We start from the raw sequence: 115,343 nt of genomic DNA on the forward strand, positions 1-115,343 counted from the left end.
ATTTACCTTCCTCTCCCTCACTATCTGCATCTTGTGCTGAATAAAATCCACCTTCTTTATCTTGCATCTCTCTAATTACATAATCTATAGTTTTTATCGCGATTTCTTTATATAGCTCTTTCTTGATTATCTTGTATGCATCTAAATAAGCAACTGTAAGCATAGCATTGTCATATAGCATCTTTTCAAAATGAGGTGCTAACCATTTTTTATCAGTGGAATATCTTGAAAAACCAAATCCAATATGGTCAAATAGACCTCCTCTGTACATTCCATCTAAAGTTTTTTCTACCATTTTTAATACATCTTCATCTTTTTCTATACTATAGTATTTCATCAAAAACATAAGATTTTGAGGACTTGGAAATTTAGGTGCATTCCCAAAACCACCATATTTATCATCATAAATAGCTTTAAATATTCTAACTGATGAACTTAACATATCTTTTGATAAATCACCATCTGTATTTTTTACTCCAAAATCATCTTTAAGAGCCTCTACTATTTCATTTCCAGATTTTATAAGCATATCTTTATTTTTATTCCATTTTTCAGATACATTTTCCAATAAATCTATAACGCCTGGTCTATTATATCTTGAGTATTTTGGAAAATAAGTTCCTGCAAAAAAAGGTTTTTTATCAGGAGTCATTATTATGGTCATTGGCCATCCACCACTACCTGTCATTGCTTGACAAACTGTCATATATACACTATCTATATCTGGTCTTTCTTCCTTGTCTACTTTTATTGCTATAAAGTTTTTGTTCATTATTTCAGCAACTTCTTCATCTTCAAAAGATTCATTTTCCATAACATGGCACCAGTGGCAAGTTGAGTATCCAATACTTAAAAATATCGGTTTATCTTCTTCCTTTGCCTTTTTAAAAGTTTCTTCGTTCCAACTGTACCAATTTATTGGATTATATGCATGTTGTAAAAGATATGGAGATTTCTCATTTATTAAATTATTAGGTTTTTTATTAGTTGACATAATACCACCTCATTTATTATTTTGTTATATGTTTTGCAATAAAAAAATAGATATACACTTATAATAAGTGTATACCCACTTTTAACTGTATATATTTAAGTTTTTATCTACTTAATTCCTCTAGGCAAATAATTTTTTAAATACCTACCAAAACAAAACAATACAAGAAATATCAAGCTATTTCTTTAAGGGTTTTTCAAAAGAAGGAGGATTGATATCTATCTTAGTATCATGATTTGGTCCTGGAGTTGATAAATCGAAATATAGCTTAGAATCTTCTGTAACTCCAAAATCCTTGTTTGAACCTGTATCTTTAACCTTATTTAAAGCATCTCTAAATAAAGCATTATGCGCTTCTTCTCTATTAAGCAAAAAGTCAATTGTTTCTTTTACATATTTATCATCAATTTGTCTATATAGATACTCATAAACTACCTTTGCTCTTTGTTCAGAAGCTATATTTGAAAGTAAATCAGCTACTAAATCTCCTGTAACTGTAACATAATCAGCAGTCCATGGAGCTCCTGATGAATTTATTAATACTGGTGATAATCCAGTTAAGACATGCGTTTCTATTTCCCCTGTATCAACTGCTTTGTAATCAACATCATGCCCATTTAATAAATTTATAGTTTGACCTACCATTTCCATATGACTAAGTTCTTCTGCTGCTATATCAAGAAATAAATCTTTTATTTGGGGGTCTTTTATTCTAAAACTTTGAGCTAAATATTGCATTGCTGCTTTTAATTCTCCATTTCCACCACCTAACTGTTCTTGCATCAAAACAGCATATTGAGGGTTTGGTCTTTCTACTTTTACTTCTTTTAATAAAGCTTTATCATGCTTAAACATATGAATACCTCCGTAAATTATTATTCAAAATTATTATTTACTTAAATTACATTATTATTCTAAATTACATTATTAATATTTAATCAATACTTTATCATACATGCATTAAATTATTACAAAACTAAAAAATATTAATCTATACTTAAGATTATTGCAAAATAAAAAACTGAATACCAATAAAATTTTAATAAAAAACTTTATCAATATTCAGTATCAAATTTTAATTACATATCAAATTTTCTAATGCATCATTAGGAGCTACAATAGGATAAACATCATAGTCTTTATCTATATCACATTGTAAAAATACAGGTTTATTAAAATCTATTGCATCCAAAGCTCTTTCTAATCCTTCCATATCACATGCCTTATATCCATCTATATTATAAGCATTTACAAGCTTAACATAGTCTACATTTTCATTAATATCAGTTTGAGAGTATCTTTGATTAGAAAATAATTTCTGCCATTGTCTTACCATTCCTAGAGTTCTGTTATTAAGCAACAAAATAAGCATAGGCACATTATAATTTGCAACTGTAGCTAACTCATTACAGTTCATTCTAAAGCTTCCATCACCAGTGACTAAAACTACATTTTTATCTAAGTTACCAACTTTAGTTCCAATAGCAGCTCCTAAACCAAATCCCATCGTTCCTAGACCTGCTGATGTTATAAAACTTTTATTTCCTTTAAAGTCCCAATACTTAGCAGACCACATTTGATGCTGACCAACATCAGTAACAACTACAGTTGGATTTCCCAATTGTTCATATTTCTCGTTTATTTTTCTAAGTATATTTTGTGGATGGAACTCTTTTTCCTCTACACCCTCACCTTTTCTAAAGGTCTTTATTTCCTCTTTCCAATTGCTATTGTCCTTACTTTCAACCCTTTCTAGTAGTAAACTAAGAACCATCTTTACATCTCCAACTAAAGATACATTGGACTTTATATTTTTACTTATTTCAGATGGGTCTATATCTATGTGTATTATTTTTGCATTTTTAGCAAATTCAGAACTTTTACTTATTACTCTATCACTAAATCTTGCACCTATTGCTATCACTAAATCTGAATTAGAAAGTGCCAAATTACTTTCTCTACTTCCATGCATTCCAACCATACCAAGAGATAGTTCATTTTTTCTATCTATATTTCCAAGCCCCATAAGTGTATTTAATACAGGTGTATCTATCTTCGTTGCAAATTTTACAAGAACTTCTTCACTATCTGAAGATTTAACTCCCCCACCAGCATAGATTATAGGTTTTTTGGACTCTTTTATTATATCTACTGCATCTTTTAAAAGCTTAAGGTTGTTTTCATCATCTAAGTCAAAATCATCCTTATAATCCATATACTCATCTATTTGACATAAATCATAATCCTCATCATTAAAATCCATTTCTGCTAAAAATAAATCCTTTGGAACATCTACAAGTACAGGTCCTTTTCTTCCTGAGTTTGCAACTCTAAAAGCTTCTTTTATTGTAGGTACTAACTCTTTAGTATTTCTAACTAGATAATTGTGCTTTGTCATAGATAGGGTTGCTCCAGTTATATCAATTTCTTGAAAAGAATCTTTACCCAATAAACTAGTTGGAACTTGACCTGAAATTACAACCATAGGAGAGGAATCCATAAAAGCTGTTGCTATACCAGTTATAGCATTCGTTGCTCCTGGCCCAGATGTTGTAAAACAAACCCCCACTGTATTAGTACTTCTTGCATATCCATCTGCTGCATGAACCAAACCTTGTTCATGTGAAGTCCTTATATGTTTAAAATCATCTAGATAATCATATAGAGCATCATAAAGAGGTATTACTGCTCCACCAGGATATCCAAATATTGTGTCAACGCCCTCTTTCTTCAAACATTCTAAAATTACCTTTGCTCCATTAATACGCACTACTATGCACCACTCTTTCCCTCAAACTAATCCATTTAATATATTTATTTCAAGAATGACATCATACTTCTTAGATTTCTACCAACTTCAGCTATTTCTGTAGTATATTCTGTTTCTCTAGTTTTTAGGAAGTTCTCACGCCCTTCTTCATTTTCTTTAATCCATGCCTTAGCAAATTTTCCATTTTGTATATCTTCTAATACATCTTGCATACCTTGTTTTGCTGCATCAGTTATTACTCTTTTACCAGATACATAATCTCCATATTCTGCTGTATCACTTATACTGTATCTCATTCTTTCAAATCCACCTTCATATATAAGGTCAACTATTAGTTTCATTTCATGTAGACATTCAAAATATGCTACTTCTTTTTGATACCCCGCATCTACAAGTGTCTTATATCCTAACTTTATAAGTTCACTTATACCACCACAAAGTACTGATTGCTCTCCAAATAAGTCAGTTTCTGTTTCTTCTTTAAAAGTAGTTTCTAAAACTCCTGCTCTTGTAGCTCCTATTCCTTTTGCATATGCCAAAACTGTCTCTGTGGCTTTTTTAGTGTAATCTTGATATACTGCAAACAATGCTGGAACTCCACTTCCTTTAGTAAATACATTTCTAACTAGGTGCCCAGGTCCTTTAGGAGCTACCATTACAACATCAACAAATTCTGGTGGTTGTACTTGATTATAGTGTATATTGAATCCATGAGCAAATGCTAGTGTCTGACCTTCTTTTAAATTATCTCTAACACTTTCTTCATAAACTTTCTTTTGCTTTTCATCAGGCATTAACAACATTGTTAAATCGCTTTCTCTCGTAGCTTCTGCCACACTCTTTACTTCAAACCCATCTTCTTTTGCTTTTTGCGCTGACTTACTTCCATCATAAAGCCCTATCACTACATCCACACCATTATCTCTAAGGTTTTGTGCATGTGCATGACCTTGACTTCCATATCCTAAAACTGCAACCTTTTTATTTTTTAAAACCTCTAAATTTACATCATTTTCATAATACATCTTTGCCATCTTTATTTCCTCCCAATATTTTCTCTTAATTATTTTATGATATTTATTTTTATTAGAAATTTATACTCATTATCATTAGTTCTATATTACTTAACAAACTTTATTTTCTAATTTATAGAATTTTAATCTTTAGAATCTCAATACTTATAATTTTTAATAATCTTAATATTTATAATTTTCAGTTTTTAAAATTTGTAATTGCTTTATAATTTCAATGATAATCGTATTTTCAATCTAAGATTTTTCTCATTTAATATTTATCTTTAGTTTTTATTTAAACATTAGTTTCTTCATATTTGTTTTTAATTTTTATAAGTCATGTTTGATTAGTGTCTCACCTGTTCAACAGTTATTTCTCTTATATCATGTAGTTTCTTCATATGATTTAAGACACTATCTAGAGATGTCTTTTCTTCGTTTACTATCAATTTTATACCTGAATTATTCATATTATCTACAGTCATACTTATTGATTGTATATCAACTTCTCTTCTTCTCAGTGTCATTGCCACTCTTAAAAAAGAATCTATCCCTTGGTTTAATTTAGCATATACAGTATTTTCCATAAAAAACTCCTCCTTATTTTTTTATTATTATTTTATATGGATTAATCTTTTATATTGCTTAAATTAAAAAAACTTTCGTCTTTATAAGCAATATAAATATTACTTATAAGGACGAAAGTTAAATTCCGCGGTACCACCTTATTTGTAGATATAAAAAATACATCTACCTCTCTTTTTTCAGGTCGGGTAATTGATTACCTTAACCTTAGCCATATAACGTTGGCAGACGTTTGTACTTACTAAAATATATTCAGTACAAAAGCTCCAGAGTGATCATTATACTACTGTTAACACCAATTCTCAGCAACATTGGTTCTCTGTGGATAACTCCATTAGTATTGTTGTCTCTGTCATTGCTTTTATTTATTTTATTTTTTAACTTTGTTTTGCTGTTAATATAGATTATATTATCTATCTTTTATAATGTCAACGACTTTTTTAAAATTTTCAGATTATTTATTTTCTTCAAAATAATCATTTTTCTATATTTTAAATCCATATTTTGAAATAATCGTTTTCATATTGTTATCTTATACCCATTTTTTTTAAGCCAATTTTCTTTATCTTTATAATCTGGCATAATATTTTTTACCAAATCATAAAATTTTTTTGAGTGATTCATATGTAATAAATGACTAAATTCATGTATTATTATATAATCAATGACATCTAACCTCGCCATAGATATTTTTGAATTTATATAAATATTTTTTTGAGATGTACAACTCCCCCACCTACTTTTTTGTTCTTTTACTTTTACATTAACTGGTGTTAGTTGCTTCATTATATCACAATTCGATTTAAGATAATCTATTCTTTCTGAGACGATTCTTTGACTTTCTTTTTTGTACCAGTACTTCAAAGATTTTTTAATAAAGTCTTTACTTGTATCATTGGTTTGAACAATTATTTTAGATTCATCAATATTTATTTTACAATTACTTTTTTTAACACAAGCCTCCAAAGTTTCATTTATAATTAAACAATACTCTTCACCAAGATAGAGAAATTTATCCCCTGTCATGAATGTTCTTTCTCTATATACTTCTTCTCTATCTTTATATTCAGAAGATTTTTTAAGTATCCAATCTCCTTTTTTAAGTATTATGTCTCTTATTGTTTTTTTAGAAACTTTAGGAGGACTTATTACAATTACTTTACCAAATGAGTCTATTTTTACACAAATATTTTTTCTGTTCTTATAAAATAAAGCTGCTTCTATTTCTTTATTTTTAAAACTAACATTTAGAATCTCATAATCTTTACTTATCATGTTCATTAATTTCTTTTTTCCTTATTTGCCCTGCAATTTATAAGTTCAGCTGCTATACATACAGCTATTTCTGCTGGTGTCTGAGCATCTAATTTTATTCCTATTGGCGCATGTACTTTATTTAGTTCTTCCTTACTGAACCCATTTTTCATAAGTTTTTCATACGTCAATCCAATTTTTGTTCTACTTCCAATCATACCTATATAACAAGGATTCGTTTTAAGAGCCCATTCCAGTGAACTTGAATCATACAAGTGACCTCTTGTTAAAATAATTATATAGCTATTTTCATCAATTGGAAAATCTGGTATATTTTCAAAAGAATCTAAAACTACTACCTCTGAATCTGGAAATCTTTCAGAATTAGCAAATTCCTCTCTATCGTCTATTACTACTGTCCTAAATTCTAAAAGTGATAATATTACTGCTACATCTTTTGAAATATGACCTGCCCCAAATATATATGCTTTACTTATATTTTCTTTTAAGTTTTTATTAAATCTTTCTAAATTACTCTTCAATTTACTATCAATAAAATCTATCTGTATTTCTCCAGTACCACCACATATCATTCCAAGCTTTGCTATATCAGTTTTATTTAGAGTAAATTTATACAACATTGACTCTCTATTTTTTATAACATTAATTGAATGTTTTATGCATGTTGCTTCTACACTTCCTCCACCTACAGAACCAAATATAGAACCATCACTTTTTACAATCATCATTGCTCCAGTTTCACGTGGTGTTGAACCTGAGTGAGAAGTTATTGTAGCAAATGCAAAGTCCTCGTTATTTTCTATTAACTTTATCGCTTGTTCATATATATTCATATATTTCTCCTTACCTGTCTATTTAAAAATCTTCTATATGTCTACTTTAAATTTTTTATTACTTTGTCTGGTATTACAAACTCAACTGGCCCCATATAACCAGGAGCCACTTCATATTCATCAAAACTAATTACAAGGTTTCCATCTTTATTAAAATAGAAATCTTGATACTTATTTATAGACTCAAAATTTTTTACTGGGGAATCTTTTTCTTGGTCTATAAAATATGATTTTGTATTGTCTTTCTTAATTTGATTTTTCATCTGTTCTTTTATATTATCACTTATAACATCTATATATCTACTATCTTTAAAAAATATTGGTAAATTTAATAGTATTTCTCTATTTTTATCAATAGTATAATGCGTTTTAGTTACATATGAAGAAGCTTCTATCTCTTCTTTTTTAACTTCTATAGATAAAAAATCCTTAGAATTATTTTTTACACTATAACTTACATTTAAGTATCTATGACCTTTATTATTTTATTTTTTCATTTTATTCTGAAATTCACTATAAAGCTTTTTCCCATTTTCCATAAATTCATTGTTTAATTTATTCTCTAAATCTTTATCTTTTAAACCTTCTATCTTAGGAACTCTAATATTAACTTCATAATTATCTTGTTTTAGACTATAATTTTTAGCATTTATTACTTTTATCTGATTCTTTTTTACAAGTTTATTAGAAGAACTTCCTGCAAATATAGGATGTACATTTACTAATGCTACAAGTAGGCACACTGAAATCACAGCAATTTTAAATATAGATTTTTTAAGTTTTTTATATGTATTCATATTAACCTCCTTAATATATTTATATATAAATTACTATTCTATTTACAAATCTTTTATTACTTTATATGGGATTACAAATTCTACTGAACCCATATAACCAGGTGCTACTTCAAACTGGTCAAAACAAATTACAAGGTCTTCATTCTTATTAAGATAGAAATCTTGATATTTATTTATTGTTTTAAAATCTTTAACAGGAGAATCTTTTCCTTGGTCTATAAAATATGATTTTGTACTGTCATTTTTCATTTGATTTCGCATTTGTTCTTTTATATTATCACTAATAACTTTTATATATTTATCATCCTTAAAAAGCATAGGTAAAGTTAAAACTATTTGTCTTTTTTTATCAACATTATAATGTATTTTACTCACATATGATGATGCTTCTATTTCATTTTTTGTCATTTCTATTGATAGAAAATCTTTAGAATTATTTTTAACACTGTAACTTAAACTTAAGTATTTATGCCCCTTATTTTTTGATAATTCTATTTTTTCCATTCTATTTTGAAATTCATCATAAAGCCTCTTTCCATCTTCCATAAAACTATTATTTAATCTCTTCTCTAAATTTTTATCTTTTAAACCTTGTATTTTAGGAATATCAATTTTAGCTTCATAGTTTTCGTTCTTTAAACTATAATTTTTTATAGTTACTACTTCTACTAATCCTCCGATTATAGGTAATTTAGAAAAGTTATCTGCAAATACAGGACTTATATTTACTAATACTATAAACATACAGGCTGAAGCCATAATAACTTTAAATCTCCATCTATTTATCTTTTTATTTTGTTCGCAATATATATCTTTTATTTTCTTATGATTTATTATAGTATCTAGTTTCTTTGGTATTGGAATTTTATGATACTCATCTCTTAACTTATCTAACCTTTCTTTGTTTGTCATTCTTTTTATCCCTACTCTTCAATTTTTAATTTTAATTTTTTTAAAGCAGTATATAACCTAGTTTTAACAGTATTCACATTTTCATCCAATATTATTGCTACTTCTTCAATCTTTAAATCTTCAAAAAATCTCAATATTATAATAGATTTATATTCAATAGGTAATTCTTCTAACGCTTTTTTTAGGTCTAAATCAGTATACTTGTCATATTCTCCTGTCTCATCTATAAGAGTGATATCTGTCATGTTGTTATATTTACGGTTTTTTCTAATAAAATCTATACTCGTTCTAACTAGAATTTTATAAAACCATGTTTTTATATAATTTACTTCTTTAAGGTTTTCTACTGAATATAAAGCCTTATACATGGCTTCTTGAACCACATCTAAGGCGTCTTCCTCATTTTTTGTATAACTATATGCAATTCTATAAAAAGAGTCTTTATTATCGATAATGTATCTCTCAACTTTCCTTCTCTTTAAACTCTTAAACATTCCTGTAAAATCTCCCTCCGGCTACAGGCTAGGATTGAGTTTTTATAGATTCTATCTCTCTACTTTTGCACTTTCGTTCAATTTTTTTATGTGCTCAATATATTTTTCGTTTAAAATAGATTCTCTTACTAAACTCTGACACTCATTAAGACTTTTTTGTCTTTCTCTTTTATCAGTAACTTTGACTATATGATATCCATAACTAGTTTCAAAAACACCTGAAACCTCATTTTTCTTTAATTTGAATACTTCTTTTGTAAATTCAGCATTTTTATCATTTTTTGAAAAATATCCTAGCTGACCTCCATTTTTTCCAGTCGCTTTGTCATCGGAATATTTTTTAGCTAATGCTTCAAAACTTTCTCCATTTTTGATTTTAGTCAATATACTCTCGGCCTCTTTTTTTAAAGCTTCTTTTTTATCCTTACTTACTTCTTTTTTATTTTTATCTAAAGTTGATATCAATATTTGAGAAGCACTTACTTCTTCTACATTAAAATCTTTTTTATGATTTACATAATAAGATTCCATCTCGGCATCACTTATATTTATTTTATTTTCAAAGGCTTTTTTACTTTTGTCTATGGCTAAATCTCTAGATATTATTTGTTTTAAATATTCCTTATCTACACCTGCTTTGTCCATTTTTTCTTTATAGCTTGTATTCAAATTAATTTCATTTTCTAGTTCTTGATATTTTGAGTCTATATCACTTTTACTTGGAGTTAATCCTTTATCCTTAGCCTCTTGATATAAAAGTTCATTATCCACCATAAACGATATTATAACATTTTCTAGTTTATTTCTACCTTTTTTATCCAAACTTTTTTCCATTTCATCCAAAGATTGACCATTTATATAACTATTAGTAGCAGATAAGACTGCCTTTGTTTTTTCATATTGCGCCTTCGTGATTTCTACATCATTCACTTTAGCTAAACTTTTATTACAACCAGCCATCATTAAAGATAGTATTCCAACCATTCCTATACAAAGTTTTTTATTCAAAACACTTACACCTCACTCATTTTTTATTTTCAATTTTTAAAACTCTTAATCAACATTTTTTTATTTTTACTATTCTAAATTGCGTAACCAATAATTTTTTGGTATTTGATTTTGCTCTACTGCTGCAAATTCATAGCCTTCATCTGATAAAAATTTTAAAATTGAATCTAAAGCTTCTGCACTTTGTTTTTTCTCATGCATTAAAACTACAAGTTGATCTTTATCTTCACCTTTTCTATTCTTAATATGAGTTTTTACATTTTGTACAATTTGTGCAGAATTAGATTTCCAGTCTTCAGTATCTAAATCCCAATCCCAAATTTTATACCCTGCATCAACTAAGGCTTGATATGAAGCTTGTGGAGTATATGGTTTACTTCCATAAGGAATTCTTATTACTTTTGAATGTTTACCAGTTATACTATAAAGAGTCTGATCATTCGTATCAAATTCATCTTTTGCTGATGTACTAGTAACATAAAGTTTATGAATATCATGAGATACACTATGAAAACCTGCTGTGTTCCCATTTTTAATTATATTTTTAACTTGCTGTGGATATTCCTTCATATTTCCATCTATCATAAAAAAAGTTGCTTTAACATTATACTTATTTAAAGTTTTTATCATTTGGTCAGTAAATTTAGATGGACCATCATCTATAGTTATGTATGCTACTTTTCCAGAACTTTTACTAGGCCCTTTACTAACTTCTGCTGATGTATTAGATATTATATCTGTAATAGTAGAACTTGATAGTTTAGCATTTCTACTAATTTCATCTTCTTTTATATTCATATAACTAACTCGTATACCAATTATTATAAATGCTAAACAAACTACTATGGCACTTAAAAGCAAATATAATTTCTTTCTATTTATTTTTTTCTTTTTATTTCTCATCGTTCGACCTCCAATATTACTATATTTTTACATTTATATTTTTGTAGTATTTTAGAATCATAATCTTCACTACATATATATAGACGTTGAACTTCGACAAAAAGTTTTACCTAATTTTTAAAATTTGTTATTTTGATGATTATTATGCTGTATAATTTCTGTATAATTGTATAGAATGTTGAAAATTGAGTATTATATAGTGTTTTTTACAATTAATACTAGTTAAAATGTCGTTTCTAATTTTTAAAATTTATAATTTTTTTTCTATAAAATAGAAATTTTAAATAAGAAATATATTACGAAAACACTATTGTTTCTTGTTTTGACTTCATATGTTATATATTCATATACAATTGTTTTTGTTATTAAATAAAAATTTATAAACTTGTCTACAAAGTGTTATACTTTATAGGCAAATTTTTACATTACAACATAATAATTTGTTACAATGTAAGTATTAGTTGTATAAAAATTCTAAAAATATTATTGGGAGGTATTGTTTATGAAGGTAATTTCTTTAATTGAAAATATTTCTGGCTCCAAAAACTTAAAATCTGAACATGGTTTATCTTTGTTCTTAGAAATTAATGATAAAAGATATATATTAGATACAGGAAAAAGTGGAGATTTTATAGAAAATGCTAAAAATTTAAATGTTGATTTATTAAATTTAGATGCACTTGTAATATCTCATAATCATTCAGACCATATTGGTGGTATAGATAAATTTTTTGAAATTAATAAAGATATTAATGTTTATATAAAATCGCAAGCTAAATTATATGAATATTTCTGCCATAACGAAAATCAGCAAGAAAACTACTATATAGGAAATAGAAAAGGCTTGTTTGAAGATTTTAATAAAAACTTCATTTGGATAGATGATTTTTACAAACTTAGTGAAAATCTTTATATCTGCTCTGATAAAAACAATAATAAAGATTTCTTTTGTAGAGACAAAAATCTGTTAAAATTTAAAGACAATATGTTCATTGAAGATGATTTTAAGCACGAATTATTCTTAATATATGTGGATGGAGACTATGTATCAATAATAAGTAGTTGTAGTCATAGTGGAATTGTAAATATCGCTCATACGGTTAAAAAATACTTTCCAGATAAATCAATTAAGTTTATTATTGGAGGATTTCATATGGATAATTTATCAAAACAGGGTGGACTTAACTGTTCTACAGAATACATAGATGATGTCATAAAGGAACTTAACACAATTGGTTTTCAGAAAATATATACATTCCATTGTACAGGACTAGTTGCATTTGATTACATGAAAGAATTACTTGGAGACAAAATAGAATATTTTAAGACAGGTGACTTTTTAGAAGTGTAATTTTATAAACTAAAAATAAAAAAATAAAATCATAAAGTATTTATAAACTAGTTAGACTCATTTTTTGTTCTCTTAGTCATATAAGCATACACTGGTAATCCTATAGCTGTTATTATAAGACCTCCAACAGATATCATAGTAGTTTTCATACCTGCGAAGCATAATTGATTAACTACGACAAATATACCACTCACTATAGCTATTATTGGAACAATTGGATATAGTGGTACTTTGTATTCTCTTGGTATATCTGGGTGAGTTTTTCTAAGCTTCATTACCCCTATAAATGTCAATACATAGAATATCCAAGTAGCAAATACTGCTAAATCAGTTAATAAATTAAATTGACCTGATAAAGCATAAATAGCTGCAAGAACAGATACTAATGCTATAGAATTTGCTGGAACTTGAGCAGAATTTAATTTAGAAAACACCTTATATTTAGGCAAAGTTTTATCTGTTGCCAAAGTATAGGCCACTCTTGAACCAGTTAATAAGAATCCATTTAATGCTCCAAATACTGAAATTAATATACCTACAGATATTATTTTTCCACCTATTGAACCAAATATAACCTCAGCAACTGCTGATGCTGGTGAAGCGTAAGTAGCTAGTTCACTAGCTGGTAATACCCAAAGATATGCCAAGTTTATTACAAAGTAAACAGCCATAACTACTGATAATCCACCTATTATAGCTTTTGGAAGGTCTTTTCCTGGATTTTTCATTTCTCCAGCCAAAGTACCAACATTCATCCATCCATCAAATGCAAATAATATAGCAATTAAAACTTGACCTATTACACTACCTAGACTTAGTCCTTCACCAACCATAGGACTAAGTATTGGATTATCTCCACCACCTTTAATAAATCCAACAATCATTATTAATATAAGTGGTATTAATTTACATATCGTAGAAATTGTTTGTATAGCTCCCCCAGTTTTTGAACCCAACATATTCAACCCTGCAACTATCACTATAATCCCAATTGCTATTGGAAGTAATAATGATGAATTACCAATTAAAGCTGATGCTTGCTCTCCAAATATGACACCTAATGCTGCCATCATCCCAGGATAAAATAATACAATTTGCATCCATCCAGTTAAAAATCCTAATTTATCTCCATAAATCTCTTTTATATATACCATCATTCCACCAGTTTTTGGTATTGCAACTGATACCTCTGCAGCTGTAAGCCCAGCTGTTATAGTTATGATTCCTGCTATTAACCATGCCAATATACCAAGTCCTGGAGCTCCTCCAGTTAATGTATAAACTGCTTGTGGTTTAAAAAATACACCTGCCCCTATTACTGAACCTACAACAGTTGATAATGCTGCAGATACACCAAGAGTCTTTTTTAGCTCACTATTTCCCATTTTTTTCCTCCTACTTCATCTTATTTAATTTTAATTTCATAGTTATATAAGCATCTACTATGCCAATATTATAGAAAAATAGTTTTTATTATTTATTAAAATAAAATAACATATGCTAAGCTTTTGTAAATTTTAATTTTAACTAAAATTAAAATTTTTTTAAAAAAATTATAAAAATTAAAAATCCAAATACGATGATACTTTCTTCATAACAGTTAAATTGTTTTACATTTAAATATCCATTTGCCTCTTAGAATAGCTTACATCCCTAAGTCAAAATTAATTTAAATCTTTTGCAATAAAATTTCACTGTTTTTCAAAACATTTTATTATATTCATATAATTTGTATTTTATTATTAATTTTTTTGACGGAATAATATCATTTTTATTTATTTTATAGCTTGTTTTATAGTAATAAATAATTTAACAATTTATTATAACCCAAATTAAACCATAAATCAAAATTAATATTTTATTTTTTAGTAAAAAATAAAATATTAATTTTGAAAACGTTTACTTTTTATTAAAATTTAGCCTATTCCATCTTAAAATATATCCTTTTTAAGCCCATATTATTCAATATGAAAATTAATTCAAAATCATTCTTCTTAAATATTAATTAGATAATGATGTTTTTTCTAAAACAAATAATGTATTATAATCGTTTTGTAGATAAATTGTATACATAATAAACTTAAGCAAGAAACCTTCGATTTTACTCTACAATATAAAAATAGAAAATAAGAAAGTATACCATTTTTTCTAAAAAACGGTATACTTTCTTATTTTCTATCAATCTATCTTTATTCTATTTTCTTCTTTTAATTAATTCTTTTTTTATTTCATCAATTTCAACATCTTTTTCTATCATTAAAACCAATGTATGATATACTAAATCACTAATTTCATAAATAAGTTCACTTTTATCTTCATTTTTTGAAGCTATAATTACTTCACTGCTTTCCTCTCCAACTTTTTTAAGAATTTTATCCAAACCTTTATCAAAAAGATAGTTAGTATAAGACCCCTCAATAGGATTATTTTTTCTTTCATTTATTAAATCATATAATTCTTTTAATGTATTTTTTTGTACTTCAAAATCAATTTTATCAGTATCATCAAATAAATCTCTATAGAAACAAGAATAATTACCTGTATGGCAAGCTACACCTGTTTGTTCAACTAAAAGTAATATTGTATCTACATCACAATCATAAGAAATTTTGACTACTTTTTGAATATTTCCAGATGTCTCACCTTTAATCCATAATTCTTGTCTACTTCTGCTAAAGTAACAAGCTATTTTTTCTCTTAAAGTTTTCTTTATAGACTCCTCATTCATATATGCTAACATCAATACATCTTTACTTATTACATCCTGAACAACAGCAGGAATTAATCCTTTATCATCAAATTTTACATTTTTTATAAATTCTTCAAATTCTTCACTGCACATATTATTACATTTATCATTCATTTTCCCATTCTCCTTATAGATATTTAATTTATAATCTTACTTCTACACCCATTTCTTTTAAATACTTCTTCAAATCCTTTATTTTTATCTCTCCAAAATGAAAAACAGATGCTGCTAAAATTCCATCTACATTAGATTCTTTGACTGCTTCATAGAAATCTTCCATTTTCCCAGCCCCTCCAGATGCTATAACAGGTACATTTACTAAAGATGTTATTTTTGAAAGTAACTCTATATCATATCCATTTTTCATTCCGTCTTCATCCATACTATTTACAACAATCTCTCCAGCTCCAAGTTCAACACCTTTAACTGCCCATTCAATTACATCTAAATCTGTTTTCTCTCTACCACCTTTTACATATACACTCCATGAACCTTCTTCATTTTTTTTTGCATCTATTGATAAAACTACACATTGTGCACCAAACTTTAATGAGGCTTCTCTTATTAATTCAGGATTTTTTACTGCTGATGAATTTATAGAAACTTTATCAGCACCTTTTCTTAAAATATTAGTAAAATCTTCTAATTTATTTACTCCTCCACCCACACAAAATGGGATATTTATATTTTCTGCAACTTTAGATACAAATTCTAAAGATGTCTTTCTGTCTTCATTTGATGCAGTTATATCATAAAATACAAGTTCATCTGCACCACAGTCACTATAAAATTTTCCAAGGACTTCTGGACTATCAACATCCACTATATCTGTAAATTTTTTCCCCTTTACAACTCTTCCATTTCGTACATCTAGGCATGGTATTATTCTTCTAGTAAGCATAGTTGTTGAGCCTCCTTAAAGTCTATCTTCTTATCATAAAGTGCTTTACCTATTATTGCTCCATATAAGTTCATATTTTTAAGTTTTTTGATGTCTTCAATAGAAGTCACTCCCCCAGAAGCAATAACATTTAAAGATGTCTCTTTTGATATTTTTTCATATATATCAAAGTTTGGACCTTGAAGCATACCATCTTTTGATATGTCTGTATAAACAATCGTCTTTACTCCTGTTTTTTCAAGTTGTTTACATAAAGTAAGAGAATCTACATTACTTACAACTTCCCAACCTCTAACCGCTACCTTTCCATCTTTAGCATCAATTGAAACAACAATTTTTTCTTGATATTCATTAACCAACTCTTCAACTAACTCCATATTTTCAATTGCTATACTCCCAAGTATCACTCTAGTAACACCTGCTTTTATTAAATTTTGAACTTTTTCCTTGTCTCTAACCCCTCCACCTACTTGAATAGGTATTTTTATATTGTCTGCTATATTTTCAATTGTTTTTGTATTTACACCAAATTCACTTCTAGCTCCATTTAAATCTACTATATGTATATATTCTGCACCTTCATTTTTCCATTTATATGCTACCTCTAATGGATTATCATAATATACATTTACTTTATCAAAATCACCTTGAGTTAATCGTACACATTTGTTATCCTTTATATCTATTGCTGGAAATATTATCATTTTATCATCTCCCCATATGCTTTTAATATGTTTAAACCTACTTCTCCACTTTTTTCCGGATGAAATTGTATACCATATACATTATCTTTTCTAACTATAGCTGGAATCTTCTTCTCATACTCTGAAAAAGCAACAAGTTCTTCATTTGATGAATTTGCATAATATGAATGAACAAAGTATACATAGTCATCTTCTTTAATATATTTAAGGATATCATCATTTTTCTTATTAAATTTTAGATTGTTCCATCCCATATGTGGAACTTTTAAACTTATATCCAGTTTATCAATGCTACCTTCTATAAGACCTAACCCTTCATATTCTCCATATTCATAGCTTTTTTCATAAAGTAATTGCATGCCCAGACATATGCCTATTAAAAACTTTCCCTTTGACACATGTTCTTTTATTATTGGTACCAAATCTAGTTTATTTAAGGCATTTATAGAATCTCTAAAAGCTCCAACACCTGGAAGTATTAGTGAATTTGCCTCCTTTATTTCATTTAAATTGTTAGAAATTTTAGTTTCTATTCCAGCCTTTTTAAAACCTCTGGACACAGAATCTATATTTCCTAGACCATAATCTACTATTATATTCATTTTATAAGACCCCCTTTGAAGATGCTATTTCATTGGAAATTACTTCACTACCTTCTTTCAACGCTCTTGCAAATGCTTTAAAAATACTTTCTATTTTGTGATGGTCATTTTCTCCATACAAAAGGTTAATATGTAAAGTTACTCTAGATTCGTTTACAAAAGCTCTAAAAAATTCTTTAAAACACTGTGTACTCATACTACCAATCATTTGAGTATCAAACTTTGCATTAAATACAAGATATGGTCTGTTGCTTATATCAATCGATACCATGGATAAAGATTCATCCATAGGTATGTAGATAGTAGAATATCTTCTTATTCCTTTTTTATCCCCTAAAGCATTTTTAAATGCCTCTCCTATAGCTATACCTATATCCTCAACACTATGATGGTCATCTACATATATATCTCCTTTACAAATAACCTTTAAATCAAACTTACCATGAAATGCCATTAAAGTAAGCATATGGTCTAAAAATCCAATTCCAGTATCTATCTCAACTTTTCCAGTACCATCAATGTTTAGTTCTACTAAAATCTGTGTTTCAAGTGTATTTCTTTCTATCTTCCAAATTCTCATACCTAATTCTCCTTTTGAAAAATATCTTTTATAGTATTTACAAACATAATATTTTCTTCTTTATCACCAATTGTAACTCTATAATAATTTTCTAGTTTTCCACTAAACTTTCTTATTAGTATTCCTCTATCAATCAGCTTTTGTGATAAATTTTCTATCTCAGAATAAAACAATATAAAATTTGCTTGTGATTCATACACTTTGAGACCTATATCAATCATTTCTTTATATAATTTTGCTCTTTCTTTTTTTACTTCCCTTATATAAGATTTCACTACTTCTTTATTTTGCAATGCTCTTGTAGCAATGAAATCTGATAATGAATTTAAGTTATATGGAGGTCTTACCTTCTCAACAGAGTTTATTAAACTACTATTAGATAACATATATCCAGTTCTTATGCCAGCTAATCCAAATGCCTTTGATAGCGTTCTAAGAACGATTAAGTTTTCATACTCAAAAACATTCTCTAACATGCTTTCTTCCCCAAAATCCATATATGCTTCATCTAAGACTACTAAGCTGTTAGTTGAGTTTAAAAGTTTTATTATGTCTTCTCTTTTAAGTATTGTCCCTGTTGGATTATTAGGATTACAAACAATTATTATCTTTGGATTATTTTCTTTTACTTTTTCAATTACATCATCTATATTTATAACTAAATTTTCATCACTCTCAACACCTATAAACTTTGAACCATTTATCTGACTGTATATAGAGTACATGCTAAAACTTGGAGAAAAACTTAATATTGTTTCATCTTTATCTACAAAAGTATGTATTATCAAATCAATTATTTCACTTGACCCATTTCCTACTAAAAGGTTTTTCTTACTTACTCCAGAAACATCTATGTAGTTTATTATAGACTCTTTTAAATCGCTATAAGAGTCTTCAGGATATAAATTTAAATCTATATCACTATCTCCAAGCTCTTTAACAAGATACTTAAACAACTTTTTATTTCCTTCATTTGCATCAAGCTTTACCTTACAATTTACACAATTTGGTTCGTATCCCTTTAGCTCTCTTATACTTTCTTTTTCTCTCAATTTAAACCTCTCCTTGTCAATTTTAATTATATTTTAGTTATCAATTTCCTTAAACAAACGAATTATATTTTGAATTTGTTCATACTTAAATCTATAACTAGCTCTATTTGATATAATCCTAGCACTTATATCGCATATATCTTCTAATATTTCAAGTCCATTTGCTTTAAGTGTATTACCCGTTTCAACTATATCAACAATTACATCTGATAAGCCTACTATTGGAGCTAGTTCAACAGAACCATTTAGTTTTATTATTTCAATTTTTTGACCTTTTTCTTTAAAGTATTTTTTTGCTATGTTTGGGTACTTTGTTGCCACTTTTAGATATTCATCTTTTCTATATATACTATCTCCCTTTAGTCCTGCTACTGCAAATTTACACTTTCCAAAACCTAAATCATATATTTCATATACATCTGTTTCATTTTCTAAAATAGTATCTTTACCTGCTATACCGAGGTCAGCAACTCCTTTTTCAACATACGTAACTACATCTGATGGTTTTACATGTATATATATGATTTTATTTTTTTCATCTTTAAAAATTAGCTTTCTTGTATCAGTATCTATACTATCCCCCAACCCCATTTTTTTAAATTTTTTAAATGATTCCCCTTCTATTCTTCCTTTTGCTAATGCTATAGTTAAATAATCCAAAATAATACCTCCTTTTCAATCTTACTTATATACATACTTCATTAATTCATCAACACTTAATGTAAATCCAATAGCTGGAATTTCTTTTCCATACTCTTTAGTTAGAGAATCATATCTTCCACCGCTTAGAATTTCTTTATATGAGTCTGGATAGTATCCTCTAAACATAACTCCTTCATAATAGTCAAGCATTGTAATCATTGATAAGTCAAATCTAGCTTTATCTAAAAAATTACATTCCTCAATTAAATCGTTTATTTGTTTTAACTCTTCAAGTGCTTGTTTCATCTTATCATTACAATAGAATTTTTGTGCCTTTTCAATAACATTATATAGATTACCTTGAAAACTTAAGATATTTGATAATAATTCTTTTACATCATTTTTAATTTTTAAATCTTCAATATATACTTTTAGTTCATGGTTATTTTTGGTATACAATAAGTTTTTAATTTGATTTTCACAATTCTTGTTCAATTTTAATTCCTCTAATAGTCCATTAATATATTTACTACTACCAACCTCCAAAATAAAATTATTGTTGTACTTTTCAAGTATCTTAAGAGCCAATTTTACCACTTCTCTATCTGCTTCTAAAGAAGATTCTCCTAAGTACTCACAACCTATCTGTCTTATCTCTTTTATTCCAACTGTATTCTTATTTTTATATATAGATGAATTATAAAAAAGTTTAAGTTTTAAACCATCTTCCCATCTTGGTATGAGACTTTTTATTATACTTGTAGTTATATCAGCTCTTAGGACCATTACTCTTCCATTTACAACCTTTACCATAGATTCTTTTGGAATTTTACTATTTATATTTGTAAATTCATCATATTCTTCAAATAATTGTGGTTCTATTTGAAAATATTCTTCATCTAAGAAAAGCCTGTCTATTTCTCTTTTTAATTTGTATCTTTTTTTAGAATAAATAACTTCATCTTCAATCCTTAAAAATTTCATACTCTCACCCTTTTCATTAAAATTACTCTTACATTTGCAAATTTAAAACAATAAAAAAGCCATATAGGCTTTATACCTATATGGCTATAATTTTCTTTTAAAATTACTTCCCATCATAGATACAAGACCAATTACACTAAAAACAGGGCTTGTGTCTATGAATCAATTTCATATTACAATCCCTTTAGTCTATGATGATGGTGATGATTTAATTTTATATTTAATTTTTCTACATTTAATCTCACCATGATAATTTCCTCCCAAATATTTTTTATTAATATTCTAAATTTACAGTTTTTTTATTACTATTAATGATAATATACTTTTCAAAAATTGGCAATAGTTATTTAGAAATTTAAATAAAATATTTTATATGATTTTTTATTTGTACAGTTAGATATTTAATCTTTACTTAATTTGGAAATTTTGTGTATAAAAAATGAAATTTCGGGAAAAATTGTAATAATTTAAAAAAACTTATTAAAATATAGTATAATAAGTATATCTTAATGTAAAGGGATGATTTTATGTATAAATATGATGACTATGTAAATTTAACAAATGATTTAGATTTGCCTGTGGAAATTAGAAATAAATGTGTTAGAATTGTTAGTGTGTCAGAGAATTTAGAGGATATAATTATAGTACATAAATTCAAACTATATGTCGTAAATGAGAAGTACATTAAAGGAATTATGGAATAGACATTTTGAATATGCTATTTTTATAAACAAGTTATTATAAATATAATTTGATATTTATAATAAGGAACTGTCTTATAATAGAAGATACATTCTATATAAGACAGTTCTTTTTATTTTCTTCATTGTAGAATTTTTAGTATCAATTAACTGGATTTTTAAACTATAAAACATACAATAAAACAGCCAAAAAGTGGAATAAAGAACCTAACATAATAAAAATATGAAATATCTCATGAAATCCAAATTCAGGACTTATATTTGGCTTCTTAATAATGTAAATAACTGCACCTATAGAGTAAGATACACCTTCTATTATTAATAAGTTAAGACAATCCTTAGGAATTGAATTAAATGCATTTATATCAAAGACAATTGCCCACCCCATAAGTAAATATAGACTTGTAGACAACCATCTAGGTGCATCCATCCAAAATATTTTTATTACTATACCAATAAATGCAACTATCCATATTGCTGTAGTAAATATTATTCCCTCTTCTTTTTGCATAAAATACAAGCATATTGGTGTATATGAACCAGCAATCAATACATAAATCATCGCATGGTCTACTTTTCTGAAAAATAATTCTTGTTCTGGTGTACCTTTTAAAAAATGATAATATGAGCTTGCACTATAAAGAGCAATTAAAGATAATCCAAAGACAGACACAGACACTATCATCAAAAAAGAAGTTTGTTGTAAAGATATAGATTGAAAAATTAAAATTATAGTAGCTATAAGAGATAAACAAGCCCCTATAAAATGAGTTAAACTACTTATTGGGTCTCTACCCTTTAAAAAAAATTGATACATTTCGTCCTCCTACAATTATGTATTTTAAAAATTATATTTTATATATAGTTTTTAATACTATATTATACATTTAATTATACCACTTTATATATCTTTTGCAACCATTAATATTGTTTTATTTTCTAAATTAGTGTATTATAGATATTATGGAGGTAACATATGATGAACAATGAATTAAATACCATAATACTAGAAATGCTAAATAATACAGATATAACTTCAAATGATATTCCATCTATTGACCTATATATGGATCAAATTATTTCTCTAATTGACAATAAACTTTCTGCCAATAAAAGATTTGACGATGAAAAAATTCTCACTAAAACAATGATAAATAATTATAGTAAAGAAGGATTAATCAAACCTATTAAGGGAAAAAAATATACCAAAGAACAAATCTTACAAATGATAATCATTTATTCTATGAAAAATACACTTACAATACAAGAGATTAAAAGAATCTTAAATGGTGTATACGAAAAAGAGGATTTCAGTGGAGAAGACTTAGTGGCATGTTATGAAAAGTTTATATCAATAAAAGAAAGGCAAAGAAATAATATGCCAAACTTTATAGAGTCTAATTTTGAAAATATCACTATTAATCCAGAAAATAAAGATGATTTATTGATAGCCTTACTAAGCTTAACTTCAATGGCTGACCAATTAAAAAGTATTTCGGAAAAAATAGTAGATACTTTTTTCAAAGATACTCCCAAAAAATAATTTTAATAAAGTAAGACTGAAAATAAATATTAAAATACAATGTAACTTAAATTAATCATTATTGTATACAATATAATTTTCAGTCTAAATATTAATACTTTCTATTTTTAACTCCTTCAAGAATCTCCATATCTAAAGTTTACAAATTTAATTTTATTCTGTTTAAGTTTTGACAATGTGAACAATTCAAATTAACTTGAATTTGTTTATACCCTATGAAAACGGCTTGTTTAAGTATACCAGTGCCATCATCTATCATCACTACATTGTCTTTTATCTCTACATGGAAATTATTTTCTTGATTACACCAATAACAATCATACTTCTCATTACTTTTTTCTTCTCGCATGATTTTCGCCTCCTTCAATATAAGTTTCTACATTAAGAGAGGTTTTTCCTTTATATTTTCAATAAAATAAAATATTATAACTAAAACTTCAAAGAATCAATTATACCTTCTATTTTTTCAGATGCTTTTTCTATTGCACTTTGTCTTTCTTCTTCACTAGTTCCAGTTCCATCTACTAATAATTCATCAAATTTTTTGATTCCTATAAATTTCATGATACTTTCCACATAATTTAATCCTTTATTCATAACTGGCTTTAGTACCCATGGTATATGTCCACCTGAAGATTGTATATATACCATACTTCTATCAATATCATTTAGTATTCCTTGTGGTTTATCATCACCTTCAAAAGATATAGTTTTTCCATCTTGAATTATACAATCTATATATTCTTTAAGTGGGGCTGGAAAAGATAAACTCCACATAGGAGCTGCTATTACATATACACTTGCACTCACAAATTGGTCACAAAGACTTCTAATTTTTGCAAGTTCTTTTCTATCCTTATCATCTAATTGCTTAGCAGCTTCTTCACTAACTATACTATTTCTCTTTTCAAAGTATTGATATTCCAATCTTGGTATATGCTCCTTATAAAGGTCTACTTCTTCAACTTCAAAATCCTTATTTTTTTCCATAAATTTATTGATAAACTTTCTTGCTACAGTTTTACTTGAAGATAAATCTTCTGGTTTTGAATTCACATTTATATATAATAATTTTTTTTTCATAAGCTCACTCCTAAGATTATTTTTATATTATTATTTCACAAAAATAACCATTCTATTCTGTAGTTAAATTATAAAGTTAATAGAAATATATTTCTTAAATAATCTTAAAAAGTAAATTTATAGAATACAAGAATAAAATATAATTAATTATACAATATAATTTTAAATATATTAAAATTCTAATCAAGCAATTACTTATAATATTTTAGATAAAATAAGTATTCTATGAAGTTATGTAAATTCCTCTTAGAATTTCTAACTTCAATAAAAAATGGTATAGTGCTTTGACACTATACCATTAAAATTATTAAAGTATTTTTTAATACTTCTTCTTCCATTTTGCGCTTCTTCCCCTTGCAACAACCTCTATCTTATCTTGTTTTCTTAGATTATTAAAAACTCTATTTATAGTAGGTTCTGGAATATCAGGACATAGGTCCTTTATATCTTCTTTTGTAAAATATCCAAGAGTAGAATTTATTATTTTTTCTATTCTGCTAGTTTTTGTCTGTCTTTTCTTATCAGATACATTTAAACTGTCATCTAACTTCTTATATGCAGTCAATATAGTTTCTAAAAAATATTCAATCCAAGCATTCATATCTGATTTTTCATTCCCTATAGAGGACTTCAAATAGTTTAAGTTACTATAGTACTCATATGAACTGTCATCAAATATTTTTCCTAAACTTATATATCTTCCAACTTCATATCCACTTTTATTTAACAGCAATAATATAAGTACTCTTGCCATTTTTATATTACCTTCTTTAAATGGATGTATCAATATGAAATCTAACACAAATGCAGAAATTAATATTAATATATCAATTTCATCCTCATCTATCAATGTATTATAAGCTTCACATATTTCTTCTACGGCTTTTTCAACCTTATTAACACTTGCGTCACCATTCATGAAGTCACTATTTTTTAAATTGTATTCAAAAAATCCACTCTCTGATTTATAGCTTCCCCCTCTAGTAGATGAAAATTTATATAAGTATCCATGAAGTTCAAGAATTGTTTGTGAGCTTATTGGGATACTCTCATAAGCACTATTAATAGTTTTTACTACATCTCTGTATTCAACAATACTTAACTCTTCTCTACTTTTAGGTGTGACTTCATTACTTATTAATTTTTCTAAATTAAAAGTATTACTTTCTTTTTGATTTCCAATATATGTAGATTCTGAACAATCTACTAAAGATTTTTTTTCTAGACTTTCTAAAATTTCTTTCGGTTGTTTTTTGTAAAGCAGTTGTCTACCCTTATACTCATTTATCTTAGACAACATTCTAGCTACATTCATGTTTACATACATATTTTTTAATTTGCTTTTTTTTGTAAATTCCATAAAATCACTCCATAATTAGAATTTCTCTTCTTTTTGACAGCGGTTTTATTTTATCATATAATTGTATTTTTTACAATTTTTTACTTATTTATCTGAAATTATACTTTTTATTCGGTCGTTATTTCGCTTAATCGTTCACTTTTAGGTGTATATCTTTTCAATTCTCTAAATACTACTACACCTGTAATTACTGTGGCTATAAAGTCAGATACTGGTTGAGCTGTCCATACACCCTTTAAACCTAAGAATGTAGGAAGAATTATTACTGCTGGTATCAATAAAATTACCTGTCTTAGAAGACTTAATAACATTGCCATTTTTGCTTTACCTATAGATTGTATAAAGTTTGTTCCTGTAATTGATAAACCTACTATTGGTAACATAAGTAGATATATTTTTAAACCATCTACAGATATACTCATAAGTTCAGCGTCTTTATTAAATATTCCTATAATTGCCTCTGGGAAAAGCATAATTACTACCATACCCATACATAAAATTATAGTAGCTACTACCAATGAACCTAAGTATGCTTTTTTAACTCTATCGTATTTTTCAGCCCCATAGTTAAAACCTATAATGGGTTGCGCTCCCTGATTTATTCCAAAGATAGGCATTAAAAATACCATTGCTATAGAAGAAATTGTAGCCATAGCTCCTATAGCTAAATCTCCACCATGAGTTTTAAGAGCAATATTTGATATTACTTGAACTAAGCTTGCTGCAAGTTGCATAGCAAATGGTGACATACCTATCGCAAAGACTGCTCTTACTAATCTTTTATCTAATTTTAAATGAGATTTACTGAATTTTAAATTTGATTTTCCACTTATATAGTAGCCTATAGTTAAAATAGCTGTAAGAGCTTGAGAAGTTACTGTAGCAATTGCAGCTCCTTGTATTCCCATATTGAATCCAAATATTAACATCCAATCTAAAACTATATTAGTTAGGCATCCTATTATCATTATTCCTGCTGAAATCTTAGGGCTACCGTCAGCTCTTATTGAGTGATTTAAAGAAAAGGATAGAAGATTTACTACTGTTCCTAATAAGATGATATTTATATATGTCTTTGCATATATTAGTGTATTTTCACTTGCTCCAAATAACGTAAGTATTTTATTTGCAAATAATATCCCAAGTACCATTATTATAATTCCTGTAACTACAGCTAATGTCATTGCATTTCCTATAAGTCTTCTTGCATCTTCTACTTTACCTTGCCCAAGTTTTATTGATATAGTCGTTGTTGTTCCTATTCCTATCAACATACCAAATGCAAGTATTATTGTCATTATTGGCATCGTAACACCAAGACCTGTTATTGCAAGTGGTCCAACCCCTGGTATGTTCCCAATAAAAATTCTGTCTACCACATTATATAGACTATTTACCAGCATACCTATTATTGCTGGTATAGAGTATTTCAGTAGTAATTTACTGATTCGTTCTGTTCCTAATAATTGTTGATTATCCATCAAGTCTCCTCCTTCTTCTAATATTTAATTTTCCACATATTACAAGGGAGGTGCATATGCCCTCCCTTAATATTAACTACTTTTTAAATATTAATTTTCTATAATATATATTATATACCACTTTAATCAAAAAACCAAACTTTTCTAATATAAAATTTCTTTAGCAAATGAAAATAAAGTGAATATATACCTGAGAGCACTAATAATATACCCACATTTTTTAAGTTAAAACTATTATTTAGTACACTATTTAAAAAGAGTAAAGAAAATATGTTATTTGCAATAGCTATAATAAAAGGTACAAAAAATAGTATGCCTATCTCTATACTAACAATCTTATTCATATTTTTAAAAGATAGACCTATTTTTGATAGATTGTGGTATTTAACCTTATCAAAAGGTTCATCTGTATATAGTCTAAAATACAAAAAACTAAGAACTGCCATAAACAGAATAACACCTATGAAAATACCCATAAAGTGAAGAATTTTACTTTGCTGTAACTCAACTAAATACATATCTGGTAAAGTTAAAAAATATGACTTTATATCATTTCTATCTAGGTTAAAATGTTTTTCTTTTAACGCTTCAGTTATATCAGCACTATTTTGCCAGTTTTCATAATCAAATCCATAAAAATTTATTTTTGAAAACTTACTTTGTATATTATTATATAAATTATCATGTATAACTATAATTTTACTAAACATACCTGTAGGAAAAATTATCCTATCTGTTGATTCTTTTATCTTTATGTTTATGTTTACATTTCTTATTTTATAAGATTTAATATCTTTTAAAGAATTTATGTGCTCTTTTGAATTATATCTAGGGACTATAATTCCCTCATTTTTCTTTAGATTAATTTTATCTAATCCCAATTGTTTTGATAATTTATTATAGTTACTTATACTTAATAATACTTCATTATTATATTCAAGCATAGGAAAACTTAATTCCTTATAATCATATTCTTTTATTGTATTTCTAATTTCTTTTAATTCTTCATATTCTTTGTTATTATTATCTTCTGAAAAATATGAGTAAACCATTGGAAAATTCTCTTTAGAGGATTTACCTTGTGAAGTTACAAGCGTTGAAGTTGTTGTAAATGCTACTAAGGTTCCAGATAAAAGTATTGTCATTAAAAACAACAATAGAGAATTATCTTTCATCTTATATACTAAATTACTTATAAGCAACATATTTGTTTTATTTTTATAAAACTTCTCTTTATTTTTCATATGCTTTAATATTAAAATGCTAAACTGAGAAAAAAATAAAAACGTTCCTAGCGTAATCAACAGTGCTATCGTGTACATACCTTCATTTATATTTAACTTATTACCAAATAGTATCATAGCATATCCTATCATAAGACATACTATGCCAAGTATCCCAAATAATCTTGAAGATTTTATATCTTTTTTAGGTTTTTTTGTACCTACTAAAAGTTCAAAAATATTGTTTTTGTTTAACAATTTTAAGCTAAGTGGTCCTGTTATCAAAAACAACAACATAAAAGATATAATTGTCATTAGTATCGCTTTTATTGGAAAGTAACTTTCTGTCAAGTTCATATAAAATATTTTACCTAAATACAATAAAAATAGATTAGAAATAGATAGCCCTAAAAGTATTCCTAATATTATTGCTAATAATCCTATTATTAAATTTTCAATCAATATCAATCTTTTCAGTTGTTTATTACTCATTCCAACTATCATCATAACTCCAAAATCCCTTAATCTAGATTTTAAGAAATTTCCTAAAGAATACAATATAAAAAGTAGACTAAATCCTAATATTATTAATTCTGAAGTCATAAGAGCCATAAATGCAGTAGAGCCACTTTGGATTCCAGAATCAGTTATAATTGGATGAAACATAGATACTGCAAATACAAAGAATATCATTATAGAAAAAATTGAACTTAAAAAATACGCTAAATATGCTCTAAAGTTTCTAATTATATTATTATAAGCAAATCTTCCAAAATTCACTACCTTACACCTCCTATTTGAGACAATACAGATAGTATTTTATTGTAAAAAGAACTATTTGTGCCTGATTTCTTTATCTCTGTATATATGCATCCGTCCTTTATAAAAACGACTCTATCTGAATGGCTTGCACTATATGCTTCATGAGTTACCATAAGTGTAGTTACATTTTGTTCTTTGTTTATCTTAGTAAATAACTCTAAAACATCATCAGTGGATTTCGAATCAAGATTCCCTGTTGGTTCATCTGCAAGAAGTAATGATGGCTTATTTATAATTGCTCTAGCAATTGCACATCTTTGAGCTTGTCCTCCTGAAATCTCATAAGTTCTTCTATCTAAAATTTTATCAATACCTAAAAATTCAGATATATTTTTAGTTTCCCTGTTCATTTTTTTTACATTTCTACCATCTAGTGTAAGTGGCAACATTATATTTTCACCAACTGTCAAAGTGTCAATCAAATTAAAATTCTGAAATACAAAACCAAGTTGTTTTCTTCTAAATTCAGCTAATTTTTCTCCTTCTAATCTACTTGTATCCTGTCCATTTAATATAACTTGACCTTCACTCTGCTTATCAATTGTAGATATTATATTTAAAAGAGTAGATTTCCCACTTCCAGATAGACCCATAACAGCTACAAATTCACCTTTTTCTATACTTAAATTAATACTATCTAATGCTTTATATGGAACTTTTCCATAATATGTTTTTGATATATTTTTAATACTTAATATGTTCATTTTATATTCTCCATTACTTTTTTATTTTTACTATATTAATATACTATCGTGAATATATCATTTTAACCATAAAAATACTCTAACAATTAACTTACATATTTGTAAGTTAATTGTTAGAGTACCAACAAACTAATTAGTATTAATAATTAATTCAACTAAAATTTTAAAAGCTTTTCAAATTCACTAAGTACCATTGGTTTAGCAAATAAATAACCTTGAGCCTTATCGCATCCTATTTCTTTTAAAAACTCTACTTGCTCATTGGTTTCTACACCTTCACATATAACTTTAATATTAATCGCTTTTGACATTTCTACTATCTTAGAGATAATAATTTTTCCACGTTTTGTATCTGTTGTCTCAATTAGAAAAACTCTATCTAATTTTAAAATATCAAAAGGAAGGTCCTTTAATAGATTCAAAGATGAATATCCTGAGCCAAAATCATCCATTGATATAAGAAATCCTATCTTTTTAAGCCTCTTAATTATATCAATCAATATATTTAAATTATCAAATACAACACTTTCTGTTAATTCAAGTTCTATAAACTTAGGTGATATATTATACTTATTTATCAATTCAGTAATATTTTCTATAAAATTATCTCTGTGTAAATGAACTCTAGATATATTCACAGAGATTGGCACAGGATTATAACCTTTGTTTAGCCACTTTCTCAAGGTCTTACATACTTCTTCAAATACAAACATATCAACATTTACAATGAAACCATTTCTTTCAAATAAAGGTACAAAATCTACAGGTGAAATAAATCCCATATCTGGATTATTCCATCTTATTAGAGCTTCTGCTCCTTCAATTTCATTTCCATCATTTAAACTATATTTTGGTTGATAATATACTACAAACTCTCCTTTTTCCAAAGCTTTATTCATATTATCTTCCAATTTCTTTTCTCTATATAATCGATTTCTTGTATCTTCATTAAAAAATGAATATGAATGCTCATACTTATCTTTTTTTGTTTTTGCAGCAATATTCGCTCTATCAATTAACAAGTCAATTTTTTGTATATCATCACTTTTATTTATCTTATATATACCACTTGACATAACAATTTTATATTTTGAGGAATTACTAGTACTTAAACTGCATATTTCATTATTTATTTTAGATAGTCTATTTAAAAGGTCAACATCAGTATTGCAGGAAATTAATAATATAAAGTGGTCATTATCCATTCTAGCACAAAGTTCATATTTGTTTGTATTGTGTTTTAACACATTTGCAATATGTACTAATATCTTATTTCCTTCAGCATAACCAAACATCTCATTTATGTATTTAAATTTATTAACATCTAATTGAACTAAGTAAAAATCATCTTTATAGTAATTATGTAAAATATATATAGAATCTTTTTTAAATTTTTCTTTGTTTTTTATTCCACTTAAGGAATCATAGTAAGCTAATTTTTTAAGTTGTTCTATTAGTGTAACATTACTTAATTTCCACAATATCAAAAATATTAATATATAGAAAAATAACTTGATTATAAAATCAATTATCAAGCTTTTAAAGTTCTTAAAAACATCACAACTTGAGATTAATGTCCAATCAGTTCCTTTGATACTCATATATCTTGCACTATATAACTTCCAATTATCCCATGATAAAAAACCACCTTGACGTTTCTCATCTATATTTTTTAAAATTTCGTTTTTACTGCTCCCTATAATATTTCCTTCTACACTAAACATATTTGTCTTATTATAGACATAATCTTTATTTTGATGAGAAATAATGGCATAGTTTTTATCTACCATTAAAAATTTAATAGAATCATCAGAATTAGTTCTACTTACTATCTTATTTACATCTTGAAAATAAAAGGAAGCAAAAATAGTTCCACTTACTTCATTATTTTTTATAATAGGTACACATATAATAAATACTTTATCCCCTGTAACCTTACTAACTGTAATATCGGAAATCACCATTTTTTTTGTTTCTAGTACCTTCTGAAAATGCGTTCGGTCTTTTATTGTCCCAACCCTTTCTCTATATGTACTTGAAGTATTTCCTTGTGCATCAGTTATTCCAAGCATAAAAAGATTATATTGTTTTTGATAAGGTCTTAATAACTTACCTTTTTCAATTAGAGAGATTCTGTCATCAGAAAATCTATCGTCTTGACTAAGAGCCTTTAATAAGGATGCATTGACGCTTAAATAATTTTCTAATTCTCTTTTTGAGGCTTCAATCATATTTTTAGAAGTAACCTCCATAGAATTACTTGCATATATAATTGTACTTGTAAAATCAATTAAAATTAATAACATCAATAAAATTAATATATACCTAAAAACTAATCCATCAAATATTTTTTCTCTTTTTCTCATATTTAAACACCATTAATTATACTATTGTAATACATACTCAATCGGCTCTTTAATAACTTGTGACATTACTCTATGTGAATAATCCAAAAGTATTCTTTCTTTAAATTTATATGAATCCCTTATACAAGATTCATAATTTAAAACTGGCACATTTGATTTTTCAATTTTATATAGGAATGGCCTATATTCTAATGATGGGATATTATTTTTTAAGTAATTTATACTTGCTTCATCTAAAATGCTTACATTTTCAATGTCTGTTGTACCAATATATGCAACAGTTATACCCAAAATATTCTTTTTAGATATAAGTTCTAATGTCAAGTTTGATAACTCTGATTCTGCCAACCACACATTATTCCCCCCTTATAAAATCTTTATTCGATATTATTTTACCATAATTAAACAAAATTATGTTGCTTAGTGGTAAATATTACAACAATAACTGTGACTTTATTATATAATTTTCAAAAAAAATATACCAAGCTAGAAATTATTCTAACTTGGTATATTTAATTTACAAATTAAGCATTAACTTTTGCTTTTAAATATTCGTCTATTGAAGCTGCTGCAGTTTTACCAGCACCCATTGCAGATATTACTGTTGCTGCTCCAGTAACAGCGTCTCCACCTGCAAACACACCTTCTTTAGAAGTTTGACCACTTTCATCTGTTATTAAGCATCTTCTCTTATTTATATCAAGACTCTTTGTGGTAGAAGATATTAATGGATTTGGACTTGTTCCAAGTGACATTATAACTGTATCTACATCAAGTACAAATTCAGAACCTTCTATTTCTATAGGTCTTCTTCTTCCAGAATCATCTGGTTCTCCTAATTCCATTCTTATACAAACCATACCTTTAACATATCCATTTTCATCTACTAAAATTTCTTTAGGATTTGTCAATGTATTAAATATAATTCCTTCTTCTTTTGCATGATGTACTTCTTCAGCTCTTGCTGGAAGCTCTTTTTCACTTCTTCTATAAACTATATATGATTCTGAACCTAATCTTAATGCAGTTCTAGCAGCATCCATAGCAACATTTCCACCACCAACTACAGCAACTTTTTTACCAGAACTAATAGGTGTATCATAATCATCTCTATAAGCTTTCATTAAGTTTACTCTAGTTAAAAACTCATTTGCAGAAAATACTCCATTTGCATTTTCTCCTGGTATATTCATAAACATAGGAAGACCAGCTCCTGAGCCTATGAATATAGCTTCAAATCCTTCATCTTCTATAAGTTCATCTACTGTAATTGTTTTACCAACAATTACATTAGTTTCTATTTTCACACCTAATTTTCTTATATTATCTATTTCAGGTTGAACAACAGCTTGTTTTGGAAGTCTAAATTCAGGTATTCCATAAGTTAAAACTCCACCTGGTTCATGCATTGCTTCAAATATCGTTACATCATATCCTTTTTTAGCTAAATCACCAGCACAAGCAAGGCCTGCTGGACCACTTCCTATTACAGCTACTTTTTGATTTTTCTTAGGTTCTGTATCAGATAAGTTTATATCATTTTCTTTTGACCAATCTGCTACAAATCTTTCTAATTTCCCTATTGATACTGCATCTGATTTTATTCCAAGTATACATACACCTTCACATTGACTTTCTTGTGGGCATACTCTACCACAAACAGCAGGTAGTGAACTACTCTTAGCTATTACTTTAGCAGCACCTTCTATATCATCTTCTTTAATTTTTGTTATAAATCCTGGGATATCAATTCCTACTGGACATCCACCTACACATTTTGGTTTTTTACATCCTAGACATCTATTAGCTTCTGCCATAGCTTCTTCTTTATTGTATCCTAAACATACTTCATCAAAATTTGTTGCTCTTACAGCAGGTTCTTGTTCTCTAACTGGTACTTTTACTTTTTTAGCATCCATTATTTGTTACCTCCACATCCACAATTACTATGATGATGACTGTCGCCTTCTTCAAGTTTTAGCATAGCTCTTCCTTCTTGAGTTTTGTACATAGATTGTCTTCTCATCGCTTGGTCAAAGTCAACTAAATGTCCATCAAATTCAGGTCCATCTACACATGCAAACTTAGTCTCATTTCCAACACTAACTCTACAACCGCCACACATACCTGTTCCATCAATCATTATTGTATTTAAACTTACTATAGTAGGTATGTTTAATTCTTTAGTCAATTGACACATAAATTTCATCATTATCATTGGTCCAATTACTATTGCTTGGTCATATTTTTTACCTTGATTATCAACTAAATCTTTTAATAAATCTGTAACTCTTCCATCAAATCCATATGTCCCATCATCTGTTGATATGTATACATTTTTAGCTACTTTTCTCATATCATCTTCTAATATGATTAATTCTTTAGTTCTTGCACCAATTATTACATCTACATCTAATCCATTATCTTTAAACCATTTAACTTGTGGATACACTGGAGCAGAACCTACTCCACCAGCTACAAATAGGATTTTTTTATTTTTTAATTCTTCTATATCTTCATGTATGAATTCACTTGCTTGTCCTAGTGGCCCTACAAAATCCATTACAAAATCGTTTTCTTCAAACATTGCTAATTTCTTAGTTGAAGCACCAACTGTTTGGAATACGATAGTCACTGTTCCTTTTTCTCTATCATAATCAGCTATTGTAAGAGGAATTCTTTCTCCCTTTTCGTCATTTTTAATTATTATAAATTGACCAGGCTGAGAAGATTTTGCAACTCTAGGAGCCTCTATTTCCATCAAATAAATACTATCTGTTAATTGTCTCTTACTAACTATTTTATTACTCATCTCGCTATTCTCCATTCTAACAAATATATTTTTCCCACTTTAAATTTAATTAAAACATAAACACACAAAACTATAACTCTAATTATAATACAATATTAGTTCTCGATTAAATGTTTTGTATTGGACATCCCCCCTGTAAAATAATTATAACTGCCCAAATTACAAATAGTTGATATTAACAAATTACTTTTAAATTGCAACAAATATTAAAACCTATATTATACATATAATTTGTTATAGATTTAACCTAATACACACTTAAAGTATACTATATTATGCTAAATTTGTAACAAAAATTTTATAAATACATAATAAATTTTTTTTATTCAATTATTTGTTTAATAAATTAACCTAGGTTTTCATAATAACTCAGATTTCTTTAAAAACTAAACGTGTATAAGGCTTTAATCTATTGCAATACAAGCTTTTATATAAACTAAAATATACTCTTAATTTATTATATATCTAAAATTTTTAATATTCATTAATTATTTGAATTTTTATATAAAATTTTTATATTTTCTAAAGATTTATTTACTTATGTAATAATTTATAATAATATTAATTTATAAAGTTAATAATTATTATGAATACACATAAAAATAATTAAAAATAGGAGGTTTGTTTTTTGAAAAATATTATTTCTGCAAAAGAACTTATATCTAAATTAGAACATAATGATAATCTAGTTGTTATAGATTGTAGATTTGACCTTATCAATAGAACTTATGGTATTGATTCTTATAAAAAAGGACATATAAAAGGTAGCTTTATCTTGGATATAGACAAGGATTTATCATCTCCTACAAAAGAACATGGTGGTAAAAATCCTTTACAAGACCCTTTTATATTAAAAGAAAAGTTAGAAAAAATGGGTGTTGATAATGACACTACAATTATAACTTATGATGATGGAGATTTAAATGGTGCTTGTAGACTATTCTTCCAATTAAAACACTTAGGTCTTGAAAATGTCTATGTATTAGATGGTGGAATAACAGCTTTTGTAAAAGAAGGCGGACAATTAGAAGAAAAAATAAATATTCCAAACTGTATAGGCAAAAAAATTAAGCCTAATGTAAATGACAATTTAGTTGTTCCAATGGAATACGTTAAATCTAAATTATATGATGAATATACTGTGATTATAGATTGTCGTGCTAATGAAAGATACCAAGGTTTAGTTGAACCTGCATATTCAAAAGCTGGCCATATACCTAGTGCAAAAAATTACTTTTGCAAGGATTTAATAAAAGGTGATTTTGAAAATGGCTCACTTAAAGATATAGAATTTTTAAAAGACTTCTTTAAGGATTTAAATAATTATGATGAAATAATTTTATCTTGTGGTTCAGGAATATCTGCTTGTGTTAACAGCCTTGCACTTAGAGAGCTTAATATGCCTCATAAGATTTATGTTGGTAGCTTTAGTGATTGGATTAGCTATGATGACAATGAAGTTAAAACTGGACAAGAATAAAGTCAATAATAAATAAAACTAGGATATAATATTTTAGTTTTTTATAAAGGCGTTAGTCATTATAGACTTTCGCCTTTTATTATTGTAATTTCATGTAGTTTTCTATTATTCATTTATTCATTAAACATACCTTTAGTTTATAATATTGATGAACTACAATATGATTAATAAACTGCAACATGACCATCACATCTTGATTCTGTTGCACAAACATAGCTTTCTTGCTCTGTTTTAAAGATTATTTGTCCCCTACCCATATCGACATTATCGTGAATTACTTTTATCTCATGGCCTTTTTCAATAAGGGCATCTACCACATGTCTTGACATCTCTGATTCAACTTCTATCTCTTTACCTTTTATCCACTGCCATCTTGGAGCATCTAATGCCTCTTGAGGGTTTAAACCAAAGTCTATCATACTTGTTAATACTTGAAGATGTCCCTGTGGTTGCATAAAAGCACCCATTACACCAAATGGACCTATTGCTTTATCATCTTTACCTAAAAAACCAGGTATTATTGTATGATAAGGTTTTTTAAATGGTTTTACTACATTATGGTGTTTAGGGTCTAAGTTAAAATTATTACCTCTACTATGTAACGCAATGCCAGTGTTTGGTATTACTATCCCAGAGCCAAAATTTATATAATTACTCTGTATATATGAAACCATATTACCATCTTTATCAGCGGTACAAAGATATACAGTTCCACCACAATATGGCTCTCCTTCTTTTGGATATAAAGCTTTTTTATTATCAATCAATAAACTTCTCTTTTTTGCATAATCTTGACTTAATAGTTCTTGAACCTTTACTTTCATATGTTCTATATCAGTTACATAAGTTTTAGAATCTGCAAAAGCCAGTTTTAAGCTTTCTATAATCTTATGTATATCATCTACATTTTCTATATCTCCTTTTATGTCCAATTCTTTTAATATATTTAATGCCATTAAGACTGTTATCCCATGTCCATTTGGTGGAATTTCAAATATTTTATATCCTTTATATTCTGTGCTTATAGGTTCTACCCAAGTTGGATAAAAACTCGCTAAATCACTTTTTCTTATAGCTCCATCAAACTTTCTAGAATACTCATCTATTTTATCTGCTAGTCTACCTCTATAAAAACTTTCAGCTTGTGTATTTGCTATCTCTTCTAATGTATTAGCATGCTCTTCACATACAAATATGTCACCAGCTTCTGGAGCTTTACCATCTTTAGAAAATGTCTCAAACCATGACTTAAATTCTTCTCCAACAAATTCTTTTTCATATAGTTCATAGGACTTTTTCCATACTTTTGATACATTAGGAGAAACAACATATCCTTCTCTTGCATATTCAATTGCTGGAGATAAACATTCTAGTAGACTAAGTTTTCCATACTTTTTATTTAATTCTGCCCAAGCTGCAGGTATCCCAGGTACAGTTACTGCTCCAAATCCATACTTTGGCATTTCTTTCATGTTCTTGTAATTTTTTAATTCCATTCTTTCTGGAGCAAAACCACTAGAATTTAGTCCATACAATCGTTTTTCTTCTTCTATCCAAACAAGAGCATATGCGTCTCCTCCAATTCCATTACTTGTAGGTTCAACTACCGATAATGTAGCAGCAGTTGCAACTGCTGCATCCACAGCATTTCCACCTTTTTTTAGTATTTCAAGCCCAGCTTGAGAAGCTAATGGTGTTGAAGTTGCAACTGCTCCATTTTTAGCATATATAACATTTCTTATTGATGGATATTTATGTTGATGAGCATCAAACCTCATAATTTTCAACTCCTTGTCATTTTTATTTTATATTTTCCTTAAATTTATTATATAACATTAAGTAATACAACTGATAGGAAATACAAACTTTTTCCAAAACTTAATTACATTATTATAATATTTTTTTGTTTTGATTAGATAAACTATCTTACTTTTAGTATCTATTTAATTCTTATTAAGTAAAAAATACTCTACAGCTTAATCTATTATCATATTTTGAGCGTATTTTAATGTTATAAAATAATATATAAAGTAACCTATATAATAAATGGCTAGTGTTATAATAATTGGTATAAACAAAGACCTAGTTATAAATTTTTGAGCAATTGACATAGCAAATAAATTATGAATTGTACCTATAATTAATGGCAATAAAAATACAACTTTTAATTGTTTTGATATTATTTTCTCAATATCTTGATTGTTTGCCCCAAGTTTTTTTAGCATAATATATCGTTCTTTATCATCATATATATTTGATAGTTGTTTAAATAAAATTATACTTCCTGTACACAAAAGAAATACTACAGATAGAAATATACCTATAAATAACATAAGACCACTTAGTCTAATTAAATTATTATAGTTTTCGATACTTGATGTAAAATTAAAGGGATAAGTTGATTTCATATTTTTATCAACAATATTTTTTAATCTTAAAGACATGTCAAACTCTTTTTTTTCATTTTTTATATCAATTAATCTTAATAATCTTGATTTTCCATCTGATTTTAATCTATTAAATACATTATCTTCTACCACAATTAAATCAAATGTTGATTGTGAATTTATTTCTGGTTCTAAGATATTTTTTTGAACTGTAAATAAACTCATATTCTCTTTTTCTTTAAGATATATATCTATTTTTTGAGTACCAGTATTTTTAAGAAACATTTTCTTATATGAATCTGAAACATAATATACATGCTCTTCTGAAGTTAATTCTTCATAATTACTGTTTTGATATTGTCTTAATTTCTTAAAATCACTTTCTTTAATAAAATCTACAAGCACTGTGTTTTCTCTATAAACTCCTCCTTTTTTATAATACAATTTAAAATTTACATCTCTGTTTATAAGCTCTATTGTCTTATCAAAAAATATCTTATCATCTTCTTTATATTTATATAACAACTTGTCAATTTCCTTATTTACAAGATAATTTTCTGCATTTATAGTATAACTATACTTGTAGTTTTCATTTATATTTCTATCTATATCGTAATAAAGGGATATTGTAAATCCTAACATAGTTACACTTGTAGCTATTAGTATCGCTATTATTGCCAATACTCTGCTATTATTCTTCAATTTGAATCCAAGTTCCGAAAATGCAATTAAATTTCTTCCCTTGTAATAAAAACTTTTTTTCTTCTTAGCAACATCTATAATTATCGACATTATTGATGAAAAAAATAAAAAAGTACCTGGTATTATTGTAATTAATATAAAAACTGAAAACATAATGTTTTCAATAATGAAATAACTGCTGGACATTAAATAAGAAAATACTATTAGTAAAATTCCAAGTATTCCCTTTAGCTTTATAAATCTTTTATTTGTATATTTTTCTGGTGACTTCTTAAATAACTCTACAATTTTTTTATTGCTAATGACTATAATATTTCTTATTCCAATTACTACAAATATTACTACAAATATTACTAATGTTTGAATTAAAGCCTTTATACTTAAAGTCATCTTTACTCCTATAATTTCTTTCATTAATTTTACAAGAATCATTGTCATAAGCTTTGAAAATAAAAAACCTAAAGATATCCCTATTAATATTGCAAATATTCCCATCAAAAAAGTTTCATATAAAAATATTCTTCCTATCTGATTTTTTCTCATTCCAATCAAGCTATAAGTACCTATCTCTTGCCTACGTCTATTAAAAAAAAATGAATTTGAATAATATATAAATAAAAAAACAAATACCACTATTACAATTGAACTTGTATTAATGCCTATTTTAGCCCTTCTACCAAGTAAACTTAAAGCTTCATTGTACTCTATTGATTTGAAACTAAAGAATATAAATACACTAAATACAATTGAAACAAAGTACATAAAATAGCTTAAAAAGTTCTTTTTTACATTTTTTATAGCAATTTTAAATAAACTCATTTTTATTAACTCCTCCAATTAAGGAAACTGTATTTAGTATTTTATTATAAAATTCTTTTGTGCTTTCTCCTTTTATAAGTTCTGTAAAAATTATTCCATCCTTTATAAAGAGTATTCTACTACAAAAACTTGCACTTATAGCATCATGCGTTACCATTAATATTGTTGAATCATTATCTCTATTTAATTTTAGTAGAGAATTTAATAAATCCCTTGCAGATTTAGAATCTAATGCTCCTGTAGGCTCGTCTGCAAGTATTAATGATGGTTTTGTTACTATTGCTCTACAAACAGCTCCTCTTTGTTTTTGACCACCTGAGACTTCATTAGGATATTTATCTAATATTGATTCTATATTTAGTGATTTTGAAACTTCTTTTATTCTACTTTCTATTACTGATACTTTTTCATTTTTTAAAGAAAGAGGTAGCATTATATTTTCTTTTATAGTTAATGTATCTAAAAGGTTAGAATCTTGAAATACAAATCCAAGATTATCACGTCTAAAGTCAGCTAATTTATTTTGTTTCATTTTAATAATATTCTTATCCTCTATATAAACATTTCCTGATGAAGGCAAATCTATTGTAGAAATAATGTTTAAAAGAGTTGATTTTCCAGCTCCAGATGAGCCCATAATACCTACAAATTCACCTTTAGAAACTTTAAAACTTATTCCCTTTAAAGCTTCATATTTTGAGCCTTTTCTACCATACTCTTTTTTTATATTTTCAACAATTAATATTTCTTCCATAATTACTTACCACTCCTCAACATAATTGCTCATTTTCCAATTCTTATAAATATATTATATATATTAAGGTAGTTTTTAACCATTTAATTACATTAATATAATGTTACATTTCTGTAAGTATTAACTATATTTCTTCATTTTTAATGAAATTATGTTTAAAATATAATTTGTCAAGCAAAATATAGTTATATTAATATAATTATTTTAAATTATAAGGTAGAAATGTTTGAACTTATCAAGTAAAATATAGTTATGTTAATATAACTATTCTGGATTAGGAGGTAAAAATGTTCAAAATAATGGTAATTGAAGATGATGTTTCATTAAAGCATCAAATAGCAGACTGTCTTTCTAAATGGGGACATATTGTCTATCAAATAGAAAATCTTGAAAACATAATAGAAGAATTTAAGCATTATAAACCACAATTGGTTTTATTAGATATAAATCTTCCATTTTATGATGGATTTCATTGGTGTAATGAGATAAGAAAAATTTCCAAAGTTCCAATAATCTTTATTTCTTCAAGAAACTCTAATATGGATGTAATAATGGGTGTAAATCTAGGTGCAGATGATTATATACAAAAACCATTTTCTATAGATGTTTTAATAGCTAAGGTAAATGCTCTTTTAAGAAGAACTTATAATTTTGCTGATAATAATTCAAATAAAATTGTCCATAATGAAGTTACTTTAGATTTATCAACTGCAACTATATGTTATAAAGATAATACTATTGAGCTAACAAAAAATGAAATTAAAATTCTTCATGAACTTATGAGGAATAAAAGTAAAATAGTTAGTAGAAATAAACTTATGAAAAAATTATGGGATAATGATTGGTTTGTAGATGATAATACTCTCACTGTTAATGTAAACAGAATACGTTCAAAACTAAGTGAAATTGGATTGGAAGACTTTATAGAAACTAAAAGAGGACTAGGTTATATAATCAGTTAAAATAGCTTTAAGTAGGTGAATTTATGAGTTTTAAAGATTTTCTCAAAGATAAACTCGAATTTTTAGTATACAACTTTGCTTTCTTACTTTTTACGATAGCAGTTATTATATTTTCTCCTATCGATACTCTCTTAGTAGACACTATTGTATACATATTAATTGTAAATATAGTATTTTCATTCATATATATACTTACTGGCTACATTAAGAAAAATAGATTTTTAGAGAAAATTAAAAATAATACATTCAAAGTTAGTACTAATGATATAGAATTAATTAAATGTACAAATGAAGAAAAAATATATTTGGATATAATTAAAGATTATCAAAGCCAATGTGATGATATAATAGATATCAATACTAAGAAATTTGAAGAAAATAAAGAAACTATGAGTATGTGGGTACATGATATAAAAATGCCTATAGCAATAATCAAACTAATCCTTGAGCAAAACGAAAATTTAATTGAAGAAAAAATTTCAGATGATATCGATAAAGAGATATTTAGAATTGAAAATTCTGTTGAAAGGATTTTATATTTATCTAGACTTGAAGATTTTCATAAAGATTTTTTGATTCAAGAAGTAAATATTGAAAAAATTATTAGAAATATTATTAGAAAATATTCGAAATATTTTATCTCAAAAAAAATAATTTTAAACTTAAATAATTTGAATTATACAGTTTTATCAGACGAAAAATGGCTTTACTTCATATTCGAGCAATTATTAAATAATTCCCTAAAATATGCCTCAATAGAAGATAATATATCTATCTATTGCAAAACCCACAAAAATTATTTACAATTAAGGGTGGAAGATACTGGCTGTGGTATAAAAAAGGAAGATTTAAATCGAATATTCAATAAGGGATTTACAGGTAATAATGGAAGAAATAACGCTAAATCTACAGGGCTTGGTCTTTATTTAGTAAAAGAACTTTGTGACAAACTTAGCCATAAAATTGATGTAGATTCAGAGTACAATCAATATACAAAAATTACTATTACATTCAAAGATTATCTATAGTATCTTATATATTGATAGTTTATTTTCATTTGACTTATATTCAACATGCTTCTTATAATGGTTCTATATGTACATCCCAGTATATAATAAGTAGTTTTTATACAAAGGAGGAAAACATGTCTTTTCTAAAAAAATTTAAAAATAAAAGATTTAGAAATAGTAGCTTTAAGAGTAATAGCTTTAAAAATACTAGCTTTGGAAGTAGTAATTTCAAAACTAAAAACAAAGGTTTTAAAAATAATCCTTTTAAAAACAAGAGATTTAAAATCTATGCAGGAATCGTGATAATCATACTTTTAATTTTAGGGGTACTTGCTTATGTCGATTCAAAAAACACTGAGTTACAAGCTAATGAAAACTTCATAGAAACATACACTATTCCAGAAAACGAAAAAATATTTATAAATGGTATGGTTGTACCTAAGCAAACTAAAGACTTTAATATTTCTGGAGATTATGAGTTAAGCGATGTAAATGTTACAAATGGGCAAAAGGTAAATCAGGGAGACCTTCTTTTTACTGCTAAAAATCCAACTATAATAGCAGAAATAGATAGTCTAAAAACACAACTTAGCCAATATAAAAAACAAAAGATATCACTTGCAAATATTGATGAAAATAGAGATGCTATAGCCTCTATAAACGCACAAATAACAACTTTAAACTCTCAGATAGCTTCTTTAGATAAAAAAGCATATGATAGAACTACTGCTCCTTTTGATGGTACTGTATACTTAAATGACCAAACTGGAAATCCAGACCAACCAGCTTCATTTATGACTATTCAAGGTCTAGAGTTTTATATGAAGGGACAAGCAAGTGAACAAGATTTACCTAAGATGAAAATTGACCAAATGGTTAATATATTAGTTTTCTCAACTGACCAAAATCTTACTGGTAGAATAAGTTTTATATCTGATAAGCCCTCTACTCCAAATAGTGAGATGGGAGCTCAACAAAGTACTTTATCTTATTATGATATAAACATAGCATTTGATAACCAAGAAGGGTTGACAAATGGATTCCATCTTCAAGCATCACTTGAAGTAGCTAACTCAAGCTTTAAAATACCAGCATCTTGTGTACTTAAGGATAAAAAACACTCATATGTATTTAAAGACTTAGATGGAATCTTGAAAAAACAAATTGTAGATGTTGCAAGTAAAAACAATGACTTTGCTGTAGTTAGAGGCGGTCTTGAACAAGGTGATATAGTAATAAAATACCCTACTAAAGAAATGAAAGAAGGAGACCCAGTTCAAGGTGATAGTGTAACTGCTGGCTCTAATAATAATGGAGATGCTACTCCAGACAAAAAATTAAAAGAAGTTAATATGGATGTGAATTAATTTACATATGTTAATTAAATTAGAAAATATTCAAAAATATTACAAAGTAGGGAAAGATGAATTACATGTTTTAAAATCCTTAAATTTAGAAATTGAATCTGGAGAATTTGTCATGATAATGGGTAAATCTGGTAGTGGTAAAACCACTTTACTTAATATCTTAGGTTTTCTTGATGTATTTGACGAAGGAAGATATATATTTGATGGCACAGATGTAACTAATCTCAGTGAAAATGAGCGTTCTGTTTTTAGAAATGTCAATATTGGTTTTGTTTTTCAGCAATTTAATTTAATAGAAACTTTAAATATATATCAAAATGTAGAGTTACCTCTAATTTACAATAAAATATTAAAAAAATCTGAAAGAGAAGAAATTGTTAAGAGCAAACTAAAATCTGTTGGGCTTTTAGATAAAATCAAACAAAAACCTCTTCAACTATCTGGTGGCCAGCAACAACGTGTAGCCATTGCACGTTGTTTGGCAAATGACCCTCAAATAATCTTTGCTGATGAACCAACTGGAGCATTAGATAGTGAAACTAGCAGGGAAATTATGGAGCTTTTGACAGAACTTAATGAACAAGGCAAGACTATAATAATGGTTACACATGATCAGGATTTGACTAAGTATGCAACTAAGGTCATACGACTTAAAGATGGTGTGTTTACTTCGGAGGTGTAATCATGGGCTTATTAAAAAATTCTTTGGCTAATTTAAAGGGGCACAAGCTTCGTGTCTTTGTAGCTTTACTTTGGATTATTATAGGAATAACTTCAGTAATACTTGTTAGTTCTATAGGTAATGGATTTCAAAAAGAAATCAAGAAATCTGTAAATAATGCTAATCCTAATAAAACTACTATTTCATTTGAATCAGCTGATAACACAGGTCTTACTGATGATATGAGTATATTTTTAAAGCCTTTCAATGCAAAAGATTTAGAAGAATTATCATTTGTTGAAGGAGTAGAAAGAATTGCTCCTGCAAGAGATGGATTTAATCTTGATTCAACTTATTCTTCTCAGGCATCTTTTGATAAAAAAACGACTTATGTGGAAGTTGGACCAGTAAAAAAAGATTCTAAAATAAATTTAATCTGTGGTAGAGATTTTTCTTTGGATGATGAAAAAAGAAAGGTAATTATACTTACACAGCAAAGTGCAAGTGAAGTTTTTGAAAATCCAGAAGATGCTTTAGGCCATGGTATTAATGTAAATGGAACTATATTTGAAATAATTGGAGTATTGGATGATTCTTCCAACCAACAACAAACTGGAGGATTTTTGGGAGGTTATCAAGATATGCAATTTGTAACTTCTCTTATACCTAAAAAAGCTTTTGATAGTCTAATGAGTCAAAATTCTTACTCCAATGAAATTTATCAGTTAGACTTAGTTTGTTCTAAAGGATATAACGTGAATGAAGTTGCAAACAATATTATAGCTAAACTGTATGAAATGCACCCTGGTATCAATGGTTCTTATACTACACCAGACCCAACTGAACAAACAGCTTATCTTGAAAGTATCAATTCTAATGTCAATAAATATGTATCTATAATAACTGTAGTTGCAATGTTTGTTGGTGGTATTGGTGTAATGAATATAATGTATGTATCAGTTATGGAAAGACAAAGAGAGATTGGTATAAGACGTGCTATCGGTGCAAAGCCTAGGTCTATATTATTTCAATTTTTAGTTGAAGCTGTTTTTATAACAGTATGTGGAGGAATTTTAGGAACTATAGTTGGATTTATTGCTACTAACTATGTCTCTAAATACATTGGATTTGAAGCAATTCCTAGCTTAAATAGCTTACTTTATGCTATTCTAGCTACTATATTAACTGGAGTTGTATTTGGTTTAATACCAGCCTTTAAAGCCTCTAAACTAGACCCTATAAAGGCAATTTATAAATAGTATTCCTATTAATAAGTTATGATTTTTAAATTGCTTTTCTAAAATATGCTTAAATATTTAATGCACTATTATATATGATAGATTAAGAATTTAATCTTTTTCAAATCAAATATAATAGTGCATTATTACTTTCAAAATTATTATTGTTACTTTTACAATTACTAATGAATTAGTTGCTTTAAATATTTTTAATATTAATATCTAATCTATTATGCCTCTTATGAAATCTGTTTTGTTATCACAATAAGAGTTAACATCATACCTATAAAGTTTTGCTAGCTTCTTTTTTAAGTCAGAATACTCTTTAACCTTATCTGGATTTAGTCTCAAATACTCCCGAAATTTAATATGTTCTAAATATCCTTTCCCATCTTTAGGACATACATATAAATTATGCTCCATGAAATTAGTTGTCTCATAAGAAAATGCTTCTCTTCCTTCTACTTCTAAATTACCTAGATGTTTATACCCTAATTTTTTTAGTTTACTGACAACATCATTTAAGTAGCTATAGTCTTCAATTATTATATCAACATCTAATCTAGGTTTTGCAGAAAGCCCTTCAACAGATGTGCTACCAACATGTTCTATTTTCAAAATCGAATTACCTAGAGTCTTTTCTAGTATAGATTTTAATTTTTCAAACTCGTACTTCCAATTTGGATTATAATCTACTATTTCAACAATTTTTGTAGTTAATCCTGTTACTTTTAATTGGTAGACATCATGTTTCATTGCTTGTCCTCTATAAATCTTATCATACTCAGATATTTTCTTCATACCTAGTCTTTTTGCCACATTTATAGATGCTATATTTTCAGGTCTGATATCTGCTACTAAAGTATCCACATTTAAGTTTCTAATAGCATAATCTATACATATAGTGGCACCTTCTGTAGCATAACCTTGATTCCAATATTCTTTTTTTACTATATAACCTATTCCCAACCCTATGTCCTGCTTTATAAGACCTATTTGTCCCACTACATCATCTATATACTTATCTATAACAATAAAATATCCATATCCATCATTATTATATCTCTGTATATTTTTATCAATCCATTCTGTAACTTCTTCATCAGAAAAAGTATGTTCCCATGCATACATTACTTCTGAATTTTGTAACATTTTACTTATTTCCTTAAAATCACTATGATTCATTTGTCTAATATATAATCTTTTGCTTTCAATCACTGTATTCACCACCCTTAAAACACAATCTTAAGCGTTGTATACAACTTCTCCATTGCATATAGTATAATTAACTTTACCATATAAAGATTTACCTTTAAATGGTGAATTGTCAGCTTTAGAAACAAAATCTTCAACTATCCATTCTTCTTCAGGATTAAATATAACAATATCTGCTACTGCTCCTTCTTCTATAAAACCAACATTTAAATTGTATAGCTTTGCAGGATTTGTAGACATTTTTTCTATTAACTGCATCATACTAAGATGATTTTTATATACTAAGTTTGTTATTCCAAGAGACAACGAAGTTTCAAGCCCTATAATACCACTTGGAGCTTTTATAAACTCTCTGTCTTTTTCTTCTTTACTATGAGGTGCATGGTCTGTTGCTATTATCTCAATAGTGCCATCATTTAATCCTTCTATAATCTTATCTCTATCCCACTTAGTTCTTAAAGGTGGATTCATTTTTGCATTTGTTCCAAACTCTAACACATCTTCCTCAGTCAGTGTAAAGTGATGTGGTGAAGCTTCTGCAACTACGTTTGCTCCAAGATATTTTGCAAATCTAACCATATCAACAGAAACACCAGAACTTATATGTTGTATATCAATCTTAGCACCAGTTTTTAGTGCTAACATACAATCTCTAGCAACCATTACATCTTCTGCTACATTTGATGCACCTTTTAGACCAAGCTCTGAAGCTATCTTTCCTGCATTTACGCCAGGATTTCCAACTAAAGAAGGGTCTTCTTCATGAAAGCTAAGTGGTACATCTAACTCCTTTGCCTTAATCATTGCTTCCATAATTAAACTGCTATCCATTAAAGGCAATCCGTCATCAGTAAATCCTGGAACTCCAGCCTTTTTAAGATTTTCCATATCCACTAACTCTTTACCTTCAAAACCTTTCGTTATGGCTGCTGCTTGTAAAACATTTATACATGCATTTTTTGCTTTTTCCTTTACATAGTTAAAAGTATCTTCATTATCTACAATTGGGTCAGTATTTGCCATACATATAACTGTTGTAAATCCCCCTCTAGCTGCAGATTTAGCTCCACTATCTATATCTTCTTTATATGTAAATCCTGGGTCTCTAAAATGTACATGTACATCTACTAATCCTGGTGCAACTATATTCCCACTAGCATCTATTATTTTTTCAAATTCATCATTTTCATCAAAATTACCTATTTTATAGATTTTATTTTCTTTTATAATTAAATCTATTTTCTCATCTCTTTGACTTTTAGGGTCTATCACTCTACCATTTTTAATTAAAATCATACTATTTCTCCTTTATAATTTACATTTATATAGACTCATATAATATTATACATTATTTTACATACTTAAATACAAAATTACGTTTGACATCAATAGCCTTTTTAGGACAAAGTTCATGACAACAGTAACATCTTATACATTTATTTAAATCTATAAGAGCACCTTTATTCCCCATCTCTATGGTATTTGCAGGACAAGCTTCCTTGCACTTTCCACATTTTATGCAGTCTTTAAATCTAACCACTGGCTTTGGTGTTATAAGTTTTGAAATAGGTTCATTTAAAAATTTTGGCAATTTTACAGAAAATAGCCTTAAATCTTTACTTACATTTGGTACCTTATAATCTTTTATAATTAAATCCTTTATATCTTCTCCTACAATCTCAATATCTGAAAAGTCTTCTTTTATATACTCTCTTTTAATAGCTCCTCTAATTGTAGCAACTTTGTTTGGAAGCAAACCTATAATCTTACATGCAACAACATCTATAGCATATGGATTTTGTGATGCTAATAAAACACCTATTTCTTTAGGATTTCCTGCTGAAGGTCCATCCCCTTCCATCCCTACGATTCCATCCATAATTGTCAGTGTTGGATTTACATAATCACAAATATCTAAAAGTACATTTTCGCAAAATAATTCCTCTGTAGGAAATCTATAATGTATTTCTGCTTTTTTTAATCCAGCTATACATCCATATAAGTTTTTTGTGCCACCAGTAAAAGTTGCCATTACATGTGTTTTTAATTTACAAAGATTTATTACATAATCAGCATCTATTACTGGTTTGATAATGTCCATATATTTAAGAGCATGTGCTTTTTCACTGTGTATCTTAACATCTGAAACATCATAATTCAATTTGATACCTAAATCATTTGCTACCTCTTCAATTCCAGATGTCTTATATATACCTTTAAGAGAACCTTGATTATATGGTCCACCAGGACTATCTGCTATTACTATGTCACAATTTAATTCTAAAAGCTTTTCACATACAACCCTTACTACCATAGGATGGGTAGTTGTAGCTTCTTCAGGCTTTTTTTTCATCAATAGATTTGGTTTTACAAGTACTTTACTTCCTTTTTTTACAAACTTGTTAAGTCCTCCAATGTCATCTAAAATTTTTTCAATAGAAAATCTTACATTTTCATACTCATAATTCTTGCAACTTCTAACAGATACTGATTTCATATTATCTTCACCCTTTTATTACAAAGATTTGTTTATATTTTTTGTATAATTTAAAAAAGGAGAAACCAAAGTTTCTCCTTTTAATCTATATTTTTAATTATTATTTTCCAAAATATCTATTTAATAATCCTAAGAATGCTTTACCATGTCTAGCTTCATCTTTACACATTTCATGTACTGTGTCATGTATAGCATCTAATCCTAATTCTTTAGCTCTCTTAGCTAATTTTAATTTTCCATCAGTTGCACCATATTCAGCGTCAACTCTAACTCTTAAGTTTTCTTTTGTATCTGCAACTACAACTTCTCCAAGAAGTTCTGCAAATTTAGCAGCATGTTCTGCTTCTTCAAAAGCTATTCTCTTATATGCTTCTGCTACTTCTGGGTATCCTTCTCTATCAGCTTGTCTACTCATTGCTAAATACATTCCTACTTCTGTACATTCACCAGTAAAGTTAGCTCTTAATCCTTCGATTATTTCTGCATCCACACCTTGAGCTACTCCTATTCTATGTTCGTCAGCCCAAACCATTTCACCTTTCATTTCTTCGAATTTATCAGCTCCAACTTTACATACTGGACATTGTGCTGGTGCAGCATCTCCTTCATGTATATATCCACATACTGTACAAACAAATTTTTTCATAATTAATTTCCTCCCAATTTTATATTAATTAAATTTTTATTTTTAAAGTTTAATAACTTGCTACAAGAATATATATACCCCCTGTATTATAGTTTAAACACTAAAAATAAAATTTATTTCCTAATTAATTTTATCACTTTGAAACATCGGTATCAACTAAGTTTTGATGTCAAATTTCTACATAATATATACTTTATTTGATTAATTAGGAAACAATTGTCTCTTTAAATACTTTCTAGTGAAGAATCTTTTGACTCTTTAAGTTTTACTTTTTTACTTTTTAAAAATGATAATTTAGTTTCTGCTGTTATAATTGCACCAAATATCAATATACTACCAATAACTAATTTGGCTGTAATAGCTTCTTTTAGAATTATTATAGAAAATATAGTTCCAAATACAGCTTCAGTAGATAGTATTATGGCTGTTCTAGTTCCATCAACTCTCTTTTGACATATAGTTTGGAATAAAAATCCTATTGAAGTACTAAATATAGCTAAATATATAGTTCCCATATATCCAGACAATTCAGCTTCCATTTTCAACTGTCCTGCAAATGTCTGAACTACTAAAGACAGTAAAAATGCTACAGTAAATTGAATAGCTGTTAATGCCATTGGATTGTTATCTTTAGCAAATTCACTAGTAAAGAATATATGAAATGCAAATCCAAATGAACATATAAGCGTTAATAAATCTCCAAAATTAATAGATAAATCAGCCTCTAAAGAAAGTATACCTATACCTACAAGGGCTACTAAACTACTTATTAATCCTATTTTATCAAGTTTTCTTCTATAAAGTATAAATCCTATGAATGGAACTATTACAACATTTGCTGCTGTTATAAATGCATTTTTAGATGGTGTAGTGTACATAAGTCCAATGGTTTGTACTGTAAAGGCTAGAAATAAAAATATTCCTAAAAGCCCTCCTGCTTTTAATAAATTCTTTCCAATATTGGCACGAATTTGTTTAAAAAACAATAAATTCATAATTACAGCTGCCAAGAAAAATCTTATAGTTATTATTTGTAGAGGTGTAAGCCCACCATCTAGTGCAAATTGGGTTGCTACAAAGCCACTTCCCCATATAATTGCTATAAATATTAGTCCTATTTCTCCAAAGTATTTTTTCAATAAAGCCCCCTCCTTTTTATTTTTTTGCAAAATTATAAACCCCCTAAACAGCAAGAGAGTTTTTCTATAAGCATTACTATAAATTTATATAGTTATAGTAAATTTTTTCAGTATTTTAAATCTAGATTTATATCCACTATTTAACATTAATATATTAATCATTTTTTGTAAACACCTTTTTAATAAATTTTTACCTTTTTTATATTTTTTTTACTTATATTAAATTTTTTTATAGATAATTTCAATATCTAGGATACTTTAATATTATGCAAATAATGTTGTATAAGTTACACTTTAGTTATTTTAGTTACAACTTTGTCGGTTTACTTTTTCTACTTTCTTCGATATAATTATAATATATTTTTGATACAATTCGACAAAAAGGGGGAATGTTGAAATCATGGTAAAAAAAAGAAAAAAGAAAACTATGGCACTTACTATAATTGTCGTAATAGTTATTGGTATTTTTTCTATGGCATGGGCGGATATGTCCAAGAAAAGAGAAATTAAAGAAACTCAAGAAAAGCTTAAAGCTGAAAAATTAGAAAAAGAAAGAATTGAAAAAGAAAAAAATGAACCTATCATTGGTGCAAAAAAAGAAGCTGCAAAAGAATATGGATATGACGCAAAATTAGTTTGGGATAAGCTTAACAAATACGACTATTCAAATAATGGAGAAAAAATAGTATTCCTTACATTTGATGATGGACCATCTACTACTAATACTCCACAAGTCCTAGATATCTTAAAAAGACACGATGTTAAAGGAACTTTCTTTATTAAGGGAGATTCTCTTGAAAGAAAAGGTGCCAACGAAATTTTAAAAAGAACATTTGATGAGGGAAATGCAATAGCTCATCACTCATATTCTCATGACTACAAAAAACTATATCCTGGCAGAAGCCTAAATCTTGATACATTTGTAAATGAGCTTAATAAAACAGATGAAGCCATGAAGAAAGTTCTAGGAAAGAATTTTTCATCACATGTAGTTAGATGCCCAGGTGGGTATATGTCATGGAAAAATATGGAGCCTTTGGGTAACTACTTAAAAGAAAAAAATATGGCATCAATCGACTGGAATGCTCTAAATGCTGATGCAGAAGGTAAAAAGAAAAATGCTCAAGAGTTATTTGAACATGCAAAGAAATCTTCTGAAGGTAAAGAAATGGTTGTACTTTTAATGCATGATACTTATGGAAAGCAAGAAACAGTAAATGCACTAGACCAAATTATAACATATTTTAAAGATAATGGTTACCAATTTAAAACCTTAATATAACAAAAAAGCAAGTTCATTGATTGTACTTTTATATAATCAATAAACTTGCCTTTATTTTACTCTATTTTACTAACTCTATTTTTACAAATTTTTTCTTTCCTATTTGAACAACAAGTTCGCTTTCTTTAGCAACTGTACTTAAATCTTCCACTTTTTCACCATTTACTTTTACTCCACCTTGAGATGCTAGTCTTCTAACTTCACTCTTACTTTTAACAAGCTCATTAGAAACTAATACTTCAATTAAATCAAATTCTTCTTGTTTAACTTGAATTGTTTGTATATCTTCAGGTATTTGACCTTTTTGGAATACAGATTTAAATCTTTCCTCAGCTTCTTTAGCAGCTTCTTCTCCATGGTATAAAGTTACTATTTCTCTCGCTAGATTCATTTTTATATCTCTTGGATTTACTGAACCATCTTTTAACTGAGTTTCAATTTTATTAACTTCATCAGGATGAACATCAGTTACTAAATTATAGTATTTAATTATAAGTTCATCAGGAATTTCCATAGATTTTTGGTACATTATTCCAGCTTCTTCATCTATTCCAATATAGTTACCTAAACTCTTACTCATTTTTTCTTTTCCATCTAATCCTTCTATTAAAGGCATCATTATTACTATTTGAGATTCCATACCAAATTCTCTTTGTAATGATCTTCCCATTAATAAGTTAAATCTTTGGTCAGTTCCACCAAGCTCTATATCCGCTTCTAATGCTATTGAATCATATGCTTGCATCAATGGATAGAAAAATTCATGCACTGATATTGGCATTTGTCCTTCATATCTCTTCTTGAAATCTTCTCTTTCTAACATTCTCGCAACAGTAATAGTTGCAGCTAATTTTATTACATCTTCAAAGTTTAATTTAGCTAACCATTCACTATTAAATCTTACAATAGTTTTTTCTTTATCTAAAACCTTAAAAATTTGTTCTTCATAAGTTTTTGCATTTTCAAGAACTTGCTCTGTTGTTAAAGCTTTTCTAGCTTTAGATTTTCCAGTTGGGTCTCCAATTTTACCTGTAAAATCTCCAATTATAATTACTATTTGATGACCTAAGTCTTGTAGTTGTTTCATTTTTCTAAGAACTACTGTATGACCTAAATGTATGTCTGGAGCACTTGGATCTAACCCCAATTTTACTATCATAGGTTTTCCTTCTTTTTCTGATTTGATAAGCTTTTCTCTTAACTCTTTTTCGTCTATTAAATCGTCTACACCTTTCATAATTATTCGTATTTGCTCGTCTATCGATTTCATTTTCATACCTCCTAAAATATTTATATAATCTATGATTTTTATTTTTATAATAAAAAAAGCTCTCATCCTATTAAAAGGACGAAAGCATTGCTTACGTGTTACCACCTTAGTTCATCAATATCTCACGATATTAATCTCTATAGAGTATAATTTATTTACTCATATACTATAACGTGTACTATTCCGATATCTCTTAGTGGTTGTTATCTTTCAGAGACATTGCTCCAAGATGTATTCAAACTAAATCAATTTATTCCATTTCACCAAACTGGAACTCTCTGTTAAATAAAATTCAGCTCTACTTCTTCTCTTCACAGCATTTATATATTCAGATTATTTCATCAATTACAAGAAGTTTTTCTTAACTTACTCATAATATATTATTATTTTTACATTTTGTCAACCTTTTTTATTATTATATACATGTTTTTTTACATTATACTATTTTTTTATATTTTTTACCAATGCATAAAGTTTATTTTTCAATTAAAATATTTATTTGTTTGTTGACAATATTAATTTGAGTCAATCTTACATTCATTTTCTTATTTAAAAATGCATTTATAATTATTAATCCAATAACAGTTATCTTAAACATTAGAAATAAAGATATAACTACTATCAAGAAAGAAATTCTAGCATATGCTACTTTTCTAAATTTAGTTATTATAAAATTTTGCAGTGACATACAAGAATCTCTAATGACAAAATACGTACACAAATACCCAATTGATATAAAACTTGTTTTTAAATAAACTAACTCAGTTTTAATATTCAATATATTTGTAATTTCAAAGATAGTTAAATAAAAGACACACATATAAAAAACTTTCTTTGAACAACATAAAAATTGATTTAAAAGTCTAAAATTTTTAAATACTAAAAACTTTTTTAAAGAATTAGAACTTAAAATATGTAATTTATGTCCTATAACTAAACTTAAAATATATATACAAAAAACCATTCCAAAAGGAAATAGTGCTATCATTAAGTAATAAATAAAATCTGTATATCCATGAAAATAAATCAATTTGCTGTATCCCTGAAATTCGCTCATAAAACTGTATCCTATTAGTGCTGAAGCATATATATCAATAAAAACCATTATAATGACTCCAAGCATTGAACCATATACTAAATCATCCATAACTGTTGATGATTTAGTTATCAAACAACCACATATTATACCAAGTAATACACTCTGACTTGCCCAAATAGCAGTTCCCAAATTTCCAAGCACCAAGGAAATTATTAAAAGTGATGTAATTCCAGATAAAACAGTATACTTTAAATCACACTTTAAACATATTATACAAAAAAATATTGGCACTATAAAATCTAAATAAATGGCATATCCAAATCCAGTACCTACAGCTATAATTGTTATTACTATAAATAAAGACGACAATAAAGCCGCTTCAGTTAATTTTTTAGTAGTATCCAAAACAACTCCTCCACAAACTATAATTTTTCTAACTAATATTTTATTTTTAATACAGTATAACACTTTTTTAAAATATTTTTAACACATACATATTTTAATAAAAGTATTTCTGTTAAAAATTATAAAATGGTATAATATATCTTAATATTAAGTTTTTAATATACTTAGGAGGTAATTATTATGTTTAAAATAAAACACTTTAATGATTTGAGTTTAAATGAATTTTACGAAATAGCCAAATCAAGATATGAAGTATTTGCGTGTGAACAAAAAATATTTTCATTAAATGATTACGATGATATAGACAAAAACTCTTATCATATATTTTTAGAAGACAATGAATTGATTTGTGCTTATGCCAGAATAATTCCTAAAGAATATAGTTCTTATAATGATGTTTCTATTGGTAGGGTTTTAGTTCTTTCTACTCATAGAAAAAAAGGGCTATCAAAGCAAATGATGGACTGTGCTATAGACTTTGTAAAAGTTAATTTGCATGAAAATAACATAACCTTATCAGCACAAGCTTACATAAAAAATCTTTACTTATCTTGTGGTTTTAAAGAAATTTCAGAAGTATATGATGAAGCAGGTATTGAACATATTAAAATGAGATTATAGTGTTGACAAGCTAACATTGTTAATATATAATTAAATCATAAATTAAATATTGAATTGATATCTAGGTATTTGAAAATACCTTATATAAGTCAGAAGGCTTTTGCGCTTTCTGACTTTTTTATTATCAAAATTCAATAATTATATAGATTTAAAATGTTAATTTTTATTCTATATTCTACTTTCCCCAAAAGTAAGAATTATACCCAACTTTGTGATAGGCATATTGCCTATCTTTTTTTTGCGAAAAGTAACAAGGTAATAATGTAATGCATAGTTTAGAATAAGAAGATTAGCTCAGGCTAAATTTCATGCATGGAGGTGCTACTATGAAAAACCTTAATGATATTCAAGTGAAAAAAACTGTTAAAGTTGAAGATATATTATCTAGTGGTAATTTAAGAGAGAGAATGTTGGCACTTGGTCTTACTAGAGGAGCTGTTATAAATGTAGTTAGAAAAGGACCAAAAAATAATTTAACTGTCTACAACATCAGAGGTAGCAAGATAGCTCTACGACAAGAAGAAAGTAGACTAATATTAGTTTCTGACATTTAAAATTTTATATCAGGAGGATATTAATATGGGTTTAACACACAACTCAACTAAAATGAGTTCTTTAAAAGACATGTTTGATATAGATAACAAGGAAGACCAGTTTGTAATTGCACTAGCTGGTAATCCAAATACAGGCAAAAGTACTGTGTTTAATCATCTTACTGGACTTAGACAACACACTGGAAATTGGCCAGGAAAAACTGTAGCTACAGCTCGTGGTAATTTTAAATATCAAAATACAGAATATGCATTAATAGATTTACCAGGAACATATTCTCTATTTGCTTTGTCACAAGAAGAAGTGGTAGCTCGTGATTTTATATGTTTTGGTAATCCAGATGCAGTAATTGTAGTATGTGATGCTACATGTCTTGAAAGAAATTTAAATTTAGTTTTTCAAGTAATGGAACTCACAGATAAAGTCATTTTGTGTATAAATTTGATAGATGAAGCTAGAAAAAAAGGTATTAATATTAATAAAGATTTCTTAGAGGAATCTCTTGGAATTCCAGTTGTTTTAACTGCTGCAAGAAATGGTTCTGGTATGGATGAGCTATTAGAGACTTTAAACGATGTATCTTTTGATAGATATAAATTTAATAATAAGCCAGTAAAATACAGCGAAAATATAGAAAACACAGTAAAATCAATTCAATCAGAGTTAGATGATATCATGCCAAATATAAATTCTAGGTGGTTGGGTCTTAGACTTATTGATGGCGATGAAAGTATTTTTGAATCTATGAGTAATTATATAGATAAAGATTCTATAGATGCTATTAATGAAGTAAAGAAAAAAATTCCAAATGATATAAACAAACAGAAGACTAGAGATGAATTTACTAAAATCAATTATGATTATGCTAAAAAGTTAAGTGATAAGTGTTGTTCTAATAATGCTAAAAAATCAACAGATAGAGAGGAAAAAGTAGATAAAATATTAACATCTAAAATATTTGGATTGCCAATAATGCTCTTATTATTAGGTACTATACTGTGGATTACTATAGAAGGTGCTAACTATCCATCCACTTTACTATCTAATTTATTACTTGGATTTGAGCCAAGTATTTCAAATATATTAAACAGCATTAATTGTCCATCATGGTTAAATGATATGTTAGTGTTGGGATTATATAGGACTTTAGCATGGGTAATCTCTGTAATGTTACCTCCTATGGCAATCTTTTTCCCATTATTCACATTACTTGAGGATTTTGGATATTTGCCAAGAGTTGCATTTAACTTAGACCATCTATTTAAAAAAGCATGTGCTCATGGTAAACAGTGCCTGACTATGTGTATGGGATTTGGATGTAATGCTGCTGGAGTTATTGGTTGTAGAATAATTGACTCTCCAAGAGAAAGACTTATTGCTATACTTACAAATAACTTTGTACCTTGTAATGGTCGTTTTCCTACTTTAATAGCCATATCTACAATATTTTTTAGCTCTGTTATAACTAGCTCTTTTGTATCTAGTATAGCAACTGCATTTTGTATAACATTATTAATAATTTTAGGAGTTATAATAACACTGTTGGTCTCTTATACTCTTTCCAAAACATTATTAAAAGGAGTTCCTTCTACATTTACATTAGAACTTCCTCCTTATAGAGTTCCTCAAATAGGTAGAACTTTATATACTTCTATAATAGATAGAACAATATTTGTTTTAGGAAGAGCTATAATGGTAGCTATACCTGCTGGTGTCATAACTTGGATATTTGCAAATATCTATATAGGAGATTTGAGCATATTATCACATGTTGCAAACTTTTTAGACCCTTTAGCTAAACTAATTGGTCTAGATGGCTTCATATTAATGGCTTTTATTCTTGGATTTCCAGCAAATGAGATAGTTATACCTATACTTTTAATGGCTTATCTAGCAACTGGTTCTATGATAGAATTAGATAGCTTTAGCGCTCTAGGTCAAGTTCTTAGAGAACATGGCTGGACTTATTTAACAGCTTTAAATGTTATGTTATTTAGCTTACTTCATTGGCCTTGTGCAACAACACTTTTGACTATAAAAAGAGAAACTGGAAGTTTAAAATGGACTGCCTTAGGATTTTTAATGCCTACTGTACTTGCTTTTGTTGTTTGTTTTTTAACAACTTTTGTTTATAATTTATTTGTATAACTTAGTATTTAGTTAACATTAAACTTTATCCTATAAGTATTATTTAAAAATTCATATACTTTATTATTAAAATAGAGGTATATTCAAGTGATAAGTAAAATTACTTATTACTTAAATATACCTCTATTTTAATTTTTAATTCTTATATAGATATTTGAATTGAAATCTCAGTCATATAATTTTCTTCATTGCTTTCACAAAAAAAGTCAAGTATACTTTCTTCATATGAATTACCAATAATTTTATAGTTATTATCATATATATATTTTTTTAATTTTTCATAGGACTTATAAGAGTCTTCATATCTTCCAATATGCTTTATACACCCATACATTCCTTCTGGCTTTATATATAGCTTTTTATCTTTTATTTTTTTATCTATTTTTAAATAAAAACTTGATATACTTAAATAGTCTCCGTTTTTTATATTTTCATTACTTACTATTGCTCCTAATTCATACCCCTGATACAGATTTTTTGACTTACAGTAATTTGTAAAATCAATTAATTCCATCATAAAATTACCATCATTTATACTACTCAAATCACTTGATAATACTAAGTATTCTTCACATCTATTGGATATATAGATTTCTTCATTATCTATCTTAGAAATACCTTCAACTGTAGTATTTATCCTGTTTTGTATTTTAGAACTTATTTGTTTTAATTTTTTTATTTTCTCTCTTATCTTTTTTTCTTCTTCTTTAAGCATTTCTACACAAAGTTGAGGGCTTCTATTTTTTATATATTCTTTTATCTCTTCTAAACTCATTCCTATTTCTCTTAATGACTGTAATATATCTAATGTATCGTACTGATATACTGAATAATATCTATAATTGTTTCTATCTTTGTATTCGGGTGAAAAAATACCTATTTTATCATAAAAAATCAATGTCTGCTTAGAAATACCACATAGTTTTGCAAATTCACCTGTAGTAAAATACTGTTTTTCCAAGGTTTGTACGCTCCTTATCTTTTTATAATCTATATAGTTACTATATTCTTTATTATTGGCTAAATCAAGTAGTTATTATTTAATAAAATCAGTATATTTTTAATTTTAAAGGTTAAATGTCAGTTAAAAGTAAAATATATTTACTTGATAGATTATATAAGTAAATGCGAAATTGCAAATTTGACTAGTATCAGATATCTAATTTTAAAATATCTAGAATTTCTCTTGCTGTTTGTGGCTTTCCAAAAAAATATCCCTGTATGTAATCTGGTTTCATTTGCTTAACTAAATCATACTCCTCCTGTGTTTCTACTCCTTCTAAGCACACTCTTATTCCTACATCATGACAAATTGCAACAATAAAGCGTATGAAGGTAGCATCAAACTTACTTTTTAATATGTCTTTGACAAATACTCTATCAATTTTAACTATATCTATTGGGGAAAATTTTCCTCAGATATAATTTTAATTACATCCTCAATAAACGTTTCCTCTAATATTTGTACAGCTGAAATATTTACACTTACTGTAAAAAGAGGATTATAATCAATCCAATCACCACAAGTACGTAATGCCATTCGAAGTACCCATGCTCCCACATCATTTATCATATCATTTTCTTCCAAAATTGGAATAAATTCTAAAGGAGAAATTGCTTCACCTTTCTGGTTAGTCCATCTTAAAAGTGCTTCTACACCTATTATTTTATGACTTTGTGTGTCTACTTGTGGCTGAAATCGAAGACTAAATCTCTGAAAATTATCATTAATTGATGCTTTCAACTCCCACATCATTTCCAATGAATACACTTTATTTTTCAAGATTTTTTCAGAGAAAAAACAAGTTTATTCTTTCCATGCTCTTTAGCATACTGTAAAGAGTAGCTAGCATATTTATAAAGTTCTTTTACTGTATCTCCATGTTTTGGATATATAGCACATCCAGTAGAAATTGTTATATTTAATCCATATTTTCTCCACAATTGAAGATGTATAATCAAATTCTGTATCTGTTCATATAGAATTCGAATGTCATTTTCTTTAACATTATCAACAAGAATTCCCATTTCATCACCATCAAGTTTATAAAGTTCGGCATTACCTGGCAAAATAGACTTTATGGATTGTGCTAAAGTTTTTATTATGTTATCTCCAAAAGATCTATCATACATCTCATTAACATTCTTAAAGTCATCAATATTTAGTAGCATTATGCATAATTTTTCAATCATGCGATTTGAAAGTTTTTCTTCAAATACACTCATAAATTCATAGTAGTTCAATAGCTGTGTTAATGGGTCAATCTTATTTTGCTTACCTAACTGTGTCATAATTCCTGCAAAAATACTTGGCTCTCCAAATTCATCACGCATTAGTTGCCCTCTACACTTTAACCAGATATATTCTCCACTACGATTTTTAGCTCTAAATTCAACTGTATGATAATCCATATAATCTTTACCTATTTCCATATTTGACTTATAAAAACGAGACCAATCTTCTGGATGTACAATTTTTTTCCAATAGACAAGTGGATTTTCCACAATTTCTCCTGGTAAATCAAATAATTCAACTTGTGATGGTGAATATCGAAACACTCCTGTTTTTAAATTACATATATATATATATTCATCTGTACCTCTAGTCAGAGCATCATAAAGTAAAGTGGAATCATAATCAAATTTATCTCTTGACGTATTTAAATACTTAAAGTTCTCTTTTTTTTCATTGTTATCTGATACTTTACAAAACTCATCAATCTTAACTTGTTTGTTTAAAGCTATAGAATTTGTAATATCTATAGATTGATGTATATGAACAGTTGTCCCATCATACCATGTAATTAAACTATCATAATTCTCAAAGACTCTATTTAACTTATTACATTTTTCATACCATTTTATTGATACTCCTTTTTTATTGCTCTCTAGTAATTCTGAAATCTTACAACAACTACAAGGAATATTTTTTTCAGGATATAATACTTCCCAGCAAACTTTTCCTTCTGGAACTAAATTATGATACTCTTCTTTCATATTTTTATTCATGAAAATAATTTTATTGGTATGAATATCTGTAATATATATATTAATCTTTATCTGATTTAATATAATTTCAAGGTTATGTTTGTTCATATACATGCCTCCTTCATTGTTACTATTATTTATAACAACATTTCCAAAATTATTTTTTATTACAGAGGATTACTTATCATTTTTATATATACATTAAATAGCCTAATTTACTTGGGAAATTTATCACTTCATATTTTAAATTATAGTTGATTAAAAAAAATACATCAATATCCTATTTACCAATTTAAATGATATATAAAAAATATACTTGATAATGGATTTGCACAACCTCTTACTGGACTTCTTATTCGTGAAAATATAATAAAACATCTATCCAGTTTTGCAATTATAACAACCAGTTTTACATACTCACTTGTAAAATACTTTTAGACAATATATCATACTATATAGGTTTTCAAATGAAATAATACATGCCATTTACTGAATATTTTAATTTTTCGTTTTTTAGGGGGATTGATTGTGTTTAAAGATAAAATTGATGAATGTGTCCATATAATGACTGCATATATTGCTAATTTAAAAGAATACTATTCATTTATAGAAACTCAAATTGATGATTTTATTAAAAAATATGGCGAAGATACTGTGGAGTCATGTCTCCATAGAATAATGATTTTATTATGTGAATGTGGTTTGGCATAAAATCAAGTATATTAAATAGGCAAAAAGAATTTTATATAAGATTCTTCTTGCCTACTTTTATATATTTTAGTTTTAATAGTTTTATCCAAAAGTTATACATTCAAAACTAAAATTTAATAATAAATATTAAAATTAATAACAAAAGAATTTAATTAATTTATTTCTAATATACATAAAATCAAATATTAAGAATAAAGTATTATAAACAAGATACTTTCTAAAGGGAGGAAATTATGATAGATAATCAAAAATATGTTATTTTATCACTTGAATTACATTTATTTTTTTCAAGAATTATGAAAGAGCATTCTCTTTTTTTAGAAGCAGGATTTACATCTAAAGATTACAATCTTGCTTTAGAAGCTGACCACTATAAAAACCAATTTGAGGAATTATTATCATACGCTGTTAGTGCTAGCAATGGTGTAATTAGACCTGATATATTATACTCAGAAGAAATTGTCACTAGTCACACATTGGATGCAGAAAAAAAGACAGAGGAATTTACAGGAATCGAAATAAATCAAAACATAACCACAAGAGAATTAAATTTACAGAGTGGTGTAAATCCACAAGTTAGTCAAGACTTAGTAAATTATGTAGCTCAGCTTAACTCAGATTCACTAAAATTACTTGATGGACTTATTAATCTAAAAGAAAGAGTTCTAGATGGAGTGCTATCATGCAATCTATTTACCTCAAATTACCCTCTGCTTATTGAACATATAATACATGAAGCTAACTTATATCGTTCCTATGTAATTGACCTAGAAAATAAAATGGATATTGATTCAAAGGATTTTAAAGAGATAGAATTATTTTGGGACCAAATTATGATGGAACATGCATTGTTTATGAGAGGATTACTTGACCCATCTGAAAATGAACTAATCAATACTTCAAATGAGTTTGCTATAAAATTTAAGGAATTAATAGAAGAGACAAATAAAATGAATGATACTACTATAGATAGTATGACAGATAAAACTCTAGATGAAACAGTTGAGTTTAAAGATTTTAAAGAGGCTGGAGTATCTGGAATAGAACAATGTAAAATAAAATCTATAATATTGCCACTTTTAGCAGACCATGTTTTAAGAGAAGCCAATCATTATATCAGAATATTGGAGAACTACAAAAATATGTAATTAAAAAAGTGTAAGCAAATTTATATAATATAAAATTATATATAAGTCTATATTTTAAAATAAGAATATTATTATTTATAAAGAATAATATAAAATAGAAAAATATTAATTTAATAATTATAGATTAAAATGACTATTTTTTATAAAACAAAATATTCTTTATGAAACTAATTAAAGTAAAGATGCATCTAGACTGCTTCTTTACTTTTTTATTATTCAATAGAGCTTAAGTCATTTATTTATAATAAATATTTGTGACAAAAAATCATATAATCAGCTACAACTTACAACATTATTCTATATAGGTTTTAAAATAAGAACTCTTAACAGAACTATTTTTCCACTTGATTATTTACTAAAAATTAATAACAGTCCTCTTATAATAAAAACTTATTTGTGTTATAACTATATTGTAACTATTTTCATAATTTTAGGAAAATGTTAATAATAAAATTGGTTTTATACAATCATCTATTAGGTAAATTTAATTAGCATAATAGTTACAACCTTAAAATTTAAATACAGGAGTGATTTTAGTATGATAAGACAAACACCATTAGAAAAACGTTATGATAAGTTAGGTCCAAACATAGTTAAAGCTCTTAAAAAACGCTATTTTGATGCTTATTATTGTAAAACCAAAAACGATGCTTTACAACAAATCTTAGATTTAATTCCTCAAAATCACACAGTCTCATGGGGAGGTTCTGAAACGCTTAAGGAAATGGGAGTGCAAATTGCTGTTAAAAATAAAGGATATGAAGTTATTGATAGAGATTTGGCAAAAATCCCAGAAGAAAGAACAGAAATTATGCGTCAAGCACTTTTATGTGATACTTTTTTAATGAGTAGTAATGCTATTAGTGAGGATGGTCAGCTTTTTAATATTGATGGAAATGGAAATCGAGTAGCTGCAATGATTTTTGGACCAAAAAATGTTATAGTTGTTGCTGGCATGAATAAGATTGTAAAAAATATTGATGATGCAATACAAAGAGCTAGAACAATTGCTGCACCAGCAGTTGTACAGCGTTTTCAAGATGTTAATACTCCTTGCTATATTAATGGTAGTTGTATAGGTTGTACAAGTCCTGAAAGTATTTGTGCATATATGGTAACTACAAGGATTAGTCGTCCAGCAAATAAGATAAAAGTAATATTGGTTGGAGAAAATCTTGGTCTATAAAATACATCTGTAAACAAAAATAATTACATAAATAATAAAATAATGTTACATAGTCTACTTACATAAGTGATAGAGAGAAAATTCTATATGGAATTTTCTCTCTATCACTTTTACCTTACCCTTAAATTTTCTATATTCCAATTTTCTTACATACTATTTACCTTAATAATCAAAATATCTACTACTTTTTTTGTTTAACAATTATTAAAAAATCGTCATTACTTTGAAAAACAAAATTATTTCTTTCTTGACATCATTATGCATATATAGTACTATTTATATAAAGTAGTATATATACATATTAATATCAATTATTATGCCTATAAAAAATAGCATCACTAATAAAATAAATTTTCAGGAGGTTCAAGACTATGAATTATAACTTACTTACTCTTTCATGGGAAGATATTTTAAATTTAGACAAAGAAAAACTAGTAGTATTTGTTGGTATAGCTCCGATTGAGGAACATGGTAGACACTTACCAATAGGAGTGGATATTTATGAAACAGATGAGTGGATTAACCTTGCAATTGATAAACTAGACTCAATTTTACCTAGTTATTGTTATGGAAAGCTTCCTATAATACCTTTGGGATTTGCAGATATGGGAACTTTCCCAGGTAATATTCATGTTAGCCGTGAATTAATTTATAAAATAATTTATAGTACATTAGAGAATATAGTCAAATGGGGTGTTAAAAATATCATTGTTATATCTGCTCATGCTGACCCATTACATACAATCGCTGTAGAACAAGCCTGTGAATCAATCAACAAAGAATATGGTATAATTTCCATTGCACCTATGGGCTCAATTTTTAATTATGAGCAAAAAAGAATTTTGAAAAAACTTTCTAATTCTGTTGAAGAAAAAATCAAATTATTTCCAAACGATTTTCACGCAGGCTGGATTGAAACATCAAATATGTTAGCACTATATCCTGAATTAGTAAGTGATAATTATCAAGAGCGACCTGATATATCTATTCAAGATAATGAAATGATGAACATTCAACAAGTTATTAATACAATTAAAAATGAAGGTCATATTGGATTTCCTAAAGAAGCGAGTAAAGAATTAGGAATTGAATTAAACAATGATACTGGAGAACAAATATGCATAGCTACACATAATTTTATTCTTCGTTCTAATTATGAAAAATATATGAATCATCCTTTATACCATGTATCAAGCCTAAAACTTAAAATCTAAAACTTATAATTACTATAGCACTTAATTTTTTAAACCAATACAATCCATTTATAACATATAAAAAAGCTGCATAAACTCTGATAAATAAATATAAATAATATAATAAAAGTGGCACTTATTAAGTGCCACTTTTATTATATTATTTATATTACATATTTACTTGTTTTGATTTTTATATAATTCAAGTAAATATTTATATTGCCAATCATGTTCTTTATTAGCATCTTTATTTTTATAAGAAACAACTTTTACATAATAAATATCTACATATTGACCATAATTTTAATAAATTATTGAGTATATTTTATCTAGAAATTTAATTTTTTTGTTCTCCATCAAGTTTTTTAAAATAATCTTTATTATATTCAGCTAGATAATCTGTACCTCCTCCAGTGATTACATTTAAAAGTTTCATTGCAAACTCAGGACTAGCTTTACATATATAATTATCCCCAGACTTAACAAGTTCTAAAGAGATTGTAAACTCTTTTTTATTTGCAGAATCAATATCTTTCATCGTTGGATTAGGCATCATTTCTCCTAATTTAGGAGGATTCTTTTTTAATATAGAAACCATATCTGTATTATTGACTTTTAAAGCTACAATAACTTTATCGCCTTTTTTCTTTATATCTTCAATTTTCCAAGACATATTTTTAGAATACATTTTAAATCCTTCTTTATCGCTATATATAAGATTACCTAACCCTGATTCGGGAAAATATTTATCTACTTTATCAGAATCTTGAGTCTTTATTGCATTAAACATATTATCTACTTCACTTTTTATTTTATTGTCATTATTACACCCAGTTAATACTAATACTGAGATTGCAAACATTATAATACATATAGTAATTTTCTTCATTAAATTATTTCTCCTTACATTTTTTTAAAAATATTGATTTATCCTTTATATTCTTTGAAAAAGTTGTAGTAATTGCATTTTGAGGGCAAGCTTTTATACAATCACCACATCTAATACATTCTAAACTATTTACATCTTCATATATTGGAATATCAAGTTTACATTTTGCCTGACATGCTGTGCAATTTGTACATTTATCTTTATCAATTTTAAATCTATATATTGAAATAGGATTAAATAAACTATAAATTGCACCTAAAGGACATAAGTACCTACAAAATGGTCTATAAATCATTATTGACATTAATAAAATCAATATCAAAATACTTAATTTCCAGCTAAATAAGAATCCTATGGATTCTTTTAAACTTTCATTTTCTAAAATAAGAGGTACCCCACCTAATAGTGTTCCTGAAGGACAAATCCACTTACAAAACCAAGGATTCCCACCACCTGCTACATTTACAATAGTAATTGGTAAAATAATTACAAAAACTATTAAAACTATGTATTTTAGATATTTTAAATATTTATCACCATAAACTTTTTTTACTTTTAATGGAAATGGTATTTTATATAATAAATCTTGAATAAGTCCAAAAGGACAAAGCCATCCACAAACAAAACGTCCAAAAAAAGCTCCAAATGCCATTAAAAAACCCACAACATAAAATGAAAATTTATAATCCCTACTTGATAAAACGGCTTGTAGTGAACCTATCGGACATGCACCTAGTGCCCCTGGACAAGAATAACAATTTAATCCAGGTACACACAAGTTTTTGCTTTCTCCACCATAAATAGTCCCTTGCAAAAAACCATTTATATATCCATTTGTTAATGCTGTAAATGCAACCTGAGTAATAAGTCTTATATTATTGTTTATTTTTGATAATAACTTCATGATTGCTCTCCTAACCAATACCAATACATTCAAGGCAAATCATAATTGCCTTAGTTAATACTACATTTGCTTCTCCACGATATACGCCCAATACAATAAATGAAATACCAATTACAATAATAGAAATACCTTTTTTATTTTCTTTAATAAAGTTACTCATTACTTTTTACCATCTTTAATCTTTCGTCTATAATTTTTTTCCATTCTTCTTTGCTATTTGCACCTGCAACTTTATCACCTACAAATTTTCCGTTCTTGTCTACAAAATAAGTTGTTGGAAACTCTATAATTCTTTTAAAATCAGTCTTTTTCAAACCTTCAGATACTGTTAATTGTTGATAGGTAGCATTTGATTTTTTCATAATATCTTTAACTAAGTCTCTCTCTTTATCTGAAAGACCAGTTTTCATATCAGCTCCATCAACTTCTACAACTAATCCCTTTATAGCTACATTTGAATTATTACTTTCATATTCTTTTGATAAAGCTTCAAGTTCTGGCATTTCACCTACACATGGACCACACCAAGTAGTCCAAACATTAATAAGTGTAAGGTCTTTACTTGAAAACACCTCCTTTGTTACCTTATTTCCATCTACATCTTTTGTTTCTAGATTAGAGAACCATTCACTATTCTTTTTGCTTGTGTCTATAGGCTTAGACTCTTTTTTACTACAACCAGAAAGTATACCTAAAGCAAAAACACATCCTAAAACTAATACAAAAAACCTTTTCATACTTCACACTCCTAATATCTATATAATATATAAAATTGTTGATTGAAATAAGAGTAACCCATCCTCTATACTATAGTTATTATATTTAATAAATAATAGCTAACCTAAAGAAAACTATATTGAAGATATATAGTTACTAAAATATACTTCTTATCAAACAAAATCTTATATATATAATAAACTGTAAAACTTAAGATTATATACCTATATTTCTAAAGATTTTCTTAAGATATAATTATCTTTTCAATACAATATAATTATTCTTTCAATAAAAGTTCATTAATCGCTATTCTATAAATCCTACTTAACATAAGTTATTATTGATTTAAAGCCATTTATAGTATTAACAAAGTTTTTCTTGACTATATAGTTACTATATACTTTATTATATATAGAGAGTAATAAAAGGAGGTAAAATTTATGGAAAATTTATTTACAAGAAAATTCACTACCTTTGAATTTCTAAAATTTGTTTCTCCTGCAATTATATCCATGGTATTTATATCTTTATACACAATAATAGATGGTATATTTGTGTCAACATTAGTTGGCTCAGATGCTCTTGCCAGTATAAATATTGTACTACCCATAATCAACCTTGTTTGTGGTTTTGGAATAATGATGGCAACTGGTGGAGGAGCTATAGTTTCTATACGTATGGGGGAAAATAGACAAGATGAAGCCAATTCTACATTTTCTTTTATAGTTTTATTTTCATTGATTATTGGAATTTTATTCACAGTAATCTCGTATTTTTTTGTCAAAGAAATATCTATTTTACTTGGAGCAACTGATAAACTACTACCTTATTGTATAACTTATGGTAAAGTAATGATTTTATGTACACCTTTTTATATTTTAAAATTTATATTTGAATATTTTGCAAGAACTGATGGAAACTCTAAATTTAGTTTATTTCTATCAGTAATTGGAGGTGTAACAAATATAATATTAGATTACGTGTTTATTAAATATTTTGGAATGGGTCTTCTAGGTGCTGCTGTTGCAACTGCTATAGGTATCATTTTAACTTGTATTTTAGGTGTAGCCTACTTCTTATCAAGTAAGTCTACATTAAAACTAAAAAAACCGAAAATTGATTTTAGACTTATAAGAGATACAATGATAAATGGTTCTTCTGAAATGGTTACAGAATTATCTACAGGAATTACAACATTCTTATTTAATATAGTTGCTTTAAGATTAGCAGGAGAAACTGGACTTGCAGCTCTTACTATAGTACTTTATGCTCACTTTTTGATGACATCGGTTTATCTAGGTTTTGCTGCTGGAGTATCACCATTGATAAGTTATAATTTTGGTGCTGAAAATAGCGATAAGTTAAAAGAAACATTTAAACATTCTTTAAAATTTATATTTGTTTCTTCTATTTTAGTTTTTATTGTAGCGTTAGTTTTTGCACCACTTATTGTTAGAGTTTTTGTAAATCCTGATAATGGAGTATTTGGTTTAGCTTTACAAGGTCTAAAAATATTTGCTTTTGCTTTTTTATTTGTTGGCATAAATATATTTGCATCAGGATTTTTCACAGCATTTCACAACGGAAAAATTTCAGCTATTATATCTTTTAGTCGTGCCTTTGTTTTTGTAATTATAGGAATTATAATTCTTCCTCCTATATTGCATCTAAATGGATTGTGGCTTACTGTTCCATTTGCTGAAATTATAACTATATTTATATCTATATTGTTTATAAAAAAATATAAGAGTAAATATAAGTATTAGTAAAATATACTTGTTAAAGTTAATAAAGCTAGCTTAAAGTAACCGTATTCAAATTTCACTTTAGAAACTTTATATTTGCAATGAAATTAAAGCCCTTAAAATCCAAAACAAATGGTTTTTAAGGGCTTTTTACTAGTACTATTTAAATCTACTTTTAAGGTAATTTTTATTTTAACTATAATAAATCATTTGCATAATCCTTGATTGGAGCTCTTCTAAGTAGTAATATTATTAAGGCTATACAAATAAATATGGCTCCTACTTTTAACCCTAATAAAACAGAAGGATTTGCAAATAAAATAATAATTTTATCTAAATGTATAAGCATTTTTTGTGTATGTTTAATTGCAAAGTTAACTACATAAATTAATATCAATATTGGTAATCCTATCAATAGAGTAAAGCTAGTAGCTTTTCTAACTCTATATGTAAAAGCACCCAACAAAGCACCTATCAAACCTATACACATTTCACTAATACATAAATTTATAAAATAATTTAAGTAAGCTAGTGGCATATTTGCTGTTGATGATTCTATTATCATGGGTATAGAAGTCCAAAGTAAATCTTGTTTCAGTAAAGATAATACATCCACCTTATAACCAGTTATAAACTCCATAGATAACTTTGATAAAAATATTAAAACTATACTTATAATAGAAAGAACAAAGGACAAAATAATTAAGGTTAGTATAATAGCTTTTATACAATTATTTCTATCTGCCCTTATACTTAAAGCTCCTGAAAAATCTTTATTTACTATGGATATTCCATATACAAATATTAGTATGCTTATATAGTTTAAAAGTGGCGTTGTGAAAGATGATAAGTCTTGTTTAGGCAAATTAGCAAAAGTTACAATAATAAGTGGTAAAACATTTAAAAAAGCACCCATTACCAAAAATAAAATTATATATAGTTTTGTATTTTTATTAAAAAATTTCATATATGGTCTTAATTCATTCAATTACAAAACCTCCTTTTTAGTCATACTTACAAACATATCTTGTAATCCTATGTATCCTACATCTATATTTGAATTTTCAATTATATTTTCATCGTTTTTACTAAAGTCACCATAGTAAAAGTAGGCAACTGTATTTCCAAATGATTTCTTAGGCTTTACATTTCTTATTGCTTCTAACTTTTCTACTTCTTCTCTGCTTCCAGTAATATAATGAGCTTTTTGTTTTATAGTATCAATATCTTCATCTATAATAATCTTACCTTCATTTAATATTATTACATGCTCTAATAAATCATCTATTTCATCAATCAAATGAGTTGATATTATTATCGTTCTTGGATTTTTTATATAATTATCTAAGATTACATTATAAAATTCTTGCCTGTTTACTGCATCTAGGCCAATTGTTGGTTCATCAAATATAGTGATGGCTGAATTGGAACAAATTCCTATTATATTTGAAAGTATAGTCTTCATTCCCCTAGACAATTGTCTATACTTTTTCTTTATATTTAAATCAAAATATTTACATAGTTTTTCTTCTAATGCCTTATCATAATTTTTATAGAAGCTAGAAGAAAACTCGAATATTTGACCTACTTTAAAATCTGAATTATAAAATTCTTTTTCTCTTACAATACAAATATCTTCCAATACTTTTAAATCTTCTTTTATATTTTTTCCTGAAATTTCTATCTCTCCTTCATTCTGAATTAATTGATTTACTATTATATTCAATAATGTAGTTTTCCCAGCACCATTTTTTCCTAATAAACCATATATTTTATTTTCTTCAAAATTCAGAGACACGTTATCAAAAATCTTTTGTTTTTTAAAGCTATGAGATAAATTTTTTATCCTAATAGAGCTACTCATACATTACTCCCCCTTAAAATTTATTATAATATCGACTAATTCTTCTCTGTTTATTTCTAATTTATCTGCTTCTTGAAGTAGATTTTTTATAAAATTATTTTTAAAGTTTTCTTTCCTAACTTCTTTTATGATACTTCTTGCTCCCTCTGATACAAACATTCCTATCCCTCTCTTCTTATATAAAATATTCTTATCAACTAATGTATTTATTCCTTTCAAGACTGTAGCAGGATTAATTTTATAAAGCTTTGAAAGTTCAGTTGTTGATGGAACCTGTTCTTCTTCTTTTATACCATCTGATAATATTTCATCTTCAATTGCTCGTGCTATTTGAATAAATATGGGTTCTTCATTATTTAATATTAATTTCATAGATTCCTCCTTTCTAAGTTAGTTAATTACTTAAGTAACTAACTATATGACTATAGTATATTATAAAATCTTCTCTGTCAATACTAAATAAAAAAACAGAGGGAAATTTCCCTCTGTTTTTTTATTTTATAAATTTATAATTAAACTAGTGTCTAATTGTTATTGATTTATCCATAAATCAATAGTTTTAATAACCTGTTATATCTTCATTTTTTAATATTTTACATATTGAACTAGTACCTAATCTTTCAGCACCTGCCTCTATAAATTTTTCTGCATCAGAAATCGATTTAACACCTCCAGCAGCCTTTATCTTAACATTTTTTCCAACATGCTCTTTCATAAGCTTTATATCTTCCAAAGTAGCTCCACCTGTTCCCATTCCAGTAGATGTCTTTATAAAATCTGCACCAGACACTGTTACTATGTCACACATCTTTACTTTTTCACATTCCTCTAAATAACATGTTTCTATAATAACCTTTAATATTTTCTCTCCAATAATTGCTTTTATTTCTTTTATCTCATTTTCTATCTTCTCATAGTCTCCATTTTTAATGTCTGAAATATTTACAACCATATCAACTTCATCTGCTCCATTTTTAATTGCATCTTCAGCTTCAAATACCTTTGTTGCAGTGGTTTGATATCCTAGAGGAAATCCTATTACTGTACATACCTTTATTTTACTATTTAAATATTCTGCTGCTCTTTTTACATATGATGGTGGTATACAAACTGATGCTACATTCATGTTTATAGCCTCATCACACAAAACCTTAATATCTTCCCATGTCGTTGTAGCCTTTAAAATAGTATGGTCTACCGTTTTTAATATGTGTTTCATAAAATCCTCCTAAATATATAATTAATATAGTTAAACTAGTTTTTTAAGTGTAACTTTCTTTTGGCAATATTTAATATCATATCAACTTCTTCAACTTTAAAAATGGTCATTAGTAATGTATAAATTCCACCTCCAACTATTACTGAAATGGTTAATGATACTAACTCGTTAAGTCTACCTACTCCTAAAAGTCCAAATATAAATTTATACGTAAAATATGATAAAATTCCCATAATAACTGATGCTACTAATGATTTTAAGGTTGCTTTTATTATCTTATCTTGTCCAAAATAACCTACTTTCCTTCTTAAATTTAGGAAAAGTAACAATATACATGCAATTGATGATGAACTAGTTGCAAGAGCAAGACCACCATGAGCCATAGGTTTTATTAAAATTAAATCTAGCACTATATTTACACAAACAGATATAATACCATTTACCATAGGTGTTTTTGTATCTTGTAATGAATAAAAAACTTTACCTAATATATCTCTAAGTCCAAATGCAGTCATTCCAACTGCATAGAAAACTAAAGCAGTTGCTGTCATTTGAGTTGCTCTAGCATCAAAAGCTCCTCTTTCAAATATAATTCTAACAACTGGATTTGCAAAAACAATAGACCCAACTGAAATAGGAATCATAGAAATTATTATCATATTGACACTAGATTTAACTGAACTTGTAAATTTTTTTTGATTATTCTCTGCACTTAATTTCGACAGCATGGGATACATAACAGACACTATTGAGGCTGTAAATGTCCCTGTGACAAAACCATTTAACCTATCTGCATAAGTAAGTGCTGGTATGCTACCTTTAACTAATGTAGATGCTAAAGTTGTATCAACTAATGAGTTTACTTGATTAACAGCAACACCTATAAACACTGGTGAAAGTAATGCCAGCAATTTTATAAGACTATCATCTTTAAAGTCTAAGTAAAATGAATATTTGTAATCTGTTTTTTTAACAAAAAACAGGTAAAAAAGTAGCTGAACTATCATAGCAACTACAGCACCAACTGGAAGTACATATGGTCCAAATACGGTACTTATCATTATTGAAATAATTATTACTATATTATAGGGGATACTACCAAATCCAACTATGATAAAATTTTCTTTTATTTGTAAAAATGCTGACATAACACTAGTGATACCTATAAATATTATTCCTGTTATAAGTACTTTAGTAAATTTTACAGTAAGCTCAAATCTTTCGCCTTCAAATCCTATAGCAAATATACTCACAAGTTGTTTTGAAAAAATCACACCCAGTATAGCTACAATTATGCATATACCAACTATTATATTTAAAACATTGTTTAAAAATTTTACTGCTTGTTTTTCACCTTGTTTACTACTTATATCTTGATACATTGGTATAAAAGTAGTAACTATAGCAGTTCCTATTGCTGCAAATATAATATTTGGTATATTCATAGCTGTCAAATAACTTTCTGTATACAAACCTGTTCCATAAATTGACGATAAAACTAATTCTCTACCCATGCCAAGAATCTTAGATATTACAGTAACTATCATCAAATAAAAAGTTGCTTTAGCTACCTTGCTCATTTTATCACTCCACTTCTAACACACTTCTTTTAGTTCAGTAAAAGCCAGCCTATTATATATAATTTAATATATTATTCCTACATTTTACAAAGATAATAGTAGTTGTTTATTTTTTAATATATCATAAATAATATTACCTTCATGTTTTTTATTTCTACAACATTTTCTATAATTACAATTTAAATCTAATAGTATAAATTTAATTGAGCTCACAGAAATGGAGTTATTATTTTCTAATCTTGGTAAAACAAAAACACTTATATTGGCTATATATTCAAATTTCATTTTATTCATTTCTTATAACTTAATAATCTCCACATAAGGAAAATATATAATCATTTTTAAGTTATATTTTAACATATTTTATCTATTTTGAAAAATTTTAATCACTTTTACTAAATAACTATTCATTTAAAGAAAATTTAAAAAAGTATTCTCCTCAATGAAGAATACTTAACAGAAATATATAAGTGCCTTTTAAAGAAAATATATCAATATGATTATTAATAATCGTCACTAAGCTAGTAAAAACTCAACTTTTCTACAAGTTAAAGTAATGTAGAAGTAATTTTTATTTTATTAACTTCATGTTTTCCTATTGAAAAAACATTATTGACTATATGTAAGTATAACAAAAGAAAAAATAAAAGTAGGAGAATCTTTTTCCTACTTTCTTTTATATTAGCTTTAAAAATATTAATAAAAATGCTTTAATTGTTTTAATTTACTTGGATGTCTTAATTTTCTTATTGCTTTAGCTTCTATTTGTCTTATTCTTTCTCTAGTAACTCCAAACACTTTTCCAATCTGTTCTAAAGTCTTAGGGTCATCATCATCAATGCCAAATCTCATTCTCAAAACCTGCTGTTCTTGTTCTCCAAGACCTGTAAGTAATTCTTCTATTTTTTCTTTTAAATTATGTTGTTCCACTTCATGCATTACAACATCTTTAAAATCAGCATCTGATGGTATAAATTCAACTAAACTACTATCTTCATCTTCTTTTAATGGTGTATCCAAAGATACAACATTTTTATCTCGTTTTAATAATTCCAATACTTTCTCAACCTCAAGACCACAAGCATCTGCAATCTCATCTACAGTTGGTTCTCTTAATAATACATTTAAAAGTTCTTGTTTCTTTTTCTTTACAAAATTTATTCTTTGGTGAAGATGTATAGGTATTCTAATAGTATTTTCGCAATCATCAATATATCTTGTTATGCTTTGTTTTATCCACCATGTGGCATAAGTGCTAAATTTGTATCCTTTTTTATAATCGTACTTCTCTACTGCTTTTATAAGTCCTATATTTCCCGCTTGAATTAAATCTAGCATATCAATACTATCTCTTTTATATCTTTTTGCTATGCTCACTACCAACCTATAATTTGAATTTATAAACTTTTCCTTTGCTACTGAAGATGAGTTGATTATTTCCTTTGCCAGCTCTACCTCTTCTCCCGCTGACAACATTTTGTATTCCTCAATTTCCTTTAAATACATTTTCATCGCATTTGATACATTTGATGAACCCACACAAATATAATTTTCATAATTATTTTCTTTTTTAGTATCCATAATCAAACCCCTTCTATTCATAGAATTTGCTAAAACAAAAATAAATAATTTAAAACTACATAATCTGCAATTACATAATATCCCCTTCTTCAAATAAGTTGTTTTGTATATTATGTATACAAAGTTATAAAAACTATACCTATAATATTATTCTACTTCTAACCCTAATATCCTTCTTATATATATAATTTATTTTATTATATATTGTTATATCCTAAGTTTTTAAATTGATATATGTCTAAAAAAAGACTGTTAATTAAACAGTCTTTATATATATATATGCTTGTTATTTACTTTTCATGATGATTGCATCCACATCCACAATTTTCATCGTGATGATGATGTTCTTCTTCTAAATCTTTAACTTGTTGTTCCATCTCATTAAACTCTTTTACCATTATGTCATAAGTTGGAAGTGCTGCTTCAGTATCATACTCTTCGCCTCTCCAATCAGCATACATCATAGCATCACCATTAGTTAAAACCAATCTACCTGACATAGTTATGTTATCTACTTCTTCTAGAAATTCTATTTGTTTTTGTAAAACTTCCCCTTCTAATTCTACATCTTCATCTAAACACTGTACTATCATTACTGGAGCGTAATAATCCTCATCATCTTTAACATTTACAATAATATCTAAAGTTCCCTCTGCACCTTCTTCAAATTCTGCTAATTCAACATTTGTATCAATCATATCCTGAGGTACTAATAAATCTTCTATTAAATATTTTATTACTCTATCTTTTACTAATTCTTTTGACATTTATTTTTTCTCCTTCCGATTCTATAACATTATCATAATCATTTCTATATTATAGTATACTACATTAATTGTTTTTTCAATCTCTTATAAAAATTATTTTTTTATTATTTACCTTATATTACCTTTTTTATTACAAACTTGTAATCGCATTGATTTAAAAAATAGTTTATATTTAGTATAATAGAAATGTAGCACATATTTTTATTCAATATATTGATAAAATATATATTGAAAATGTAATGTATGTTAAATCTAGGAGGATTATTATGAAGTTTAAAAAACAAATTAGCTCTATTATTATATCTACTATGCTTGTGTTTGGAAGTTTAAACCTTGCTTATGCAGATGGTACAAATGTTGTTACACTTGGAGCTAACTTATCAGAGTCTCAAAAGCAACAAATGCTTAATTATTTTGGAGTTAAAAAAGACCAAGTCTTAGTTTTAGATGTAACAAATGCAGAAGAAAGACAATATTTACAAGGTGTTGCAACAGAGAGCCAACTTGGTAAAGTTACTATTTCTTGCTCATATGTTGAGCCTACAACAAAAGGCAATGGCATTAATGTTAAAACAGCAAATTTAACTTGGGTAACTAGCTCAATGATTGCTTCAACACTTACAACAGCTGGCCTTGAAAATGCAAATGTTATTGCTGCTGCTCCATATCCTGTAAGTGGTACTGGTGCATTGACAGGAATTATGAAAGCATTTGAAGATGCATCAGGAAAAAAACTTGACGAAACAAAAAAGGAAATTGCTTCTGAAGAGTTAGTAGTTACAGGTGATTTAGGAGATGATATAGGTCAAGAAAAAGCAACTGGTGTAATGAATGATATAAAAACAGAAATTGTAAAAAATGGTACAAAGGATACTAATCAAATAGCCAACACAATAAATAATGTTGTAAATAATTACAATATTACTATTACACCAGAACAAAAAGAGCAAATTCAAGGTGTAATGAAAAAAATAGCTGACCAGGATTATGATTACAACAACATGAAAAATACATTAGACAATGTATCAAATAATGTAAATGAACAATTAAAAAAATTAGGTGAAAGTGTTAAGGGCTCTGGAATACTAGATACTATAGGTGGATGGTTTAGTGGAATAGGAGATTGGTTCTCTGGTTTATTCTCAGGAGGAGATAAAAAAGATCTAGGAATCTTAAATAACACTAATGATGAGTCTCTTGGCTCAAATGCTGTGATAAACTCTACAGATGGTGTTCAAATAGATCCACAAGATAATACCAACTCTAATGATAATAGCAATACAAATAATTCAGAAAATAATAGTGAAAATAATGGTAGCTCTCAATCAGGTGAAAATAACACAACTAATAATTCTGAAAATCAATCCAATACTGACGACTCAGTTGGTTTCTTTGAAAAAATAAAAAATTGGCTTTCAGGCTTATTTTAAAAATTAAGTAAAAAAAGAATTGCCTAACATAGAAATTTTCTATAAAAGGCAATTCTTTTTATTTCCAATAAATTCTTATTACTCACTCATTTTTTGAGATTTTTCTATACATGCACATATAGCTTTTATAACAGATGCTCTAAAACCTTCCTCTTCAAGGACTTTAACTGCTTCTATAGTAGTCCCTCCAGGTGAGCATACCATATCTTTTAGTTCACCAGGATGTTTTCCTGTTTCAAGTACCATTTTTGCAGAACCCATAACTGCTTGTGCTGCAAATTTATATGCTTGTTGTCTTGGCATTCCTGCAATTACTGCTGCATCTGCAATAGCTTCTATAAACAAAAACACATAGGCTGGTGCAGAACCACTCGCTCCAATCACTGCTTCTATAAGATATTCTGGTACGACTTCAGTGTTTCCAAAAGAACTAAATACTTCTACCACTGCTTCTAAGTCTTCATCTTTTATATTTTTATTTATAGATATTGAAGACATAGCCTCATTTACAAGTGCAGGAGTATTAGGCATAGTTCTAACTATTTTTTTATTTTCACCTATAATTGCCTCTATATCTTTTATAGATTTTCCTGCTGCTATTGTAACTATAATTTTACTATCATCTACAAAATCTTTTATCTCTTCTAAAATATCATCATATATGTCTGGCTTAACAGCTACAATTACTATATCAGAAGTTCTAGTAACCTCTTTTGAATCTTTTGTAGTATTTATACCAAAATTTGCATGTATTCTATCAAGAGTTCCTTGAGTATATGCTGATGCTGTTACCATATTAGGTTCAACTAATTTTGAATTTACTATACCACCTATCATAGCACTGGCCATATTTCCTGCACCTATAAATCCAATTTTTTTCACTGTAATACTCCTCCTTAAATAGGTAATAACTAAATTTTAAGCTTCTTTAACTGTATCAGAATTTTCAAATGGATTTGGTATACTTACCACTAAAATTCTTACCATCTTATTAGTATAGTTAACCCAATTGTGATTGTTCTTTTCACTATTGTAGTGTATTGTATCACCTGGATACATTTCAATTTGCTCATCACCCAAAAACACTGTAAGAGTGCCCTCTAAAACATATACAAATTCTTCACCACTATGTACATAGCAACAAATTTCTTCACTACTTTTACTTGGAAGAATTTCAATTAATCTTGGTAACATAGTTTTTTCTTTTAAATTAGATGATAAATGATAATGTATAAATGTTGAATTTTCTACATCAAAAACTTCTTTTTCATAACTTCTTAATACAGGTCTCTTATGCTCCTTTGGTTTCATAAAAAAGTAAGTCAAATCTACATCCAATACATTTGCTATTTTACCCAATGAATCTGTTGCCACACTTGTTAATCCTCTTTCAAGTTGTGACAAAAATCCAATTGATAAGTTTGTTTTCTCACTCATATCTTTCAGTGTCATTTGTTTTTGAGTTCTAAGTTGCTTTATTTTTGCTCCTATGTCCTTATTCAAAACCATCACCCCTAAATAATTTTAATTTTTTCATAATATAAATATAAGAATATAAATATAGGCTATTATATCTATAATATTTCACCTCAAAAAAACTTTATTAGTATAAATATAATTTATTCACTTTCTTTTGTCTACACATTTATCATTATTTATAATTTATTATTGTATATATCTCTACCTAATTTAGCAAAAGTTATTAATTATTTTTCTATTTTTTAATATATCTGATTATGATTACTTTTTTTATATTATAAAACTTAAGTTATTCATATAATTTGCTTTATTATTTATATAGTTCATAATATATAAATCTTATTAGTATAATTTTTATCAGATTACTATCTTTAATTTGTGTACATTGCATTATATAGTTTATTTGAATTTAACTATTAAAAATTAAGCTTATTATATTGCTATTTCTACAGATTCTTACATCCTTTATAATAATTATAACATAATTTTACAATTTAATAGTATCTATTCAATGCCTTTTTTTATTTATACAACATCTTATATTTTATAGTCCAAAACTATACATATTTTTCTAATGTTTATACAGATACAGCCTTGTTATTTCCTAATTTAGCAATCGTTATCAAAATATTTATCATCTTTTTAAATTCCATTTTTAATTTTTCTGTCTAACAATAATTTTCATAACAAAGCATATGAAATCATCTTATAACCTCAATCATACGATTTTAAATATATCTCTATTCTAAAGATACTTTCTTTTTTTGTCAAAATTTTTCTATTTTTTATAAATAATTATTTGTTGTAATAAATAATCTGTTTAATATAAAATAAACCAACTTTATGTATAAACACGACTATTCTTAATAAAATGCGTCCAAAAGTTAATATTCATTTATTTTATAGTATAATATTATCATACTTATTTTATTGAAATATATCTTTGTTTGTATAAACAAAACAATTGAAAATAATTATAAAAATCTACTAAAAATACATCTTCTCCTCTATAAATTTATTTATACTAAAATAAAAATTCTGTAAAAAATAAGATATATATTTATAAAAAATAATTTTTATAAATATATATCTTATTGATATCAGTACTTACTCTATATAAAAACGCCATAAAAAATCTTTTGCTTCTTCTGCATAGTCTATATTTATACGTTTACTAATTTTTATATCCAATTCGCCTTCACTACATACCTTTTTTCCTTCATTATCATAATAAAAGTCACTTATATATAATTCTTCACCCATTATACTCTTACTATTTAAGCTTCTATCTATTTTTAAAGCCTTACAAAGTTTTCCTGGTCCATTAGTAATATTTTTTATTTGATACTTACTCAAATTATCATACAATTTATTATATCTATTTATAGATATCTCATCTAAAGAAGTTATTGGTTCCACACCTCTTATCAACACACACTCTGGTACATTTTCTATATTTGCTGATAGATTTAGACAATTGTACATACCATAAATTAAATAAACATATATATGTCCACCATCTAAATACAGAGGCTTAGTTCTCTCAGTTCTTTTATCACCATATACATGTGCACCTTTGTCATTTATACCCATGTATGCCTCTGTCTCTACTATCTTGGTAACAATTGTTTTATTTTCATACTTTCTTATTAAATATTTACCTAATATAGATTTAGCTAAATCAATTCCATTTTTCCTAAAAAAATCCTTTTCCAAAATTTCACCTCATAAAGTTTATTTATAGTCAGTTAAATACAGCTAAAATTATAAGTAAAATTAGTCTGCTTTTAATTGTATATTAATATATAAAATAATGGATTTCAATATTTACTACTTATATATATCAAAAAATTCTATCTCGAATTTTTCAATATTATCATTGTAATTTGATTTATCATAGACTTCTTCAACTACTTCTTTAATTGGGAATATGATTTTCACCTCTGTTCCTTCTCCTAATTTACTATCTATATAAATTTCTCCATTTTGAATTTCAATTAACGATTTTGCAAGACACAATCCTATTCCACTGCCGAATTCGTTTGATATACCACTATTTTCAATTTGTTTAAATCTATTAAATATGTCATTTAATTTTTCCTTTTCTATACCTATTCCAGTATCTTTTATAAGTATTTCTACATTTGCACCTTCTTTATATATTCCTACAAGTATTTCTCCACCTTCTAAAGTAAACTTTATAGCATTTGATAATATATTCAATATTATCCTTTCTATAGATTCTGGGTCAAGACCTACTCTCATAGTTTCCTCATTTGTATCAAAAACTAAGTCGATTCCCTTAGATTTTGCATAACTGCTAATGGATGTAACTATTCTTTCTGTTATATCGATAATATCAAAGTTAACTGCTTTAATCTTATATATTTCTGATTTAACTTGAGAAATATTTATTATATTATCTATTAATCTTAATAATCTAAACATGTTTTGTTTAGTTATTTTTATGTGTTCTCTTAATATATCTTGACAGTCAATTATCTTGCCTTTTTTATAAAGATTCTCGATAAGCTGAACTGAGCTATAGATATTATTTAAAGGAGTCTTGAGTTCATGAGATATATTAGCATAGAACTCCATCTTCATCTGGTCATACTGTCTTTGTTTTATTAATGCTTTTTTAAGTCTCTCAGACTCTCTTTGTACACTTAAATCTTTAATGATTCTCACTCTACTTCTCTTCTGTCCAAAGTATAAGGTTCTTGATATCATATTTACTTCTTTAATATGATTGTTTTCATTTACTATATGAATACTTTTTTCTCTTTCACCTATATTTAAATTGTTTATGTATTTTTTTACCAAGATATTTCTATATTTTTGTGTTGTTACTCCTAGTACATCACTTGATATTCCAAATAATTCTCTAAAAGCTCTATTTGTATAAAGTACTCTTGATGTACTTAAATCTTCAAGAAAAATAGCCTCTGGTATAGCATCTAATAATTTTTCATATATTATTTTTTGTTCATTTACTGTTCTAAGTATATTTATTTCTTTGGTTATATCTCTAAATGTAAGTAACTTAAATAATTTATTATTTGACCAATAATCTCCAACTCTCACTTCTTCAACATGTTCTTCACCATCTGAATCAGACATTACAAAATTAACTATACAATTTGCTGTATCATTATAACTTACTATTTCAGCTTTCTTTTCTTTTGTTAGATTTAATCTTTTAAAGTCTCTATTATCAAAGAAATCTATGTTAAAAGTTTCAAAATATTTTTCTAATGTCATATTAACTAGCTCTTTTGATGTACATTTAAAACTCTTTTCATATTTTTTATTTATGCTTATTACTTTATTCTTCTTTATACCACCTTCTGCACTTCTTACAAGTATAGGAGAGGGTATATTTAATATTATATTTTCATAATCTTTATTTATAGCCCTTATCTCTTTATCCATTTTTATTTCATTTGTAATATTATTTAAGCTTATTAAATAATTACTTTCTTCTTCATTATTACTTAAACTTAGCAAATATATTTTATTATTTAGCTCTACTTGTTTATCAATTATACTTATATCCTTATCAAATTTTTTTAGCTTTTCAGCTACACACTCATCTTCTTTTATAAAATTTAATATGTGATAAAAGTTTTTCATGTCCTTTGAAAATTCATCTTTAAATGCATTATTTGTATAACTTATATTAAAATCATAATCTGTTATTATCCATACATTTGGTATAGTATCAAGTGCTTGTCTTAATAACTCCTTTCTTTCATCTATGTAATTTTTTAATGTTTTCTGTATAGTCATATCCTTTTCTATTGCTAGATTTATCTTACTTAATTGTTCTGACTTTTTACTTAACTTCTTATTTATTGAATTTAATTCATAATATGGATATACTATTCTATTACTTAGACTGTATACATACACATAGTAAGTATGATTACATAACAATAAATACACTACTCCTATTAATCTATCTGTATCTACTATACTAATTTGACAAGTTGTTATAAAACCTATAATAGTTGCAAATAAAGCAAAGTATGATAAATTTTTTATTAAGCTATAATGTTCAGCTTCACTATTGATTTTGTTTAATACAAACAATAAATTGAACAAAGATATGACAATATTAATTGACATAATAATCATATTCAAATAAAAGTTATTAAAAATACTTCGTAGAAAATAATCTACTATTACAAAAGTACTGTTGAAAATCAACAAATGACTTATTCTCAGTTTTTTTATTTTAGAAATTGTTAAGTATATAAATGTAGATATATTAATTATACTTAAATTGAGTATCATAACTTGGAATTTTTGAATCTCTAATTCTGCTATGCCTAAAATCCCCACAAAAACTAATACAAGGCATCCTAATTTTAGTATATTTATAAATTCATCTTTTTCAAAACTAGTTATATAAACTATAGAATATCCAAATATCCAAAGTAAAATTATCCTATACATATTTATGGAAACTGTATACAAATTTATATTCAAAAGTGCAATAATTAAAAATAACCCATTAGCCAATATATAGACCTTATTCTTCCTTAAAGTTCCCTTAGATTCCATATTCCCCACCACTTCTTCATTTTTATATAGTTTTATCTATAAATATGTTACCACAATTCTCCCAAAAAATTTGTCACTTTCTAGTTATAAAAAAAAATGAGTAAAGTTTTTAAAATTTTACTCATTTTATAGATTTTGTATATTTAATTTAAAAAGCTGGAACGATACTTCCTTTATATTCATCTTGTATAAACTTTTTAACTTCTTTACTATTCATAGCTTCTGATAAAGCTTTAATCTTATCACTATCCTTATTATCTTCTCTACAAGCAATTATATTTACATATGGAGAATCACTTGATTCTATTACTATTGCATCTTTAGTAGGATTTAAATTAGCTGTTAAAGCATAATTAGAATTTATTACTGCTCCATCAACATCTTTTAATACTGTTGGTAATTGTTCTGCATTCATTTCTTTTATTTGTATATTTTTAGGATTTTTAGTTATATCTTTTTTAGTTATAAGTTCGCCATCTTTTACTTCTATTAATTTATGTTTTGCTAATAATTTAAGTGCTCTAGCTCCATTAGTCGCATCATTTGGTACAGCTATAACTGCTCCATCTTTTACTTCATCTAATGATTTAACTTTTTCTGAATAGAATCCCATTGGCTCTATATGAACTTTAGATGTATAAGTAAGTTTATATCCTTTTTCCTTAACAGTCTCCTCTAGAAATGGAATATGTTGAAAGAAGTTAGCATCCAAAGAACCTTCATCTAAGGCTGTATTTGGAAGCACATAATCATCAAATATCTTTACTTCTAAATCATATCCTTTTTCTTTTAATAAAGGTTTTGCAACTTCCAATATTTTTGCATGTGGATTTGATGATGCCCCTACTAATATTTTTTTATCCTCTTTGTTTGAACATCCTACTGCTGATATTGCTATTGCTGACACTAATGCTACTGATAATAATTTTTTTAATTTCATTTTTTACTCCCCCTTTAAAAATGTTTTATTGATTAAATTATTTTAGTTTCTTATACGCTAGATTTCCTAAACCTTGTATTATTTGAACTAGTATTACAAGTGCTATTACTGTATAAACCATTACTGCTGTATCAAATCTTTGGTATCCATAAATAAGTGCTATATTACCTAGTCCACCAGCTCCTACTGCACCTGCCATAGCTGTATAACCAAGTATAGAAATTACTGACAATGTAATTCCAGATACAATTGAAGGCATTGCTTCTTTTATCATAACTTTAAATACTATTTGTTTTTTTGTAGCCCCAAAAGATTTGGCAGCTTCTATTAGTCCCTTATCAACTTCATTTAATGAACTTTCTATAATCCTAGCGATAAATGGTGCTGCACCAATAGTTATTGGTACTATTGCAGCAGTTTCTCCTATACTTGTTCCAACAATTAATCTTGTTATTGGAATCATTGCAACTATAAGTATCATAAACGGGAAACTTCTAAATATGTTTACTATAAATCCTAGTGCACTATTAATCGTGCTATTTGGTTTTAATCCATCTGGTTTTGTCACTACTAATATAATTGCTAGTATAAATCCTAATATTGTTGCCACTACAGTTGGTACTATGACCATATATAAAGTTTGTAGTAATGCATTTGGAAATAGTGTTGTTAAAAAATCAATTAGACTATTCATTTATCATTTCCTCCCATCTTATGTCCTTATCTGTAAGATACTGTTTTACTTTCTCTCCGCTTTTATCTGAAACATTTATAATAAGTGAACCTAAAATATCCTCTTTAAATTGTTCTAATTTCCCAAATATTATAGATACATCTATGTTTAACTCTCTTGCCATTGTTGTAATAATAGCATCATTAGAAATGTCTTTAGGGAATAGTATTTTTATATTTGTTCCTTTTGGTAAAATTATACTTTCTTCACCTATTAATTTTCTAAGTCCCTTAGTATTTCTCAAGAAAATTTCTTCTGTATCTCCTACTTCTAATACCTCTCCATTTTCCATTATTGCCACTCTTCCGCAAATTTGTTTTATAACTTCCATTTGATGAGTTACAACTATTATTGTTATTCCTAGGTTTTTGTTTATATCTTCAAGTAATGAAAGAATTGATTTTGTAGTATTTGGGTCTAGTGCTGAAGTTGCTTCATCACAAAGAAGTACTTGTGGGTTTAGTGCTAAAGCTCTAGCAATTGCAACTCTCTGTTTTTGACCACCACTTAAGTTTCTTGGTTTATCATTTTTCTTTTCAGATATACCAACCACTTCTAGTAACTCTAAAACTCTTTTTTTAATTTCTGCCTTTGTATATCCAAAACACTCTAAAGGTAATGCTACATTATCAAATACTGTTTTTCTTTCAAGTAATGAAAAGTGTTGAAAAATCATTCCTAACTCTTTTCTTAAATCCCTCATTTGCTTTTCATTTAATGACTTTACTTCCTTATCAGATACAAGCACACTACCTTCTTGATATTCTTCTAGCCCATTTATGCATCTAAGTAGTGTTGATTTTCCAGCACCACTATGACCTATTATCCCAAAGATTTCTCCAGATTCTATCTCAATACTTACATCTTTAAGTACTTGAGTCTTTCCATAATACTTATTAACATTTTTTATGCTAACCATAAAATTTCCTCCCCACATATTCTGCTCAATTTGTATGTTTATTTTTATTTATGTATTTTAAATTTGTATCTAACAAAATAAAAGCCTGAGTATAAACTCAGGCTTAAAAAGCTATTTATACTCATCTATCAACTATATCAGTTGCAGGATTTAGCACCAATGTATATAAAATATACTGGTTGCCGGGTTTCAAAGGGCCAGTCCCTCCACCACTCTTGATAAGACGTTATTTAATTTAATTCGATTATCATTTGTTGCTATGTTATATATAATATATTTATTAATAATATTTGTCAATAAATTTATTTAAAATTTTTATTTTTTATTATTCCTAATTAAAGATAAATAACTATTTTTTATTGTTTCCTGTTATTCCTAATCTATCATTCATATCTTTTATCATTTTTCTAAAACCACTACCTATATCATTTCCAACATCTTCTGTTCCATGAACTAATTTCATAAAGTCATTTTGACCTTTTTTCATATCTTCATCAGAGACTTTATCTAATTTTGCTAGTCTAGAATCTATATCCTTTACTAATCTTTCACCTTCAGTTATTAATTCATCGTTCATTTTCTTTAATTCGGCATCTTCTGTTTTACCATCTTTTTTAAGAGAAGCTACAAATGATTGTATTTTATCTCTACTGTCTTTATATGCAGCCTTTACATCACTTAAATATTTTTCATTTCCTGGATATTCTTTATCCTTAAACTGATTATTTATACTTTCTGGAGTATCATAAATAGAATATCTATTTAAACCTGCTATATAATCATTATAGCTTGTTGAATAATAATTCATATAGCCTTCATTGTTATTTACTGATTCGTTTGGATTTTTTCCTGCATTTTCATCTGGTTGTTCAGTTTTTTTAGTACATGCTGTCATACCTATAGCTAATACTAACGCAAGTCCTACAAATAAAGTTCTTTTTAATTTCATTTTTATTACCCTCCTAGATGTTTTATATTACAAAAAGTTTTAATAATTCTCTTTCTTACATTTAGTATTTCTATATTTTTATTTTTTATTTACTAAAATTAAACAATTTATAATTTATTTTTTGGGAAATTATAATAGATAAGTAATTAAATAAAAAAATATAATTTTATTATTGATATTGATTATCATTCATAGTATAATTTAATTAATTGATATTAGTTTTCATTTGAAGGAGGTTATCTTTTATGCATTGTTGCAATTCACAATTTTGTTGTAAGAATAAAATTGAATCATCATATATAAAATGGCTTTTAGAAGTTTTAGGTCCAGTTTTTTTAGGCTCTAAACCTGCTGAAATAATAAATATTTCATTTACTGACGTAAATAGAGAGGAAAAAATTAGTGATATTTACAAATATTTATATAAGTGTAAAAAGATAGATTTTATAGCTATTGATAAAGAAAAAAAAGGATTAAAAATATTATTTGTAAATAAAACTGCATTGTCAGAAAGATTAAAATGTAAAAAAACAGTAAATTTTTTGAAGTTTTTAGGATACAAACAAAATACTAATGTAAATGCTTATTTAGAGCATCTAGTTGAAAAACTTAAAACTGATACTTTTCCTGATGAAATAGGTATTTTTTTAGGATATCCCCTTAAAGATGTGATTGGATTTATGGGATATAGTAACTGTGAAGTTTCTATGATTAAATATTGGAAAGTTTACGGTGATCCAAAACAATCAGAAGACACATATTCTAAGTTTTTGCTTCATCGTAAAAAAATGAGAAAATTGCTTGACTACATAAGTGTAGATAAAATAGTAAGCTGTTTCTAATTAGATTTAATTCTATAAAATAATTAAAAATAAAAATACATCCTTTTTTATCATGTTATTACCACAATAACTTAAGGATGTATTTTCTATTTTAATATACTAATTTTGATTATATAACATATCTTTAATATTTATTTTCTTTTCTTGCATTCCATTAGACATCAAGAATTCTTGTGTATCCTCTAACTCTTTTATATCCTTATCTGTTATCTTAGAACTAAAATCATACCAAGAATACATTTCCTTTGTTTCATCTAAAGTTAAACCAACTTCTTTTGATACATCTTCCATTACCTTATCTTTATTTTCATCCATATATTTTAAAGTTTCTTCATGAACTTTCATAAATCTTTTTACTAATTCAGGATATTTTTGAGAAAAATCATCACTTACTGCAGTAACTATTATTCCACTAACTAAACCTTCTCCATTTACTATCATTTTGCTACCTGCATTTATTGTTTTTAGAGCTACTGGACCTGCAAGCATTGCAACATCAGCACTTTTACTTTCTAATGCAGAGGCAGCGCTAGGAATATCCATGTTTACATATTCAACATCATCTATAGTATAACCTTCCTTAGCAAGTGCAGCAATCAATAATTGATGAAGTATAGTCCCTTTTGGCCCTACAATTTTCTTACCTTTTAAATCTTTTATAGATTTGATATTTTCATTGTTAGTTATAAGCATATATCCTTTTGGTGATCTGCTATAGATATTTGTAATTTTAAGCCCAACTCCATTAGAAGCAGCTATTATAGCAGATGTTCCACCTAATGCATGCAAAAAGTCTAATTCTCCAGCAGCTAGTGCCTGAGTTTGTTCTGGGCCTGTTGTTAGTTCATGAAAATTAACTTTTATATTATCCTTTTTAAATTCCTTACCAAATGAATCATCCTTCTTTTCCAGTATACTTGGAACATTAAGTGGAGACTTTACATAGGTTAAATTTATTTCCTTAGGTAAACTAGTCTCTTTTTTTGTAGGAACATCTTTATTACCCTCTTCTTTTGTTGAACATCCCACAGTACCAACCAATACCATTACTAAAGATGTCATTACTGCTAAAATTTTTTTGTTTCTTTTAATCACTTAAAACTCCCCCAATTCCCTTAATATTTCTTTTTTTAAGCTTATATAATAGCTTTTAGTTAAATCTCTATTATATTCATCTTCGACACTAAATTGTTTAATCCCTTTATTTTTACTAAAAACAATTATTTTCTTTGCTATTTCCATAGCTTCTTCGATATTATGAGTTACAAATACTACCCCTTTTTTAGTATTTTTATGGATATTTACTACTTCTTTTTGCATTTTTCTTCTTGTAAAATAATCTAATGCAGCAAATGGTTCATCCATCAATAGAATATCTGGGTTAAAAGAAAGAGCTCTTGCAATACTTACTCTATGAGCCATTCCTCCTGAGAGCTCATTTGGATATGAGTTTTTAAACTTTTCAAGTTTCATCATCTTTAAATATCTATCTAAATCAACCTTATTTCTATTATTTTTTTCAGTATGTAAAAGTATATTTTCACTTACATTTAGCCATGGCATTAGTCTACTTTCTTGAAAAACAACCCCTACTTTTGGGATACACTTTTTATCATTATAAAAAAAATATACATTTCCACTAGTAGCACTTTCAAGACCTGCTAAAATTCTAAGCAAAGTTGTCTTCCCACAGCCACTTTCCCCTAATATAACCGTTATTTCTTCGCTAGATATACTCAATGATATATCATCAAGCACTAAATGTTCTTTATTATCAACTAAATACTTTTTATGTATATTCTCTAATAAAAATCCATTTCTAACCATTTAAATCAACCTGCTTCCCTTTGCTAAATTTTGCTATTGCCATTGAAAATAGATAATCTGAAAGTATACCTAAAAAACCAATAACAAAAATTCCAACCAGTACAATATCAGTTCTTGACATATCCTTACCATCAGAAATCAAGTATCCTAAACCAGAAGAAGCCGCAATAAGTTCTGCACCAATTATAGCTCTAAAGCTATACCCAAGACCTAGACTAAGTCCAACAATAATATCTAACATAGAATTAGGAATTATTATTTTGCAAAAAATTCTTTTCTTAGATAAATTAAAAGACTTTCCTACTTCGATTAATTTACTGTCACAATTTTTTATCCCTTTTAGCGTATTTAAAAATATTGGGAAAAACGATGCTAAAACTATAATTATAATTTTAGACTCTTCACCTATACCAAACCATAAAATCAGCATAGGTATTAAAGCTAGTGGAGGTGTACTTCTCATAAATTCAAATAGTGGCTTGAAATACTCATACATTTTTTTATTTACACCAAATACGATTCCAAGTGGTATTGCTATCAATGAACTTATTAAAAAACCTATAAATATCCTCTTAACACTAGCATAAACATTTAAAAAAATAGAACCATCATTTATCATTTTTATAAAAGTTTCGAAAACTCTTTCAGGTGGAGGCAAAATATAGCTACTCCATATACCTAAAACACATACAATTTTCCATAAAATTAAGATTAGTAAGAAAATGTAATATCCTTTAAACTTTTTATGAATTCTCTCCAGCATCTAAAACTCCTTTTTAATATACCTACCCCTGCTACCATTTTTATTCTTTAAATATATTTTAAATCACAATTAAAATGCACTATAAAAATTAATCTATGCCAATTCTTACTCCACCTGACCTCATTCTGTCAGAAGGTGTTGCATCTGTATTCAGACTAGACAATCTCTCCGATGGTTGTATAATAACTATTTGGCCAGGTTCAACAAACTCCATATGATAAGATTCCCCTGAAGTCTGACCAACAAAAGTTTTCCATGATAGTTTTGCTACTTTAGGATATGGTTCCCTTCCAGTCCATGCTACTAACGCATCTGGGTCAACACAACAAGGCCCTTCAAGTATCAGAGGGTTACCATCTGTTATTATGGCAATATCTTGATTTTGGCTTGTTTTATTTATTAAATGTGTAGTAAAAAGTCCTTTTTGAGATATTACTCCTGAACCAATTAATTTTACACTATAATCTAGTTGTTCTGAAAATGCTAATAAGTTTTCGCTCTCAACACAAATCGAGTCACCTGGGTCAATTGATATTACATCTACATGATAAGCATTTTGTGCTAGGTAAATTTCACCTTCACCTTCAACAACCATTATTGGCATTTGTTCTCCTGTCAATGACCTTTGAACATGTCCTAGTAATGCTCTACCTAAACCACCGCCATTGTTTGGGCCTAATATTAATTTTTCAAAGTTAAAATTTCCTTTAAATGCTACCATAGCACCTTTTTTAGCAAAAAATTTACCACTTCCTCTTGCTATACACATAAGTTCGTTTGTCACATCAAATTTAAACATAATAAACATTTATATTGCTGTATTTAGCAATAATCCCTCCTAATCATATATTTGTCTATAATTATACAGTAAAAATATAATATAGTCTAATTGACTTCAAATATGAAATTTATTATTTATATAAAAAATAAAAGCCTGATAATAAAGTAATTTAAACTTTTTATCAGACTCTTATTTTATCTATCTTTTAGTATCATGGCAACTCTTACTACTTGAGCATCCAGAACAACCACATCCACAACTACTGCCATTCTTTTTTTTGTTATTAACCATATGCATCACAGCCAATGCCATTAATATTACCACAATAGCTGCTATAACAAATGTAGCCATAATCATCACTCCTTATTTATATGAACTAATTTTTCATATAGCTCAAATTACCAATTTTATCTTTTTTTATTGTTCGATTTGAATAAGTTAAAACTCCAAATACTACAGCTATTGCTATAACTATAGATATTATTGCCCCAGCAATACTTCCACCAGTTCCTAAAAGTACACTTCCAACTTGATTGATAAGAAGAGCAACTATATAAGCTGTTAAAGTTTGGAATCCTAATGTAATCCATGTCCATTTCCATGAACCCATTTCTCTTTTTATAGCACCAATAGCTGCAAAACAAGGTGCACAAAGCATGTTAAATGCCATAAATGAAAATGCACTAACTACTGTAAACATACTTGCAACTGAACCAAGAAGTGTTGGGTCTTGTTCTGTTGCATCTGATATACCAAACAAAACACCAAATGTTCCAACTACATTTTCTTTTGCTACTAGACCTGTAACTGTTGCTACTGATGATTGCCAGTTTCCAAATCCAAGAGGCGCAAATATTGGTGCAACTATATTTCCTAGACTAGCCAATATACTATCTCCTGCATCTACCATTTGTAGTGACCAGTTAAATGATTGTAAGAACCATATTACTCCACAAGCAACAAATATAATTGTACCTGCTTTGATTATAAATGCTTTTCCTCTATCCCACATATGAATTAAAACACCTTTTGCACTAGGAACATGATATTGAGGTAGTTCCATAACAAATGGAGATGGTTCTCCAACAAATAAAGAAGTTCTTTTTAATATAATTCCACAAACAATTATCATTACAATTCCTAAGAAATACATTGATGGTGCTACCCATGAAGCCCCTCCAAACAGTGCTCCTGCAAATAAAGCTATTATTGGAATTTTAGCTCCACATGGAATAAATGTAGTCAACATGATAGTCATTTTTCTGTCTCTATCATTTTCTATAGTACGAGTTGACATAACACCTGGAACTCCACAACCTGAACTTATAAGCATTGGTATAAATGACTTTCCTGAAAGACCAAACTTACGGAAGATTCTATCCATTATAAAAGCCACACGTGACATGTATCCACAATCTTCAAGTATTGATAATAGTAAAAATAAAAGCATGATTTGTGGCACAAATCCTAATACAGCTCCAACTCCACCAATTAAGCCATCAACTACAAGACCTTGTAACCAATCAGCTACATTTACGGAAGCTAGGAAATTACTTACATTACCTTGAATAATTTCTCCAAACAATACATCATTTGTCCAATCAGTTGCTATAGCACCCAATGAACTTACTGCTATGTAGTAAACTCCCCACATTATAAGTGCAAAAATAGGTAGTGCTAATATACGGTTTGTTACAATCTTATCTATTTTATCTGAGACAGTTTCTTTACCTTTTCTATTTTTCTTTATTATGCTTGAAATTATTGAACTGATAAATTCATAACGATTTGCTGTGATTATACTTTCACTATCATCATCCAATTCATCTTCACAGCTTCTAGTTATTTCTTCTATATCATTTAATATTCCTTTAGAAATATCAAGCTTTTGTATAACATTTTCATCTCTTTCAAATAACTTGATCGCTAACCAACGTGTTTCCATATCTATATATGGAGTTTTTTCCTCTATTATCTTTTCGATTTTTTCTATTGCTCCTTTGCTTTCATCAACAAAAGGTAACTTAAAATCTAATTTATTGTTACAACTTGCAATTTCAATTGCTTTTTGAGCAGCTTCCATAATTCCTTGCCCTTTAACAGCTGTTACTTCTACTACAGGGCAACCTATAACCTCTGATAATTTTTTAATATTTATCTTATCTCCATTTTTCTTAACAACATCCATCATGTTAAGAGCTATAACAGTAGGTATACCTAATTCCAAAACCTGAGTTGTTAAATATAAATTTCTCTCTATATTTGATGCATCTACAATATTTATTACTGCATCTGGTTTATCATCAAGCATAAAATTACGTGTAACAACTTCCTCTAATGTATATGGTGATAGAGAATAAATCCCTGGTAAATCTACTATTTCTACATCTTTATTTCCTTTTAATTTTCCACCTTTTTTTTCAACTGTTACTCCTGGCCAGTTACCAACATATTGCGATGAACCTGTAAGTCCATTAAACATTGTTGTCTTGCCACAATTAGGATTTCCTATGAGACCTATTTTTATTGACATTTCCATTCCCTCCATTAATATTTAGATACATAATTATTTTTGATACAGAAAATCATTCTCACTATATAATTGCATTAACCCTACTATAATTAAGTTTATTATTCCACAATAATTTTTTCTGCATCTGATTTACGAATTGACAGTTCATAATCTCTAACTGTTATTTCAATTGGGTCTCCAAGAGGAGCTACTTTTCTCACAAACACATCAACACCCCTTGTAATCCCCATATCCATTATACGTCTTCGTGTAGCTCCTTCTCCTTCTAATTTTTTAACTTTTACAGTTTCCCCACACTTAATATCCTTTAGCTTGTTCATGTTACTACCTCCCTATATTATTATCCTACTTGCCATTTTTTTATCTAATGCAATTCTAGTATCCTTTACATCTATTATCAAATTGCCCTCTATCTTAGAAATTATTTTAACATTTGTTCCTACTACAAATCCTATGCTATTTAAAAAGGTTCTTGTCTTATCACTTCCTGAAATCTTCTTTATAACTACTTCTTCTCCTATATTTGATAATACTAATGGCATATGATTTTCCTCCTCCTTATACTAATTTAAATTTATGTGTAGACTTTTCATTCTATTTAAATTCTAGTATCTTATTTTTAAGTTGTGACTCATTAAAATGATTACCTATTTTTTTCCTTCTTTTTACAATTCTTAATTTTGATTTAAGTCTATCACAATAGTATAAGTTTTGCAAGTGATTATTGTATTCTTTTGATTTTTTTTCTCAATTAAGCTTCTTCCTCATATAAATATTATTCATTTTAGCATAATTTCTATAAAATAAAGATGCTTTTAGATAGTATCTTTGACTATCTAAAAGCACCTTTATTTTTCATCTATTCTATATTTATTTATATATTTAATTCTTCTTTAGAAACATTTTTTATTATTACTTTCATCTTTTTCTGTAAAAAATGCTCTATCTAATTTTAAAATATCAATAGACAAATATATTTTGACATACTCTTTTCTTCTATGCATGAGTGTGTTACAAACAAAAAATTTTTAAATTCTCTTATAAGTAATTATAGTCTCTATTAACTTGAATGTTTAGATAGAAACTCCATTTGTTGAAGATTAAATGTTTGTGCATGAGTATTAGAATAATTTTTTGAATATGTATCAATAAAACCATGATTTGCCTCTGCAATTTCAATTTGAATGTTTTGTTTTTTAACAAGTTGAGAGGCAACAAAATCAACATCAAATGAATCGTATTTTGCAAATACCAATAAAACAGGACATTTTGGAATTACATCTATATAATCTCTAATTCGAGAACCATAACAGCAAATTATTCCATCACACAATGAATTTTCACTGCATCTCCATGCAATTGTTGCACCTACACTATACCCAATAACGAATACATGCTTATATTTTAATTTTAAATCATTTATAAGTTTTTCTACTTTTTCATAAATATTAAATCCTATATTAGTTATAAAAAAATTATATGCATCTTGGGATTTTAAATAAGAAAAAACTTTCCCACTACCCAAAAGTTCAGGACAGAATACATCATATCCATCTTGATAGTATTTTTGACAAATATCCTTTATAAAGTTATTAATTCCATAAATTTCATGTAGCACTACAATAGCTATCTTACTTTTATGTGTATACTTAATCAGTTTATCCACCACCTTTATTAAACAGTCAATATTTTTATACTTAGTTTAATGTATTCCTATATGTATGTCAATTTACTGTTTTAGAATCTAATTTACTCTTTAATTCCATATTTTTATATTTGAATACTTCCTATTAGCTTTAATTGACCTAAGGGAAATTCCTAATACCCTAAAAAAAGCACTCATTTTACCACGATTGAATGAGCCTTGACATGACGATAAAGAGACAAGGAAGATAGCACAAAAGCTGTACATTTCCCTTTCTTCATTCATACAACTAGACTATTTTACTTTGATTTCAAACATAAAAATAGCTTTTATCATCTGTGTATGAATTTATCCTTTTAGTTCTTCATCAACTTGCATATTGACCGAACCACTCTCATTGTAACACGGACGTAGGCATAATTTGGATATATAAGTGTTATAGAATTTCAAAATTTCCTTGATTGCTTTTTCATCAATCTGACGATATGCTCAAAAGAAGATAACCTCGTGTTTATTCACCTTTTAAGATTGTTTCATATCTCTTTTTTTAAAACTTTCATAGCAGTTATATCTCCCTAACTTCATCATTGCCATTATATCAAATATCTTTAGTTGATACATGTTTGCAAACCAGACACCATGAAATTATAAATATAATAATCGAAACTAGAATACTTATTGCCATTGACAAAGTACCGTTATCAATCAATTTACTCATGCCGAATACAAATCCTGCTGCAAGTGGATATGCTATTATTGCACCAACCACACTTTTTTCTTCATCAAGTAAATAAAAGCATGGAAGCATAATTCCGCCAGAAAAGAATGTCATAACTATACTCAAGCATGTAAACAATGGCAAAAATCTAAAATTCATATCATTTATAACAAAAGATACCATTGTACTGAAAATTATTCCAAACACTATGCCAAGCAAACATAGTAGCACATACATAAGATATTTACTGCTTATAATTGTTCTTTTAGGTGTTGGAAATGTTACAGCTGTTTTTAACCAACCACATTTTTTGTCAATATTAATTATCGTTGCTACACTCATACCTAGTACAGTTGTTGCTATAACAATCAAAACTTGTGGAGTTGCAAAAAAAGATACTCCAAACCCAATAACAGCAAAAGTAATCAGTAGTGTAATAATTGATGACTTGATAATGTAATAATCTTTTAAAAGCAAACCTTTCATACTATTTATCCCCCTTTACATACATAAGCATAATTTCATCTATACTCGCTGGTACAATCATAATTTTCGGATATTTTCTTTCTGTCTGCTGCCTATTAGAAATCAATATTTGCCATTCATAATCTTGTTTTCTATATGCAATAATATCAGCTTTATCTATTTCATTAAATTGCTTTGAATTACATTTTATAATTCCATATTTTTCTAATAACTCGTCTTTTGGTTTTGAAAATAATACTTTTCCTTTATGTATGAATACAATATAATCTGCAATTTTTTCTAAATCACTGGTAATATGAGATGAAACCAATATTGAGTGTTCTTCATCTTGAATAAAATCTAAAAACATTTCTAAAATATCATCTCTTATTATTGGGTCAAGACCACTTGTAGCCTCATCAAGAATTAGCAATTTTGAATTATGAGATAATGCTACCGAAATAGAATACTTCATTTTCATTCCTTTAGAATACTCTTTAAGTTTTTTATTAACTGGAAGTTCAAATTTATTAAGTAGTTCTAAATATTTTTGGCTATCCCATTCTTTGTAAATGTTTTGAAATACCTTTCCTAACTTTTTAGGAGTTAAACTGTCTGGATAATTACTTCCGTCAAAAACAACACCTATATGTTCTTTTGTTTCGGCATTTACACTTTTTCCGTTAAATACAGATACTTCTCCTTGTTCGGTAACAGTCAATCCTAGAATAGCATTGATTGTAGTGCTTTTTCCAGCACCATTTTCGCCAATCAGACCTACGATACTTCCTTGTGGTACTTTAAAAGAAATGTTATCCAGTTTAAAATCCTGGTATTGTTTCGTTATTCCTTTAAGCTCTAATGCAATTTTTTCCATAGTATCATTCCTCCTCATACAATAATGTTAATAGCAATTGTAATTTATTAAATTTAATTCCACTTACTTTAGCTATTTCAATGGCTTCTGAAAAATGGCTTTCTATTTTTTTCTGTTGTTCTTCTAAATAAAAATCTTGATTTTGAGCAGAAACAAAACACCCCTTTCCAGCTGTTGTTTCTATAAAACCGTCTGTTTGAAGTACATCATAAGACTTTTGTACTGTCAAAACACTTATATGCAGAGATTTAGCCAGCCCTCTTATGGATGGCAAAGCTTCTCCAGCTTTCAATTCTCCATTGATAATCAGTGCTTTTATCTGTGAAGAAATTTGTTCATAAATAGGAACACTAGCATGATTATTGATAAATATTTCCACTATTTTTCTCCTTTCGCATTATACTGTATTACTTATACAAGTACAGTATAATACGAAATAGTACAGTTGTCAATAAATTAAAGACTTGCATAACACTTTATGCTATACAAGCCTTTTATTATTTATCCTATATTATTCTAGTTGCTATCCTTATGCAGTAATAAGCTCAAACTATAATCCATTGTAAAAGAACTGTACAACATACTTTCCCTTTATTCCTCTTGATACCCCTTTAACAGTTCATCACAACGGTCAATACTATGCCATACCTTATAGCATTTCATCAGCCTGTCCATTTTTTGACGCTGAATTAACTTCTTTATCTCCAATAATTCATCAATAGATATTTTTATATCGCTCATATAATTGTTGATATATTCCGACATCTTGACTTTCATATAAAACTGCCACTCCTCATGACTTTGGAAAAATTCATCATGGGCATATTTTCCAGCGACACATTGAAATCTTCTTCCCGTTCTACTACTTCCATGATGAACTGTTCCATATGGTAAGTATGTTTCCATTCTCCAGATAACAATTCATTTGGTGTAACATCTAATACATTTGTTATCTTTTTCAGCGTTTCATAAGGTAGGAAAATTCAATCCTCCTTCAATCTTGGAATGGCTCTGCATATTGATACTGATAGCATCTGCAAATTCCTGCTGTTTCATTTTTCTGTGCTTTCTGATTATCTGGATATTCTCTCCCAAAAGTTTGTATTTCATGGCATAACCCTCCACATTGTTTCGTTACTTGTTATTTATAAGCCTGTCGTACTTAATTATTTGTGCAAAATCAAGAAAAATTCATTGACAGATAAGCATGTAATGATTATTATGTATTCGTAAATATAAATAATCACAATAGATTGAAATATACAATCATTTTAAGCTCTATTTGTTGATTATTAAACTTATGAGAATGAATAATGGTTGAAATGGGTGCTGGATAGATACTAAGAATCGCCCTAAGACAGAGCCAATAGTAATAGACGAATGGGGAAATTTCCTATTTGTCAATCAGAATGGTAATCCAAAGGTTGCGATTGATTACAATGGGTTATTTAACCATATTGTGAAGAAATACAACAAGCAACATGGTTACAGCCTTACCACATATCACACCATATATATTACGCCATACATTCTGTGCGAAACTGGCACAACGGAACATGAACCCGAAAGATTTACAGTATTTCATGGGACATTCGAGTATCGGTATCACAACAAACTGGTGCGCTCATTCGTCCATTGACAGTGCCAAGACAGAGGTTAAGCATCTGATTGCATAAAAGTATTTACCACGATATTTACCACGTTTGATGGGAAAAATATAAGAAGATAAACCTAGAAACATGAGTATTGATATAAAGTAAAATGCCCGAATAGCTTATAAAATAAGGCTATTCGGACATATAAGAAGATTAAAAAGATAATCAAAAATCTATATATAATTTTTTATAAATTTATTTTCCAAAATATCTATTTAATAATCCTAAGAATGCTTTACCATGTCTAGCTTCATCTTTACACATTTCATGTACTGTATCATGTATAGCATCTAATCCTAATTCTTTAGCTTTTTTAGCTAATTTTAATTTTCCATCAGTTGCACCATATTCAGCATCAACTCTAACTCTTAAGTTTTCTTTTGTATCTGCAACTACAACTTCTCCAAGAAGTTCTGCAAATTTAGCAGCATGTTCTGCTTCTTCAAAAGCTATTCTCTTATAAGCTTCTCCAACTTCTGGATATCCTTCTCTATCAGCTTGTCTACTCATTGCTAAATACATTCCTACTTCTGTACACTCTCCAACAAAATTAGCTCTTAATCCTTCGATTACTTCTTCATCTACACCTTGAGCTACTCCTATTCTGTGCTCATCAGCCCAATTCTTTTCGCCTTTCATTTCTTCAAACTTATCAGCTCCAACTTTACATACTGGACATTGTGCTGGTGCAGCATCCCCTTCATGTATATATCCACATACTGTACAAACAAATTTTTTCATAATTAATTTCCTCCTAATATTTTATATATCAAATTAAATTTTTTATTTTCTAAGTTAGTCTATATATACCCGCGTCATATACCTTTAAACAATTTTTTTTAAATTTTTTTATTAATTTTTAATTTCGATTTGTTAACAGTATATTTCTGTGATAATGACCTTTTAGCTTTATTAGTTCTTTATGGTTTCCAGACTCTACAATTCGCCCATTTTCTAAAACTATTATATTGTCACAATTTGATATAGTACTTAGTCTATGAGCTATAATTATACTAGTCTTTCCATAAGTTATATTATTTATTGCCTCTTGAATCTTAGCTTCAGTTGCTATATCTATATTACTTGTAGCTTCATCTAAAATAAGTATTGGTGCATTTTTTAATACCGCCCTAGCAATACTAATTAGTTGTTTTTGCCCCTCACTTAAATCCTCACCCCTATCCGATAAAACAGTCTCATATCCTTCACGCATCTTAATTATAAACTTGTGTAAATTTGCTATTTTACTAGCAGATATAACCTGTTCATCAGTTGCTGTTAGATTTCCATATCTTATATTTTCCATAACAGTGTCATTAAATATATAACTTTCTTGTGGAACTACTCCAAAATAATTTCTTAAACAATTCCTATCAACTGAATATATATCATTCCCATCTAAAAATATCTTCCCTTTTTCTACTTGATAGAAATTTGTAATCAGATTTATAATTGTCGTTTTTCCACTACCAGTTTCTCCTATTATGGCATTTGATGTTCCAGCCTTGATTTTTAAGTTTATATCACTTAAAATATTCTTTTTTGAGTCATAAGAAAAACTTACATCTTTAAATTCAATATCTCCATTTATAAAAGATTTTTTTAAATTACTATTTTTATTGTTGTAAATATCACTTTTAGTGCTACTATTTATTTGTGCTTCTTCTTGCTCATCCATAATTTCAAAGACTCTTTCACATCCTGCTACAGCTGAAAGCAGTGTATTAAATAAGTTAGCTAATTCATTTAAAGGTCTTGTAAATTGTCTTACATAACTTAAAAAACTTGCTATAACTCCTATAGTTATAACGTCTTTAGACGCAAGTACTCCACCTATAATACATATAATTGCAAACCCTATGTTACTAATTACGTTCATAATAGGCATTAAAAGAGATGTATAAATCTGTGATTTAAGTGAAATACTCAAAAGCCTATCATTGACTTCTTTGAAGTCACTTACAGATTTTTTCTCATAATTAAAAGCTTTTACTACATTTATATTTGATATCATTTCCTCAATATGAGAATTTAGCTTTCCTAGCTCCACTTGTTGTTGCTTAAAAAAAACTCTAGTCCTCTTTGCAATAAAATTACTCAGAAGCATTACTACTGGTATTAATACAATACTGCAAAAAGTTAAAATAGGACTTAATATAAACATCATAATGAAAGTTAGCAATATGTTTAAAATTCCTGTAATTAATTGTACTAATGAAGTTGAAATACCTGTACTAATATTATCAACATCATTTGTTACTCTACTCATAATATCTCCAGTGGGACTCTTATCAAAGAAAGTTATTGGTAAATTCCTAAATTTTAGAAATAAATTACTTCTCATATCTCTAACTATACTTTGAGATAATCTAGCTGTAAATACCCCCTTGGACAGCTTAACTAAAAATTCAATTATATAAAATAAAAGTAAAATAAGTATTCCTTTTAAGAAAACAGACTTTGAATATATATCAATATTTATTATGTCAACTACTTTTCCAAGAGTATATGGTATTATAGTTGATATAATTGAATCAATTATTACTAGTAAAAAAATCAATCTAGTAATTTTTTTATCTTTTTTAAAGTACATAAAAACTCTTTTAAATGTTTTTTTAAAATCTTTAGGCTTTGCTTTTTTCTTTAGTCTACTCACCTTTTGATTTCCAGTACTCAAATTCAATACACTTCCTCCTTAATTTACATCTTCATTTACTAGATTTTGCAACTCAAAAATCTTTTTATAAGTTGGAGAACTAACCAGTAAATCTTCATGTGCAGCAAATCCAACCACCTCTCCCTCATCTAAAACTAAAATCTTATCACAGTCAATTATAGAACTAATTTTTTGTGAAATAGTTATAATAGTACATTTCTTGTTTTCATTTTCTCTTAAATTATTTATATAATCTTTTATATTTTTCCTTATAACTGTTTCTGTATTGATGTCCATCGCACTAAAACAATCGTCAAGAATTAATATTTGTGGTTTTTTTGCTATAGCTCTAGCTATTGTAACTCTTTGTCTTTGTCCTCCTGATAGGTTTTTACCCCTTTGAAACAAAACTTCATCATAAGAATCTTCAAGCTTTGTTATAAATTGATTTGCATTTGCTATTTCGCATGCTTTTACAACATCTTCCTCACTTATATCTTTATTTCCCATAATTATATTTTCTGATATACTCTTTCCAAACACACTGCTATTTTGAAAAACTACACCTATTTTTTCTCTTAAACTTTCTTTAGATATACTATATATGCTATGCTCTCCTATCTTAATATCTCCTTTATCAACCATATATAATTTTTGGATTAAATTGATTAAAGAAGTCTTTCCTGAACCAGTTTGGCCAATCACGCCAATATTTTGCCCTTCTTTTATTTTAAAAGATATGTCTTTTAATATCTTCTCATCTATATTTTTATTATACGAAAAGTCTACATTTTCAAAAATTATATCACCATTTATAAATTCTAATTCTCTTTCTTTACCATCTAAATCAGTATTTTTGATAATCACTTCTTCATTCTCATCAAGCAAGACTTCACTTATTCTTTCATAAGAAGCTTTTGCTCTCACAAAAACATTAAAAACATGTGAAATCATTATAAGTGATGTTAATATTCTAGTCATGTAGTTTACATAGGCAACTATAATTCCAATTTTAATTTCTCCAGAATAAATTAAATATCTCCCAATCAGCAATATTATTATTATAGCAATATTAATAATTATTGTAATTGTTGGTCTAAAAAATGACATCATTGTTGTAGCTTTTCTACTATTTTGAAAAAGTTCATTATTTAATTCTTCAAAACGTTTATTCTCATAATCATACCTACAAAATAATTTAACTACCTTTATTCCACCTAAAAACTGTCTCAATTTTGAGTTTATTTTATCTGTACTTTCTTGTACTTTTTTAAATAACTTATATCCAATCTTCATATTAAACAATATTATAATAAATATAATTGAAACTGCAATTAAAATAATTATTGACATTTTTAAATTTAATTTTATTGCTATAATTAAACTTCCTATACACATAATTGGTGATTTTATAAAAACTCTCATCATTCCATGAACAAATAATTGTATCTGATTAATATCATTAGTAATTCTTGTTATTAGTGAGGCTCTACCAAACTTATCTACTTGCTTCAACGAATATGTATTTATCTTTTCAAATACATCCTGTCTTAAATCATAAGAAAAACACTGAGAAACTCTTGCTGAGATTATACTCCTTATTATTGAAAATACTGCTCCTAAAAAAGTTATACCTATCATTAAAGCTCCTGTTGATAATATGTAGTCTAAGTCCTTATTTGAAACCCCTATATCAATTATTTTAGCCATTATAGTTGGTTGTGCCAAATCACAAAAAGCTTCCAATGTTAAGAAAAATATTGCTGTTAAAAACAAGACTATATATTTTTTTATATATTTTTTAAAATACCTCATTCAATCATCCCTTCATAGCATTTTCTCACTATTAAAAGTATATCACAATCAATAATTTAATTGATTATATCAATTATAAATATTTGATTTATTCTTAATTTTTATACTATATATTTTATAAATTATTTGTTTTTATTTCCCATATTTTTATATATTTATAGCATACTATTATATATAATATATATGTATTAAAATTAAGACAAAACTTTAACTTTACTATTTGTGTAAAAAGTAATATAATTTAAAATTGATTATAAATCTAACTTTTTTATCTATTAAAATATTCAGGAGGTGAGACATTTGAAAAAAACAAATGCTTTAAAAGAAGTTTTAAACTGGAATAATATGAAAAATTTAAGACCTTCAAAGGGTTTAAAAAATATATTAGAAATTTTTAAAAGCGACCTAAAAGATATACGTGGAAATTATGCAGTACTTATAATAGTTGTAGGACTTGCTTTTTTACCATCTTTATATGCTTGGTTTAATATAAAAGCATCTTGGGACCCATATGGGAGTACTGCTAATATGCTTGTAGCAGTAACAAATGAAGATAAAGGTAATGAGATAGCAGGACAGAAAATTAATATCGGAGACCAGTTAATTGAACAACTTAAAGATAATAAAAGTTTAGGTTGGCAGTTTGTAGATGAGAAAACGGCTCTTGAAGGTGTTAAAAAAGGTACTTATTATGCATCACTTAAGATTCCAAAAAATTTCACAAAAGATTTAACTTCCCTAATTACAGATGATGTTAAAAAGGGTGAGCTTATCTATACAGTAAATGAAAAGATAAATGCAGTTGCACCAAAGATTACTGACAAAGGAGCTTCTGCAATACAGTTACAAGTTAATCAAACAATAATAAAGACAGTGAGTGAAATAGTTCTTGGGGTATCAAATGGAGTTGGTGCAGGAATTGAACATGGGCTTCCAAAACTAACAAAGGTTGAAAGTTCTCTTATCGACCTTCAAAAAAGATTTGACCATATAAATAAGACTGTCGATTTAGCTGCTGATGCTACTTCAAAGCTATCAGGTACAGTTAAAGATATTAAAGCTGATTTACCTACAATTAAAAAGACTTTAAACGATACAAAATTATTATCAAGTGATGTAAAAAAATTCTTAGAGGATACAAATAACAATGTAGATGAACTTTCTCCTCTTATAAAGTCTGATTTAAATTTAATGGTTGACCTTTCATCCTCTGCATCTTCTCTTACATTAAATTTAATTGATGCAGTGAACAGTGGAAGTGAAGATGTACCTAAATTGATAGACAATTTATCAGAAAAACTTTCTAACTTACAATCTTTAAATGATACTTTAGAAGATTTTTTAACTAAATTGAATCAGCTTACATCAAACAATAGACTGGATGATGTAATAAATAGCCTTGAAAATTCCAGCAATAAAATAGATTCTTCTATATCAACATTAAATGATATTAAAGATAAGGTTATATCTGGGCAACAGCCATCTATAAGTGCCTTAAATAACGTTTTAAGCTTATCAAATGGTATAGGAAGAATTAATTTAAATATTTTAAATAATTTTGACTCAAAAATATCAAAACCTATAAACAGTATATTTGAAAAAAGCATAAATGTAGCAAATGATATAATTACTGTTTTAGATAAAGCAGAAGCAAAACTTCCAAAGGTTGAAGAGATTCTTACTACTTCTTTAAGTCTTTCAGGAAATGCACAAGAAAGTATATCATTAATAAGAGAAAAACTTCCTTTGGCAAAAGGAATGTTAGATGACTTAGTTGATACTTTAAGTAAAATTAGCAATGGTGAGGATATGAAAAAGCTAGTTAACTTACTTGAAAGTGATATATTGACAAAATCAAACTTTTTAAAGGAACCTGTTGAAGTAAAGACAGAAAAATTATATCCAATTGCCAACTATGGTTCTGCAATGACACCATTTTATAGTGTTCTTTCTACATGGGTAGGTATATTACTGCTTTCAGCATTATTATCTACATCTGTACATGGAAACTATAAGCCTTATGAGATTTATTTTGGAAGAGGACTTACTTTTTTAAGTATAGCTCTCGTTCAAGGATTTATAATTGGAACTGGAGATATATTATTATTAGGAGTAACAGCAGAGCATCCAATTTTACTAATAATTCTACTCATGTTTACTAGTATGGTGTTTAATTTTATAGTTTACTCTTTGGTGTCTGTATTTGGAAATATAGGAAAGGCAATTGCAATAGTACTACTAGTCGTACAAATTGGCTCTTCTGGTGGTACATTCCCTATACAAGTTACACCTACATTCTTCCAAAGAATAAATCCTATAATGCCATTTACTTACGCAATAGGTGCCACAAGGGAAGCTGTTGGTGGTATATATCCTCCAAATTTAATTAAAGATATATTAGTATTACTATTATTTATGATTTTGTTCATCTGCTTAAATGTGCTTCTAAAGGGTCCTATAAATAGAGTTATAAAACCATTTAACAAAAAATTTGGTGATAGTAATTTAACTGGACATTAGACACTTTATTATATCTTTAAAAATCCTATAAAAATAATCTATAGTTTAAGTTTATATTAAAGGTAGTAGCTTCTCAGTTACTACCTTTTTCTAGTTTCTAGTTAATAAGCTATCCCTCATAATTACTTATAAATGACTGATATTCATTCATTGACTTTCAAAATACCATATGCTATTATGTACTTGAAATCAGAAGGAGGGTGCTATATGCCACGTATTACTAAAGAACCTAATGAGCGTAGACAAGAAATTTTAGATACTGCAATGAAGTTATTTTATGAAAATGGATATGAAAAAACTTCTATTACTGATATTGCAAAATATATGAATGTTGCACAAGGTTTGTGTTATCGTTATTTTCCATCAAAAGAAATCTTATTTGATAGTGCTATAGACCAGTATGCACAAACTTTAGTAGATAAAATGCTACCTACACTAAACAATAAAAATAAAACATTGAAACAAATAATTGAAGAAGCACCAACATTTATTGATATAGAAACTGATGATAATCTTTATTACAAAGTATGTCATGGAGAACAAAACAAAAAAATTCATGACCAGTTATCTTTGAGATTCTGCGAGAAGCTTGTGCCAATTGTAAAAAAACAAATTGAACTAGCTAATTCTCGAGGAGAAATTAATATTCCTGATTCCGATACAACAGCATACTTTTGTGTATATGGTCAACAAGGTATATTACTACGTAATGACATTTCTAATGATGAAAAGATAGAAAGAATTCGTTCTTTCCTAACTCATCTTATGAATGTTTAAATATATATCTGCTCAACAATCAGAGATACATATATTTTACAAACATAATTTAGCATTACATTCTATCTTTCACTTCTATTCTAAAGATATACAGATTGACACTTTTTATATCACTCTGTATATCTTTAGATGAACTTGCAGTTACATTAATCCTTTGTAGTTCTCTCCCTCTAAAAAATAAATATCACTTTTACAGATATTCTAGCTTTATTTTCTTTATAATTTATAAAAGCATATCATAGAAATTTAATATTAAATTACTTCACCTAACACAACCTAAGCATTTAATTCATATAATCAGTTATTCCAGATTTTAAGTTATACAAATTCTTAAAACCTTCTTCAGCTAACAAATTACATGCAGTAACACTTCTATGGCCACTTCTACAATAAACTATTACCTTTTTATCCTTATAGTCATAAATTTCATCTATACTATTAATTAACTCTTGTAAAGATATGTTTATCGCATTTTCTATTTTACTTTCATTAAATTCATCTTTAGTTCTTACATCTAACAATAAAATATCTTTTTCATTTTTCATCATTTCCTCAAGTTGATTTTTATTTATAGTCTTGTACATAATTTAAGATTCCTCCATTTTATTTATATATTACTTATACCCTTTATTTTTTATCAGATAACAAAATATTATATTTTTATTTTTCTCATATATATAAAATGTATACTTATCATAAATACACTTTTCTCAAACAATAATCTGTTGATTAAAACAATTAAGAATGTTATGCTAATTATAATTATTAAAAGGGAAAAGAGGTAATTTAATATGTTTAAGCAAAGATTATGTAAGTTATTATCTAGCACATTAGTACTTAGTATGCTATTTACAGCTACTCCAAATATTACTTTTGCTGATAATGATACACAAAATAGTTCCAATAAGTATCAAAGCTCTGATATAGAGTTAAATGATTATAGTAAAGGTTCGGAGTCTTACACAAAAACTAGAGCTCTTGCTAAAGAAAAAATTCAAACTTTATTATCTAAATACGGCGCTGTAAGTGCTCAATATGCTTTAATTGATAATGGTAAAATTGAGATTTCTGGAAATGGTGGAGTATACAGCAAACAAGATAATAAAAATTTAACTAAGGATAATATGTACAATATTGCATCTATCAGTAAAGTATTTACTACAACAGCTGTTATGAAGTTGGTTGAAGAGGGAAAATTAAATTTAGACACTCCTGTAGTAAATTATATACCTGAATTTAAAATGGCTGATGATAGATACAAAGAAATCACTCCAAGAATGTTATTAAATCACTCATCAGGGTTAATGGGAAGTAGTTTAAAAAATGCCCTTTTATTAGGAGACAATGATTCTTATGGCCATGATAGTTTCTTAGAAGAATTAAAGAAACAAAGATTAAAAGCTAAGCCAGGAGCTTTTTCTGTTTATTGTAATGATGGATTTACTTTAGCTGAAATTTTAGTAGAAAGAGTATCTGGTATGTCATTTACTAATTTTCTTGATAAATACATAAATAATCCGCTTAACTTACAAAATACAAAAACTCCAGAAAATAGTTTTGACAGTTCAAGACTTGCAAAAGCCTATGTACCTTATTGGGAAGATGCAGTTCCACAAGATAACTTTAATACTATAGGTATGGGTGGTTTATATTCAAGTGCAGAAAACTTATGTACATTTGCACAAACATTTATGAAAAAATCAAATGGGATTCTTTCTCCTACTTCAGTAAAAGCTATGGAAAATAAAGAATATTTAAATGGTCTATGGCCTGAAGGAGAAGACTCTATACTTGGATATGGTTTAGGATGGGATTGTGTCAACACTTATCCATTTAATCAATATAATCTAAAAGCACTTACAAAAGGTGGGGATTCCTTATTATTCCATAGTAATCTTACAGTGCTTCCAGATGAAAATATGGCAGTTGCAGTTGTTTCTTCTGGTGGAAGTAGTCAACTTAACGAAGTAATTGGGCAAGAAATTTTACTATCTGCATTAAAAGAGAAAGGTAAAATTAAGGAAATAAAACCTGATAAAACATTTAGTAAGCCACAACAAGTCAAAATGCCAAGTTATTTAAAAGAAAATAGTGGACTTTATGCTTCTTCAAATATGCTAAAAGTTGATGTTAATGATAATGGTACTCTAACAGTATCTTCTCCTTACATAGAAAATGGACCTGAAGATAAATATGTATACATAGGTCAAGATAGATTTGTATCTGAAAAAGGTAATAGTTGCCTAAAATTTGTAAAAGAAAAAAATAATATCACATATTTAAATATGAGCTCTTATGATGATGTTCCTGGATTAGGTCAGACAGCAAGTTTATACTATGTAGCTCAAAAGGTAGATAGCAATAATATATCAAATAGTGTCAAAGAAGCATGGGAAAAAAGAGGTGAAAAAGGTTACTATCTAGTAGATGAAAAATATACTTCTCAACACTATATGTTTGGTTCTGTTAAAGCAATTCTTGGTATTTCTGATAAAACTCCAGGTTTTTTAGCTAATACTAAAATAGTAGATGAGAATAATTCAAATGCTTTTATAGAAATCCCTGGTGTAATGGGTCGTGACTTGAGTGATATTAAACTGTATAAAGAAAATGGTACAGAATACTTAAAATTCGCAACACAAACATATGTAAGTGAAGATTCCCTAACTAGTTTATCATCAGAAAAATCTTCCACATATCAACTAGATTCAAATGGCTATGCAAAATGGTACAAAATTGGTGATGATATAGCAAACAAAAAAATAGAAGTTAATCTTCCTCAAAATTCATCTTTTGCAGTTTATGATGATAAAGGAACTCCTGTAAACTACTCTTTAGTAACAAAGAATAATAGAGTTAGATTGCCAAAAGGAGGAGTAATAGTTTTCTTAGGAAGTCCAAATGCTAGATTTGAAGTTACATACCAAGATGAAGTAAATGCAAATGCACTAACAGGAACTGATAGATATGAAACTTCTATCAAAATAAGCCAAGCAGGTTGGGAAAATGCTGAAAACGCCGTTTTAATAAATGACTCTGCAATTGCAGATGCTTTGGCTGCAACACCATTCGCATATAAAAAAGATGCTCCTATCTTGTTGACTGGAAGCTCTCAAATAAATGAAAAGACTTTAGCTGAATTAAAGAGATTAAAAGTTAAAAATGTATATGTAATTGGTGGTGAAGCTTCTGTAAACGAAAAATCTTTAGATACTATAAAGTCAGATAATATCTCTGTATCTAGAATTTCAGGAAATGATAGATATGAGACTTCTCTGAATCTTGCTAAAGAATTAAAAGGAATTAGTAATGTATCAAAAATATCAGTAGTTAATGGTGAAAAAGGATTAGCAGATGCAATAAGTATTGGTGCAGCATCAGCTCAAAATGATATGCCTATAATACTTACTAATGAAAATAGTAATATAACTGAAATAAATAATTTATTCAAAGATAAAAAAATAGATAAGTCTTATATAATTGGTGGAGAATACACAGTTTCTAAAAATATAGAAAGTAAACTTAAAAATCCACAAAGAATATCAGGTAGCACTAGAAATGAAACAAATGCAAAAGTAATAAAAGAGTTTTACAAAGATTCTACTATAATCAATCTATATGTTGCTAAAAATGGAATCAATAAACAAGATGATTTAATAGACGGTTTATCTGTTGGGGTTTTAGCTGGAAAAACTAAATCGCCTGTAATACTAGTAGGAAATTTACTAGACTATAGTCAAAAAGAACTATTTAAAACTATGAGATTTAAATCAGTAACACAAATCGGTGGAAATGGAAATGAAAATTCATTTAAACAAATTAAAGAAATAGCTTAACATTTTGAAATGGGCTATATTCAAATAAAATTATTTGAATATAGCCCGTTTTTATTTCAATTATAAAATGTATATCTATAAAAATAAAGCTTAAATATTTCATTCTTTTTACTACTGATAATATACCTCATGATAAGTTTCTTTAGTCATAGATAAGTCAAAATACTTTGAGTATTTTTAAATTAATCTTTATTTATCATTCATACTTAGTAATTTATCTAAGTATACTGACTTTAATTGCTTACTAGCCAAAACTTTTTTAGCTGGTTCAAGTTTTAATATGGCTGATAGTATCGCTCCCATAGCTCTGTGACTAGCTAAGGCATTATTATCAAAAATTAAATTTTGTAATTGCCCTTTCTCGATTGCCATGAGAACTGCTCTATGTACTGAATTTGCAGGAGTTATTATTTTTTCATTTCTCTTTAATAGCATAATACTATTTTTGTGACAATTTCTAACACAAATTCCACAACCTAGACATCTATCCTCATCAATTTTTATATATTCTTTATCATTTTCTTTTACTTTACTTATTGCATCTATTGGACATGCAGTTATACATTTACCACACTTTACACAGCTTTCATGGTTTATATTTGGTATAAAACTAGTTGTTTGCACTGGATGAAGATTTCCAAATCTTTTTGCTGCTACTAATGCCTCACAACAGCAACCACAACAATTACATATAAATGTAACTCCTTTTCGAACATTTTCTCCACATTGAACTAAATTATGTTCATATGCTTGATGAAGTAATTCCTTACATTCTACTTTATCTACACGTCTTGCAAATTTATTGTTTATTAAAGAATTAGCTACATTGTCAAATGTCATACATATATCCATAGGAGCATCACAGGCTTTTCCAACATGTTGCATTCTATGTCTACAATAACACATACTTATACCTATCTGAGTCGATTCATCAATTATATGAGTGGCTCTTTCATAATCTAAAATACTTACTTCATTATCATTAGTCAATACTTCTTCTTGAACATAAACTCTTCCAAGTTTTGTTTCTGTTGAATAAAATAAATCTTTAATAAAGTCTTCTTCTACATTCATATACTGATAGTAAAGTTCTGATAAAAGTTTTTGGTCTATATCATGTCTTGTTCTCATCATGGCAAATTCAAAAAAACCAGCCATTGGAGGAGGCATTATATATTTTTTACCTTTTTTATCTTCTATATCTAGTATTAGTGCCCTGCTAGCTAACTTATCTAGCACCCTATATGCTTCACTTTCACTTATACTCCAAATTTTAGCTGCTGTTTTTACTCTAAAAGGCTTTATTGGAAGTTGTGCCACTAATTTTGCCTCTTGCTCTGTAAAAAGTACATTTAATATTTTGTATAATGTATCGGATGGTGGAGCACCCTGTGGAAATTTATTTATTCTCTCTTCTAAGCTTTTATACATGTTTTTAGCAGTTATATGAGAAATAGTAATCACCTTCTTTTTCTTTTGTTTTCCAATAGAATCAAATATCTTTCCTTATTATCTAAACTCCTACTTTATATAATACCAATTCTTTCTAAATAGTTAAATACCTCTAGCAATTTATTTATTAGATTTCTTATATAAATAAAAACCGTTTAATCAGCATAATTATAGTTTATACCAATTAAACGGTTTTAATAATAATTTATATACTTTCTTTTCTTATATTATCTATTATATTCTCCTTATTTAATTTATTCATAGGTATATATGCTGCTATAAAGGTTATTATAAAAACACTCACTATACATATGACAATTGCTGTCCATGGTATAACTGTAGAAAATTCAATTACACCTGAAACTAATTTATTCATAATTAATATCATCCCAATACCAATTGGTACGCCAAACAATAAAGATAAAATACCATAGATAAAACTTTCTAAGTATATCATTTTTCTAAAGCCTACAGGAGTAACACCTATTGATTGTATTATCGCTAGTTCTCTTTTTCTTAGATTTATACTTGTACTTACTGTATTTAGTATATTTGTAACACTTACTAGAGATATCACTACTATAAACCCATATACAAAAACTTTAATAGCTTTTAAATTTTGCTTTGCACTTTTGTCACTTGTATTTTCATCATGGAAATTGACATTATTTTTCTTAGCCAAAGACTCTATACTCTTCCTAGTCTGAGCACTCCCCCCTGAGTCAATAAAGACAATACCTTTCTCTAACTTTAAATCCATATTTTCAGCAACCTCATCATAAGTTATAAATTGCAACTCCATATTTTGATAACCCATTCCTAGACGTTCTTCATCTGTTATACCAAGAATTTTTATGTTTACTTTTTTCTTTGAATCATTTTCGCCAGTATATTCACAAATTATAGTATCTCCAACTTTGTAATTAGTTAGCTCTACTACTCCTTTCTTACCCTTTGTTTCAAAGTAACTTTTTCTAACAAATATCACTCCATTTTCTTTAATCGCTCTTTCTTTGTCAAAAGAGCCTTTTATTAAGTTTTTTGTTTTATTTTGTATCGCAGTTTCTCCAGGAAAAATTAATTCGTTGTTGTTAAACTCATATTCATAACTATCTCCAACCTTACGTTGTTGATAATAATCCTTAATTAGATTTTCTTTAGATTTATTTATTTTATCCTTATCTACTCCTATAGAAATATACTCTCCTACAGCTACTTCAAAGTTTTTTATT

Annotated in this window: 110 protein-coding genes, 1 pseudogene, 1 riboswitch and 2 other annotated features (2 of these 114 cut by a window edge); of the genes and pseudogenes, 24 read left to right on the forward strand and 87 right to left on the reverse strand. The window is 27.4% G+C overall.

The features are described from left to right. The 13 genes from KGF36_RS03565 to KGF36_RS03625 form a co-directional block, all read right to left on the reverse strand. Nucleotides 1-994: the start of a thioredoxin domain-containing protein gene (locus tag KGF36_RS03565; RefSeq protein ID WP_227827419.1), read on the reverse strand. Its footprint begins 1,043 nt before the window's first position; 994 of the gene's 2,037 nt are visible here — the first part of the coding sequence; it begins with the start codon at nt 992-994; its stop codon lies off the left edge, out of view. 177 nt (nt 995-1,171) lie between these two features. After that, nucleotides 1,172-1,849, reverse strand: coding sequence for a manganese catalase family protein (locus KGF36_RS03570; protein WP_227827418.1), 678 nt, complete (start codon nt 1,847-1,849; stop codon nt 1,172-1,174). A gap of 220 nt (nt 1,850-2,069) precedes the next feature. After that, on the reverse strand, nt 2,070-3,758 hold the full coding sequence (gene ilvB, locus KGF36_RS03575) for a biosynthetic-type acetolactate synthase large subunit (RefSeq protein ID WP_227827484.1): 1,689 nt from the start codon (nt 3,756-3,758) through the stop codon (nt 2,070-2,072). 50 nt (nt 3,759-3,808) lie between these two features. Next, nucleotides 3,809-4,798, reverse strand: a complete 990-nt coding sequence (gene ilvC, locus KGF36_RS03580; protein WP_227827417.1) for a ketol-acid reductoisomerase — start codon at nt 4,796-4,798, stop codon at nt 3,809-3,811. A 326-nt stretch (nt 4,799-5,124) separates the two neighbouring features. After that, nucleotides 5,125-5,364: an ACT domain-containing protein gene (locus KGF36_RS03585; protein ID WP_227432962.1), complete on the reverse strand. Its 240-nt coding sequence runs from the start codon at nt 5,362-5,364 to the stop codon at nt 5,125-5,127. A 104-nt stretch (nt 5,365-5,468) separates the two neighbouring features. Continuing rightward, nucleotides 5,469-5,727, reverse strand: a binding site (T-box leader). 154 nt (nt 5,728-5,881) lie between these two features. After that, a complete protein-coding gene (locus KGF36_RS03590; protein WP_227827416.1) occupies nt 5,882-6,643 on the reverse strand; it encodes a SprT family zinc-dependent metalloprotease in 762 nt (253 codons plus the stop codon). Then, a complete protein-coding gene (locus KGF36_RS03595) occupies nt 6,643-7,470 on the reverse strand; it encodes an XdhC family protein (RefSeq protein WP_227827415.1) in 828 nt (275 codons plus the stop codon). The genes KGF36_RS03590 and KGF36_RS03595 overlap by 1 nt, the downstream gene beginning before the upstream one ends. Nucleotides 7,471-7,511: 41 nt before the next feature. Then, on the reverse strand, nt 7,512-7,886 hold the full coding sequence (locus KGF36_RS03600) for an RsiV family protein (RefSeq protein WP_413926880.1): 375 nt from the start codon (nt 7,884-7,886) through the stop codon (nt 7,512-7,514). 69 nt (nt 7,887-7,955) lie between these two features. Continuing rightward, nucleotides 7,956-8,267 carry a hypothetical protein gene (locus KGF36_RS03605; protein ID WP_227827414.1) on the reverse strand — a complete coding sequence of 104 codons (312 nt, stop codon included), beginning with the start codon at nt 8,265-8,267 and terminating at the stop codon, nt 7,956-7,958. Nucleotides 8,268-8,309: 42 nt separating this feature from the next. Then, nucleotides 8,310-9,179 (reverse strand): anti-sigma-V factor rsiV, encoded by an 870-nt coding sequence (locus tag KGF36_RS03610; protein WP_227827413.1) that lies wholly within the window; start codon nt 9,177-9,179, stop codon nt 8,310-8,312. A gap of 11 nt (nt 9,180-9,190) precedes the next feature. Next, entirely contained in the window at nt 9,191-9,673 is a 483-nt protein-coding gene (locus KGF36_RS03615) for an RNA polymerase sigma factor (protein WP_227827412.1), read from the reverse strand. Between the two features lie 51 nt (nt 9,674-9,724). Then, nucleotides 9,725-10,681: a peptidylprolyl isomerase gene (locus KGF36_RS03620; protein ID WP_227827411.1), complete on the reverse strand. Its 957-nt coding sequence runs from the start codon at nt 10,679-10,681 to the stop codon at nt 9,725-9,727. Nucleotides 10,682-10,750: 69 nt separating this feature from the next. Continuing rightward, nucleotides 10,751-11,584, reverse strand: a complete 834-nt coding sequence (locus KGF36_RS03625) for a polysaccharide deacetylase family protein (protein WP_227827410.1) — start codon at nt 11,582-11,584, stop codon at nt 10,751-10,753. Between the two features lie 502 nt (nt 11,585-12,086). Here KGF36_RS03625 and KGF36_RS03630 point away from each other — a divergent pair. After that, nucleotides 12,087-12,935, forward strand: coding sequence for an MBL fold metallo-hydrolase (locus tag KGF36_RS03630; protein ID WP_227827409.1), 849 nt, complete (start codon nt 12,087-12,089; stop codon nt 12,933-12,935). Nucleotides 12,936-12,982: 47 nt separating this feature from the next. Here the strand turns inward: KGF36_RS03630 and KGF36_RS03635 are convergent, their stop codons facing one another. The 9 genes from KGF36_RS03635 to KGF36_RS03675 all read right to left on the reverse strand — a co-directional run bounded on the left by KGF36_RS03635 (nt 12,983) and on the right by KGF36_RS03675 (nt 21,149). After that, nucleotides 12,983-14,320, reverse strand: a complete 1,338-nt coding sequence (locus KGF36_RS03635; RefSeq protein WP_227827408.1) for an APC family permease — start codon at nt 14,318-14,320, stop codon at nt 12,983-12,985. Between the two features lie 809 nt (nt 14,321-15,129). Then, nucleotides 15,130-15,798 carry a bifunctional phosphoribosyl-AMP cyclohydrolase/phosphoribosyl-ATP diphosphatase HisIE gene (gene hisIE / locus KGF36_RS03640; RefSeq protein WP_227827407.1) on the reverse strand — a complete coding sequence of 223 codons (669 nt, stop codon included), beginning with the start codon at nt 15,796-15,798 and terminating at the stop codon, nt 15,130-15,132. A 28-nt stretch (nt 15,799-15,826) separates the two neighbouring features. Then, entirely contained in the window at nt 15,827-16,585 is a 759-nt protein-coding gene (gene hisF / locus KGF36_RS03645) for an imidazole glycerol phosphate synthase subunit HisF (protein WP_227827406.1), read from the reverse strand. Next, nucleotides 16,567-17,289, reverse strand: a complete 723-nt coding sequence (hisA, locus tag KGF36_RS03650) for a 1-(5-phosphoribosyl)-5-[(5-phosphoribosylamino)methylideneamino]imidazole-4-carboxamide isomerase (RefSeq protein WP_227827405.1) — start codon at nt 17,287-17,289, stop codon at nt 16,567-16,569. The genes hisF and hisA overlap by 19 nt, the downstream gene beginning before the upstream one ends. After that, nucleotides 17,286-17,891: an imidazole glycerol phosphate synthase subunit HisH gene (gene hisH / locus KGF36_RS03655; protein WP_227827404.1), complete on the reverse strand. Its 606-nt coding sequence runs from the start codon at nt 17,889-17,891 to the stop codon at nt 17,286-17,288. Before hisH ends, hisA begins: the two co-directional genes overlap by 4 nt. A 1-nt stretch (nt 17,892) precedes the next feature. Then, nucleotides 17,893-18,471 carry an imidazoleglycerol-phosphate dehydratase HisB gene (hisB, locus tag KGF36_RS03660; RefSeq protein WP_227827403.1) on the reverse strand — a complete coding sequence of 193 codons (579 nt, stop codon included), beginning with the start codon at nt 18,469-18,471 and terminating at the stop codon, nt 17,893-17,895. A gap of 2 nt (nt 18,472-18,473) precedes the next feature. Next, a complete protein-coding gene (gene hisC / locus KGF36_RS03665; protein ID WP_227827402.1) occupies nt 18,474-19,523 on the reverse strand; it encodes a histidinol-phosphate transaminase in 1,050 nt (349 codons plus the stop codon). A gap of 33 nt (nt 19,524-19,556) precedes the next feature. Then, nucleotides 19,557-20,183, reverse strand: coding sequence for an ATP phosphoribosyltransferase (gene hisG / locus KGF36_RS03670; protein ID WP_227432938.1), 627 nt, complete (start codon nt 20,181-20,183; stop codon nt 19,557-19,559). Nucleotides 20,184-20,204: 21 nt separating this feature from the next. Next, nucleotides 20,205-21,149, reverse strand: coding sequence for an ATP phosphoribosyltransferase regulatory subunit (locus KGF36_RS03675; protein ID WP_227827401.1), 945 nt, complete (start codon nt 21,147-21,149; stop codon nt 20,205-20,207). A gap of 527 nt (nt 21,150-21,676) precedes the next feature. On the opposite strand from KGF36_RS03675, the gene KGF36_RS03680 reads away from it, so the two are divergent. Then, the gene (locus tag KGF36_RS03680) at nt 21,677-21,853 is read left to right on the forward strand and encodes a hypothetical protein (protein WP_003420092.1); all 177 of its coding nucleotides are present in this window, start codon (nt 21,677-21,679) and stop codon (nt 21,851-21,853) included. Nucleotides 21,854-22,013: 160 nt separating this feature from the next. Here KGF36_RS03680 and trhA read toward each other — a convergent pair whose 3' ends face one another. Further along, on the reverse strand, nt 22,014-22,667 hold the full coding sequence (gene trhA / locus KGF36_RS03685) for a PAQR family membrane homeostasis protein TrhA (protein ID WP_227432934.1): 654 nt from the start codon (nt 22,665-22,667) through the stop codon (nt 22,014-22,016). A gap of 159 nt (nt 22,668-22,826) precedes the next feature. Between trhA and KGF36_RS03690 the strand changes: the two genes are divergently transcribed. Beyond that, the gene (locus KGF36_RS03690) at nt 22,827-23,393 is read left to right on the forward strand and encodes a DUF1836 domain-containing protein (RefSeq protein ID WP_227856580.1); all 567 of its coding nucleotides are present in this window, start codon (nt 22,827-22,829) and stop codon (nt 23,391-23,393) included. A gap of 139 nt (nt 23,394-23,532) precedes the next feature. Here KGF36_RS03690 and KGF36_RS03695 read toward each other — a convergent pair whose 3' ends face one another. From KGF36_RS03695 to KGF36_RS03740, 10 genes are all read right to left on the reverse strand, one after another. Further along, nucleotides 23,533-23,742 (reverse strand): hypothetical protein, encoded by a 210-nt coding sequence (locus KGF36_RS03695; protein ID WP_227432931.1) that lies wholly within the window; start codon nt 23,740-23,742, stop codon nt 23,533-23,535. A gap of 80 nt (nt 23,743-23,822) precedes the next feature. Further along, on the reverse strand, nt 23,823-24,476 hold the full coding sequence (locus KGF36_RS03700; RefSeq protein ID WP_227827399.1) for an FMN-dependent NADH-azoreductase: 654 nt from the start codon (nt 24,474-24,476) through the stop codon (nt 23,823-23,825). 319 nt (nt 24,477-24,795) lie between these two features. Further along, nucleotides 24,796-25,836 (reverse strand): Fic family protein, encoded by a 1,041-nt coding sequence (locus KGF36_RS03705; protein WP_227827398.1) that lies wholly within the window; start codon nt 25,834-25,836, stop codon nt 24,796-24,798. A gap of 107 nt (nt 25,837-25,943) precedes the next feature. Further along, complete coding sequence (locus KGF36_RS03710; protein ID WP_227827397.1) at nt 25,944-27,317, reverse strand: MATE family efflux transporter; 1,374 nt, start codon at nt 27,315-27,317, stop codon at nt 25,944-25,946. A gap of 122 nt (nt 27,318-27,439) precedes the next feature. Next, complete coding sequence (locus tag KGF36_RS03715; RefSeq protein ID WP_227827396.1) at nt 27,440-29,320, reverse strand: FtsX-like permease family protein; 1,881 nt, start codon at nt 29,318-29,320, stop codon at nt 27,440-27,442. Next, nucleotides 29,320-30,066 (reverse strand): ABC transporter ATP-binding protein, encoded by a 747-nt coding sequence (locus KGF36_RS03720; RefSeq protein WP_227827395.1) that lies wholly within the window; start codon nt 30,064-30,066, stop codon nt 29,320-29,322. The genes KGF36_RS03715 and KGF36_RS03720 overlap by 1 nt, the downstream gene beginning before the upstream one ends. 155 nt (nt 30,067-30,221) lie before the next feature. After that, entirely contained in the window at nt 30,222-32,432 is a 2,211-nt protein-coding gene (locus tag KGF36_RS03725) for an EAL domain-containing protein (RefSeq protein ID WP_227827394.1), read from the reverse strand. Between the two features lie 21 nt (nt 32,433-32,453). Beyond that, nucleotides 32,454-32,786: a hypothetical protein gene (locus KGF36_RS03730; RefSeq protein ID WP_227827393.1), complete on the reverse strand. Its 333-nt coding sequence runs from the start codon at nt 32,784-32,786 to the stop codon at nt 32,454-32,456. A 170-nt stretch (nt 32,787-32,956) separates the two neighbouring features. Continuing rightward, nucleotides 32,957-34,351 carry an NADPH-dependent glutamate synthase gene (gltA, locus tag KGF36_RS03735; RefSeq protein ID WP_227827392.1) on the reverse strand — a complete coding sequence of 465 codons (1,395 nt, stop codon included), beginning with the start codon at nt 34,349-34,351 and terminating at the stop codon, nt 32,957-32,959. Next, nucleotides 34,351-35,244 carry a sulfide/dihydroorotate dehydrogenase-like FAD/NAD-binding protein gene (locus KGF36_RS03740; RefSeq protein WP_227432921.1) on the reverse strand — a complete coding sequence of 298 codons (894 nt, stop codon included), beginning with the start codon at nt 35,242-35,244 and terminating at the stop codon, nt 34,351-34,353. The genes gltA and KGF36_RS03740 overlap by 1 nt, the downstream gene beginning before the upstream one ends. 628 nt (nt 35,245-35,872) lie before the next feature. On the opposite strand from KGF36_RS03740, the gene KGF36_RS03745 reads away from it, so the two are divergent. Further along, on the forward strand, nt 35,873-36,724 hold the full coding sequence (locus tag KGF36_RS03745) for a sulfurtransferase (protein ID WP_227850661.1): 852 nt from the start codon (nt 35,873-35,875) through the stop codon (nt 36,722-36,724). Between the two features lie 164 nt (nt 36,725-36,888). Here KGF36_RS03745 and ggt read toward each other — a convergent pair whose 3' ends face one another. The 3 genes from ggt to KGF36_RS03760 form a co-directional block, all read right to left on the reverse strand. Next, on the reverse strand, nt 36,889-38,502 hold the full coding sequence (gene ggt / locus KGF36_RS03750) for a gamma-glutamyltransferase (RefSeq protein ID WP_227827390.1): 1,614 nt from the start codon (nt 38,500-38,502) through the stop codon (nt 36,889-36,891). A 198-nt stretch (nt 38,503-38,700) separates the two neighbouring features. Next, a complete protein-coding gene (locus KGF36_RS03755) occupies nt 38,701-40,632 on the reverse strand; it encodes an FtsX-like permease family protein (RefSeq protein WP_227827389.1) in 1,932 nt (643 codons plus the stop codon). Next, nucleotides 40,619-41,386 (reverse strand): ABC transporter ATP-binding protein, encoded by a 768-nt coding sequence (locus KGF36_RS03760; RefSeq protein ID WP_227827388.1) that lies wholly within the window; start codon nt 41,384-41,386, stop codon nt 40,619-40,621. The genes KGF36_RS03755 and KGF36_RS03760 overlap by 14 nt, the downstream gene beginning before the upstream one ends. Before the next feature lie 287 nt (nt 41,387-41,673). Between KGF36_RS03760 and KGF36_RS03765 the strand changes: the two genes are divergently transcribed. The 5 genes from KGF36_RS03765 to KGF36_RS03785 all read left to right on the forward strand — a co-directional run bounded on the left by KGF36_RS03765 (nt 41,674) and on the right by KGF36_RS03785 (nt 46,645). Beyond that, a complete protein-coding gene (locus KGF36_RS03765; RefSeq protein ID WP_227827387.1) occupies nt 41,674-42,348 on the forward strand; it encodes a response regulator transcription factor in 675 nt (224 codons plus the stop codon). 23 nt (nt 42,349-42,371) lie between these two features. Continuing rightward, complete coding sequence (locus KGF36_RS03770) at nt 42,372-43,376, forward strand: sensor histidine kinase (RefSeq protein ID WP_227827386.1); 1,005 nt, start codon at nt 42,372-42,374, stop codon at nt 43,374-43,376. Between the two features lie 116 nt (nt 43,377-43,492). Continuing rightward, on the forward strand, nt 43,493-44,725 hold the full coding sequence (locus KGF36_RS03775; protein ID WP_227827385.1) for an efflux RND transporter periplasmic adaptor subunit: 1,233 nt from the start codon (nt 43,493-43,495) through the stop codon (nt 44,723-44,725). 7 nt (nt 44,726-44,732) lie between these two features. After that, on the forward strand, nt 44,733-45,407 hold the full coding sequence (locus KGF36_RS03780) for an ABC transporter ATP-binding protein (RefSeq protein ID WP_227827384.1): 675 nt from the start codon (nt 44,733-44,735) through the stop codon (nt 45,405-45,407). A 2-nt stretch (nt 45,408-45,409) separates the two neighbouring features. Continuing rightward, entirely contained in the window at nt 45,410-46,645 is a 1,236-nt protein-coding gene (locus KGF36_RS03785; protein WP_227827383.1) for an ABC transporter permease, read from the forward strand. Between the two features lie 201 nt (nt 46,646-46,846). Here the strand turns inward: KGF36_RS03785 and KGF36_RS20375 are convergent, their stop codons facing one another. The 5 genes from KGF36_RS20375 to KGF36_RS03810 form a co-directional block, all read right to left on the reverse strand. Then, nucleotides 46,847-47,842 carry a GNAT family N-acetyltransferase gene (locus KGF36_RS20375; RefSeq protein WP_227827382.1) on the reverse strand — a complete coding sequence of 332 codons (996 nt, stop codon included), beginning with the start codon at nt 47,840-47,842 and terminating at the stop codon, nt 46,847-46,849. A 27-nt stretch (nt 47,843-47,869) separates the two neighbouring features. Further along, on the reverse strand, nt 47,870-49,135 hold the full coding sequence (locus KGF36_RS03795) for a dihydroorotase (RefSeq protein WP_227827381.1): 1,266 nt from the start codon (nt 49,133-49,135) through the stop codon (nt 47,870-47,872). A 52-nt stretch (nt 49,136-49,187) separates the two neighbouring features. After that, on the reverse strand, nt 49,188-50,336 hold the full coding sequence (locus KGF36_RS03800; RefSeq protein WP_227827380.1) for a DUF362 domain-containing protein: 1,149 nt from the start codon (nt 50,334-50,336) through the stop codon (nt 49,188-49,190). A 100-nt stretch (nt 50,337-50,436) separates the two neighbouring features. Beyond that, nucleotides 50,437-50,982: an NADH peroxidase gene (locus KGF36_RS03805; RefSeq protein WP_003420048.1), complete on the reverse strand. Its 546-nt coding sequence runs from the start codon at nt 50,980-50,982 to the stop codon at nt 50,437-50,439. Between the two features lie 224 nt (nt 50,983-51,206). Then, on the reverse strand, nt 51,207-52,151 hold the full coding sequence (locus KGF36_RS03810) for a DMT family transporter (protein WP_227827379.1): 945 nt from the start codon (nt 52,149-52,151) through the stop codon (nt 51,207-51,209). 370 nt (nt 52,152-52,521) lie between these two features. Here KGF36_RS03810 and KGF36_RS03815 point away from each other — a divergent pair, with 370 nt between their 5' ends. Beyond that, nucleotides 52,522-53,403 carry a polysaccharide deacetylase family protein gene (locus tag KGF36_RS03815; RefSeq protein ID WP_227827378.1) on the forward strand — a complete coding sequence of 294 codons (882 nt, stop codon included), beginning with the start codon at nt 52,522-52,524 and terminating at the stop codon, nt 53,401-53,403. 61 nt (nt 53,404-53,464) lie between these two features. On the opposite strand, the gene tyrS is transcribed toward KGF36_RS03815, so the two are convergent. Both tyrS and KGF36_RS03825 read right to left on the reverse strand, forming a co-directional pair. Then, nucleotides 53,465-54,673: a tyrosine--tRNA ligase gene (gene tyrS / locus KGF36_RS03820; RefSeq protein ID WP_227827377.1), complete on the reverse strand. Its 1,209-nt coding sequence runs from the start codon at nt 54,671-54,673 to the stop codon at nt 53,465-53,467. Nucleotides 54,674-54,744: 71 nt separating this feature from the next. Beyond that, nucleotides 54,745-54,997 (reverse strand) — a binding site (T-box leader). Nucleotides 54,998-55,148: 151 nt separating this feature from the next. Continuing rightward, entirely contained in the window at nt 55,149-56,117 is a 969-nt protein-coding gene (locus tag KGF36_RS03825) for a DUF2232 domain-containing protein (protein WP_227827376.1), read from the reverse strand. 180 nt (nt 56,118-56,297) lie between these two features. Here KGF36_RS03825 and KGF36_RS03830 point away from each other — a divergent pair, with 180 nt between their 5' ends. The 3 genes from KGF36_RS03830 (at nt 56,298) to feoB (KGF36_RS03840) (ending at nt 59,438) form a co-directional block, all read left to right on the forward strand. Beyond that, complete coding sequence (locus KGF36_RS03830; protein WP_227827375.1) at nt 56,298-56,738, forward strand: GNAT family N-acetyltransferase; 441 nt, start codon at nt 56,298-56,300, stop codon at nt 56,736-56,738. 326 nt (nt 56,739-57,064) lie between these two features. Continuing rightward, entirely contained in the window at nt 57,065-57,292 is a 228-nt protein-coding gene (locus KGF36_RS03835; protein WP_227827374.1) for a FeoA family protein, read from the forward strand. 25 nt (nt 57,293-57,317) lie between these two features. After that, the gene (gene feoB, locus KGF36_RS03840; RefSeq protein ID WP_227827373.1) at nt 57,318-59,438 is read left to right on the forward strand and encodes a ferrous iron transport protein B; all 2,121 of its coding nucleotides are present in this window, start codon (nt 57,318-57,320) and stop codon (nt 59,436-59,438) included. 142 nt (nt 59,439-59,580) lie between these two features. Here feoB (KGF36_RS03840) and KGF36_RS03845 read toward each other — a convergent pair whose 3' ends face one another. The 4 genes from KGF36_RS03845 to KGF36_RS03850 all read right to left on the reverse strand — a co-directional run bounded on the left by KGF36_RS03845 (nt 59,581) and on the right by KGF36_RS03850 (nt 62,534). Continuing rightward, nucleotides 59,581-60,399: a MerR family transcriptional regulator gene (locus tag KGF36_RS03845; protein WP_227827372.1), complete on the reverse strand. Its 819-nt coding sequence runs from the start codon at nt 60,397-60,399 to the stop codon at nt 59,581-59,583. A gap of 190 nt (nt 60,400-60,589) precedes the next feature. Next, nucleotides 60,590-60,838, reverse strand: a complete 249-nt coding sequence (locus KGF36_RS20335; RefSeq protein ID WP_413926582.1) for an EAL domain-containing protein — start codon at nt 60,836-60,838, stop codon at nt 60,590-60,592. Continuing rightward, complete coding sequence (locus tag KGF36_RS20340) at nt 60,835-61,194, reverse strand: EAL domain-containing protein (protein WP_285894655.1); 360 nt, start codon at nt 61,192-61,194, stop codon at nt 60,835-60,837. Before KGF36_RS20340 ends, KGF36_RS20335 begins: the two co-directional genes overlap by 4 nt. A gap of 23 nt (nt 61,195-61,217) precedes the next feature. Then, the gene (locus KGF36_RS03850; protein ID WP_285892263.1) at nt 61,218-62,534 is read right to left on the reverse strand and encodes a sensor domain-containing diguanylate cyclase; all 1,317 of its coding nucleotides are present in this window, start codon (nt 62,532-62,534) and stop codon (nt 61,218-61,220) included. Between the two features lie 420 nt (nt 62,535-62,954). Between KGF36_RS03850 and KGF36_RS03855 the strand changes: the two genes are divergently transcribed. The 4 genes from KGF36_RS03855 (at nt 62,955) to KGF36_RS03870 (ending at nt 66,685) form a co-directional block, all read left to right on the forward strand. After that, nucleotides 62,955-63,137 (forward strand): hypothetical protein, encoded by a 183-nt coding sequence (locus KGF36_RS03855; protein ID WP_227432883.1) that lies wholly within the window; start codon nt 62,955-62,957, stop codon nt 63,135-63,137. A gap of 233 nt (nt 63,138-63,370) precedes the next feature. Next, nucleotides 63,371-64,285, forward strand: coding sequence for a DUF2935 domain-containing protein (locus KGF36_RS03860; protein WP_227827371.1), 915 nt, complete (start codon nt 63,371-63,373; stop codon nt 64,283-64,285). A 538-nt stretch (nt 64,286-64,823) separates the two neighbouring features. Beyond that, entirely contained in the window at nt 64,824-65,471 is a 648-nt protein-coding gene (locus KGF36_RS03865; RefSeq protein WP_227827370.1) for a lactate utilization protein, read from the forward strand. A 371-nt stretch (nt 65,472-65,842) separates the two neighbouring features. After that, nucleotides 65,843-66,685 (forward strand): creatininase family protein, encoded by an 843-nt coding sequence (locus KGF36_RS03870; protein WP_227827369.1) that lies wholly within the window; start codon nt 65,843-65,845, stop codon nt 66,683-66,685. Between the two features lie 316 nt (nt 66,686-67,001). Here the strand turns inward: KGF36_RS03870 and KGF36_RS03875 are convergent, their stop codons facing one another. The 4 genes from KGF36_RS03875 to KGF36_RS03890 are packed head-to-tail and all read right to left on the reverse strand — an operon-like array spanning nt 67,002 to nt 69,194. Beyond that, complete coding sequence (locus KGF36_RS03875) at nt 67,002-67,553, reverse strand: hypothetical protein (protein ID WP_227827368.1); 552 nt, start codon at nt 67,551-67,553, stop codon at nt 67,002-67,004. Nucleotides 67,554-67,557: 4 nt separating this feature from the next. Beyond that, a complete protein-coding gene (locus tag KGF36_RS03880) occupies nt 67,558-68,457 on the reverse strand; it encodes a 4Fe-4S binding protein (protein ID WP_227827367.1) in 900 nt (299 codons plus the stop codon). A 10-nt stretch (nt 68,458-68,467) separates the two neighbouring features. Beyond that, nucleotides 68,468-68,617: a CD1871A family CXXC motif-containing protein gene (locus KGF36_RS03885; RefSeq protein ID WP_227827366.1), complete on the reverse strand. Its 150-nt coding sequence runs from the start codon at nt 68,615-68,617 to the stop codon at nt 68,468-68,470. Continuing rightward, the gene (locus tag KGF36_RS03890; RefSeq protein WP_227827365.1) at nt 68,610-69,194 is read right to left on the reverse strand and encodes a TlpA family protein disulfide reductase; all 585 of its coding nucleotides are present in this window, start codon (nt 69,192-69,194) and stop codon (nt 68,610-68,612) included. Before KGF36_RS03890 ends, KGF36_RS03885 begins: the two co-directional genes overlap by 8 nt. A 420-nt stretch (nt 69,195-69,614) precedes the next feature. On the opposite strand from KGF36_RS03890, the gene cdeA reads away from it, so the two are divergent. Then, a complete protein-coding gene (gene cdeA, locus KGF36_RS03895; protein WP_227827364.1) occupies nt 69,615-70,940 on the forward strand; it encodes a multidrug efflux MATE transporter CdeA in 1,326 nt (441 codons plus the stop codon). 175 nt (nt 70,941-71,115) lie between these two features. Here cdeA and KGF36_RS03900 read toward each other — a convergent pair whose 3' ends face one another. The 7 genes from KGF36_RS03900 to KGF36_RS03930 all read right to left on the reverse strand — a co-directional run bounded on the left by KGF36_RS03900 (nt 71,116) and on the right by KGF36_RS03930 (nt 77,930). After that, a complete protein-coding gene (locus KGF36_RS03900) occupies nt 71,116-71,907 on the reverse strand; it encodes an ABC transporter permease (RefSeq protein WP_227827363.1) in 792 nt (263 codons plus the stop codon). After that, nucleotides 71,908-72,783 carry an ATP-binding cassette domain-containing protein gene (locus KGF36_RS03905; RefSeq protein WP_227827362.1) on the reverse strand — a complete coding sequence of 292 codons (876 nt, stop codon included), beginning with the start codon at nt 72,781-72,783 and terminating at the stop codon, nt 71,908-71,910. It abuts the gene before it with no gap. Nucleotides 72,784-72,786: 3 nt separating this feature from the next. Then, nucleotides 72,787-73,155 (reverse strand): GntR family transcriptional regulator, encoded by a 369-nt coding sequence (locus KGF36_RS03910; protein WP_227432872.1) that lies wholly within the window; start codon nt 73,153-73,155, stop codon nt 72,787-72,789. A gap of 187 nt (nt 73,156-73,342) precedes the next feature. Then, a complete protein-coding gene (gene deoC / locus KGF36_RS03915) occupies nt 73,343-74,002 on the reverse strand; it encodes a deoxyribose-phosphate aldolase (protein WP_227827361.1) in 660 nt (219 codons plus the stop codon). A 35-nt stretch (nt 74,003-74,037) separates the two neighbouring features. After that, on the reverse strand, nt 74,038-75,582 hold the full coding sequence (murJ, locus tag KGF36_RS03920; protein ID WP_227827360.1) for a murein biosynthesis integral membrane protein MurJ: 1,545 nt from the start codon (nt 75,580-75,582) through the stop codon (nt 74,038-74,040). A gap of 696 nt (nt 75,583-76,278) precedes the next feature. Beyond that, a complete protein-coding gene (locus tag KGF36_RS03925) occupies nt 76,279-77,163 on the reverse strand; it encodes an RNA polymerase sigma factor RpoD/SigA (protein ID WP_227432868.1) in 885 nt (294 codons plus the stop codon). Between the two features lie 290 nt (nt 77,164-77,453). Next, on the reverse strand, nt 77,454-77,930 hold the full coding sequence (locus tag KGF36_RS03930; protein ID WP_227827359.1) for a type I restriction enzyme HsdR N-terminal domain-containing protein: 477 nt from the start codon (nt 77,928-77,930) through the stop codon (nt 77,454-77,456). Nucleotides 77,931-78,196: 266 nt separating this feature from the next. Between KGF36_RS03930 and KGF36_RS03935 the strand changes: the two genes are divergently transcribed. Beyond that, nucleotides 78,197-79,360: a DUF1002 domain-containing protein gene (locus tag KGF36_RS03935; protein WP_227827358.1), complete on the forward strand. Its 1,164-nt coding sequence runs from the start codon at nt 78,197-78,199 to the stop codon at nt 79,358-79,360. Nucleotides 79,361-79,438: 78 nt separating this feature from the next. Here KGF36_RS03935 and proC read toward each other — a convergent pair whose 3' ends face one another. The 8 genes from proC to KGF36_RS03975 form a co-directional block, all read right to left on the reverse strand. Continuing rightward, a complete protein-coding gene (gene proC, locus KGF36_RS03940; RefSeq protein WP_227827357.1) occupies nt 79,439-80,242 on the reverse strand; it encodes a pyrroline-5-carboxylate reductase in 804 nt (267 codons plus the stop codon). 36 nt (nt 80,243-80,278) lie between these two features. Continuing rightward, entirely contained in the window at nt 80,279-80,869 is a 591-nt protein-coding gene (locus KGF36_RS03945; RefSeq protein ID WP_413840640.1) for a helix-turn-helix domain-containing protein, read from the reverse strand. Nucleotides 80,870-81,946: 1,077 nt separating this feature from the next. Continuing rightward, complete coding sequence (locus KGF36_RS03950) at nt 81,947-82,555, reverse strand: DNA-3-methyladenine glycosylase (RefSeq protein WP_227827356.1); 609 nt, start codon at nt 82,553-82,555, stop codon at nt 81,947-81,949. A gap of 114 nt (nt 82,556-82,669) precedes the next feature. Continuing rightward, the gene (locus KGF36_RS03955) at nt 82,670-85,408 is read right to left on the reverse strand and encodes a PAS domain-containing sensor histidine kinase (protein WP_227827355.1); all 2,739 of its coding nucleotides are present in this window, start codon (nt 85,406-85,408) and stop codon (nt 82,670-82,672) included. A 148-nt stretch (nt 85,409-85,556) separates the two neighbouring features. Then, nucleotides 85,557-86,348 carry a MetQ/NlpA family ABC transporter substrate-binding protein gene (locus KGF36_RS03960; RefSeq protein ID WP_227827354.1) on the reverse strand — a complete coding sequence of 264 codons (792 nt, stop codon included), beginning with the start codon at nt 86,346-86,348 and terminating at the stop codon, nt 85,557-85,559. 37 nt (nt 86,349-86,385) lie between these two features. Beyond that, nucleotides 86,386-87,042, reverse strand: a complete 657-nt coding sequence (locus tag KGF36_RS03965; protein WP_227432857.1) for a methionine ABC transporter permease — start codon at nt 87,040-87,042, stop codon at nt 86,386-86,388. Continuing rightward, entirely contained in the window at nt 87,035-88,000 is a 966-nt protein-coding gene (locus tag KGF36_RS03970) for a methionine ABC transporter ATP-binding protein (protein WP_227827353.1), read from the reverse strand. The genes KGF36_RS03965 and KGF36_RS03970 overlap by 8 nt, the downstream gene beginning before the upstream one ends. Nucleotides 88,001-88,118: 118 nt before the next feature. Then, nucleotides 88,119-88,225, reverse strand: a riboswitch (SAM riboswitch). Between the two features lie 124 nt (nt 88,226-88,349). Then, nucleotides 88,350-88,949 (reverse strand): hypothetical protein, encoded by a 600-nt coding sequence (locus KGF36_RS03975; protein WP_227827352.1) that lies wholly within the window; start codon nt 88,947-88,949, stop codon nt 88,350-88,352. Between the two features lie 245 nt (nt 88,950-89,194). On the opposite strand from KGF36_RS03975, the gene KGF36_RS03980 reads away from it, so the two are divergent. Further along, the gene (locus KGF36_RS03980; protein ID WP_227827351.1) at nt 89,195-89,791 is read left to right on the forward strand and encodes a DUF3793 family protein; all 597 of its coding nucleotides are present in this window, start codon (nt 89,195-89,197) and stop codon (nt 89,789-89,791) included. Nucleotides 89,792-89,890: 99 nt separating this feature from the next. Here the strand turns inward: KGF36_RS03980 and KGF36_RS03985 are convergent, their stop codons facing one another. The 15 genes from KGF36_RS03985 to KGF36_RS04055 form a co-directional block, all read right to left on the reverse strand. Next, complete coding sequence (locus tag KGF36_RS03985) at nt 89,891-90,853, reverse strand: NrtA/SsuA/CpmA family ABC transporter substrate-binding protein (RefSeq protein ID WP_255611362.1); 963 nt, start codon at nt 90,851-90,853, stop codon at nt 89,891-89,893. A gap of 33 nt (nt 90,854-90,886) precedes the next feature. After that, complete coding sequence (locus KGF36_RS03990) at nt 90,887-91,618, reverse strand: ABC transporter ATP-binding protein (RefSeq protein ID WP_227827349.1); 732 nt, start codon at nt 91,616-91,618, stop codon at nt 90,887-90,889. Beyond that, on the reverse strand, nt 91,611-92,381 hold the full coding sequence (locus KGF36_RS03995; protein WP_227827348.1) for an ABC transporter permease: 771 nt from the start codon (nt 92,379-92,381) through the stop codon (nt 91,611-91,613). Before KGF36_RS03995 ends, KGF36_RS03990 begins: the two co-directional genes overlap by 8 nt. Before the next feature lie 88 nt (nt 92,382-92,469). Continuing rightward, the gene (locus KGF36_RS04000) at nt 92,470-93,180 is read right to left on the reverse strand and encodes an AIM24 family protein (RefSeq protein ID WP_227827347.1); all 711 of its coding nucleotides are present in this window, start codon (nt 93,178-93,180) and stop codon (nt 92,470-92,472) included. Between the two features lie 180 nt (nt 93,181-93,360). Next, nucleotides 93,361-93,513 (reverse strand): FeoB-associated Cys-rich membrane protein, encoded by a 153-nt coding sequence (locus KGF36_RS04005; protein WP_227827346.1) that lies wholly within the window; start codon nt 93,511-93,513, stop codon nt 93,361-93,363. Between the two features lie 25 nt (nt 93,514-93,538). Then, nucleotides 93,539-95,695, reverse strand: coding sequence for a ferrous iron transport protein B (gene feoB / locus KGF36_RS04010; RefSeq protein WP_227827345.1), 2,157 nt, complete (start codon nt 95,693-95,695; stop codon nt 93,539-93,541). Nucleotides 95,696-95,793: 98 nt separating this feature from the next. Next, a complete protein-coding gene (locus KGF36_RS04015) occupies nt 95,794-96,015 on the reverse strand; it encodes a FeoA family protein (RefSeq protein WP_227432844.1) in 222 nt (73 codons plus the stop codon). A 12-nt stretch (nt 96,016-96,027) separates the two neighbouring features. After that, on the reverse strand, nt 96,028-96,237 hold the full coding sequence (locus KGF36_RS04020; RefSeq protein WP_227827344.1) for a FeoA family protein: 210 nt from the start codon (nt 96,235-96,237) through the stop codon (nt 96,028-96,030). Between the two features lie 518 nt (nt 96,238-96,755). Further along, nucleotides 96,756-97,364, reverse strand: a complete 609-nt coding sequence (locus KGF36_RS04025) for a dienelactone hydrolase family protein (protein WP_227827343.1) — start codon at nt 97,362-97,364, stop codon at nt 96,756-96,758. Nucleotides 97,365-97,688: 324 nt separating this feature from the next. Further along, nucleotides 97,689-97,817, reverse strand: a complete 129-nt coding sequence (locus KGF36_RS04030; RefSeq protein WP_227827482.1) for a helix-turn-helix domain-containing protein — start codon at nt 97,815-97,817, stop codon at nt 97,689-97,691. Nucleotides 97,818-97,938: 121 nt separating this feature from the next. Further along, nucleotides 97,939-98,544 carry an ABC-2 transporter permease gene (locus KGF36_RS04035; protein WP_227827342.1) on the reverse strand — a complete coding sequence of 202 codons (606 nt, stop codon included), beginning with the start codon at nt 98,542-98,544 and terminating at the stop codon, nt 97,939-97,941. Between the two features lies 1 nt (nt 98,545). Next, the gene (locus KGF36_RS04040) at nt 98,546-99,400 is read right to left on the reverse strand and encodes an ABC transporter ATP-binding protein (RefSeq protein ID WP_227827341.1); all 855 of its coding nucleotides are present in this window, start codon (nt 99,398-99,400) and stop codon (nt 98,546-98,548) included. A gap of 4 nt (nt 99,401-99,404) precedes the next feature. After that, entirely contained in the window at nt 99,405-99,779 is a 375-nt protein-coding gene (locus tag KGF36_RS04045) for a GntR family transcriptional regulator (RefSeq protein WP_227827340.1), read from the reverse strand. A gap of 212 nt (nt 99,780-99,991) precedes the next feature. After that, nucleotides 99,992-100,177, reverse strand: a complete 186-nt coding sequence (locus KGF36_RS04050; protein ID WP_227827339.1) for a hypothetical protein — start codon at nt 100,175-100,177, stop codon at nt 99,992-99,994. 189 nt (nt 100,178-100,366) lie between these two features. Then, entirely contained in the window at nt 100,367-100,510 is a 144-nt protein-coding gene (locus KGF36_RS04055) for a helix-turn-helix domain-containing protein (protein ID WP_227827338.1), read from the reverse strand. Nucleotides 100,511-100,742: 232 nt separating this feature from the next. Between KGF36_RS04055 and KGF36_RS04060 the strand changes: the two are divergent. After that, nucleotides 100,743-101,076, forward strand: a pseudogene (locus KGF36_RS04060) (tyrosine-type recombinase/integrase); the annotation flags it as partial. A gap of 174 nt (nt 101,077-101,250) precedes the next feature. On the opposite strand, the gene KGF36_RS04065 reads toward KGF36_RS04060, so the two are convergent. From KGF36_RS04065 to KGF36_RS04075, 3 genes are all read right to left on the reverse strand, one after another. Beyond that, a complete protein-coding gene (locus KGF36_RS04065; RefSeq protein ID WP_107594844.1) occupies nt 101,251-101,796 on the reverse strand; it encodes an NADH peroxidase in 546 nt (181 codons plus the stop codon). Nucleotides 101,797-101,914: 118 nt separating this feature from the next. Beyond that, entirely contained in the window at nt 101,915-103,738 is a 1,824-nt protein-coding gene (locus KGF36_RS04070; RefSeq protein WP_227827337.1) for an ABC transporter ATP-binding protein, read from the reverse strand. 12 nt (nt 103,739-103,750) lie between these two features. After that, nucleotides 103,751-105,526, reverse strand: coding sequence for an ABC transporter ATP-binding protein (locus KGF36_RS04075; protein ID WP_227827336.1), 1,776 nt, complete (start codon nt 105,524-105,526; stop codon nt 103,751-103,753). A 291-nt stretch (nt 105,527-105,817) separates the two neighbouring features. On the opposite strand from KGF36_RS04075, the gene KGF36_RS04080 reads away from it, so the two are divergent. Beyond that, nucleotides 105,818-108,046, forward strand: coding sequence for a YhgE/Pip domain-containing protein (locus tag KGF36_RS04080; RefSeq protein WP_227827335.1), 2,229 nt, complete (start codon nt 105,818-105,820; stop codon nt 108,044-108,046). Nucleotides 108,047-108,253: 207 nt separating this feature from the next. Next, a complete protein-coding gene (locus tag KGF36_RS04085; RefSeq protein ID WP_227827334.1) occupies nt 108,254-108,823 on the forward strand; it encodes a TetR/AcrR family transcriptional regulator in 570 nt (189 codons plus the stop codon). A gap of 284 nt (nt 108,824-109,107) precedes the next feature. Here the strand turns inward: KGF36_RS04085 and KGF36_RS04090 are convergent, their stop codons facing one another. Beyond that, entirely contained in the window at nt 109,108-109,407 is a 300-nt protein-coding gene (locus KGF36_RS04090; RefSeq protein ID WP_227827333.1) for a rhodanese-like domain-containing protein, read from the reverse strand. Between the two features lie 207 nt (nt 109,408-109,614). Here KGF36_RS04090 and KGF36_RS04095 point away from each other — a divergent pair, with 207 nt between their 5' ends. Further along, a complete protein-coding gene (locus tag KGF36_RS04095; RefSeq protein WP_227827332.1) occupies nt 109,615-112,659 on the forward strand; it encodes a serine hydrolase in 3,045 nt (1,014 codons plus the stop codon). Nucleotides 112,660-112,848: 189 nt separating this feature from the next. On the opposite strand, the gene KGF36_RS04100 is transcribed toward KGF36_RS04095, so the two are convergent. Together KGF36_RS04100 and KGF36_RS04105 are read right to left on the reverse strand one after the other, a co-directional pair. Beyond that, complete coding sequence (locus tag KGF36_RS04100; RefSeq protein WP_227827331.1) at nt 112,849-114,123, reverse strand: 4Fe-4S dicluster-binding protein; 1,275 nt, start codon at nt 114,121-114,123, stop codon at nt 112,849-112,851. 193 nt (nt 114,124-114,316) lie between these two features. Beyond that, nucleotides 114,317-115,343: the 3' end of an ABC transporter permease gene (locus KGF36_RS04105; protein WP_227827330.1), read on the reverse strand. The gene runs 1,538 nt beyond the window's last position; only the last 1,027 of its 2,565 coding nucleotides appear in the window; its start codon lies off the right edge, out of view; it ends in the stop codon at nt 114,317-114,319.

This window comes from Clostridioides sp. ZZV14-6009 (genome assembly GCF_020658095.1).
Classification (GTDB): Bacteria; Bacillota; Clostridia; order Peptostreptococcales; family Peptostreptococcaceae; genus Clostridioides.

What these genes read in the sequence shown, in the direction of transcription:
- KGF36_RS03570 (WP_227827418.1), bottom strand. Translation starts at nt 1,849, where the DNA reads ATGTTTAAGCATGATAAAGCTTTATTAAAAGAAGTAAAAGTAGAAAGA.
- ilvC (WP_227827417.1), bottom strand. Translation starts at nt 4,798, where the DNA reads ATGGCAAAGATGTATTATGAAAATGATGTAAATTTAGAGGTTTTAAAA.
- KGF36_RS03585 (WP_227432962.1), bottom strand. Translation starts at nt 5,364, where the DNA reads ATGGAAAATACTGTATATGCTAAATTAAACCAAGGGATAGATTCTTTT.
- KGF36_RS03590 (WP_227827416.1), bottom strand. Translation starts at nt 6,643, where the DNA reads ATGAACATGATAAGTAAAGATTATGAGATTCTAAATGTTAGTTTTAAA.
- KGF36_RS03595 (WP_227827415.1), bottom strand. Translation starts at nt 7,470, where the DNA reads ATGAATATATATGAACAAGCGATAAAGTTAATAGAAAATAACGAGGAC.
- KGF36_RS03605 (WP_227827414.1), bottom strand. Translation starts at nt 8,267, where the DNA reads ATGAATACATATAAAAAACTTAAAAAATCTATATTTAAAATTGCTGTG.
- KGF36_RS03610 (WP_227827413.1), bottom strand. Translation starts at nt 9,179, where the DNA reads ATGACAAACAAAGAAAGGTTAGATAAGTTAAGAGATGAGTATCATAAA.
- KGF36_RS03615 (WP_227827412.1), bottom strand. Translation starts at nt 9,673, where the DNA reads ATGTTTAAGAGTTTAAAGAGAAGGAAAGTTGAGAGATACATTATCGAT.
- KGF36_RS03625 (WP_227827410.1), bottom strand. Translation starts at nt 11,584, where the DNA reads ATGAGAAATAAAAAGAAAAAAATAAATAGAAAGAAATTATATTTGCTT.
- KGF36_RS03630 (WP_227827409.1), top strand. Translation starts at nt 12,087, where the DNA reads ATGAAGGTAATTTCTTTAATTGAAAATATTTCTGGCTCCAAAAACTTA.
- KGF36_RS03635 (WP_227827408.1), bottom strand. Translation starts at nt 14,320, where the DNA reads ATGGGAAATAGTGAGCTAAAAAAGACTCTTGGTGTATCTGCAGCATTA.
- hisIE (WP_227827407.1), bottom strand. Translation starts at nt 15,798, where the DNA reads ATGAATGATAAATGTAATAATATGTGCAGTGAAGAATTTGAAGAATTT.
- hisF (WP_227827406.1), bottom strand. Translation starts at nt 16,585, where the DNA reads ATGCTTACTAGAAGAATAATACCATGCCTAGATGTACGAAATGGAAGA.
- hisA (WP_227827405.1), bottom strand. Translation starts at nt 17,289, where the DNA reads ATGATAATATTTCCAGCAATAGATATAAAGGATAACAAATGTGTACGA.
- hisH (WP_227827404.1), bottom strand. Translation starts at nt 17,891, where the DNA reads ATGAATATAATAGTAGATTATGGTCTAGGAAATATAGATTCTGTGTCC.
- hisB (WP_227827403.1), bottom strand. Translation starts at nt 18,471, where the DNA reads ATGAGAATTTGGAAGATAGAAAGAAATACACTTGAAACACAGATTTTA.
- KGF36_RS03675 (WP_227827401.1), bottom strand. Translation starts at nt 21,149, where the DNA reads ATGAAATTTTTAAGGATTGAAGATGAAGTTATTTATTCTAAAAAAAGA.
- KGF36_RS03680 (WP_003420092.1), top strand. Translation starts at nt 21,677, where the DNA reads ATGTATAAATATGATGACTATGTAAATTTAACAAATGATTTAGATTTG.
- trhA (WP_227432934.1), bottom strand. Translation starts at nt 22,667, where the DNA reads ATGTATCAATTTTTTTTAAAGGGTAGAGACCCAATAAGTAGTTTAACT.
- KGF36_RS03690 (WP_227856580.1), top strand. Translation starts at nt 22,827, where the DNA reads ATGATGAACAATGAATTAAATACCATAATACTAGAAATGCTAAATAAT.
- KGF36_RS03695 (WP_227432931.1), bottom strand. Translation starts at nt 23,742, where the DNA reads ATGCGAGAAGAAAAAAGTAATGAGAAGTATGATTGTTATTGGTGTAAT.
- KGF36_RS03700 (WP_227827399.1), bottom strand. Translation starts at nt 24,476, where the DNA reads ATGAAAAAAAAATTATTATATATAAATGTGAATTCAAAACCAGAAGAT.
- KGF36_RS03705 (WP_227827398.1), bottom strand. Translation starts at nt 25,836, where the DNA reads ATGGAATTTACAAAAAAAAGCAAATTAAAAAATATGTATGTAAACATG.
- KGF36_RS03710 (WP_227827397.1), bottom strand. Translation starts at nt 27,317, where the DNA reads ATGGATAATCAACAATTATTAGGAACAGAACGAATCAGTAAATTACTA.
- KGF36_RS03720 (WP_227827395.1), bottom strand. Translation starts at nt 30,066, where the DNA reads ATGAACATATTAAGTATTAAAAATATATCAAAAACATATTATGGAAAA.
- KGF36_RS03725 (WP_227827394.1), bottom strand. Translation starts at nt 32,432, where the DNA reads ATGAGAAAAAGAGAAAAAATATTTGATGGATTAGTTTTTAGGTATATA.
- gltA (WP_227827392.1), bottom strand. Translation starts at nt 34,351, where the DNA reads ATGGATGCTAAAAAAGTAAAAGTACCAGTTAGAGAACAAGAACCTGCT.
- KGF36_RS03740 (WP_227432921.1), bottom strand. Translation starts at nt 35,244, where the DNA reads ATGAGTAATAAAATAGTTAGTAAGAGACAATTAACAGATAGTATTTAT.
- ggt (WP_227827390.1), bottom strand. Translation starts at nt 38,502, where the DNA reads ATGAGGTTTGATGCTCATCAACATAAATATCCATCAATAAGAAATGTT.
- KGF36_RS03755 (WP_227827389.1), bottom strand. Translation starts at nt 40,632, where the DNA reads ATGAGTTTATTTAAAATTGCTATAAAAAATGTAAAAAAGAACTTTTTA.
- KGF36_RS03760 (WP_227827388.1), bottom strand. Translation starts at nt 41,386, where the DNA reads ATGGAAGAAATATTAATTGTTGAAAATATAAAAAAAGAGTATGGTAGA.
- KGF36_RS03765 (WP_227827387.1), top strand. Translation starts at nt 41,674, where the DNA reads ATGTTCAAAATAATGGTAATTGAAGATGATGTTTCATTAAAGCATCAA.
- KGF36_RS03770 (WP_227827386.1), top strand. Translation starts at nt 42,372, where the DNA reads ATGAGTTTTAAAGATTTTCTCAAAGATAAACTCGAATTTTTAGTATAC.
- KGF36_RS03775 (WP_227827385.1), top strand. Translation starts at nt 43,493, where the DNA reads ATGTCTTTTCTAAAAAAATTTAAAAATAAAAGATTTAGAAATAGTAGC.
- KGF36_RS03780 (WP_227827384.1), top strand. Translation starts at nt 44,733, where the DNA reads ATGTTAATTAAATTAGAAAATATTCAAAAATATTACAAAGTAGGGAAA.
- KGF36_RS03785 (WP_227827383.1), top strand. Translation starts at nt 45,410, where the DNA reads ATGGGCTTATTAAAAAATTCTTTGGCTAATTTAAAGGGGCACAAGCTT.
- KGF36_RS03795 (WP_227827381.1), bottom strand. Translation starts at nt 49,135, where the DNA reads ATGATTTTAATTAAAAATGGTAGAGTGATAGACCCTAAAAGTCAAAGA.
- KGF36_RS03800 (WP_227827380.1), bottom strand. Translation starts at nt 50,336, where the DNA reads ATGAAATCAGTATCTGTTAGAAGTTGCAAGAATTATGAGTATGAAAAT.
- KGF36_RS03805 (WP_003420048.1), bottom strand. Translation starts at nt 50,982, where the DNA reads ATGAAAAAATTTGTTTGTACAGTATGTGGATATATACATGAAGGAGAT.
- KGF36_RS03815 (WP_227827378.1), top strand. Translation starts at nt 52,522, where the DNA reads ATGGTAAAAAAAAGAAAAAAGAAAACTATGGCACTTACTATAATTGTC.
- tyrS (WP_227827377.1), bottom strand. Translation starts at nt 54,673, where the DNA reads ATGAAATCGATAGACGAGCAAATACGAATAATTATGAAAGGTGTAGAC.
- KGF36_RS03830 (WP_227827375.1), top strand. Translation starts at nt 56,298, where the DNA reads ATGTTTAAAATAAAACACTTTAATGATTTGAGTTTAAATGAATTTTAC.
- KGF36_RS03835 (WP_227827374.1), top strand. Translation starts at nt 57,065, where the DNA reads ATGAAAAACCTTAATGATATTCAAGTGAAAAAAACTGTTAAAGTTGAA.
- feoB (WP_227827373.1), top strand. Translation starts at nt 57,318, where the DNA reads ATGGGTTTAACACACAACTCAACTAAAATGAGTTCTTTAAAAGACATG.
- KGF36_RS20340 (WP_285894655.1), bottom strand. Translation starts at nt 61,194, where the DNA reads ATGATGTGGGAGTTGAAAGCATCAATTAATGATAATTTTCAGAGATTT.
- KGF36_RS03850 (WP_285892263.1), bottom strand. Translation starts at nt 62,534, where the DNA reads ATGAACAAACATAACCTTGAAATTATATTAAATCAGATAAAGATTAAT.
- KGF36_RS03860 (WP_227827371.1), top strand. Translation starts at nt 63,371, where the DNA reads ATGATAGATAATCAAAAATATGTTATTTTATCACTTGAATTACATTTA.
- KGF36_RS03865 (WP_227827370.1), top strand. Translation starts at nt 64,824, where the DNA reads ATGATAAGACAAACACCATTAGAAAAACGTTATGATAAGTTAGGTCCA.
- KGF36_RS03870 (WP_227827369.1), top strand. Translation starts at nt 65,843, where the DNA reads ATGAATTATAACTTACTTACTCTTTCATGGGAAGATATTTTAAATTTA.
- KGF36_RS03875 (WP_227827368.1), bottom strand. Translation starts at nt 67,553, where the DNA reads ATGAAGAAAATTACTATATGTATTATAATGTTTGCAATCTCAGTATTA.
- KGF36_RS03880 (WP_227827367.1), bottom strand. Translation starts at nt 68,457, where the DNA reads ATGAAGTTATTATCAAAAATAAACAATAATATAAGACTTATTACTCAG.
- KGF36_RS03885 (WP_227827366.1), bottom strand. Translation starts at nt 68,617, where the DNA reads ATGAGTAACTTTATTAAAGAAAATAAAAAAGGTATTTCTATTATTGTA.
- KGF36_RS03890 (WP_227827365.1), bottom strand. Translation starts at nt 69,194, where the DNA reads ATGAAAAGGTTTTTTGTATTAGTTTTAGGATGTGTTTTTGCTTTAGGT.
- cdeA (WP_227827364.1), top strand. Translation starts at nt 69,615, where the DNA reads ATGGAAAATTTATTTACAAGAAAATTCACTACCTTTGAATTTCTAAAA.
- KGF36_RS03905 (WP_227827362.1), bottom strand. Translation starts at nt 72,783, where the DNA reads ATGAGTAGCTCTATTAGGATAAAAAATTTATCTCATAGCTTTAAAAAA.
- KGF36_RS03910 (WP_227432872.1), bottom strand. Translation starts at nt 73,155, where the DNA reads ATGAAATTAATATTAAATAATGAAGAACCCATATTTATTCAAATAGCA.
- deoC (WP_227827361.1), bottom strand. Translation starts at nt 74,002, where the DNA reads ATGAAACACATATTAAAAACGGTAGACCATACTATTTTAAAGGCTACA.
- murJ (WP_227827360.1), bottom strand. Translation starts at nt 75,582, where the DNA reads ATGAGCAAGGTAGCTAAAGCAACTTTTTATTTGATGATAGTTACTGTA.
- KGF36_RS03925 (WP_227432868.1), bottom strand. Translation starts at nt 77,163, where the DNA reads ATGGATACTAAAAAAGAAAATAATTATGAAAATTATATTTGTGTGGGT.
- KGF36_RS03930 (WP_227827359.1), bottom strand. Translation starts at nt 77,930, where the DNA reads ATGTCAAAAGAATTAGTAAAAGATAGAGTAATAAAATATTTAATAGAA.
- KGF36_RS03935 (WP_227827358.1), top strand. Translation starts at nt 78,197, where the DNA reads ATGAAGTTTAAAAAACAAATTAGCTCTATTATTATATCTACTATGCTT.
- KGF36_RS03945 (WP_413840640.1), bottom strand. Translation starts at nt 80,869, where the DNA reads ATGGTTTTGAATAAGGACATAGGAGCAAAAATAAAGCAACTTAGAACT.
- KGF36_RS03955 (WP_227827355.1), bottom strand. Translation starts at nt 85,408, where the DNA reads ATGGAATCTAAGGGAACTTTAAGGAAGAATAAGGTCTATATATTGGCT.
- KGF36_RS03960 (WP_227827354.1), bottom strand. Translation starts at nt 86,348, where the DNA reads ATGAAATTAAAAAAATTATTATCAGTAGCATTAGTGTCAGCAATAGCA.
- KGF36_RS03965 (WP_227432857.1), bottom strand. Translation starts at nt 87,042, where the DNA reads ATGAATAGTCTAATTGATTTTTTAACAACACTATTTCCAAATGCATTA.
- KGF36_RS03970 (WP_227827353.1), bottom strand. Translation starts at nt 88,000, where the DNA reads ATGGTTAGCATAAAAAATGTTAATAAGTATTATGGAAAGACTCAAGTA.
- KGF36_RS03975 (WP_227827352.1), bottom strand. Translation starts at nt 88,949, where the DNA reads ATGAAATTAAAAAGAACTTTATTTGTAGGACTTGCGTTAGTATTAGCT.
- KGF36_RS03980 (WP_227827351.1), top strand. Translation starts at nt 89,195, where the DNA reads ATGCATTGTTGCAATTCACAATTTTGTTGTAAGAATAAAATTGAATCA.
- KGF36_RS03985 (WP_255611362.1), bottom strand. Translation starts at nt 90,853, where the DNA reads ATGACATCTTTAGTAATGGTATTGGTTGGTACTGTGGGATGTTCAACA.
- KGF36_RS03990 (WP_227827349.1), bottom strand. Translation starts at nt 91,618, where the DNA reads ATGGTTAGAAATGGATTTTTATTAGAGAATATACATAAAAAGTATTTA.
- KGF36_RS03995 (WP_227827348.1), bottom strand. Translation starts at nt 92,381, where the DNA reads ATGCTGGAGAGAATTCATAAAAAGTTTAAAGGATATTACATTTTCTTA.
- KGF36_RS04000 (WP_227827347.1), bottom strand. Translation starts at nt 93,180, where the DNA reads ATGTTTAAATTTGATGTGACAAACGAACTTATGTGTATAGCAAGAGGA.
- KGF36_RS04005 (WP_227827346.1), bottom strand. Translation starts at nt 93,513, where the DNA reads ATGGCTACATTTGTTATAGCAGCTATTGTGGTAATATTAATGGCATTG.
- feoB (WP_227827345.1), bottom strand. Translation starts at nt 95,695, where the DNA reads ATGTCAATAAAAATAGGTCTCATAGGAAATCCTAATTGTGGCAAGACA.
- KGF36_RS04015 (WP_227432844.1), bottom strand. Translation starts at nt 96,015, where the DNA reads ATGAACAAGCTAAAGGATATTAAGTGTGGGGAAACTGTAAAAGTTAAA.
- KGF36_RS04020 (WP_227827344.1), bottom strand. Translation starts at nt 96,237, where the DNA reads ATGCCATTAGTATTATCAAATATAGGAGAAGAAGTAGTTATAAAGAAG.
- KGF36_RS04035 (WP_227827342.1), bottom strand. Translation starts at nt 98,544, where the DNA reads ATGAAAGGTTTGCTTTTAAAAGATTATTACATTATCAAGTCATCAATT.
- KGF36_RS04040 (WP_227827341.1), bottom strand. Translation starts at nt 99,400, where the DNA reads ATGGAAAAAATTGCATTAGAGCTTAAAGGAATAACGAAACAATACCAG.
- KGF36_RS04050 (WP_227827339.1), bottom strand. Translation starts at nt 100,177, where the DNA reads ATGAAAGTCAAGATGTCGGAATATATCAACAATTATATGAGCGATATA.
- KGF36_RS04055 (WP_227827338.1), bottom strand. Translation starts at nt 100,510, where the DNA reads ATGAAATACAAACTTTTGGGAGAGAATATCCAGATAATCAGAAAGCAC.
- KGF36_RS04065 (WP_107594844.1), bottom strand. Translation starts at nt 101,796, where the DNA reads ATGAAAAAATTTGTTTGTACAGTATGTGGATATATACATGAAGGGGAT.
- KGF36_RS04075 (WP_227827336.1), bottom strand. Translation starts at nt 105,526, where the DNA reads ATGAGGTATTTTAAAAAATATATAAAAAAATATATAGTCTTGTTTTTA.
- KGF36_RS04085 (WP_227827334.1), top strand. Translation starts at nt 108,254, where the DNA reads ATGCCACGTATTACTAAAGAACCTAATGAGCGTAGACAAGAAATTTTA.
- KGF36_RS04090 (WP_227827333.1), bottom strand. Translation starts at nt 109,407, where the DNA reads ATGTACAAGACTATAAATAAAAATCAACTTGAGGAAATGATGAAAAAT.
- KGF36_RS04095 (WP_227827332.1), top strand. Translation starts at nt 109,615, where the DNA reads ATGTTTAAGCAAAGATTATGTAAGTTATTATCTAGCACATTAGTACTT.